The organism is Kosakonia sp. MH5 (genome assembly GCF_009935945.1).
GTDB lineage: Bacteria > Pseudomonadota > Gammaproteobacteria > Enterobacterales > Enterobacteriaceae > Kosakonia > Kosakonia radicincitans.
Map to the genome: position 1 here is coordinate 1 of NZ_QODH01000007.1, position 114,781 is coordinate 114,781.

Here is a 114,781-nt window from a genome sequence, read left to right on the forward strand (position 1 = left end):
AATCGTGGTGTGCCCATACGCTCCTCCTATGCTCAAACTATAGGGCAGGATCGTCTACCGGGGCGGGGTCAGTCCAACTATAGGGCAGGATCGTCTACCGGGGCGGGGTCAGTCCAAGTTTTATAGATAGTCAAATGAGACAGCGTATCTATGTCTTTATCAGGTATACCCAAACGAGACAGATACAAGCGCAGGCAAGAGCAGCACCCAGCATCAACGCAAAGTGCTTTAACAGTGGGGATTCAGGAGTGATTTAGCGTTTAAAGAGAAGAGTAACCCTAACCCACAGCCTCACGGTCAAAACGCGAAACAGGGTCATAAACGCCACAGAGGAAGGCAAATCGATATACAGCCCGCCCAGCCTTCGGCTGGGAGAGGCGCACGGGGGAAGTTGAAGCCTTAATCGTTGAGGGAGGGGCAACCATAAGCGTGCAATTTTTCAAGTCGGGGAGGCTCAGTTATTCAGAACCTTTGTCAGCTCGACTTCACCCGTTGCGGCATTAAAGTACAGATAGAAAAGATCCTTATTCAACTGATCAGGTTTTGACCATATTTCCTTTTCCCCTAAGCTACGCTTTTCCTTGGTGTAGCCCAGCTTTTCAAGGTAAGAGCGCAACGGTGCAGTCCCGGTTGCTCCCTTGAAGATAATGCTATTTGAAGGCGCATAACCATCGCCGGGGTGTGACTCGAAATAGAAGTCGTCCGTTATACGCGGGGCGTTTTCAATGTCCTTGTCTGTCAGAGTGTGGTAGTTGAAGAAATCATTTTCTTTGTAGACAGTTGTTTCATCAGAGCCAGATGCAACGAGCCAGACAAACAGCCATACGAGAATAAGCACGGTGACAGCCAACAGTACGCACCACTTCATTACTTTTAACAGAGTTGTCATTGCTTCGCCCCCACGAACGAGAGCGATGTACCATCATTTGTAATGACCTTAACCACCCCGGATGTGAAATCGTCCCACGGCCTAAGCCATGTCATAAAATGCGGAAGATTCACCGTATAGGCTTGATGCCGCACACACGGATCTTCTGGATCAGGAAACAGAATCGGACGGAACCCACGATTTTTATGAGAACCTATAGCGCCGTAGTAATCCCAGCGGCGGACGGCTGATTCATAACCCACAGGCTTGACACGATAACCATACCGACCCGGAATTATAGCCCGATAGAATCCGAACAGATCAGAAACCAAATCTTCGCCACTAAAGCCACTGTCCGTATACCAAGAGAATGACCGTAAGCTTTGCAGCCCCTCGAATCTGGATGCAGTGTTCATCATCATTGCCAACATGATTCTGTTAATGTCTTCGGTGCTCCGGCCACACTTAATTTCCCAGCGAGAGAACTTCCCGACACCAAGCCGCGATGCGAACTTAATGATGCCCATATCCTGCCGATACATGACTACATAAGACGGCTTACCGCTACGCTCCCCCTCAACGAATTGACGTCTAAGCTCAGCCACATCATTACCACGGGCATGCCCCATATCAATCCAGCCGAGTACCTCGGTGTAAACTATTCCCCTGTCGAGTACGTCAAATAATGCCCCGTCCTTTATCTCTCTTCTGGTGCTCACGCGTTCATCTCCATATCAACTCTGACCATCAATGGTATAGTCTATTTTTCAGGCAGTCCAGACGGCAAGCAATAGCATCATATAAGCCCCGTTGGTGGTACAGATAAGCGGAGCCTCTGGCGACTTCATCAGGGTTATGTCAGTTAGTGAGTGTGAGTTCAACGGGTCGATGCAACGCTATCCTTAATCGAAGGGGGACGTTGCCATGAAACGAAGAACGCGCATTTACTACACGCCAGAACAGAAAGCGATTATCCAGGACAGATATAAGCAAGGTGATTCCCTGCATGATATCGCCAGAATGTTCGACAGATATCATTCTTCTATCATGCCCACTATCCACCAGACTGGTGGATACCGTCCCCCTGTCCGAAAGCGGCACCCGTTAGCGCTTTCGCTTGATGAAAGAGAGGAGATATCCAGAGGGCTGGTAGCAAAACGCAGCATCAGGGACATCGCTGCCAAATTATCAAGAGCTCCCTCAACGATTAGTCGCGAGATCAATAGGCACGGAGGTGCAAAACAATATCGTGCAGCAAAAGCGGATGCCACTGCATGGGAAAGTGCCCTGAGACCAAAACCCTGCAAGCTAATCGAAAGCCCCACTTTGTGTAAAATCATCGCAGAGAAGATGCATCAGGACTGGTCGCCGGAACAAATCGCCGGTTGGCTAAAACGCTGTTATCCCGATAATCAGGAAATGCATGTGTCACACGAAACAATTTATAAAACGCTTTTTATACAAACCCGGGGTGCATTAAAAAAAGAACTGCAGCAATGCCTCAGAAGCGGAAGAGTCGTGCGTCGATCCAGAACATCATCGCTTAAAGGGAAAGGTTTAGGGTCAATCCCGGATACAATCTCTATCAGCGAAAGGCCACCTGAAGCCGCTGACAGAGCCATACCAGGGCACTGGGAAGGTGACCTGATCCAGGGCTCGAAAAACTCCTGTATCGTCACCCTTGTAGAACGTCATTCCCGTTTTGTTATGCTGGCCAAGATCAGGGACAACAAGACCATAACGGTTATATCTGCACTCATCAAACAAGCCCGGGAATTACCTGCTGAGCTTTATAAAACATTAACATGGGACCGGGGCGCTGAAATGACCAGCCACACCCGGTTTACTGTAGCCACAGATATTCAGGTTTACTTCTGCGATCCTCAATCACCCTGGCAACGCGGCTCCAATGAAAATACGAACAGATTGCTCAGGCAGTATTTTCCAAAAGGAACTGACTTATCGGTTCACAGCCAGCAAAGACTTAACAGTGTTGCCAGACAGCTCAACGAAAGGCCGAGAAAAACGCTGGACTTTGAATCACCCGCAGAGCGTTTTAACCAATGTGTTGCATCCATCGGTTGAACTCACAAGGCTTATCAGGATGACCATGTACCCAAGGGGAGCGAGGCCGAACCGCTGGCAGAGCTTGCATATGGTCTGCAAGTACCGTGACCACCATAAACCTGTTTATCCCCTGCGGCGTCTCGCGACGGCGACAGAACGGGGGCATCGGGCTAAAATGCGCTTCACTAAAAGTTTTGGGGATTGTTTAGAGACGGTGGCTACGTCATAGCTTTCAAGTTGAGTCAGTACGTGTTTGACGCTTGGAACTACACGCCGCTATGAGTTAACATCCCAATTACCACTATCAACCACAGCGGCTTTTTCAAGGGACATAACAGAGCATTCCTTACAGGTAAAAGAGACAGATTTTATTGTCTAACTGTCTGTATTGTAAGGAATTTAGTGACTTGGTGCGAAGGCCGGACTCAAATAGTTAAGTAAATAATTGAAATATATTAAATATAAAAGAACAACAATAACAAGTGCCCCCTTTTATGCCCCCAAGCATTTTTTTGCCCATTACCGTATCGTAAGCCATCAAGTCTCCTTTGGTTAGGTTCCGTGTACCGGACCCTAACCGGAACAATCCATCATTAGGTTGTACCTTTGAATGCGCTCTCCCCATTAGATGCGAAAGCTGACTCCTTCAGATATGGAGTAAAAAGTTTTTTTATGGAAAACTGTCCATACTGTTCACTCGTTACTTTTATTACTAATATTCAATAAGTTACCAAGTGAATGGTTGGTGAACAGTGAACACATAAGTGTTCATCTTCATACATACGTTCGGTGTTTTGAGCGAAAAGCTGAGGTTTGCAAAGCAAAACTTACATCGAAGCGTCTTGATCAATAGAAGTGAAGTACTTGGTGTAAACGGTTACGGCATAAGGGATCTTGACATAAGCTGGTATACTCAATTATACAGATTTTAATAGATAATTCCTTTTTGAGGTTTCAGCTAGCAACGAATTGAGAGACAATGAAAATTGGATAATTTATCAGAAGATGGAAAAAGAATTTTTCGGGAACTAGTCTCCGAACTGGCACGTGCCTATAGCCTTTGGGTGAATGATCATGAATCCTATTATCAAGAAATTAGAAAGTCTAATTTATTATTTACTACTATTGATCCACCGGTAGACCTTAAAGACGCAATATTGGAAAAAGTTAACGATAGAAAGCCTTGCATTTATCAATTATTTCATACAGAAAAATCATTATGCCTGATCAGGGAGTTATCCATAGTTATACGCAAATGTGGCAATTTAAACTGTTTACCAATTGAGTTACATTCAGTTATAAACGAAATAACATTTGAATATGTTAATGCCACTTTAGAATCTTTTTTCGAATTAATAGGAGAAGATTTAAAAAAACACATCATCGTTGATGAAAAATTCAAAACCATAGCATCAACAAGACTTTCAAAATTCAAAAAAGAATTTACATCAGCATTATATCAATTCCCTATAGTTGTTTTTAATCTACATAACGAGTTGATGTTAAGTGAAAATATTCGTTTAATACCAATAGATCCGGCATCTTCAAAAGAAAAAGAATTAAAAAAACTAAACAAGACAAATTTTTATAAAAGCAATTTCTTTCTTGAGATTTTTATTAAAACAAAATGCAGTAAAAAACTATCCCTACAACTTGCTGAAAGAACGAGAGATACTACATATAATATTCTAAAACTCTTATCTACGCATCTATCTCCTCAGGCAATACCTCTCCTTACTTCTAACGATAGGGTTTTGGGGCCATTTCATTTTTACAGATACGGGCCAAATAGAGATAAACTTTTCAATGCTACAACTCATAACCTCCCCTACTTTCAATTTCACTCTAAGGAGTTTTGGGAAAAATTTCACATAAATCAAAACATCCCTGACAATTTAATCACCACCTCATTCCAAATTGCAGAGTTAATTTCAACCCCCCATTTTTCTAATGAACGAGTTGCTGATAGATTTGAACGTGCACTTTTATGGTACGGCGATGCTGTTACAGAGTGCATTCCGTTCCAGCGAATTCAGAAGCTTGTAAGCTCAATGGAAGCTATAGTCAATTTTCAGGATCGCGACATCACAGAAACGTTCAAGCGAAGAGTTACACATTTACATATTAGCTATAAAGGTCTTAATGAGGATGTTAGGGAGAAAGCAAGACAAATTTATGATGCTCGTTCGAAGATCGTACACGGTTATTCACATAATGAAACATTGAATTTCTGCATAATTGAGTTTTGTTCTGAAACGCTGCTACGAGCAGTTCACTTCTTATCAATTTTCGGTTTTGGTAAAACTGGATTTAGAAAATCTCTGCCAAAATTTTTGGATGATATACCCATAAACATCGAACCTAAAATAGATCTCCAAGATTAGGGTATAAATAAATGCGTCTCCGAGTAGACCGGCAATGCCGGTCTGTGTTGGTTATTTCGTTGCAGGTTCGTCGCACTTCGGCAGCCAGTCGCCGTTACTTTCCTCTTTCAGCGTCAGGTTAGTCTGCATCCCCTGATTTGTTCGCCGCTTGTCATAGTTCAGGCCGTACTCTTTCAGCATGGTCGGCAGTCCCTTGCCGAACATCGTCAGGCTCAGGGTGTTCTTGTAGCCGTGTGCCTCCATGTACACCAGATAGGCATGATACAGGTAGAGTCGCGGCTGGTGTGGAATAATGTTGGCATTACCCATATACATCCCGTCGGCGTCAGGCAGAGCTTCCAGATAGCCACAAAAATCAAAGGCCGGGTCAGCATCACGCTTGATGCTCAGTGCCTCGCCGGAGTTCTGCTGTGACTGGAGCAGTGCACGGGCGGTCATCGGGTCGCTGAAACGCTGCATAAGCTGGCGCACAATGACGGCCAGCTCGCGGGCGATTTTGTCCTTCAGGTGCGGGTCGCGCTCCTCCGGGGCAATTTGCTCCGGGAAGTGCAGGATAACCCGGCGGCGCGATACGCCGCCGCTGCGGTCGGTGAAGCGCATCGGGTTATTGTTCACGGCCAGAATCACCGCCGGAATATGCGTTGAGTAGGCGTCGCGGTATTTCGGGTCAACCGATACCGCATCGCCGCCGGTGATGGCCTTGAGTCCCGCGCCGTCACCGCTCCATTTCTCCTGGTCAGGCAGGCGAATCAGCGAGAAGCCAATCAGGGCGGCGCGCTCGCGGGGTGATTCCAGCGTTTCAATGGTCGCGGAGGTGGCGTTGTCCTCGCCTGCGAGCATGGTCGCAATTTCAGCCAGAATACTTTTCCCGCTGCCGCCCGGCCCGGTGACTTCGAGAAAGAGCTGCCAGTCGTAGCGGTTCGCCAGCACCATAAACAGCGCGGCGAGTATCACGTCGCGTTTGTCAGCACGGCCACCGGCAGCACGGTCGAGCCAGCGCCAGAAATGCGGGGCACGGGTTTCCAGCGTTTCGCCCGCCACCGGTGGGGTGAAATCCACCTCACACAGGGTGCGCAGCCAGTGCGCCTTGCTGTGCGGGCTGAACGTGCCGCTCGCAGTATCGAGCACGCCGTTACGAAAGCCAATCAGCCGCCGTGCCGGAGCGCCCTGTTGCGGCACAATCAGTTTCAGGGTCTCCACCACAGAAGCAATTTTGCCTGACGAGAACGGCGCGCGCAGGCGCTGGAAGAGTGCTGCCACATCGCGGGAGAAGTCAGCCGGGGCAATCACTTTCCACGCTCCGGCTTCATAACGGGAGAGAAGCTGCCCGTTTGCATCCACGGCCAGCGCCTCGCCGTAGTGCTCATGCACGCGCATCGCTTTCTCACTGGTGCTCATGGCGGTAAATTCCGCCTCGCTCATGGTGTCGAACGGGCTCGCGACCGGTGGCTTAATGGCATCGTAAATCGCGCGTCGCGTCGCCTCTTCACCCTGCTGCATAAACGCATCATTCCAGTCACCGAACACCGGCGGCAGGGCAACCACCCCGGCGCAGGCGTCTGCGGCCACAGTGGCTTTTGTCTGGCCGTCGCCATTCAGGTCAAGGTCGGCAGCGAGCACAATCTGACAGCCCGGATGCTGGCGTCGGGCAAGGCTCGCCAGAGAAAGAAGGTTCACGGACGACAGCGCGACCATCACGGTTTCGCCGGTCAGGTGATGCACGGTCAGCGCCGTGGCGTAACCTTCTGCTATCCACAGACGTTTTCCCGCCTGTTTCTGCCCTTCGATGGTGTGGCATGCCCCTTTCACCTGGCCGCCTTTCAGGGTGCGCTTGTCGCCGTCAGCGTTAATGAGCTGGACGTTAACCAGTACGCCGGTGTCGTCATACAGCGGGACAACCACATCCCCGGCGCGGTAGGTCACGCCACCGGTTTTGTGCGTGGTTGTCAGCGTCAGGCATTTGCGGCCAGCCAGCCCCTTGCGGGTCAGATAGGCGTTACCGGTGGCCGGGCGGCTTTTCGCCAGCAGACTGGCCGCCAGCGCGGCGGCCTCCCTGCGCCCGGCTTCGGTTTCTGCCGTATCAGCAGCAATCACCTCCGGGGCAACCGGCGGCAGGCTGCCGGTCACGGCGTTCACGCGGTCGGCGGCTTCGCTGACCGTCACGCCCAGCGCCCTTTCAACCAGGCTCAGGCCGTCACCCGCGCCGCACTGGTTGCAAAACCATGTGCCGCGCCCCTCTTTATCGTCAAAGCGGAAGCGGTCAGCGCCGCCGCACACCGGGCAGGGCTGATGCCGGTTTTTAATGACCTTCACCCCCAGCGCCGGGAGAATGCGCGGCCAGTGGCCGCACGCCTGCTTTACGGTTTCCGTTACGTTCATTTTCATTGGTTTTTTCTCCCTCAGTGCAGCACAGGCTTTTTGATATGGCGGGCGCAAAGCTCATCCATCACAGCGAGCCCCAGAAAGGACAGTGACGGGGCGGCCTTAAGCGGCCCGGCTTCCATCAAATCTTCAAGAAGCGCACAGGCAATCTGACGGCCTTTTTCCTCGCCGTGCTGGCGCAGATAAAACCCTTCCAGCTCGGCAGCGATGGCGGATTCCAGCGCATCGAGGGTGAGATGCGGATAACGGTGCTGATGTGTGCACAGGGTCAGCCAGGCACAGGCGACCGCGCGGCGATACAGCGCGGCGCGTAATACGGGCGGTAATGGCTGTTTCATGCGCGTACTTCCTCAGTGAGCCAGCGCCGGTTGCAGCGTTCGACCACATCATCAAGCCGGGCGGTCATCAGGTGAATGACGGAGGCGAGCTGTAAATGCTGTTCCGGTAACTGGCAGGCACCGGACACATCCTGCGATATCAGCATATTCCCGACGAACTGGCCGACATTACGCAGGTGTTCAAGGTGCCGGAGGTCAGCGTGGGTGATGGTCAGGGTCAGTTCTTTCACGCGAGTACCTCCGCAACCGGCAGACGGGCGGCAAAGGAGAGAACGTAATCGCGAACGAGGGAACGGCGTGCGGCGTGTTCGTCACCGGCCACGGTGCGGAGCATACGGATACGGGGTGTCCGGTCTGCACGACGGATGGCGGCAAAAACAAAGACGAACTGCGGGTGTGACGGGGTGAGGATAGTAGCCATGATGGCAGCCTCCAATAAGTAGCGGTTATTGCTACCACCGGAAACGCCAATTTCACTGGTGGCAGCCCGAACGGGGTTGGCGTAACCGGCCTTATTGGAAACCGGCCAGCCCGAAGGCTGCCCCGCCCGGACTGCCATTACCTGAACGAAACTATGGTGTACGCATAAACACCACAGCCCGGGAAATGGGTGTGTCTGAGCCACGACATAAAAAAACACGCCTGGCGCGTGTTGTGTCGCCAATAAGTTACGCGGAACGCCAATTCCGGCTGCCGATTTTGCGACAGCGGGAAAACTATACCTGGAAACTGACAAAAGAAGCAAGCCAGGGAAAGGCTGTTTTTGCAGACCGGGCATCATCATGCGTCACAGCCCCGGTTACGGTCGGAGATTCGCGCAGTCATCCAGGCGGTGATTTCGCTGTGCAGCCAGGCGACATTTTTCCCGCCGAGGGAAACCTGTTGCGGAAACGCGTTGCGGCTGATGAGGTCGTAAATGGTCGAGCGGGACAGACCGCATAAATGCATCACTTCCGGCAGGCGTAAAAAGCGCTCCTGAATAACATCAGAAACCGGCATTAATGGCGCGGCAGGGGCAGAAGACGGGGAAGAAAAAGCGGTGTGCATCGGGCTACCTCATAATGTCCATACAGTGCCGGTTGTGTCTTTCCGGCTTCGGGTAGCGCTCTATTTTGTGAATATTTTTACGTATTACAACAAGGGCGCTTCAGGCTGTTTCCTGCACGGTTGTCTGTTTAATAAGCAGCTTGTTTTTCGGGTTTGCCTCTGTTTGCCAATAAATGTCAATGTTGGCCAATATAACCAGCAACTAAAATTGCAAACCTTTTTATCCGATTAATTAAGCGGGTATTAACAGGAAAAAACATCAGAAAAAAATACTGCTGTACCGGAAGAAACAAAAAGCCGGTGAACAGTAGTGAACAGTCGGTGAACACTTAATTCCTCAACTGTTCACTCTTTAACTTACTGTATTACTTATTATTTTATTTATCAGTGAACAGTGTGAAGAGTTAAATAGAGAAAAACAAACAGAAAGAGGGCTTTTCCTGGGACCTCTTTCTGGCGAGCCGGTTTTTTCAGCGGCTTTCTGTGCCATTACGGCCACAACTGCAACCGGTCGTCTCGTTGTGCAGGGCGCGGCAGAATGCTCTTACATTGACAACACAGAGAGCCCCGCCATGAAAACTGAACTTATGACCTCCATCATGAAAACCATCGGCAGCACGCAGACCGGTGCCTCCCGCGCCGTTATCGATGGTGCTGTTAATACTGTGCATAAAAAAGCCGCAGAGGATAACGCCGCCGCCGTCAACCGTGCCCTGAAGGCCTTTACAGAGGCAAAAGCCGCCCATACCGGCAGCATGATAAAACTGAACGACATCGGCGCAGCCATCAACCGCAGCGAAAAGGAACGGAAGAACGCGCTTGAGGAAAGCGCCGCAGCAGAGAAGAGCTGGCGCGAGCGTTTCCGCAGTCTCGGCGGTGCCATGACGCCGGAGCTCAAAGCCGGACACAGCAGACACATCGCCGGTCGTGAGCTGGCGGAGGAGTTCACCGGCCTGATTGCTGAACTGGAGACGGACAAATCCCGCGCCATGCTGGAAGCCTGCACGACAGGTAAAACGTATGTCACTGAGCATGCACGGGCGTTTAGCGTCTGCGCACAGGCGGAGTGGGCAGAGGCCATGCGGGACATCAGCCCGGCACTGGTGCGGGCGTTCTGCCTGCGCCTGCGTGCGCTGGAGCTGAACGGTGCGAACCGCCCGGCGGATATTCTGGCTGAGGAGCTGCATATGCATGTTGCGGTGCAGGCACAATTTTATAACTTTGACATGGACAATGAGCCGGTGTTCTCACAGCTCGGCATGCACCGCCCGCCGCTGACCGGCGTGGATATGGCGCTGTATAAAAGCCCGCTGAAGCGTTCGCAGCTTGCCACGCAACTGGCCGACAAGAGAAAACAGGCGGAGGGCTGAGCCATGTTTCACTGCCCGTTCTGCAAACAGCCTGCGCACACGCGTACCAGCCGCTACCTGACGGAAAATCTCAAACAGCGCTATCACCAGTGCACCAGTATTGAATGCTCGGCCACGTTCCGCACCACCGAGACACTCGACGGCGTGATACGTAAACCGGCGATGCCGGAAAATGAGGTCTTGCAGGCAGATATTCAACAGCAATAACCTCCCCGAAAATCTCCCGATTTATGTGCGCCGGTACTCGCTACCGGCTGCTCTCTCCGCCCCCGAAAAAACGCCAAAAAATCCCGATATTTTTCCGAAAATTACCCTGCATGCATCAGGTGCATTTAACTGCATTTATTTCCCGGCCAGCCTGAACCACGCCCGCACCATCACTGGCGCGGCCTGAGCCGGATCGTGCACCTGCATTTAAACCGCCCTGCAAAGCGGGCAGGCGAGGCGGGGAAAGCACTGCGCGCCAGCGGTAATGTGCGTATTTAATTTCTCGGGCGGAGCGCGTCGCTGCGCCATACGGATTCAAGGGAATACGGATATAACAGGTACGGTGCTGTGCGAGGATATGGCGGCCTTCTAGGCGGTCAGGCGGGGTAAGAAAAAACTCGGATATAGCGAAAATTTATCATTTTCAGCGTGGAAGGAGTTGCTTTTGAAGCGGTTCCCTCCCGTCCTGCGTGCTCATTTGATCCTGTAGCAGCATGCGCTTCCCATGTACCTACATGAAAACCGCCCTACAAGGCGGGTAGGTGTGGTGGACAGATCATTACGCGCATTGAATACTGCGAATTAAAAAATAAGTATGGTAGACCAAATATTTACATTATCTTCCTTAACCATTGATCGAATCAGACTATTCTGATAAAGATATATAACTCACATACTACCAATCGCTTATAAAAAACTTAAGAGGGATTAAATGCGTAAAATATCTTATTATCAACACAATTCAACTGAGATAATTGATTTACTATCAAATTGCTTTTCAAATAATAATTTAATTCCGATAATTGGCTCTGGATTCACTGTTGGCTGTCAAACTAAAGCAAGAAAAAGAGTTCCCTCAGGCACGCAATTTTCAGATAAAATGATCGAAATGATTGCTGAAGAAAAGAAACTTACAGCAGCACAAAAAGAAAAATTAAAACTAAAAAAATTTAGCGAAATTAGCGATCTTTTTTTCAATGATGAATGGGTTAGCAAAGAAAGAAGAAAGAAATATCTCATTGATAGCTTTGATGGAGTAGAGCTGGATAATCAAAAAAAAGGATTTATACGAGATATTAAATGGCCTTATATTTATACACTGAACGCGGATGACGCAATAGAGAATAGCTCAGAATATAAAGTGGCACTCCCCTACGACGTTCATTTATCTTTTGAATCTAAAAACCACCCCACTTTATACAAAATTCATGGTGATATTCAATATGAAATGAGACACGAGATTAGTAGGCTTGTTTTTAAAAGGTCAGACTATCTAACATCATTAGAATCGAATCGAAGGATGCTAGAGTTACTGCAATTAGATTTTAAAGAAAAAAACATAATCTACATTGGATGTAGTCTGACGGATGAGATTGATTTAGCATTTGTTATAGCTCAACACTCACAATCAGAAAGAAAGCAAACTCAAAACATAATGTTTCTAAATGAAAAACCAGATGAAATTGATGAACAAGATTTCATCAACATGGGAATCAATAATATTATTTTGTTTGACGAAGGGAAATATGAACAAATATACGCTCTAATTAATGAAGCCTATCAAAAATCGGCTAAAAACTCTCCTGAACTTGAAGAGTTTAGTCATTCCATTAAAACCTTGTCAGATTCACCAGAAGAAAACAAAAATTATTTCCTGACAGGGATATCTCATATCAATAATGGAGAGCGTTATAGCAGTCAAATTATCCCATATTTTTATGGAAAAAGAGTCAAAGAGGATGAAATTACAAATTCACTACGAGAAAAGGATGTTGTAATAATCAAAGGCACTAGGGTGTCTGGGCGCACTTTACTTTGCTATAAAGTTCTAAGCAATATTAAAGATAGAAGAGTTTTCGTCGTAAACTCGAACAATAAATTAAACAGCCATTCATTGAATAAACTTATTGGCCAAGACAATTCTATAATTTTTTTCGATTCCAATGTCCTTGACGTTGAATTATTAAAAAAAATAAAGACGCAAAAAAAATCATTCAAAAATAAGAAAACATCAATTTTATTATGTTCCGATCTCAATAATAGCGATGAGGAATATTTTTTAGAAGCTGATGATTCGACCATTGTCTATACTTTATCAAATAAGTTATTAGACTTAGAGATTTCAAAAATAAATGAAGGTGCAATAAAAGTTCGCCTACCAACATTCACAAATGGAAAATACCTTCTTGATAAAATATTTAACGCATATCAAGTCCTTGGTGAAAATAATTACCTAAGAAAAATAAATGTAAGCGAAGAGTTATATATAACCTTATGTGTAATCGCTACAAAATACAGCATAACTGGACAAGAAATAATAACGGGAGGTCTTAACCTCAATAAAACAAAAGAAATTTCAGAAAATCACCACCCCTATCTTGAAATAGAAAGAATAAAGAATGAAGAAAAATACGACCATACAAGCTTTAAGATAACATCTTACGCCTCAAGCTGGGTTGTAGCACTATTAAGAGAGTTTTATCGAAGTAAAGGTAAAGACTGGTGTGTAGATGTACTTATCAAGTTCTTAAAAAACACATATCCACGCGATAAGATCTTAGCCACTTCAATAAGAAAGTTTGATAATTTAAACCATATATTTACAGAGGGACACAAGGGTGCAGCTGATTTAATTATCGATATATACAACCGCCTTCAAGATATTGAAGGTCAAGAGCCTGACTTTTACGTTCAAAAAGCCAAGGCATACTACAACATATATCACGGGAGTAATCTAATAGTCGAAATCAACAATAGAATCAGAGAGCTTAATACAGCGTTAACGTGGGCTCAATCCTCCAAAAACATTACAGCCGAACGAAACATTATTCATATCACAGCATTACTATGGATTCAAAAAATGAATTTACTCGACACAGAATCTATAACTGAATATGAATTTTCAAAATCATTAAATTGCATTCTAAAAGCTGTGGATAATGTCGGCAATAATAGCTATAGCGATACATTGCTGAGTAGCAAAAGTAAATCAGCAATAAACCTTCGGCAGTATATTGACAAAATTGAAAATTCAAATGGAAAATTATCCTTCATTCTTAAATATCGACTTGAATGGGATGGGTTAAAATCAAAAACATTTTTCTATTGAACACATGAACCTTGCCATTTTAAATGGCAAGGTTATCTTTACTATTTACATTTTTTTTGCAAAATCAAAAGGTGATAAAATATTTTTTTTATTCTCATCCAAATAATCCGCCCACCACTGAACCATCAGTCGACGCTCATCCAAATGCTCAGATGTGTGAATATATGCCGCACGCACATTGTTGCGCTCTGAGTGGCTCAACTGCCGTTCTATAGCATCTTCGCTCCATAACCCCGACTCTCCCAACGCACCACGCGCCATCGTCCTAAATCCGTGGCCGCAAACTTCGGTTTTCGTGTCATAGCCCATAGAACGCAATGCGCTGTTTACTGTGTTTTCACTCATGACTTTAGTTGCGTCGTGATCCCCCGGAAATAGAAGCTCTTTGTCACCGCTGATTTGCTTGAGCTGCTCTAGCAACCCTATCGCTTGCCGACTGAGAGGAACGATATGCTCCTCTTTCATCTTCATACCACGGTATGAGTAACGCACGCCTTTAATTTCTTCTCTTTTTGCAGGTATACGCCAAAGAGATTTATCAAAGTCGAATTCATCCCAGCGCGCAAAACGTAATTCACTAGAACGCACAAAAGTCAGTAAGGAAAGTTCGACCGCGATCCGTGTCATCACACGGCCACGATATGCAGCAAGACGTGCAAGAAACTCAGGGAAGCGGCTGGAAGGTAATGCCGGGTAATGTCGCGCTTTGGTTGTTGATAACGCCCCAGCCATATCACTGGCCGGGTTTGAGTCGATGTAATCGTTCTGAACGGCATAGCGCATGATGGCCGTGACGCGCTGTTGCAGGCGCTGCGCAACGTCATGCTTACCGCTGGCATCAACTTTCTTGATCGGAGCTAGCAGATGGCTGGTTTTAAGCTGCCGGATATCAGACGAGCCGATATAAGGAAAGATATACAGCTCAAGGTAACGAAGAACGCGCGATCGATGGTCTTCACTCCAGCGCTTATTGCTGTCATGCCATTCGCGGGCGATAGTTGCAAAAGTATATGCCCCCGCGTTTTCGGCCTGAGCTTCCTTCTGCTCAGCTTTTGGGTCGATGCCCTGCACTAACAGCTTTTTAGCTTCATCACGCTTTGTTCTAGCCTGAGCAAGCGTAACAGTAGGCCAGACACCAAAAGCAAGACGGTCCTCTTTTTTGTCAGAGGGGCGCCTGTATTTCATGCGCCAGTATTTAGAACCCTTCGCCGAAACCTCAAGATACAAACCACCGCCATCGGCCATTTTGTAGGTTTTGTCTTTAGGCTTTGCGGTCTCGACCTGTCTGGCGTTGAGCTTCATTTTGGGGGCACATTTCTAATCGAAGTTAAGATGCCCCTAATTATGCCCCCAGTGCCCCCGGATTTCAACGGACGAACTCGGACAATGCCGGATGTAAAAATCGCTGCAATCCTTGATTTTAAAGGGTTTGATGGACTTTCTCGGATGGTCTTGGAAGAGGTCTTGGTGCCGAAGGCCGGACTCGAACCGGCACGTATTTCTACGGTTGATTTTGAATCAACTGCGTCTACCGATTTCGCCACTTCGGCACTGAAGGGGATGCGGAAACGTGTGGGATTATACCTGCCGTTCGCGGCTATGCAAGCCACGATCTCGCGTTCAGTTGCTAAGTGATGAAAAAACCAGCGCTGCGTCAAGCTGCTGGTACTCCCTTTTCCTGTCGCAGTGCTTTATCCGCTACATTAACCCATCTTTCGAAATTCCCTGTCCCCTCTACCACGTTATTTATCATCCTCACCCTGCTAATTATTTATAAAATAGCGAAACGGTCATTTTTAATATATGATATTTTAATAAACAGATTATCTATTTCATTTTCGCTAATTTGCCATATCGGTTAAAAGACCTATGACAATTAGCCTGTTTCATTTTTTTCATTTCATTTAATACTCTGATGATTACCAGGCTCATTGACGAACGCTATTACGTGGAGATGACGCATGCATGTACTCATGATTGACAAGCAGTCGATATTTATTGAAGGAATGGCATCAGTACTTTCGCACTTTATCCCAAATGTGAAGATTCGAGGTCTGAATAATCAGAATGAAATTAATGAAACACTAAATGAATTTCCCGCATCGTTAATTCTGCTGGATGGTGACGGAAATAAAACAGAGAGTCTTGAATTACTCGATACGCTGGCATTGCACCACCCCACTATTCCGGTGGTGATGCTGATGAATAAATGCCAGCCGACATTACTCAGGCAGTTTCTGCATCACCATGCGATTGCGTTTGTCAGGCGTGATTCTCCGCCGGAAACCATCGCGCAGACGCTGCGTACCGCGTCGCTGGGAATGCTCTGCTTCCCGCAGGAAAGCATCACGCTGCTGGATGGCGGACACGGCGCGATTGCGCGGCTCAGCGAGCGTCAGCGTGAAATCCTCAAGCTGCTGGCTGCCGGGGAATCCAACAAGCAAATCAGCCGCCAGTTAAATATCAGCGCCGGTACAGTGAAAGCGCATCTGGAATCTATTTTCCGCCGTCTGAATGTGAATAACCGCACTCAAGCCGCGATGATGTATTCGGACGAATAGCCCAGCCTGAATTTTTATTAACAGTTAATTGTTGCTACATTTTCCCCTGAGCAAATACAGGAGCACTATGCCCGTGCATAATGCTCCTGCCAGAGATATTTAACATCAGCATTTACAGCAGCGCAGATGCACTGTGACTCTTATTTGGCAGACGTTGTCTTGCGGGGTGCTCTGGAAGATGTCGCTTTTTTAACCGCCGACGTTTTTTTACGTACTGGTGTTTTTTTCGGCTTCTCATCTTTACGCATCGTGTGGCAGAAATAATAAATAGCAATCACGCCGACACCGACATCTTTTAATATCCAGAACGGCAGTTCTTGCGCCATTAACATGACATTGAACAGCAAATAGGGAAGATTGAGAAACCCCTGAACGGTAAATCCTAACGCAGTAATTAATAATCCAATGCGATACCACACAGGGATATTGGGCATACGGGAGCTGAGGGCGCTGACAAAAATAATCACCGCAATCGCCCCATCCACCAGCGTGGCCGCCCAGAAAATGAGTTTCAACGTCATGATGGATCTCCCGATTTAGGGCGTCGTGGCGCGCGGCGGCGCGATGGGGTGGCTTTTACGCCACGGGCGACGCGTTTTAGCTCGCCGGCAACCTGTAAAATATCGTGCCCTTCCCGACGGTTAAAAAAATTCGCCAGCCAGGCAATCATCCCGACGCTGATCGCGCCGACAAAATAGCCAATGCCCATCGCAATATCGCTATCTTTGAAGTTCATCCCCAGCCAGCGCGCAATAAAGCCGCCCAGCGTGAAGGTCGTGCTGACGCTTATAGCCCCGATGATCACCCCTGCCGCCAGCCGACCGTGCTGATGCAATTTTTTTGGTTGCCAGAAAAACGAGACGCTTAGCCCGCCAAATAACCCGGCGAGCGCGGCCAGTCCCTGACTTAACATCTGAATGCCGTCAACCATGGCAATCTCCTCCTCAACAGGCGGCCTCAACGAATAGGATGAGGCCGCAATACTGACTACTGGCAAGGAGGAAGCGTGACGGTTGTCGCGTCATTATCTGTAGTGAGATAACGCGTCGCGCTTTCCGGGCTGTAGATCAGATGTTTGTTACTGCGCAGACCGCGTACGCTATCGACATCGGCGCTGTACCATTTTCCTTTCCCCGGTAAAGGCTTGCCGGTCCAGGGATCGCCGCCCAACACTTTCTTGTTCAGCGTCCAGATGTTCCACAGCGAATCTTCCGCCTTCCCACTCCAGCCCAATTTGAGCGCCTGTTCGCGGGTCACGTACTCAGCGGGCAGCACATCGTCACGATTTAGCGTTTTGAGCAGAGCCGTCAGTTTCTTCTCATCCTGCACGGTCTTGTTGTTCTGTTTCGCCAGTTGCTGGTTGGCCGCCTGTACCACCGCGCTGCATTGCGGTAAGTCGGCATACGCCGGTACAGCGGTTAACACAGCCAGAAACAGTATCGACAGTGTGTATTTCATGGGAATCCCTCCAGTCAGTTCAGTTTACGGGTGCCATAAACAGCGCACGTTCCGCGTCGCGGCGACGGGTCAAGCCGGCGAGAATTTTGCCGCCAGCTTTATTCCAGCGCGGAAGCTGGTCCGCCGCCTCCTGGTATTGCCCCTGGTTGAGCAGGCGCAGCAGCGTCGAGTTCTGCAAATTGCCCAGCCCGACGTTAAAGGCGAACGCCACCAGCGCATCGAACTGGTTCTGGTTGAGATCGACCGTCACGAGACGATGAACCCCGCGCTCGGTCATCCCCAGATCCGCCCGCAACAAATCTTCCGCTTCCACCTTGCTTAACGCCTGCGGGAAATTCTCATTGGGCAGAATCAAATGGCCGTAGCCGATGGTCCATTTACCGACCGCATCGCGGTACTTCTCCAGGCTTAGCCCTTCAAAAGACTTAATTAATGTCAACCCGGCCGCGCCGGTGTTTGCTGGTTGATTAGCCATTGTCATCACTCCTCACGTTAGATTGGGGAAGAACTTGTCGGGTGTACTCTTCAATCAGCCGCATCACGCTTTCCGGTGGTTCCAGCACGGTGAACTGCATCTCAATGTCCACATGCCCGCTGTCGCGACCGCTGCCTTCGCGGCTCGGCGGCGACATGCTGACAAGGAAACGGCCAACCGTGTCATCGGGCGTACCGGAAACCGCGCTCTGCTGCTCAACGGCATCGGTTCGCACCGTCAAAAAGACCTTCATTTTTTCCAGCATCAGCCCGCGCGGCGTGGAGAGCGCCACCAGCGGCAAGGCAAAGTGATGTTGATCATCCAGCGCCATTTCGACGACTTTTGGCACCAGCCTGCCGTCATCGCTGTGCTCAAAAAAGGGGTCCAGCGCCTGCATGTATTGATGCGCGATAAGCTGGTTTGCCGCCGAAGCGGCGTGCTGCATCCCGCGCGTGATATCCGCCAGCGAGAGAGATGCCCCAACCGGACCGCCGGGTGGCGGGCTTTCCGGCGGCGGCGGATCGGGCGGTAGATCCGAAGAGGGCGGATCCGCAGGCGGCAACCCGCCGGTCTCTTCTGTCGGTGGATCGTCGGGCGACATTCCGGCGCGCTCGTCCGGCGGAGCCGTAGGCTGCTCGCTCGCCTTCTCTTGCGTATTCCGGTTGCCGCGAAGCCAGTCTTTCATTGACATAGTGCGCTCCGTGAAAAATGAGGCTGCAACGCAGCCTCAGCGTGAACATCAGAATTAACGCGTTGCGTCAGCCGGAGCTTTTTCAGCGCCAGCAGGCGTTTCGGGGTAGGCATCAAGCTGTTTCGATTCCAGCTTTTGCGCCTCAGACGGCAGAACAGCCGGGCGTGTTGCGGCATCCGTCAGGAAATCAATCACGCGCATCAGCGCTTCCGGCGGCGGCTGACGTTTGACCTGGGTGTGGATGCTGTATTTCGCGCGGGTATCGGTGGAGCGGGTTTGCTGATCTTTGTGCGAAACACGTCCGCTGATTTTGACGCTGAACGGTCCCCAGCCGACGGATGCTTCCAGCGAGGCTTCCGCTTCTGTCTGGCTGCTGCTGGCTTCGCTCTGCGAGACTTCCAGTTCGAAGTCAATGGTCCCTTCTTCGATGCTGATGTTCGGGTGAGAGATGGCCGCCAGCAGCGGGATGCGCATGGTTTTTTTCACCACGCCCTGAATCACGCCTTTGTCGTCAACCACGGTTTCGTCGTAATCGAACTGCACCGACTCCGCTTTACCATCCTTAATACAGACAGAGAGCAGGAAGTCGGCATAGGCCTTACTCGCCTGTACCTGTGCTTTGATCATTGCCTGCAACGGGCCGCCGATCATATGTTCCAGCGGTAGTGCATTAATGACCGATCCAATGAATTGTGAATCCATAATGCGTACTCCTGTGAGTTGTACAGAAACATCGTGTTGCGAATTCGCAGGACCCACACTACAGGCCGGGAAAGTCTGAAAATATTGGCTGGATGACGGGTTAAAACAGGGGAAATGGCCCAGGGCAGAAGGCATGGCTTTGGCGAAACGGGCGGTCTGACGCGCGACATTCTGCCGGAGAAGCGCCAGATGCCCTACACTTCATGCGTCCCCCTCAAAACCTAAGGAATCCGTAATGAGCATCATCAAAAGTTACGCTGCACCGCAGGCCGGCGCCGCGCTTGAATTGCAGGAATACGATGCCGGCCCGCTGGCGGCAGAAGATGTGGAAGTGCAGGTGGATTATTGCGGTATCTGCCATTCAGACTTGTCGATGATCGACAACGAATGGGGCTTCTCCCAGTACCCGCTGGTTGCCGGGCATGAAGTGATTGGCCGCGTGGTGGAACTGGGTAGCGCTGCACAAAACAAAGGGTTAAAAGTGGGCCAGCGAGTGGGAATCGGCTGGACGGCGCGCAGCTGCGGGCACTGCGATGCCTGTATCGACGGCAACCATATCAACTGCCTGGAAGGCGCGGTGCCGACCATTCTGAATCGCGGTGGTTTTGCCGATAAGCTCCGCGCCGACTGGCAGTGGGTGATCCCGCTGCCGGATAGCATCGATATCGAAACCGCCGGGCCGCTGCTGTGCGGGGGCATTACCGTGTTTAAACCGCTGCTGATGCACAACATCACCGCCACCAGCCGCGTTGGCGTGATTGGGATTGGCGGCCTCGGGCATATCGCCATCAAGCTGCTGCATGCAATGGGTTGTGAAGTGACGGCGTTCAGTTCAAATCCGGCGAAAGAAGCGGAAGTGCGGATTATGGGTGCCGACTATGTCGTGAACAGCCGCGATCCGGAAGCATTAAAAGCGCTGGCCGGTCAGTACGATCTGATCATCAACACCGTTAACGTCGATCTTAACTGGCAGCCTTATTTTGAAGCGCTGACCCACGGCGGCCATTTCCACACGGTGGGTGCCGTGCTGAAGCCGCTGGAAGTCCCGGCATTTACCCTGATCGCCGGTGACCGCAGCGTTTCGGGTTCGGCAACCGGCACGCCATTTGAGCTGCGCAAGCTGATGAAGTTTGCCGGACGCGCTAAAGTCGCGCCAACCACCGAGATGTTCCCGATGTCGCGAATCAATGAAGCCTTGCAGCACGTGCGCGACGGGAAAGCCCGCTACCGCGTGGTGTTGAAAGCAGATTTCCAGAACGGAGTGGAAGCGTAGCTTTGCCCGATCCGCAAAGGGATCGCGCAGGGGAGTGATAAGGGGGACGCTGTGGTCCCCCTTTTTACGTTCACGCTGGCGAGATTTCAGAAACCACAGAATGCCGATCAACGAAACCACTCCACAACGGTGAAATAAATGCCGGATGGCGGGTCGCTCTGACATGTGGTGTGTAAGCCCGGTAAGCCACCGGGCAAGTGTGCTTTATTTCGCGATAGCAGCAAACACTTCGGCAATCGCCACCGCGCCGGGATCGCTCACGCCATCAAGGTTTTCACGGTTAACGTACGACGAGCGCCCGGCCCCTGCTTTTTGCATCGTTGCCGTACTGGCTGCCCCGCTTTTCGCCGCAGAGACTGCGGCATTTAGCCCGTTATCGCGCAACGCTTCCAGCGCCGGTTGCAGCGCATCGATCAGCGTACGATCGCCCAGATCCGCCCCGCCGTAGTGCTTCATCTGTTTTAGCCCCAGCAGTAACGCCTCTGGCAACGCTGTACCGTTATGTATCGCCTGGCCTGCCGCAGTGAAGAAGATCGACATCAGCACGCCGCTGGAGCCGCCCATTACCGTCGCCAGCCGTTCGCCGATCAGTTGCAGCAACTGCGCGGTGTTATTCAGCGGCAGCGCCTCTTCTTCCAGCAGCCGGGCAATCTCACGCGCGCCTTCGGCGAAGGTCGAACCGGTATCGCCATCGCCCACTTTCGCATCCAGCGCGTTCAGGCGATTTTCCAGGCCAATCAACGTCTGCACCGCCGTACCGACCAGCGCTTTTACCTGTGGATTGTCTGAAGGTTCAATCTCCAGCCCGTCATACACCGCACTGTGCTGCTGGGTTTTCATCGGCGCGAACGCCACCGGTTTTTGCCAGCCAACGGTTTGCACATTCGCGCAAATCGCCTGCTCGAACGCGTCATTCAGGCGCAGCAACGACAGGGAAAAACCTTTCATATCCAGCGAACTGACCAGCGGCGCAGGGCCAATCAAATACGCAATTTGATCTTTCAACGCCGAATGCGCCAGCTCTTTGGTCAGCAGCGCCATTTCAAGCGCCGACACGCCGCCAAGGTTGTTGATCAGCACGGCGACACGATCGTCGCCCACCGCTGCTTTCAGCGGTTTCACCAGCGTGTCGATAAGCGACTTGCTGTTCTGTGTGTCGACAATTGAAGCGCCCGGCTCGCCGTGAATCCCCAGCCCCAGCTCGACCTTGCCGCGCTGAATACGCCCTTCCTCTTCGCTGCCCGGCAGGTTGCAGGTCTCCATCGCCAGCCCAAGGCTGTAGACGTTATCGCAGGCCTTTTGCGCGATGTCGCGCACTTCACTCAGCGATTTCCCCTGATCGGCGGCATGGCCGGCAATCTTATGCACCAGCGCCGTTCCGGCGATGCCGCGCGGCTGTTTGTTATCCGGCAGCGCGATGTCGTCGGCGACGATCACCATCTCGACTTTCAGGCCGTAGCGCTTGGCTTTTTCCGCCGCAAGGCCGAAGTTAAGCCGGTCGCCGGTGTAGTTTTTAACAATCAACAGGCAACCGCGATCGCCGGTCACCGCCACGATGGCGTTCAGCACCGCATCGACGCTGGGCGAAGCAAACACATCACCGCAGACGGCGGCGGTCAGCATGCCTTTGCCGACAAAGCCAGCATGTGCCGGTTCATGGCCGGAACCCCCACCGGAAATCACCGCTACGCGGCTTTTATCCCAGTCAGCACGGGCCACAATGCGAATGGCGGGATCAATATCGAGTCGGACAAGGTTGCCGTGCGGGGCGGATATCACTAAGCCTTCAATGGCGTCATTGACCAGTTGTTTGCGGTCATTGAAAAAGAACCTGGACATAATTTCCCTAAATGTTGTGAATCGTTACTCAATCATAGCCCGAAGCACAATGGACGTGGCAAAGAACAGAATTTACTGAAAGCCATTATGGCGTGGTACGCCCCGGATGCGGGTAAGCCACTGCAACATATCTGCTCCTTTGGCGAAAAAAAGAGAGGCCGCAGCCTCTCTTATGTAATACAGAACATCATTGATGTATTAGCTTTTGCGCATCATCAGCCACAAGCTAATCAGGAAGAACAAGCCGCTCGGCAGCAGCGCGCCGACCACTGGTGGAATGCCATACACCAGCGTCAGCGGGCCGAAAATCTGATCCAGCACGTAGAAAACAAAGCCGAAGCTGATGCCGGTCACCACGCGCACACCCATCGCCACGCTACGCAGCGGGCCAAAGATAAACGACAGTGCCATCAGCATCATGACCGCCACCGACAGCGGCTGGAAGATTTTGCTCCACATATTGAGCTGATAACGGCCGGAATCCTGGCCGCTCGACTTCAGGTACTTCACATAGTTGTGCAGACCGCTGATGGAGAGCGCATCCGGATCCAGCGCCACTACGCCGAGTTTGTCCGGCGTGAGGTTGGTTTTCCAGGTCCCGCTGACGGTCTGCGAGCCGGTCACTTGTTTCGGATCGGTCAGGTTCGATTCATCCACCTGCGACAGCCGCCAGATTTTGTTCTCCGCATCGAATTTGGCCGACGCGGCGTAGCGCACCGATTGCAAACGACGCTGATCGTTGAAGGCATAAATACTGACCCCTCCAAGCTCATCATCACCTTTCACACGTTCGATGTAGATAAAGTTGTTGCCGTCTTTCGCCCACAGCCCGGCCTGCGTGGAGAGCAGCGAGCCGCCATACATCGACTGCGCACGCTGGTTACGCGCCATCTGCTCGCCCTGCGGCGCAACCCATTCGCCAATCGCCATGGTCAGCAGGACCAGCGGAATAGCGGTTTTCATCACCGACAGCGCCACCTGCATGCGGGTGTAGCCGGAAGCTTGCATTACCACCAGCTCGCTGCGCTGCGCCAGCATGCCCAGACCGAGCAGCGCGCCAAGCAGCGCGGCCATCGGGAAGAAGATCTGGATATCTTTCGGCACGCTGAGAATGGTGTACATCCCGGCACCCAGCGCGTCGTAACTCCCCTGCCCGGCTTTTTTCAACTGATCGACAAATTTGATAATGCCGGAGAGCGACACCAGCATGAACAGCGTCATCATGATGGTGGAAAAGATGGTTTTCCCGATATAGCGGTCAAGTACGCCAAAAGCCTGCATTATACCGCTCCTCTACGCGTAAAACGGGCGCGAACCCGGCGCATCGGCACCGTATCCCACAGGTTCAGCACCACAGCCAGCGCCAGGTAGACCAGGTTAACCGTCCACATCCAGATCATCGGATCCAGCTTACCCTTCGCGCCGTTTGAGCGAAGCGTGGTCTGCAACAGAAAGAACACGAGATACAGCAGCATCGCGGGCAGCATCGATAACACGCGTCCCTGACGTGGGTTAACCACGCTCAGCGGCACGACCATCAACGCCATCATCACCACGGTAAAGATCAGCGTTAAGCGCCAGTGCAGCTCCGCGCTGGCGCGCGGGTTGTCCGTATTGAACAACGTACGCATGTCCATCTGTTCGGTATCGCTTGGATCGAGCGCAACGGTCTGGTGGCCAATAATTGCCTGGTAGTTCTGGAAATCAGTGATGCGGAAGTCGCGCAACATGGCGGTACCCTCAAAGCGTGTGCCGGTGTTGAGCGTCACCACCTGGGAACCATCTTTATGCTGGGAAAGCTGGCCGGAATCCGCCACCACCACTGACGGGCGTGCGTTGCCTTTGGGGCGGATCTGCGCAAGAAATACGTTGTGAAAGCGGTTGCCTTCGACACCTTCAATAAACAGCACCGAGTTGCCGTCTGTCGCCTGCTGGAACTGCCCCTGCGCCAGCGCCGCCATACCAGGGTTCGCTTTGGCATCCGCCAGTACCTGATCCTGATGACGGGATGACCATGGACCAGCCCACATTACGTTAACCGCAGCGATAATGCCGGTAAACAGCGCCAGCACCATGGCGGCTTTGATCAGCACCGCACGGCTGAGACCGCAGGCGTGCATCACCGTGATTTCACTTTCGGTATAGAGTTTGCCCAGCGTCATTAGCAGGCCAAGGAACAGACTCAACGGCAGGATAAGCTGCGCCATCTCCGGCACGCCCAGCCCCAGCAGCGAGAGCACGAGGTTTGTTGGGATTTCGCCATCAGCGGCTGCGCCTAAAATCCTCACCAGTTTCTGACAAAAGAAAATCAGAAGCAGGATGAATAGGATCGCAAGCTGGCTTTTTAGCGTCTCCCGCACCAGATATCTTATGATTATCACTTTAAATACGCCCGTAAAAACCAGTCTTTTTCCTGGAAAATCGCTTGTTTCATGGCTTAAACGTCATTTATTCTCTTGAGTCGTCGAAATCATCGCTAAGATTAATATACTCAGCGGATGGGTGCGTAAGAGCCAATTCTGACGTGCCGAAACCGAAGTACCATTAAGATTAACACGAAGTCATCGCAACAGCGGACATGCGTTACGTAAGCTTGCAATTCTATCCGTAGCCGCCGCCGTTGTCTTTAAGATTCAGGAGCGTAGTGCATGGAGTTCAGTGTAAAAAGCGGTAGCCCGGAGAAACAGCGTAGTGCCTGCATCGTTGTGGGTGTCTTTGAACCGCGCCGACTCTCCCCGATCGCCGAGCAACTCGATAAGATCAGCGATGGCTACATCAGCGCGCTGCTCCGTCGCGGAGAACTGGAAGGTAAGCCAGGACAAACCCTGCTGCTTCACCACGTACCGAATGTCCTCTCCGAGCGTATTTTGCTGATTGGCTGCGGTAAAGAGCGTGAACTGGATGAGCGCCAGTACAAGCAGGTCATTCAGAAAACCATAAACACCCTGAATGATACGGGCTCGATGGAAGCCGTCTGCTTCCTGACCGAACTGCATGTCAAAGGGCGCAACACCTACTGGAAAGTGCGCCAGGCCGTTGAGACAGCGAAAGAGACCCTGTACAGCTTCGATCAACTGAAAACCAACAAAATCGAACCGCGTCGTCCGCTGCGTAAAATGGTCTTCAACGTGCCGACTCGTCGCGAGTTAACTAGCGGCGAACGCGCTATCCAGCACGGTCTGGCTATCTCTGCGGGGATTAAAGCAGCCAAAGATCTCGGCAATATGCCGCCGAATATCTGTAATGCCGCGTACCTCGCTTCGCAGGCGCGCCAGTTGGCGGACACCTACAGCAAAAACGTCCTGACCCGCGTGATTGGCGAACAGCAGATGCGCGAACTGGGCATGCACTCGTACCTGGCTGTCGGCCAGGGCTCGCAGAACGAGTCGCTGATGTCGGTGATTGAGTACAAAGGTAACCCGTCGGAAGACGCTCGCCCGATTGTGCTGGTCGGTAAAGGCCTGACCTTCGACTCCGGCGGTATCTCCATCAAACCTGCCGAAGGCATGGACGAGATGAAGTACGACATGTGCGGCGCGGCGGCGGTGTACGGCGTGATGCGCATGGTGGCCGAACTGCAACTGCCGCTGAACGTGATTGGCGTGCTGGCAGGCTGTGAAAACATGCCAGGCGGGCGCGCGTATCGTCCGGGCGACGTGCTGACCACCATGTCCGGCCAGACGGTCGAAGTGCTGAATACCGACGCCGAAGGCCGTCTGGTGCTGTGCGATGTGCTGACCTACGTTGAGCGCTTCGAGCCGGAAGCGGTGATCGATGTCGCGACGCTGACCGGCGCATGCGTGATTGCCCTTGGCCATCACATCACCGGTCTGCTGTCGAACCACAACCCGCTGGCGCACGAACTGATTGGCGCGTCCGAGCAGGCTGGCGACCGCGCATGGCGTTTACCGCTGGGCGATGAGTACCAGGATCAGCTGGAATCCAATTTTGCGGATATGGCGAACATCGGCGGCCGTCCTGGCGGTGCTATCACCGCGGGTTGCTTCCTGTCGCGCTTTGCCCGTAAATACAACTGGGCCCACCTGGATATCGCCGGTACCGCATGGCGCTCCGGCAAAGCCAAAGGCGCAACCGGTCGTCCGGTGGCGATGCTGTCGCAGTTCCTGCTGAACCGCGCCGGGTTTAACGGCGAAGAGTAAGTCGTCAATGCCGGATGGCTATGATTGCCGGATGGCGGCTATGCCCTGTCCGGCCTGGAACCTCGCGCAATGTGAACTCTATACCCTATGGATTTCGCGTTGCATCGCGGCGGCAACTGAGCAAATCCCCAGGAGCATAGAAAACTATGTGACTGGGGTGCGCAACAAATCTGCCGGGAGCAGATTTGAACGCTGCCTGCAGCGGCCCCTTGAGGGCGAGGCCCAGGGATGGGCCGAGTATTCGCAGCCAACAAAGAGGCAGCGTGAAAGACGACGGGTATAGATATGAAAAATGCGACCTTTTACCTTCTGGACAACGATAACGCCGTTGACGGCTTAAGCGCCGTCGAGCAACTGGTGTGTGAAATTGCCGCAGAACGTTGGCGTAACGGCAAGCGCGTGCTGATTGCCTGTGCCGATGAGCAGCAGGCGATTCGGCTGGATGAAGCATTATGGGCGCGCCCGGCAGAGAGTTTTGTGCCGCACAATCTGGCTGGCGAAGGTCCGCGAGGCGGCGCGCCGGTCGAACTGGCCTGGCCGCAAAAGCGCAACAGCAGCCCGCGCGATATTCTTATCAGCCTGCGCGCGGAATTTGCAGATTTTGCCACCGCTTTCACAGAAGTGGTAGACTTCGTCCCTTACGAAGACTCTCTGAAACAACTGGCTCGCGAACGCTATAAAGCCTACCGCGTGGCCGGTTTCAACCTGAACACGGCAACCTGGAAATAATGGAAAAGACATACAACCCCAAAGATATCGAACAGCCGCTGTACGAGCAGTGGGAAAAGCAGGGCTATTTCAAACCGAACGGTGATGAAAGCCAGGAAAGCTTCTGCATCATGATCCCGCCGCCGAACGTCACCGGCAGTTTGCATATGGGCCACGCCTTCCAGCAGACCATCATGGACACCATGATCCGCTACCAGCGCATGCAGGGGAAAAACACCCTGTGGCAGGTGGGTACTGACCATGCTGGTATCGCAACCCAGATGGTGGTTGAACGTAAAATTGCCGCTGAAGAAGGGAAAACCCGCCACGATTACGGTCGCGACGCGTTTATCGACAAAATCTGGCAGTGGAAAGCCGAATCCGGCGGCACCATCACCAACCAGATGCGTCGTCTTGGCAACTCCGTGGACTGGGAGCGCGAGCGCTTCACCATGGATGAAGGCCTCTCCAACGCGGTCAAAGAGGTGTTTGTCCGCCTGTATAAAGAAGATCTGATTTACCGTGGCAAACGCCTGGTGAACTGGGATCCGAAACTGCGCACGGCGATTTCCGACCTTGAAGTGGAAAACCGCGAGTCGAAAGGCTCAATGTGGCATATCCGCTATCCGCTGGCCGATGGCGCAAAAACCGCTGATGGTAAAGATTATCTGGTGGTTGCCACCACCCGTCCGGAAACCCTGCTGGGCGATACCGGTGTGGCCGTCAACCCGGAAGATCCGCGTTACAAAGATCTGATTGGCATGTTCGTGGTGCTGCCGCTGGTTAACCGCCGTATTCCGATTGTTGGCGATGAACACGCCGACATGGAAAAAGGCACCGGCTGCGTGAAAATCACCCCGGCGCACGACTTTAACGACTACGAAGTGGGCCGTCGCCACAAGCTGCCGATGATCAACATCCTGACCTTTGACGGCGATATCCGTGAAAGCGCACAGGTTTATGATACCAACGGCAACGAATCCGACGTTTACCCGGCGGATATCCCGGCAGAATTCCAGAAGCTGGAGCGTTTTGCCGCGCGTAAAGCAATGGTCGCTGCCGTGGACGCGCTTGGCCTGCTGGAAGAGATTAAACCGCACGACCTGACCGTTCCGTACGGCGATCGCGGCGGCGTGGTTATCGAACCGATGCTGACCGACCAGTGGTACGTGCGTGCCGATGTGCTGGCGAAACCGGCGGTTGAAGCGGTGGAAAACGGTGACATCCAGTTCGTGCCGAAGCAGTACGAAAACATGTATTTCTCCTGGATGCGCGATATTCAGGACTGGTGTATCTCCCGTCAGCTGTGGTGGGGTCACCGCATTCCGGCGTGGTATGACAACGACGGCAACGTCTACGTTGGCCGCAGCGAAGAAGAAGTGCGTCAGGAAAATAACCTGGCTGCTGATATCGCGCTGCGTCAGGACGATGACGTGCTGGACACCTGGTTCTCCTCCGCGCTGTGGACCTTCTCCACGCTCGGCTGGCCGGAAAACACCGATGCGCTGCGTCAGTTCCATCCGACCAGCGTGATGGTCTCCGGTTTCGACATCATCTTCTTCTGGATCGCCCGCATGATCATGATGACCATGCACTTCATCAAAGATGAAAATGGCAAGCCTCAGGTGCCGTTCAAGACCGTCTACATGACCGGTCTGATCCGCGATGATGAAGGGCAGAAGATGTCCAAATCCAAAGGCAACGTGATTGACCCGCTGGATATGGTTGACGGTATTTCGCTCGCGGATTTGCTGGAAAAACGTACCGGCAACATGATGCAGCCGCAGCTGGCGGAGAAAATCCGCAAGCGCACCGAGAAACAGTTCCCGGATGGCATTGAGCCGCACGGCACTGACGCCCTGCGCTTCACGCTGGCGGCGCTGGCTTCAACCGGTCGCGATATCAACTGGGATATGAAGCGACTGGAAGGTTACCGTAACTTCTGTAACAAGCTGTGGAACGCCAGCCGCTTTGTGCTGATGAACACCGAAGATCAGGATTGCGGTTTCAATGGCGGTGAAAGGGTGCTGTCGCTGGCTGACCGCTGGATCCTCGCTGAATTCAACCAGACCATCAAAGCGTACCGCGAAGCGCTGGACAACTTCCGCTTCGATATCGCCGCTGGGATTCTGTACGAGTTCACCTGGAACCAGTTCTGCGACTGGTATCTGGAGCTGGCCAAACCGGTCATGAACGGTGGTTCGGAAACCGAACTGCGCGGCACCCGCAATACGCTGGTGACAGTGCTGGAAGGTTTGCTGCGCCTCGCGCATCCGATCATTCCATTTATCACTGAAACCATCTGGCAGCGCGTGAAAGTGCTGAAAGGCATTACCGCTGACACCATCATGCTGCAGCCGTTCCCGCAGTACGATGCGTCGCAGGTTGACGAAAAAGCGCTGGCGGATACCGAGTGGCTGAAACAGGCGATTATCGCCGTGCGTAATATTCGCGCCGAGATGAACATCGCGCCGGGTAAACCGCTGGATCTGCTGCTGCGCGGTTGCAGCGAAGAGGCGATGCGTCGCGTGAACGATAACCGCAACTTCCTGCAAACGCTGGCGCGTCTGGAAAGCATCACCGTGCTGCCAGCCGATGATAAAGGGCCGGTATCGGTCACTAAAATTATCGATGGCGCAGAGCTGCTGATCCCGATGGCAGGTCTGATCGACAAAGAAGCCGAGCTGGCGCGTCTGGCAAAAGAAGTGGCGAAGGTCGAACAGGAAATTGGCCGTATCGAAAGCAAGCTGGGCAACGAAGGTTTTGTCGCGCGCGCACCGGAAGCGGTAATTGCGAAAGAGCGTGAAAAACTGGACGGTTACGCTCAGGCGAAAGCGAAGCTGATTGAACAGCAGGCAGTCATCGCCGCGCTGTAATCCTCTTCAGGCATGAAAAAGCCGGGCTGCGATGCCCGGCTTTTTTTATCCCTCCGGTGGGTTGCCCGGCGGCTTACCGGACAACCAACGTTTCAGCCAACACAACGCAGCCCGGATAAAACCGGCACAATAAACTCAGAACAGCGCCGGGTAGAACGACAGACCGCGCGCCAGCAGGTTGGCCGGATCCTTCGCCGGTTGTTGATCGTGATTCTCCAGCGGCAATGACGACAGATCACCGTGCAGATGCGTGTTTTCCAGCAGATAGCGGGTAAAACGCACCTTCGCCCATGGCCACGCCAGGAATAGCGTTACCGAACACACCAGCAAATTAGTGACGGAGATCCAGAACACGCGTCCCAGCGTGACCGTAGAAGAGAAATGAATATCCCCTTCCAGCGCCAACTGGCTGTAAAGGTAATTACGCAGCTTCACGAAAGCGAAAATATAACAAATGATCGCACCGCCGATATAAACCAGGTAGCTGAAGATCAATTTGCCATAAAACGGCCCCATCAGCATCGCCAGTTGCTCCGGATTGTCGCCAACCGCGTAAGCATATTGCGAGAGCATAAAGAAGGCCGGAATGGTGATATAAAGCGCGATGGCAATAAACGGCACAAACAGCAGCATCGACAGCACAATAATGGTGATGCACTTTTTCACCGAGAATTCGCCGGAAAATTTCAGCTTACCGTATTGCAGATTATTCACCAGCATACTAAACCACTGAGCAGTATATACGCCCTGCATTATCGCCACACCCAGCAATAATACCAGGGTACCAACGCCAATCATGGTGAAAATAGCGGTATACGAACCGCTGCTCAGCGCCGAGGTGGTAAAGAAAGAAAACACAATAATGGCAGCAGCCACGATCAGCAACGGGCAGCCCATCATCACCCACCACGCCCGCAGCGGGCTGGCGTAAAAACTAAAGCGGACGCCGTTAATCTCCGTCATCAGAAATTGATAACGCAAACCCTGAGTAATCAGCCATGGGAAAAAGATCAGGAATAACGCCATCATGCACAATTGCAGGACAATATTGCCATGCACCATGTTAATGATGAAAACTGCATACAGCACCAGCATGCACAGCCAGCCGACAAATACCGAACGCCCGGTCGCGTGGTAAGAAAAACGTGCGCCATCCAGTTCAGTATTGACGTAGAAATAACGGCGGGAACGGACTAACGCCCATGGCAAATATAACCCCAGCGTTATCATGGTTAGCAGAATATTAATCAGCCAGATCAGGAAATAGCCTTTACCACTTCCCTGAAAAAGGAAATGGCGTACCGGCGCTGTCGCGGAACCCTGAGTATCGAAAGTCATAACAATCCTTATCGCAAAAAAGAAAAGCACAGCCTAATAAGACGTAAAAATGTTACGGAATAGTTATTTCCAGCCTCAAGTTTAAATAGCTTACGGATAAAAAAATAGCGACCAATATTCCTGGTCTTGCCAGATTGCTGTGAGAGTGGTATTAAGCGTGATCACGTGAAAAAGTAACCTAACAGAGAGCAGAGATGAATGTGACCGCTCCGGTAGAGGTAAAAATGCGCCGAATTGCTGCAACAGACAATGCCGCAATCGCATCTGTGATCCGCCAGGTATCGGCGGAATATGGCCTCACCGCCGATAAAGGCTACACCGTTGCCGACCCTGAACTGGATGAGCTTTACCAGCTTTACAGTAAGCCGGGTTACGCCTATTGGGTCGTCGAACTGAATGGCGAGGTCGTGGGCGGAGGCGGCGTTGCGCCGCTAAAATGTAGCGAGCCGGATATTTGCGAACTGCAAAAGATGTATTTCCTTCCCGCCGCACGTGGTCAGGGGCTGGCGAAAAAGCTGGCGCTGATGGCGATGGATCACGCCCGTACGCAGGGCTTTACTCGCTGTTACCTGGAAACGACCGCGTTTTTAACCGACGCCATAGGCCTGTATGAACATCTGGGGTTCGAGCATATCGACGGGCCGCTGGGCTGCACCGGTCATGTTGACTGCGAAGTGCGCATGCTGAAAACGCTGTAACGGTAAACGAGCGGGTAGCGCACCCGCTCCGAATGCTGATTACGAGCGGCTCGCCTCAAGCATTAATGAACGATACAGACCAGCTGCCCGCTCCTGCGGCAGCGCCTGCACCCCGTTCAAAATCTCCAGCATCATGTCGCAAACCACTTTCTCCTTGCCAGACGCCTTATCCGGATGGTTGAGCAATTGCACATCCTCCCCGTATTTGCTGTAGAGCTGACGCACAATCGGTTCGAGATCCGCCTGCGCCTGCTTCTCTTCTTGTGGCGTAATGGTGTGCTTATCCGGCCCGTAGGTCGCCTGTAGCATGGCGTAATCGGTGTCCAGACGGCGTTTCAGCGTCTCGCGCGAGTTAAGCGCCACAGGGTTAACGCCGCCTTTTACCTCCGGATAATGGAAACGAAAGCAGGCATCATCGCTGATTTTTTGCATTTCTACCGTTTGATCGATCAACACACGCGTTTCCGCGACCACCAGTTGATCTGACGCCAGCGGCATACGCTGCATTTGCAAAGCGCTAAACCGGGGCTGGATGGTGTCGATAATTTTTTGCTCATTGGCACCGGCTTTCATCAGCACCACCACCTGGTTACGCAGCTCGCTAAACAGCTTCGGTTCGTGTTCGGCCATTAATTGCCAGGTGGGAACTTGCTGCACCATCGCATCAAACCGCGCCTCGGCGGTTTGCGCATTTTTTTGCGCCTGCAAATAGCGGATGTCGATAAAATTCCACAGGGCGATAAATACCGCCACCAGTACTGCGGCGCTGCCCTTACTTAGCCACCCTTTTTTTCGCATCAGCCCGGTGACAATGGTTATCGCCGCACCGGCATACGCCGCCATCAATACGTGCGTCCAGTTCATCCTTTGTTCCCTTAACGTTGGATTACACCGGCACGCCGCTGTGAAAACGGAACTCCGTATCCGGTGTTGAGATCAGCGCCGCTTCCACTTCGCCAAAATGGCGCACGCGCGGGCTGATATCGACAGTAGAAATCTGTTGTGCCAGCGCCAGATAATCCTGATAGTGACGCGCCTCTGAACGCAGCAGCGACAGATAAAAGTTCTGCAAATCCGCCTCCAGCCACGGCGCCAGCGCGGCAAAACGTTCGCAGGATCGGGCTTCAATGTAAGCGCCGCAAATGAGCTTATCGACCAAAGTGAGCGGCTCATGAGTGCGAACCTCTTTCAGCATGCCTTTGGCATAACGGCTGGCGGTGATTTTGACGTAGGGAATATTACGGGCGTTCATCGCTTCCCGCACCTGCCAGAAATGGTGCAGCTCCTCTTTAATCAGCAGCACCATGCTGTCGATAAGCTGGCGTCCCCAGGCATCGTCGGTCTGCGGCATGACGCTTTTGCCGATCTGTTTATGCAGGGCGACAAAATCCGGTTCCGGCCCTTCGCGGAAAGCGAAGGCTTCGTAGGGTTTCAGCCACTCCAGTAGCGCATCCGAACCGGCTTTATCCGCCACATATTTGCGTACCAGCAGCATGGCGGTTTGCGCCGCTTTCAGTTCGCAGATCATGTGGTCGGTCAGCAGCAGCGGCAGCATGGCCGGGTCGCGGGCTTTTTCTATCCAGGCGTTGGGTGTCGGGCAGTGGAGAAAATCTAAAACCGGGGCGAGTATTTGCGGGTAATCCATGGCGGTTCCTTGCTTTGCGGCAGCAGGCGCTGCCGCAACGGTCACTCAATGGCGCACGCCGTTGTCTTCTTCATCGACGTAATCGTCGTCGTCACCTTCTTCGCCGTCTTCGCCTTCTTCACCGTCAGGATCTTCGTAGTAAGTCCCCCAACCGTCGTACTCAACGCCGATTTTCTCCGCGAGGTTGATCAGCTGTTCAACTTGCGTGTCGATAAGCTCGGCGTTCAGCGCGCATTCGCTCAGAACGTCGCAGCAAATCACCACTTCACCTTCGTCCAGCTCCAGCTCTTCCGGCTCAGTCACTTCATAACCCAGCTTGAACGCTTCAACGGCAGCTTTTTCCAGCGTCTCAAAATCATCTGCCGACAGATGATGCTCAATGGTGTACAGCGCTTCAGGATCGCTGCCGTCTTCCAGCAATTCTTCAATAATCAAACGCGTCTCTTCGCGCTGCTCTTCCAGGTGTTCCGGGTTCGCCATGGCTCGTTCCTCATAATGTGGCAGATACACTTATTGTCACACACCGCCGCCGTTGCCTCCACTCCTCGCCGAAAAGATTTATCCGCCGGGGTTGCAAATGCATATTCATACATATAAATTGAATTTTAATTCAACAAGTGGCCTTAGCCATGTGAGGAAAACATGTCTGCGTTTTACCAGAAACATTTTTTGAAACTGCTCGATTTTACACCTGCGGAAATCAATGCCCTGCTGCAACTCGCCTCGCAATTAAAAGCTGATAAGAAAAAAGGCCAGGAAGTGCAGAAACTTACCGGCAAAAACATCGCGCTCATCTTCGAAAAAGACTCTACCCGCACCCGATGCTCTTTCGAAGTTGCCGCATACGATCAGGGTGCCCGCGTTACTTATCTTGGGCCAAGCGGCAGCCAGATCGGCCATAAAGAATCGATTAAAGATACCGCGCGCGTACTGGGTCGTATGTACGACGGCATTCAATATCGCGGCTACGGCCAGGAGATTGTCGAAACGCTGGCGCAATATGCAGGCGTGCCGGTGTGGAACGGTTTAACCAATGAGTTCCACCCGACGCAACTGCTGGCGGATCTGCTGACCATGCGCGAGCACCTGCCGGGCAAACCGTTCAACCAGATGACGCTGGTCTACGCCGGCGATGCGCGCAACAACATGGGCAACTCCATGCTGGAAGCGGCGGCGCTGGTCGGCCTGGATCTGCGTCTTGTTGCGCCGAAGGCCTGCTGGCCGGATGCCAGCCTGGTGGCGGAGTGCACCGCGCTGGCAGTGAAAAACGGTGGCAATATTCTGCTGACAGAAGATGTCGCCGCTGGCGTGAAGGGCGCAGATTTCATCTATACCGATGTCTGGGTATCGATGGGTGAAGCCAAAGAGAAATGGGCTGAACGCATCGCGCTACTGCGTCCTTACCAGGTGAACAGCATGATGCTGTCGCTGACCGGCAACCCGCAGGTGAAATTCCTGCACTGTCTGCCGGCCTTCCATGACGATCAAACCACGCTCGGCAAGAAAATGGCGGAAGAATTTGGCCTGCACGGCGGTATGGAAGTCACCGATGAAGTGTTTGAATCACCAGCAAGCGTGGTATTCGACCAGGCGGAAAACCGGATGCACACCATCAAAGCCGTGATGGTGGCAACGCTCAGCCAGTAAGTTTTGCCCCTCACCCGCAGGGGTGAGGGAGCATTATCAGGCAACCAGCAGCTTCACCACCGCTTTGCGCACTTTCGCAGGTGCATTGATCGCACACAGCGGTTTATGTACTTCGCCTGGCCAGAAGACGACAAAATCCCCTTCGCTTAGCACCACGGTTTTTTCCTCGCCGCCTTCCGGCAAAAACGCAATGTCTTTATCAGCCAGCCAGTCAGTATCCGGTGCGCCCGCAGGCAAGGTGCTGAAGGTCATCCCTTCCTGGCCTTTCAGGACGATCTGAATATCCAGATAGCGCGCGTGATACTCCGCGCGGCGCTCGGCGAATGGCTGAGTCGAATCCTCAGAGATGAGATAAAACAGGCGGTTACCGTCGATGTCGTGTTTGCCGATCGCCGTCGCATCGGTGACATGCTGTTTAACGTGTTCAATAGCCTGGCGCAATTCCTGCGGCAGCCAGGATTGCAGATGGTGAATATTACCAACGATCATGATTTAACCCTCGATATAAAACATCGTTTCATTTTTAAATGTTTATACGAAAATTCACACTGCCATACCACCACTTTTTACGGGAGATTTGTGACAACGCATGTTTATCGGAAAATATGTTATATGCCTGTTAATCCTCAGGCGGAGTTTATGCAGTGATAATGCATAAACCTGGTCAGCGGGAACAGCGAACCATCTGTTAACTACTGATATTTAATATATTATTTAAAAAACCTTCCCTGAATCACACTTTGACGCTTCGCTTATTTGCGTGCTAATTCACTGGTTATTTCCCTTTTCACCCGCTTGTGAAACTGGTTTATTCACTATTTTGCATATTTATTCTAATCATTACTATTAGCGCATAAAAATCAAGGCGTTACACATCAATGAAATCCATACATGTCTACAAAATTATAACAACCGTGAATAATATCAGCCATTAATGCGTAGCCATTCATCTTTATAATAAGGCTAATTATCTATTCTCTGACGCGAATCATGCATTCGAACAACAGCCCTTTAATATCCCATCCGACGTGAGCACAATCACATTATTAATTCATACGACTTCTACTATGAGCCGTGAAATTAACAACCATTAACCCGCGAAGAAATTAAAAAGATTTCATCGCGCGCCCCCTTTTTATTCTTAAAAAACAGTTAAAGGAATAATTATGGAAAAGCACTACGTCGGTTCTGAAATAGGTCAATTGCGAAGCGTTATGCTGCATCGCCCCAATTTAAGTCTGAAACGTTTAACCCCATCGAATTGCCAGGAATTATTATTTGATGATGTGTTATCGGTCGAGCGCGCCGGCGAAGAGCACGACGCCTTCGCAAACACGCTGCGCGAGCAGGGTGTGGAAGTCCTGCTGTTAACCGACCTTCTGACACAAACGCTTGATATTGCTGAGGCGAAAGCCTGGTTGCTGGACATGCAGATCTCCGACTATCGCCTTGGCCCCGCCTTCGCCGCAGACGTACGCAGCTGGCTGGCAGATATGCCGCATCGCGAGCTGGCGCGGCGGCTCAGCGGCGGATTAACCTACGGAGAAATCCCGGCATTTATTAAAAATATGGTGGTGGATATCCACACGGCGAATGATTTTATTATGAAGCCGTTGCCCAACCATTTATTTACCCGCGATACATCCTGCTGGATTTATAACGGCGTATCGATTAACCCAATGGCCAAACCAGCTCGTCAGCGCGAAACAAATAATCTGCGCGCAATTTATCGCTGGCATCCGGCCTTCGCTGACGGTGAATTTATTAAATACTTTGGCGACGAAAATATTAATTATGACCATGCCACTTTAGAAGGCGGCGACGTATTAGTGATCGGTCGCGGCGCGGTATTAATTGGCTTGTCAGAACGTACCACGCCCCAGGGCGTTGAGTTTCTTGCCAATAGCCTGTTCAAACACCGCCAGGCTGAACGCGTTATCGTCGTCGAACTCCCCAAACACCGCTCCTGTATGCATCTCGACACCGTGATGACGCATATCGATATCGACACCTTCTCCGTTTACCCGGAAGTGGTGCGCAAAGATGCGCATTGCTGGACACTCACCCCGGACGGACGCGGCGGCCTGCAACGTACGCAGGAGAACGATCTGCTGCACGCCATTGAGAAAGCGCTCGGCATTGACCAGATACGGCTCATCACCACCGGCGGCGATGCCTTCGAAGCCGAACGCGAACAGTGGAATGACGCCAACAACGTCCTCACGCTGCGCCCCGGCGTGGTGGTGGGTTACGAACGCAATATCTGGACTAACGAAAAGTATGACAAAGCCGGGATCACCGTGCTGCCCATTCCTGGCGATGAGCTGGGGCGCGGGCGCGGCGGTGCACGCTGCATGAGCTGCCCACTGGAACGCGACGGGATTTAAAGGAGCCATCATGGAAAGAAAACCTACGCTGGTTGTCGCGCTCGGCGGCAACGCACTGCTGAAACGCGGTGAACCGCTGGAAGCGAACCTCCAGCGTCAGAACATTGATCTTGCCGCGCGCACCATCGCCGGGCTGACCGCGCAGTGGCGCGTGGTGCTGGTACACGGCAACGGGCCGCAGGTTGGTCTGTTGGCGCTGCAAAACAGCGCTTACGACAAAGTCACGCCCTACCCGCTCGACATTCTTGGCGCCGAAAGCCAGGGGATGATCGGCTACATGCTGCAACAGTCGCTGAAAAACATCCTGCCGCAGCGCGAGGTAAGCGTACTGCTCACCCAGGTGGAAGTGGACCCGGCCGACCCGGCATTCAGCAACCCCACCAAATACATCGGCCCGGTTTACAGCGAAGCGCAAGCCCACGCGCTGCAGCAGGAAAAAGGCTGGGTCTTTAAGGCAGATGGCCACTACTTCCGCCGCGTGGTTCCCTCCCCGCAGCCCAAACGCATTGTCGAGAGCGACGCCATCAGTGCGCTGATAAACCGCGATCATCTGGTCATTTGCAATGGCGGAGGTGGCGTACCAGTGGTGGAAAACGCCAACGGCTACCACGGCATTGAAGCGGTGATCGACAAAGACCTGTCGGCGGCGCTGCTGGCACGGCAAATCGAAGCGGACGCTCTGCTGATCCTCACCGATGCCGACGCAGTGTATCTCGACTGGGGCAAACCCACGCAGCGCCCACTGGCGCAGGTAACCCCGGAAATGTTGCAAGAGATGCAGTTCGACGCAGGCTCGATGGGGCCGAAAGTCGCCGCCTGCCGCCAGTTTGTCGAGGCCTGCAACGGCATCGCGGGCATTGGCGCGCTGGTGGATGGCCCGGCCATTCTCGCCGGGGATAAAGGCACATTAATTCGTCACTGATTTAAAAAAGGAAGATCTCATGAGTATCAATTTGAAAAATCGCAACTTTCTCAAACTGCTCGATTACACACCGGCGGAAATCCAGTACCTGATCGATCTTGCTATCCGGTTGAAAGCTGACAAAAAAGCGGGCTGTGAGAAAAAAACGCTGGTTGGCAAAAACATCGCGCTGATTTTTGAAAAAACCTCCACCCGCACCCGCTGCGCGTTCGAAGTGGGCGCTTTCGATCAGGGCGCGCAGGTGACCTATCTCGGGCCGAGTGGTTCGCAGATCGGTCATAAAGAGTCAATGAAAGACACTGCCCGCGTGCTGGGACGCATGTATGACGGCATCGAATATCGCGGTTATGGCCAGCAAATTGTGGAAGAGCTGGGCCAGTATGCCGGTGTCCCCGTATGGAACGGGCTGACCAACGAGTTTCACCCGACGCAGATCCTTGCCGATCTGATGACCATGCTCGAACACGCGCCGGGCAAACGCCTGTCGGAACTGCGTTTTGCCTACCTCGGCGATGCGCGCAACAACATGGGTAACTCGCTGATGGTCGGCGCGGCAAAGATGGGCATGGATGTCCGGCTGGTCGCGCCGAGGTCGTTCTGGCCGGAAACCGCGCTGGTTGAGCAATGCCAGGCCATCGCCCGTGAAACCGGTGCGCGCATCATGCTCACCGAAGAGGTTGAAGAAGGCGTGCAGGACGTGGATTTTCTCTATACCGATGTGTGGGTGTCGATGGGCGAACCGAAAGAGGCCTGGTCCGAGCGCGTCAGCCTGATGAAACCCTATCAGGTCAATAGCGCGGTGGTGAAAGCCACCGGCAATCCGCAGGTGAAATTTATGCACTGTCTGCCCGCATTCCATAACGAGCACACCAAAGTGGGCGGCGAGATCGAAATGGCCTATGGCCTGAAAGGGCTGGAAGTCACGGAAGAGGTTTTCGAATCGCCGAACTCCATCGTCTTTGACGAAGCTGAAAACCGGATGCATACCATCAAAGCGGTTATGGTGGCGACACTCGGCGACTAACCACTCCCCCGGCACATCACGGGGTGTGCCGGGGTTAAGGAGCACATCATGGGCAAGTTCAAATTCCCTTCCGCTTACACCATTCTCTTTGTGTTGATTGCCATTGTCGCCGCGCTCAGTTGGATCATTCCTGCGGGTCAGTATCATATGGCGATGAACCCCGCGCTCGGCAAAGAGGTGCCCGTTGCCGGAACCTATGCGCACGTTACCGCGCAACCGCAGGGGCTTATCGCGGTGATCATGGCACCGATTAGCGGTCTGTACGATCCGGATACCGGACAGGCGGGCGCTATCGACGTGGCGTTGTTTATTCTGATCATCGGTGGCTTTCTGGGCATCGTCACCAAAACAGGCGCCATCGACGCCGGGATCGAGCGCGTCACCACGCGCTTACGTGGCCACGAAGAGTGGATGATCCCGATCCTGATGGCGCTGTTTGCCGCTGGCGGCACCATCTATGGCATGGCCGAAGAGTCATTGCCGTTTTATACGCTGTTGGTTCCCGTTATGCTTGCCGCCCGTTTTGATCCGGTCGTCGCCGCATCCACCGTTCTGCTCGGCGCGGGGATCGGCACGCTCGGATCAACCATCAACCCGTTTGCCACAGTGATCGCCGCCAACGCCGCCGGGATCCCGTTCACCCACGGCATCGTCCTGCGTTTAGCGCTGCTGGTCATCGGCTGGGTGATTTGCGTCGGCTGGGTAATGCGCTATGCCCGCAAAGTCCGCGCGAACCCGGCACTGTCGATCGTCGCGGATAAGCAGGATGAGGATCGGGCCTTCTTCCTTGGGCATAAGTCAGAAGAGATCCTCGAATTTACGCCGCTTCGGAAGCTGATCCTGGTGATTTTCGCACTGGCCTTTGTAGTGATGATTTATGGTGTCGCTGTGCTGGGTTGGTGGATGGCGCAGATCTCGGCGGTGTTCCTGGCGAGCGCAATTATCGTTGGTCTGATAGACCGTATGAGCGAAGAGGAGCTGACGTCGACATTTATCAACGGCGCACGGGATCTGCTGGGCGTAGCGCTGATTATTGGAATTGCCCGCGGTATCGTAGTAATTATGGATAAGGGTATGATTACTCATACTATTTTGCACAGTGCCGAAGACATGGTCAGCGGGTTATCCACCGTCGCGTTTATTAACGTTATGTACTGGCTGGAAGTGGTGTTGTCGTTTCTCGTGCCCTCTTCTTCCGGCCTTGCGGTTCTGACGATGCCGATAATGGCGCCTCTGGCCGATTTCGCTAACGTCAACCGTGACCTGGTCGTCACCGCTTATCAATCCGCGTCCGGCATCGTCAACCTGGTAACCCCGACTTCCGCTGTGGTAATGGGGGGGCTGGCTATCGCCCATGTTCCTTACGTCCGTTATCTGAAGTGGGTTGCTCCGCTGTTGGCGATATTGACCGTGGTGATCATGGCGGCGCTGAGCCTTGGGGCCCTGCTGTAACACGTCGGGTGGCTCAACGCCTAACCGGCCGTGCATAGAGTAACCAGGCCCGGCAGGCGTTGAGCTGCCGGGCATTTTGTTTCGGCAACTGATACGGGAAAAAAGATGATGGAATATGGAGATTATTCACCGAAAGAGCAGCTTCAATTAGCCGTTTGCCAGCGACTGATTAGCGAAAAAAGCTACCTTTCGCAGGAAGCGATCCGTCGCGATTTGCAGTACCACGGTTTTGACGCTATTAGCCAGTCCACCGTGTCCCGCCTGTTGAAACTGCTCGGCGTGATAAAAATCCGCAACGCCAAAGGACAAAAAATTTATGCGCTGAATCCGCAGCTGCGCCCGGTGCCGGACGCCGCCCGCACGGTCTCCGAAATGGTGGTCAGCGTCGAGCATAATAGCGAATTTATCCTTATTCACACCGTGGCCGGATATGGCCGCGCCGTGGCACGCATTGTGGATTATCACCAGTTGCCGGAAATCCTCGGCGTCGTGGCGGGGAGCAGCATTGTCTGGGTTGCGCCCAGAGAGGTAAAGCATACGGCGTTAGTGCATAAACAAATTAATTATCTACTTAGAACGCATTAATATTCAAAGAGAACCGTTTGCACAGCGTAAAATGTGCATCAATCGCTTGATCCAAAAAAGCAGCTGCGTATAATCCGGGACAATTTGCCGGGAGGAAGCATGGTCCAGTGTGTACGACAAACTGTCTTACCGCGTCTGAAAAAGGGCGCTGGCCTGCCGTTTTTCTTTCCCGTTGCGAACCCTATTCCACAGCCCCTCTATTGAGGGGCTTTTTTTTGCGCAGTCGTCAGGAGATAACCATGGCTAATCCGCTATATCAGAAACATATCATTTCCATAAACGATCTCAGCCGCGAAGAACTGGAACTGGTGCTTAACACCGCCGCACGACTGAAGGCCAACCCCCAGCCAGAGCTGCTCAAGCATAAAGTGATCGCCAGTTGCTTCTTTGAAGCCTCCACCCGTACGCGTCTGTCATTTGAAACCTCCATGCACCGTCTCGGCGCGAGCGTGGTCGGCTTTTCCGACAGCAGCAACACCTCGCTGGGTAAGAAGGGCGAAACGCTGGCAGACACTATTTCGGTTATCAGCACCTATGTGGATGCCATCGTGATGCGCCACCCGCAGGAGGGCGCGGCGCGTCTGGCGACCGAATTTTCCGGCGGTATTCCGGTGCTGAACGCTGGCGACGGTGCCAACCAACATCCGACGCAAACGCTGCTCGATCTCTTCACCATCCAGGAGACGCAAGGGCGCCTTGAAAACCTGCATATCGCCATGGTCGGTGATCTGAAATATGGCCGCACCGTGCATTCACTGGCGCAGGCGCTGGCAAAATTCAGCGGCAACCGCTTCTACTTCATCGCCCCGGATGCGCTGGCAATGCCGCAGTACATTCTGGATATGCTCGACGAGAAAGGCATGGCCTGGAGCGTGCACGCCAGCATCGAAGAGGTGATGCCGGAAGTAGATATTCTTTATATGACCCGCGTACAGAAAGAGCGTCTGGACCCGTCGGAATACGCCAACGTCAAAGCGCAGTTTGTTTTGCGCGCCAGCGATCTGGCCGGCGCACGCAGCAATATGAAGGTGCTGCATCCGCTGCCGCGCGTTGACGAGATCACCACCGACGTTGATAAAACACCGCACGCCTGGTATTTCCAGCAGGCTGGCAACGGTATTTTCGCCCGCCAGGCTTTGCTGGCGCTGGTTCTCAATCGCGATTTGGCTCTGTAAGGGGGAAACGACAATGACACACGATAATAAACTTCAGGTCGAAGCCATTAAACGCGGCACCGTGATTGACCACATCCCTGCCCGCGTCGGGTTCAAACTGCTGACGCTGTTCAAACTGACGGAAACTGACCAGCGCATTACCATCGGCCTTAACCTGCCGTCCGGCGAAATGGGCCGCAAGGATTTGATCAAAATCGAGAACACGTTTCTTACCGATGAGCAGGTCAACCAGCTGGCGCTGTATGCGCCGCAGGCCACCGTTAACCGGATTGATGAGTATGAAGTGGTGGGCAAATCGCGCCCGAGCCTGCCGGAACGCATCACTGGCGTACTGGTTTGTCCGAACAGCAACTGCATTAGCCATGCCGAGCCGGTCGCTTCCAGCTTTGCGGTGAAACAACGCGAGCAGGATATCGCGCTGAAGTGCAAATATTGCGAGAAAGAGTTCTCGCATCACGTCGTGCTGGCCAATTAACGCCCGGCCAGTAAAGAGGCGGTCTGTGCGATAACGTGTATAATGACCGCCACCTTATTACCGCTGATATTCAGGAAACATCATGACTAAAGTTATCGCGACGGAAAATGCGCCAGCTGCCATCGGCCCTTATGTGCAGGCTGTTGATCTCGGCAATATGATCCTCACCTCCGGCCAGATCCCGGTCGATCCGACAACCGGTAGCGTGCCGGAAGATGTCGCTGCGCAGGCGCGCCAGTCTCTCGACAACGTGAAAGCGATCGTCGAGGCCGCCGGCCTGAAAGTGGGCGACATTGTGAAAACCACCGTGTTCGTGAAAGATCTGAACGATTTCGCCACCGTTAATGCCACTTACGAAGCCTTTTTCGCCGAGCATAACGCTACCTTCCCGGCGCGTTCCTGCGTGGAAGTGGCACGCCTGCCGAAAGATGTGAAAATCGAGATTGAAGCGATCGCCGTACGTCGCTAATCCGCATACCGGGTGGCTGCGTAAACGTATCCGGCACGCCAGTTTGCAGGCCGGATAAGCGAGTCGCCATCCGGCCTGTAACACTCCGCACCTCAGCTAAGCCCGCCGTCATCCGGCACGCAACGCGGCAAAACGACTTTTTCCCCACCGAACGCAACACGATAAGCGAAGCGCCACCGGGCAATTAACGGGTTACTGCCAGCCATAGCGACGGCTGTAAAAACCTTTCACCCACTGGGTCAGCGTCATGTAACCAGCCAGAATCGCTACCAGCCACGGGAAGTAGCTCAGCGGCAGCGCCTGCAATTGCAGGTAGCTCGCCAGCGGCGAGAACGGCAGCGCAATGCCGACGCAAATCACCATCAGCGTCATGGCAATCAGCGGCCATGCGGCGCGGCTCTGGATAAACGGCACGCGACGGGTACGGATCATATGCACAATCAGCGTTTGCGACAGTAAACCAACCACAAACCAGCCAGACTGGAACAGGGTTTGCGCTTCCGGCACATTGGCTTTGAATACCCACCACATCACGCAGAAGGTCACGATGTCGAAGATCGAACTGATCGGCCCGAAGAAGATCATAAAACGCCCGAGATCTGCCGGGTTCCAGCGCTGCGGTTTGGCAATTTGTTCGTCGTCAACGTTATCAAACGGGATCGCCACCTGCGACACATCGTACAGCAGGTTCTGAATCAGTAAGTGCAATGGCAGCATCGGCAGGAACGGCAGGAAGGCGCTCGCCACCAGCACGCTGAAGACGTTACCAAAGTTAGAACTTGCCGTCATTTTGATGTATTTCAGCATGTTGGCGAAGGTCCGCCGCCCTTCAATAACGCCTTCTTCCAGCACCATCAGGCTCTTTTCCAGCAGGATGATATCGGCGGCTTCGCGGGCAATATCGACCGCGCTATCCACGGAAATACCGATATCTGCCGCACGCAGCGCCGGGGCATCGTTAATGCCGTCGCCCATAAAACCGACCACATGTCCTTCGCGTTTCAGCAAGCGAACAATGCGCTCTTTGTGCAGCGGCGTCAGGCGGGCAAACAGCGTGATATGTTTCGCCATCTGCGCCAGTTCATCATCGCTCATATGTTCGATTTCGCTGCCGGTCAGCGCATCACCCACTTCCAGCCCGACTTCATGACACACTTTAGCCGCCACCAGTTCGCTGTCGCCGGTGAGGATCTTAACGGTGATGCCGCTGGCTTTCAGCGCTTTCAGCGCCGGAGCGGTAGTTTCTTTCGGCGGATCGAGGAACGCAATGTAGCCTTCGAGGATCAGATCCGACTCATCTGCACGCTGATAATCTCCCGTGCGCGCGGGCAGGTATTTGGTCGCCACCGCCACCACGCGCAGCCCCTGACGGTTCAGAGTGCTGGTGACGCGTTCAATGCGCCGCAGCATGGTGTCATCCAGCGGGACAATCTCGCCATTAAAGCGGACCTGCGAGCACACACTGATAATTTCCGTTAGCGCGCCTTTGCAGATCAGTTGATGCACATCCGCCTGCTGGGCGACCACCACCGACATCCGGCGGCGTTCAAAATCAAACGGGATCTCATCCACTTTGCGCCAGTCCGAAGAGAGCGTCTGCGCCGCTTCCGCATCGACGCCTTCCAGCACAGCGGTATCCAGCAGGTTTTTCAACCCGGTCTGGTAGTGGCTGTTCAGCCATGCGCTGTGCAGCACCCATTCGCTGACTTTGCCGCTGATATCGGTGTGCGTTTCCAGCACGATCTTATCCTGCGTCAGAGTGCCGGTTTTGTCGGTACACAGAATATCCATCGCGCCAAAGTTCTGGATCGCATCCAGATGTTTAACGATCACTTTCTGTTTTGACAGTTTCACCGCCCCGCGCGCCAGCGTCGAGGTCACGATCATCGGCAACATTTCCGGCGTCAGGCCAACGGCAACCGAGAGGGCAAACAGCGCTGCTTCCCACCAGTCACCTTTGGTAAAGCCGTTGATCAACAAGACGATCGGTGTCATCACCAGCATAAAGCGGATCAACAGCATGCTGACGCGGCTGATCCCTTTCTGAAAGGCGTTCGGTTCGCTTTCCTGTTCGCTGACGCGCCCGGCCAGTTGCCCGAACCAGGTGTTGCCGCCGGTGCCAATCACCATGGCCTGCGCGGTTCCGCTCACCACATTGGTGCCCATAAAGCACAGCGTGTCGCACTCAAGCGGGTTTTTCTGCGCCGTCTGGCGGCTGGTCGCCGCTTTTTCTACCGGCAGGGATTCACCGGTCAGCGAAGCCTGAGCAACGAACAGATCCCGCGCCTGCAAGACGCGCAGATCCGCCGGGATCATGTCGCCCGCCGCCAGCTTGACGATATCGCCCGGTACCAGTTGATCGATCGGGATCTCGCACCAGCTATTCTCGCCCTTTTCATTCACCACCCGCAGCACCGTCGCGGTGTTGCTGACCATCGCTTTCAGCGCATCCGCCGCTTTGGTGGAACGCGCTTCTTGCAGGAAGTTGAGCAGGGTGGAAATCGCTACCATCAGCGCAATCACACCAGCGGCGAACAGATCTTCCGAAGCATAGGAGATCACCCCAAGGCAGGTGAGCAGCAGGTTGAACGGGTTGCGGTAGCAGATCCACAGATGAACCCACCACGGTGACGGTTTCTGCGCCGGGATCAGGTTTTCACCGTGCGTTTCACGCGCCTGCGCCACTTCCTGCTCAGTGAGCCCTTCCGGGTGGCTGGCAAAAGTTTGCCACAGCAGTGTCGGCTCCATTGCAGCAATCGACAGGCAGCGTTCGCCCATCGACGCGGGAATATCGCCGTGGTTAACGGTCTGTACGCCGGGCAGCGGATCGCGCTGTACCAGGCGACGCGGTAAATGGCGGTTCAGGCGAGCGAAGAGCTGCCGGGTGAAGTTTTTCAGCATAGTCATATCCTTGCCCCCGCATCGCGCGGGTGCCTTCTGCACATCATCTTTCAGACCCAATCGCGGCGGCGAACCCAGGCGCTAAGCGAGGAATTCAATACCTGGCCGCCTCGATGCAGCATGAATGATGGGTGTAAATTTTACGCAAGTGACGTGGCAACGCCGCGCCAGCAGGCGTTTCTGTTTGGGCAGGGACAATAACGTCGCTGCCTTACGCATCCGGTAAGGCAGCAAAAGCAGGCTTACCGGGAAACAGTTCTCCATCGCGGGAGAGGTGTGGGATCGGGATCCATTTGGCCTCCGGTAAGTAAGGGTAAGAATTGCATTCGTATGATTACGTGGCGGTATCATAGCCCCGCTGAATTAAACCAAACGTATACGCAACGATATTTAGCCGCACAAAGCGCATAAACCAGACTTTGCTCATTGCTGAGCGGTTGGAACCTGAACGAAACTCCTCTATTCTGCAATCCGCCTTAATAAGGAACAGGACAGGACGCATGCAAAACCGGCTGACAATCAAAGACATTGCGCGCTTAAGCGGGGTGGGGAAATCCACCGTCTCCCGCGTGCTGAATAATGAAAGCGGCGTGAGCCAGCGGACACGCGAAAAAGTGGAGGCCATCGTCAATCAACACGGTTTCTCCCCTTCCCGTTCCGCACGCGCCATGCGCGGGCAAAGCGACAAAGTAGTGGCGATTATCGTCTCGCGTCTCGATTCCCTGTCGGAAAACCTTGCGGTACAGACCATGCTCCCCGCCTTCTACGAACAGGGTTACGACCCGATCATGATGGAGAGCCAGTTTTCGCCGGAACTGGTCGGCGAGCATTTACAGATGCTGAGCCACCGCAATATCGACGGCGTCGTGCTGTTTGGTTTTACCGGTATTACCGAAGAGCTGCTGGCCTCCTGGCAGTCATCGTTGGTACTGCTGGCGCGCGACGCGAACGGTTTTTCTTCGGTTTGTTACGACGACAAAGGCGCCATTGAGCTATTAATGGAAAAACTCTACGCTCAGGGCCATCGCCATATCAGCTTTATCGGCGTGCCGCACAGCGATGTCACGACCGGCAAACGCCGCCACGATGCTTATCTGGCATGCTGCCAGCGATACCAGCTTGAACCACTCTCCGTACTGCCTGGCCTTGCCATGAAGCAGGGTTACGACCATGTTGCTGAAGTGCTGACGCCGCAAACCACCGCGCTACTGTGCGCTACCGATACGCTGGCGCTTGGTGCCAGCAAATACTTGCAGCAACAGCGCATCGAAAACCTGCAACTTGCCAGCGTCGGTAATACGCCGTTGATGAAATTTTTGCATCCGGAAATTGTTACCGTCGATCCCGGCTATGCCCAGGCTGGCCGCCAGGCCGCTGCCCAGTTAATAGAACAAGTTAATGGTCGCGCTGATTTACGGCAAATTGTGATCCCCGCCAGACTCGCCTGATTGTGCCGTACGGTTTATTGTGATCCTCGCCCGGTTTCGGGAACGTTCCCATTTTCTATTTTTTTGCTCCTGGTTACGCTTTGCTCCGGTCATTACGCATCATTTCTCCTTCGAGAGGCACCTTGATGGGCAAAGTAAATCAATCAGATATTGAGAAGTTGATCGCACTGGTGGGCGGACGCGAAAACATCGCTACTGTCAGCCACTGTATTACGCGGTTACGCTTCGTGTTGAACAATCCGGCAGCGGCCAACCCGCAAGAGATTGAGCAGTTGCCGATGGTTAAAGGCTGTTTCACCAATGCCGGACAGTTTCAGGTGGTGATCGGCACCAACGTTGGCGACTACTATCAGGCGCTGCGCGAAGCCACCGGCCTGGCGCATGCTGATAAAGAGCAGGCCAAGCTGGCGGCGCGGCAAAATATGAAATGGCACGAGCGCCTGATCTCTCATTTTGCTGAGATCTTTTTCCCGCTTCTCCCGGCGCTGATCAGCGGAGGCCTGGTTCTCGGTTTTCGTAATGTGATCGGCGATGTGCCGATGAGCAATGGCCAGACGCTGGCGCAGATGTTCCCGTCGCTGAAAACGGTCTACGACTTCCTGTGGCTGATTGGCGAAGCGATTTTCTTCTATTTGCCGGTTGGCATCTGCTGGTCAGCGGTGCGCAAAATGGGCGGAACGCCGATCCTCGGGATCGTACTGGGCATAACGCTGGTGTCACCGCAGCTGATGAATGCCTATCTGCTGGGTTCGCAAACGCCGGAAGCATGGAATTTCGGCCTGTTTACCATCGCCAAAGTCGGTTATCAGGCGCAGGTTATCCCGGCGCTGCTGGCGGGTCTGATGCTGGGCGTGATTGAAACGCGCTTAAAACGCCTGGTGCCGGATTACCTCTATCTGGTGGTCGTACCGGTCTGCTCGTTAATCCTGGCGGTGTTCCTCGCCCACGCCTTTATCGGCCCGTTCGGCCGCATGATTGGCGATGGCGTGGCTTATACGGTTCGTCATCTGATGACCGGAAGCTTTGCCCCGATTGGCGCCGCGCTGTTTGGTTTTCTCTATGCGCCGCTGGTTATCACTGGCGTACATCAAACCACGCTGGCGATCGATATGCAGATGATCCAGAGCATGGGCGGAACGCCGGTATGGCCGCTGATTGCGCTTTCCAATATCGCTCAGGGGTCAGCAGTGGTCGGTATCATCATCGCCAGCCGTAAACAAAATGAACGCGAGGTTTCCGTGCCTGCCGCCATCTCCGCCTTTTTAGGCGTCACCGAACCCGCGATGTACGGCATTAACCTGAAATACCGCTTCCCGATGCTGTGCGCCATGGTTGGCTCCGGCTTCGCCGGGTTGCTGTGCGGTCTGAACGGCGTAATGGCGAACGGTATCGGCGTCGGCGGTTTGCCGGGCATTCTCTCCATTCAACCCACCTACTGGCAGGTCTTTACGCTTGCGATGGCCATCGCCGTGGTGATCCCTATTGCCCTCACTTCCTTTGTTTATCAGCGCAAGTTCCGTCAAGGCACTTTGCAGATTGTGTAATGTTTGGGGCGCGTTTGCGCCCCCTTTGTTTTCGCAGGAATTGCTATGAATACCCTTCCCCACTGGTGGCAAAACGGCGTCATTTATCAGATTTACCCAAAAAGTTTTCAGGACTCGACCGGCAGCGGTACCGGTGATTTACGCGGCGTTATCGCCCGCCTCGACTATTTGCAAACCCTGGGTGTGGATGCCATCTGGCTGACACCGTTCTACATTTCCCCACAAATCGACAATGGTTACGACGTAGCGAATTACACCGCGATTGACCCCGCTTACGGTACGCTGGAAGACTTTGACGAACTGGTAGCACAGGCGCACCAACGCGGAATACGCCTGATTCTGGATATGGTGTTCAATCACACCTCAACGCAGCACGCCTGGTTTCAGGAGGCGCAGGATCCCACCAGCCCTTACCGCAATTTCTATATCTGGCGCGACGGCGAACCGGACGTACCACCAAACAACTGGCGTTCCAAATTCGGCGGCAGCGCGTGGCGCTGGCACAGCCAGAGCGGCCAGTACTATTTGCACCTTTTTGCGCCGGAGCAGGCCGATCTCAACTGGGAAAACCCGGCAGTCCGCGACGCGCTAAAAGAGGTCTGCGCTTTCTGGGCGGATCGCGGCGTTGACGGTTTACGTCTCGATGTCATCAATTTAATCTCCAAAGAGCAGGATTTCCCGGACGATCACGACGGGGACGGGCGACGCTTTTATACTGATGGCCCGCGGGCGCACGAATTTCTGCAGGAGATGAGCCGCGAGGTTTTCCAGCCGCGCGAACTGATGACGGTGGGTGAAATGTCCTCTACCTCGCTGGCGAACTGTAAGCGCTATGGCGCGCTGGACGGCAGTGAACTGTCGATGACCTTTAATTTTCACCACCTGAAGGTGGACTACCCCAACGGCGAAAAATGGGTTCTTGCCCGGCCGGATTATGCAGCGCTGAAAGCGCTGTTCCGCCACTGGCAGCAGGGGATGCATAACGTCGCATGGAATGCGCTGTTCTGGTGTAACCACGATCAGCCGCGCGTTGCGTCACGCTTTGGCGATGAAGGCATGCTGCGCGTTCCGTCTGCCAAAATGCTGGCGATGATTTTGCACGGCATGCAGGGCACGCCCTATATCTATCAGGGCGAAGAGATTGGCATGACCAACCCGCACTTTTCCCGCATAACCGATTACCGCGACATCGAAAGCCACAATATGTTTGCTGAGCAGCGCGCCGCCGGACGTGAGGCGGAAGAACTGCTGGCGATTCTGGCCAGTAAATCCCGCGACAACAGCCGTACGCCGATGCAGTGGAGCGCCCGCAAAAATGCCGGCTTCACCACTGGCGACCCGTGGATTGGCCTGTGCGACAACTACCGTGAAATCAACGTTGAGAAGGCCATCAGCGATCCGGGCTCAGTGTTTTATACCTACCAGAAACTCATCCGTCTGCGTAAAACACTGCCGCTGCTCACCTGGGGCGATTATCAGGATCTGCTGCCCACGCATCAGTATCTGTGGTGTTACCGCCGCCAGTGGCAGAGCGAAACGCTGCTGGTTATTGCTAATCTGAGCAACACATTTCAACCGTGGCATCCGGAAGAGATGCCCGGCGACTGGCAGGTTGTGATCAGCAACTATGCTGAAGTCTCCGCAAAACCTGGCGACATGGTACTTCGGCCGTTCGAGGCCGTGTGGTGGCGACAGTCTTAGACTTATTCTACTAAACGCAAACACAACAGCAGGCATAAGCCTGCTGTTTTTGTTGCATTTTTAGTCAAAAGGAGAACGCTAAAATTTACATTCCGCCAGGGTGCCCGTCCTCTGTGCTATCCAATTTTTACTTTGTCCTGAGTCAATAAAAACGCAAACATGTTTGATGCAAATCACTATATATAGAAATTAGAATGCTCTCCGGCCCAACATCTTGTATTTTCCGTCTACTATTCAAACAAGCCGCCCCCACGGGAAGCTATACATATTGTGGATAACGCGGGCCAAAACGAGACAAACTCATTGGTTTTAGTAATGAATAGCTAAGCCATCAGTGCGTCTTCCATTGTGGATAACCTGTTTTTTAAAATGGAGTAATCATGACACCGCATGTGATGAAACGAGATGGCTGTAAAGTGCCTTTCAAATCAGAGCGCATTCAAGAAGCGATTTTGCGTGCAGCTAAAGCAGCGGGAGTCGATGACGCAGATTATTGCGCCACCGTCGCAGACGTAATCAGTCGTCAAATGCAGGATCGGTCGCAGGTTGATATCAGCGAGATCCAGACGGCCGTTGAAAACCAGTTGATGTCCGGGCCGTACAAACAGCTGGCGCGTGCCTATATCGAATATCGCCACGATCGCGATATCGCGCGTGAAAAACGTGGCCGCCTGAACCAGGATATTCGCGGGCTTGTCGAGCAGACCAACTCGGCGCTGCTGAACGAGAACGCCAACAAAGACAGTAAAGTGATCCCGACGCAGCGCGATTTGCTGGCGGGGATTGTTGCCAAACACTATGCCCGTCAGCACTTGCTGCCGCGCGATGTCGTGCTGGCCCACGAACGCGGTGAAATCCACTATCACGATCTGGATTACTCGCCGTTCTTCCCGATGTTCAACTGCATGCTGATCGATCTGAAAGGCATGCTGACGCACGGCTTTAAAATGGGTAACGCGGAGATCGAGCCACCGAAATCGATCTCGACCGCGACCGCCGTCACCGCGCAGATCATCGCCCAGGTCGCCAGCCATATTTACGGCGGTACCACCATTAACCGTATCGATGAAGTGCTGGCGCCGTTTGTCACCGCCAGCTTCAAAAAACATCGCAAGGTAGCGGAAGAGTGGCAGATTCCGGACGCTGACGGCTACGCCCACAGCCGCACCGAGAAAGAGTGTTACGACGCGTTCCAGTCGCTGGAATATGAAGTCAACACGCTGCACACCGCTAACGGTCAGACGCCGTTCGTCACCTTTGGTTTCGGCCTGGGTACCAGTTGGGAATCCCGTCTGATTCAGCAATCCATTCTGCGTAACCGTATTGCAGGTCTGGGTAAAAACCGCAAAACCGCCGTGTTCCCGAAACTGGTGTTCGCCATCCGTGACGGTCTGAATCATAAGTTTGACGATCCGAATTATGACATCAAGCAGCTGGCGCTTGAGTGCGCAAGCAAGCGTATGTATCCGGATATTCTGAACTACGATCAAGTGGTTAAGGTCACCGGTTCGTTCAAAACGCCAATGGGCTGTCGCAGCTTCCTCGGCGTCTATGAAGAGAACGGCGAGCAGATCCACGACGGGCGTAATAACCTGGGCGTTATCAGCCTGAACCTGCCACGCATTGCGCTGGAAGCGAAAGGCAACGAAGCGGCGTTCTGGAAACTGCTCGACAGCCGCCTGGAACTGGCGCGTAAAGCGCTGATGACTCGTATCGCCCGTCTGGAAGGTGTGAAAGCGCGCGTGGCGCCAATCCTTTACATGGAAGGCGCGTGTGGCGTACGTCTGAAAGCGGATGACGATATTTCCTCTATTTTCAAAAATGGTCGCGCGTCGATTTCACTGGGCTACATCGGCATTCACGAAACCATCAATGCGCTCTCCGGCAACAAGCATATTTACGACAGCGAAGCGCTGCGGGCTAAAGGCGTGGCGATTGTCGAACGCCTGCGCCAGGCGGTCGATCAGTGGAAAGAAGAGACCGGCTACGGCTTCAGCCTCTACAGCACGCCGAGCGAGAACCTGTGTGACCGCTTCTGCCGCCTTGATACCGCTGAGTTTGGTGTCGTGGATGGAGTGACCGACAAAGGCTACTACACCAACAGCTTCCACCTCGACGTCGAGAAAAAGGTTAACCCGTACGACAAGATCGATTTCGAAGCGCCGTATCCGCCTTTGGCCAGTGGCGGTTTTATCTGCTACGGCGAGTATCCGAACATTCAGCACAACCTGCGGGCGCTGGAAGATGTCTGGGATTACAGCTATCAGCACGTACCGTATTACGGCACCAATACGCCCATTGATGAGTGTTACGAGTGCGGTTTTACCGGCGAGTTTGAGTGCACCAGTAAAGGCTTCACCTGCCCGAAATGCGGCAACCACGACGCCGCGCGCGTTTCGGTCACGCGCCGCGTTTGCGGTTATCTCGGCAGCCCGGATGCGCGTCCGTTTAACGCCGGTAAACAGGAAGAAGTTAAACGCCGCGTGAAACACCTCGGTAACGGGCAACTCGGTTAACACCTCCGTTGCCCGGTGAATGACGTTTACCCGCGCCGGGCACACGGTCAATGAGGCCACCGTAGCTGATTGCCCGATGGCGCTACGCTTATCGGGCCTACGTTTTCTGCCGCTACAATTTTCCGTCTGATGCGTTTCCTCTAAGCAGTTGACGTTGTAGCAAGGCGGCAAACGAGTAAATCCCGGGGAGCTTACTCCAGTAAGTGACCCGGGTGCGCTCGAGCGGCCAACGCAGCTACAGCGCCAAATGCGACGAGGAAAAATGAATTACCACCAATACTACCCTGTAGATATTGTTAATGGCCCCGGCACCCGCTGCACCCTGTTCGTCTCCGGCTGCGTACACGAATGCCCCGGCTGTTACAACAAAAGCACGTGGCGGCTCAATTCCGGTGTTCCATTTACGCCGGAGATGGAAGATCGCATCATCGCCGATCTCAACGATACGCGCGTTAAACGCCAGGGCATTTCGCTCTCCGGCGGCGATCCGCTGCATCCGCAGAACGTGCCGGACATTTTAAAGCTGGTAACCCGCATTCGCGCCGAATGCCCCGGCAAAGATATCTGGGTGTGGACCGGTTACAAAATGGATGAACTGAATACCGCCCAGCTTGAGGTGGTGGCCCTGATCAACGTGCTGATTGACGGCAAATTCGTTCAGGATCTGAAAGACCCGATGCTGATCTGGCGCGGCAGCAGCAACCAGGTTGTGCATCACTTGCGGTGAATACCGCTACAACCGCTTACAGGCGTGCCGGTAAGCGGCTCAAAAACTCAGTGCGAAGAGATAAAGTCAGAAGCCGGATGCGGCGGCGGGACGGCGAAACTCTGCTGCATTCTCTGCACTTCTTGCGCAGGCGGCAGACCAAACAACCGTTTGAACTCGCGATTAAATTGTGACGGGCTTTCATACCCCACCGCATAGCTGGCTGCGGCAGCCGTCATCTCCTGGCGAACCATCAACATTCGCGCCTGGTGCAGCCGCACTGATTTGACATACTGCATTGGTGGCATGTGCGTCATCGTTTTGAAATGGCTATGAAATGTGGGCACGCTCATCCCCGCCTCGTCTGCCAGTTGTCTCAGGCTCAGCGGTTGATGATACGCAGCATGAATATGCCGTAGCACCTTACAAATCCTGCCGAATTGCCCCTGCAGCGCCAGCGCGGAACGCATGGCATGCCCCTGCGCCCCGGTTAATACGCGAAAATAGAGCTCGCGCACCAGCGCTGGCCCAAGGACCGACGCCTCCAGCGGGGAGCTTAGCGCCTCCAGCAACCGCAATACCGATTTCCGCATCCCGCCGTCCATCGGGCTGGACATCATACTTTGCGGCGCAGCCGCTGCATGCGTGGCTCCCTGCTGCTCAATATGGAGTAACAACTCTGCCGCGACCTGAAAATCGAGATGCATATAGATAGCCAGCAACGGGCGTTCGGCAGAAGCCTCGGTTTCCATCACAAAAGGCACCGGAACCGAAACGGCCAGATAATGCTGTTCATCATAAAGGTAGAGCTGCTCGCCGAAATAGCCGCGTTTACTGCCCTGGCAGACAATGACAATGCCGGGGTCGTAGAGGACGGGCGTTCTGGCGAGCGGGCGATCGGATCGCAGAATACGGATATCCGCGAGCGCCGTCAGATTGTAGCCCTCCTGCGGAGCCAGTTCTTTCAATAGCGCCACCATTTGCGGCTGGTCGGGGAAATGCATCGTCACACAGTCACTCAGAATTTTAGGCAATAAAAAGAGAATATATGGCCTAAAAAACATCCAGTACAGACAATATTATGCAGCTTCCATTTTTCATGGGAGTACGACAATGTCCGCAGAAAAAATTGTTTTTATTACCGGTGTCAGCAGCGGTTTTGGCCGTGCGCTGGCGCAGGAAGCGCTGGCCGCAGGCTATCGCGTGATCGGTACGGTGCGCAATACAGAGGCAAAACACGCGTTTGAGGCGCTGTCATCCGACCGCGCTTACGGGCGCATCCTGGATATCACGGATTTCTCCGCGATCGACAATGTCATTGCCGAAGCACAAACCAGCGTGGGGCCAATTGATGTGCTGGTGAATAACGCGGGTTACGGTCATGAAGGAGTGATGGAGGAGTCATCGCTGGACGCCCTGCGCCACCAGTTTGAGGTTAACGTGTTCGGCGCCGTCGCCATGATGAAAGCGGTACTTCCAGGCATGCGCCAACGGCGTCGCGGGCACATCATCAACATCACCTCAATGGGGGGATTTATTACTATGCCGGGCATTACTTACTACTGCGGCAGCAAATTTGCGCTGGAGGGGATTTCCGACGCGCTGGGCAAAGAGGTGCAGCCGTTTGGCATTTTTGTTACCGCCGTCGCGCCCGGTTCGTTTCGTACTGAATGGGCGGGCCGTTCGATGATCCGTTCGCCCCGCTCGATTGCCGATTACGATGCGATTTTCGATCCTATTCGCAAAGCGCGCGAGGAGAAAAGCGGCAAGCAACTGGGCGATACAGCAAAAGCCGCCCGCGCGATGCTGGCCATTATGCAAAGCGCTACGCCGCCTGCCCACCTGCTGTTAGGTAGCGATGCGCTCACGCTGGTGCGGGAGAAACTGGCGACGCTGACAATAGAAATCAATGCCTGGGAGAGCGTGACACGTTCCACCGACGGGTAACCTCCTAAACAACCGGGTAGCCACTACCCGGTTGTGTCAAAACCGGCTGACGCACTCCATCGCCACGCTTCGGAAGGCGGCGAAATTGGCGCAATCACAAAGCCTTGAAGCGGCGCGCTCGCGCAGGAAGGTGACAAAAATATCGTAGATCGCCATCGCCTCTTCATACTCGCTTTTACTGATCGCCAGCAGGAAGATGACATGCGCGATCTCCTCGCCCCACTGAATGCCTTTTGGTGCGAGCACGGTGTAGACAACGGTTTTTTTCGCCAGCAACCCCAGCGCATGCGGCAACGCGATGCCTTCGCCGAGCATGGTGCTGACAATCGCTTCACGCTCCACCACAGAATCCACAAACTCTGCGCCGACAAAACCTTCATCCTGAAGCTGATCGCAAAGGGTTTTAAACAGCGTCTGCTGATCCATCGCGCCGTCGATAATGCGGAAATGTGCGGCATCAAAATACTTTTCCAGCATCCACGGGCGCGTTCTGTCCACCAGCACCAGTTTGCCAATCTGCTCCAGTTGGTAATCGGTGGGGAAAGGCGCGATGGTGACGATCGGTTTGTCTTTCTCGCTGATCCGCGCGGTGGAAATAACAAAATCTTCCGCAATACCATCGCACTGCTCGTAGTCGCGCAGCGTCACGGTGCGCGAGACAACAATTTGCGGATATTTGCGCGCCAGCACCGCTTCAATCATCCGCACCATCGCATTTCCGGCATCGCACACCAGCAGCACGCGCGGCTGGCGCTGGTAGCCAATGTTGTAGTGGCGCTCAAGCCCTACACCAATATGCAGCACCAGGAAGCCAATTTCGTTTTCGCTGATGACATACGGCGTATATTTGCCCCAACTGGATACCGCCGCCAGCGTCATATCCCAGGCCATCGGATAATGCTGTTTGATGTTATCCAGCAACGGGTTAGGAATCATGATCTGGTAGCGCACGCGGGTGATCATGGTTTTAATGTGCGTCAGTAAATCGGCGTGCAACTGATCGTCGTTTTGCAGGTTGTAGTTATAGTGCGTGTTGATATAGCCGAGAATGTAGTTCACCAGCGTTTCGTCGTCGTCCGCGCTAATCGCGCTCGGCGCAATCTCCTGCACGCGCCGCCCGGCAATATGCACCCGCAGCCAGTGCTCTTCCGACGCTGCCAGCGTTTTTCCCGCCAGTTGCTGTAGCGCGGCAGAAATGGCGCGCGCCGCATCGCGCACGTTCTCATCACCATCTTCGGCGGTAAATTCCGAGAGCGGATACCCTTCGCTGATACGCCGCACCGCCACTGCACAATAGAGGCGGATAAACAGATCGCCCTCATCAGTCAGGCGGATGTGGTAACGGCTAAAGCAGTCATGCAGAATGGCGGCCAGTGCTTCCGGCACGCCAGGATTGAGCGCCTCTTCGGTAATCAGCGGGTTGTGGGCGTTCTGCTGCGCCAGTTCAAACAGCAGATCCGTCAGACAGGCGCGCAGCGCCATCTCGCTGCCAAACAGCTTCATGCCGTGGCGCGGACGGGTTTCCAGCGTCAGGCGATAACGGGAAAACCACTCACGCACTTCGGTCATGTCGTTTTGCAGCGTGGCGCGGCTGACAAACCACTCATCCGCCAGATCTTCCAGTTTCAGGGAAAAAGCCGAGGTCAGAAACCGCACCACCAGGTAGTGCACGCGCTCCGGCCCGCTGCGGGGAATGCGCAGCGCGCGCGGGCGGGTGGCCTGTAATGTCTGATAACGCGTTGCGTCATCGATCTTCAGTTGATAACCGCTGCCGCGCGTCAAAATAAACTGTGCGCCGTGGTGCTCCAGCAGCGCATTTAAGGCGGTGATATCGGCCCGAACGGTACGCGTGGAGACCGACAGCCTTTGTGCCAGTTCATCCTGCGGCAGTGTCTCGTTTTGCAACATCATAAACAGCTGCGCTAAACGTTGGTTCGGGAATCGCACGTCAGTCTCCTGGCTTAGTGAGAGGAAATGACCATCTGAGATGGGCTGCCCACCGGTGTGTAATCCGGCACAAAACTGAGCTTACCGTCCTTCGCAACGCGAAAACGGGTGATATTGTCGCTGCGTTGATTCATGACGTACAGCCAGCGCCCCTGTTTATCCAGCGTCAGCGAGCGCGGATAGTCGCCGCGCGTCCAGATATCATCCTGATGTGCCAGCGTGCCATCCGGCTGTACGCTAAAGTGCGCCACGCTGTTATGCAGACGGTTAGCCACATACAGTTGTTTTCCATCCCGGCTGAGTACCAGACCAGCGGCAAAGCTGGTGCCTTTGTACGTTGCTGGCAGTGCAGAGGTAGTTTTGCCCTCTTTCAGCGTTCCGGTTGCGCTGTCCAGCGTGTAATACGTCAACGTTGAAGCCTCTTCATTGATCAACCACAGCCCATCGCCTTTTGGCGTAAAGACAAAGTGACGCGGCCCGGCGCCTTTTGAAGACGCGTTGATAAAAGGTGGTTCGTTAGGCGTTAACTTGCCACTCTGCGCCTCCAGGCGGTACTGATAAATGCGATCCAGGCCCAGATCGGTTGAGAAGACAAATTTCCCTTGCGGATCGGCGGCAATCATATGCGCATGCGGGCCGTTATGATCGCTGATGGCAAAGCTGCCCTCCACGGCTGCTGCGGGTTTGGCGGCTCCCGGTTCGCCCTGATCCTGGTGGCTGTCCACCGCTTCGCCGAGGCTACCGTCAGCTTTTACCGGCAATACGGCAATCGAACCACTGACATAATTCGCCACCAGCAGATAGCGCCCATCCGGCGTCAGTGCCAGATAAACCGGCCCGGCACCGCCGGATGACACCTGGTTCAGTTCCTGCAATGCACCGTTATCGTCAATACGCAACGCCTGCACCACGCCCTTTTCCACTTCGCTGGCGACATACAACGTTTTGCCATCCTGCGAAACGGTAAGCTGCGCCGCATTCGGCAGCGTGCTGACCAGCGTTTTGTTTCCCAGCGCGCCGGATTGCGGGTCAACGGTAAAGCGGTAAACGCCTTCTCCGTTGGGGTTGTAGGTTCCCACCCAGGCGTACTGCGTCTGGGCTATGGCGCTGGTCGCCAGCAAGGAGAGTGAAGCAGCAAGCAGATGACGGGCAGTGTGCATGGTGGCTCCTTTATGGTGTGCGTTTCCCTCCCACAGGTTGCGGGAGGGCAGAATGTTTACTTCACTAACGCTTTGGTCATTGCCAGTAACTGGCGTACATCAGCCGGACGGGTATCACCGCTCGCTTTATCGATAATCGAGCTGTAGATATGCGGGATAATTTTGCTGACGCCCGCTTCCAGCGCGATGTGCAGGATTTCGCTGTAGTTCTCCAGATCGATACCGCCGGTCGGCTCCAGCCAGAAGTCATGGCGCGCACAGGCATCGGCAACCGCCTGAAATTCATCACGGCACTTCAGCCCGCCCATCGGGAAATATTTAATCGAGCTACCGCCCATATCCTTCAGCAGGGCAATGGCGGTTTCCACCGGCACAATACCGTCGGCCGTCTGGCTGCTGAGCGGCCCGGTAGAGATTTTCACCAATCCTGGCGTCCCGGTCGGCGAGACCAGACCGTTAACCACTGTTTCATTCTGCCCAAGCAGCGCGCGGCTGGTTGCCACGCCGGTAAACACCTGGTTGACGTGCTGCGGCTGTACGTCGCGGGAGATGGCGCTGACCATCGCCGACTGGTTCGGATCGCCCGCGCCAAGGCCGACAGAGAGCGCATTATCGATACGCGCTGCGTAGTCGCGCATATCCGCCACTGCCGACGCTACGTCCGGGTAATTTTTGGACAGCACGCCGACCAGCACATGGCCTTCAGCCGCTTCATAGATGGCGCTGGCATTCTCTTTGCTTCCCGCCAGCACATTCAGGCAAACGCGATCGCGGTAAAAGTTCGGGGTCAGTTTCATGCGTGTTGCTCCTTCAATTCTTCGGCGATGCGGCGATAAACAATCGCCAGTTGCTCAGCGCTCACGCTGCGCACATCGGCTTCGATAATGCCTTCATTGGCTTTGTAGCCACGGAAATAGATGGCGTATTCACCCTGTTTCAGCGCGCTGACCAGTTCGCCGGTGGCGATGCCGGTTACCGCCTCATCAAACTTGATTTCGCTGCGGGCAATGTCGCGCCCTGCGCTGTCCCATACCACACGTGCGCTCACGCCTTGCAGCGTATTGAGCTGGTCGATAAACGGCGTCATCTTGGCGACCATCTCCGCCCCGCTCTCTTTGCGGGCGCTCAGATAGTGTTCGATGGCGCAAGTCAGGCCAAGAATGCCCTCTTTGCCGACTTTCATGGCGCGGCCAATGCCCGCCGTCTGGCGTTTCACCCACTCAACGTACTGGGTTTTGCCGATCACCAGCCCGCTGGTTGGCCCTTCGATGGCCTTCGCGCCGCTGTAAATTATCAAATCGGCCCCGGCGCGGTAGTAGCATTGCAGATCCTCTTCTGCTGCAGCATCGACAATCAACGGCAGGTTATGCTTACGCGCCACCACCACCGCCTGCTCCACGCTGAGCATACTTTTTTGTACGCAGTGGTGTGATTTGATGTAGAGGATCGCGGCCGTGCGCGGCGAGATTGCCGCCGCCAGTTGATCGGCAGAGCATTCGTTGGCATAACCCGCTTCCACCACTTTCCCGCCGCCGAGCGCCACCATCGTGCCAACCGGTGCGCCGAAGTTCACGTTGTGACCGCGCGGCAGCACGATTTCGTTGTTCTCCATCACCGTGCTGTGCAGATTCTCCAGCAGCCAGTCGTTGTCGCGCACCAGCACCGCAGCAACGGATTGTGCAATCCCCGCTGAAGCGCAGGAGACAACGGTCGCCGCTTCAACGTCCAGCAGCTTCGCAATGTATTCGCCGGTTTTGTTCACCAGATCTTTCATTTCGAAGTAGTGATTCATGCCGCCAAGCACGGCTTCCACCACTTCCGGGCGCGGGGTGGAAACGCCCAGCGCGGTCATCCGACCGGAGGCGTTAATCACCTGTTTTAAATTGTACTTTTCATAAATCGAAGGCATGTTCTGCACTCCCTTGTTCGGTCAGATAGCCTTTGCCCGCGCGAATGGCGGCCAGCGGCGTGAGTAACTGTTCGGCCTGCAGGCTGTCGTTTTCCGCATCGGTGAACAGTACCGACTGGCGACGCAGGTCAAAAATAGTCAGATCGGCGTCGAAGCCGACGGCAAGGCGCCCTTTATGCTTCAGACGCAGGCCAGCGGCGGCGTGGTCAGTCACGCAGGCAATCACCTGCGGCAGCGACAGGCCAATGGCGAGGAATTTGGACATCACATTTGCCAGCGATCGTACCGGGCCGTCGATCCGGTTGCGGCAGTAGATATCGGAGCTGATGGTCTGCGGCAGAGTGCCGAGGCTGATGGCCTGTCTGGCCACTGCAAAGCTGAAGCTGGCGCTGCCGTGCCCGACGTCAAGACGCACGCCGCGCGCAATGGCGCGCGCCACGGAAGCGCGTAATTCGCCACCCGGTGCCAGAATGCGGTTCGGTTTGCCGTTATAGCAGTGGGTAATGATATCGCCGGAGGTCAGCAACTCCGCGATTTCATCGAGGTTCGGCGGGTTGTTGCCGATGTGTACCATCAACGGCAAATCGCTGTTGGCTTTCTGGATCGCCTTCGCGCGTTCCAGCGGCGTGATGCCGTTTTCGCCGACCACGCTGCTGCTCATGCGCGCTTTCAGGCCGACGATAAAATCCGGGTGGCGTTTCACCGCGTCATGTACCGCGTTCGCGTCGATATTAGCCATGTTGGCCAGCTCGTTCTGGGCAATCAGCCCGACGCGGGAGATGTTCAGCAGCGCATACACTTCGGTCGCCGCCTCGCGGGTAATGGCATAAAAATCATCGACATCATCAGCACCGGTACTGCCTGCATCAATCACCGTCGTCACGCCGGTGTTGATGCCGACGCTGTCCGGTTCATCATGGTAAATCGGCGAATTCGGGTAGCAGTGCACGTGGGAATCAATCCACCCGGCGCTGACATAGTGTTCGCCGTGCAGATCGAGCGTTTTAACCGCCGGGCCGTTTATCTCGCCCAGCGCGGCGATTTTCCCTGCCTTGATGGCGATATCCGTCAGCGTATCGTCAACCAGACGCGCCCGGCGCAGGAGTAAATCAAACATGCGAATCTCCAGTAATAACGGGCGCCGCAGCGCCCGTAGGGTTCAGAGGGCGACCGGGAAGATGGAGCCCAGCAGCATAGCGCCGAGGATCGCGCCGCCCGTAATCGGTTTCTGCCAGAGGTAGAACAGCAAAGCACCAACCAGCGAACCAATACCAATAGGAATGGAAGCGGTCATCGCGCTGAGGATAATCAGCGGCCCAAGGAAGCGGCCGGATGCGTTACCCGCGCCCATCATCACATCTGCGCCGTAGGTGGAATCGCTCTGGTTGATGGTGAACTTACGCGCCAGGATGATCAGGTAACCAATGGCCAGGCCAAGTACCAGGCCGGTTGCCAGCGAGGCGACAAAGTTTTCCACCGGGAAGAGGATCCCCGCGCCCAGTAACAGCGCCGGAACACCGAGGCCGACACCGGTCTGGATTGCGCCGCCGATATCAAGGATACCGACCAGCGAACCTTCGATAATGCGGGCGAACAGGAAGCTGGCACCAAACGCGGCGACTGCGCCGTATACGCCGGTGTCCATGCCGGAACGCAGCATCGAGACAAACGCCACTTCGTTAAACGCGCCGATGCCGTACAGGTAGTACATATGTGTCCCGGCGAATACGCCGGAAGAGAGCAGGCCAACAAAGATCGGGAACGACCAGTCGGCGTACCAAAACCCTTTATTCTGTTCCATTTCGCTTCCTTATTTGCCGCTGAGCGAGTTGTGGATGAGCTCCAGCCAGTTCGGCGCGCTCAGGTGGAAAGACTCGATCATTTTCAGATCGAAGCCGCGGAAGAACGCGCTCAGCACAAACAGCGCGACAATGGCCGTCATCATCACTTTGGTGACGCGATTCCAGCCGCTCTCTTCCACACCTTTACCAATCAGAATGCCCAGTACCAGGCCCGGTACGGCGTTGCCCATAATCAGCTGCGCCGCGCCGCCAAAGACGGTCGCCCAGAAACCCGATTTTTTGCCTGCGTCGATGGCTGCCAGCCAGAAGATCACCGGCATGACGGTGTTCACCAGCAGGTTGGCCGCCGGAACCAGCACTTTAACGGCGGTGACCTGCAAGGCCGCCGGAACGGAGGACGCCGTCAGGTTAAGGAAGGTGACGACCACCATGCCAATCAGGCCGCAGGCAATCGCCATCTTTTTCGGATCGTGCAGGGTTTCGCCGACGTTACGGTTTTTCACCATCAACGCCGCCGCGCCCCAGTTCGGAATGATGCGGTGGTCAACGTCCTGGGTAAAAGAACCCGCCGCAACGGACGAGGCCCAGGCGTTAAAGAAGAAGCCTAAGCCGAATGAGAAATGCGATGCGGGATCGCCTTCGCAGGAGTTCAGTTCGCCCAGTGTACGAAATGCGCCCATCCCTTGAGTGGTCGGCGCATGGAACATGCGTGCAGCCCCCGCGCCAACACCGACGCCAACCAGGCCGCCGATGATGAGCGATTTTATTAGTATGATTAAGAACATCAGTCTGCCCTCTTCTACCCAGCGGAGGTGATTCACCGGGTATGCGTTGAGTTATTTCGTGACGAAATCCACTTTATCGAGATTGATGGCGGTCACGTTGACGGTGACGTCCAGCTCCACGCTGTACGTCCGTCTTTCCCGACGCAGAAAGAGAAATAAAAACGCCTCTTTCCGTATCGTTTCCTGCGCATGAACAACCTGCACATCCTGTGGCTCGATACGCAGTAAAATCTGCGGCGACGCTTTCATCACCGCGGCCTGAACCTGGTTCAGCGCATCCGCGAAGGCGCGCGCTTTCGCCTCGCCTTTTCCCTTAACCCTGACCGTGGTGGTGAACTGTTCTTTCATGGTTATGCGCCGTATTTTTTCTGCCACGCCTGCACCAGGCGCTCGCCTAATTCTTCTTTGTCCATAAAACCAAAGCCGAGAACATTGCAGCCCTCATTAATGGCGGTAACGCCCTCTTCCACGGAGCGCATGCCATATTTGGCTTTATAGCCGTGTTTGTTCTGCGCGGTGATGGCACCCGCGCCGCCACTGCCGCAAAACGAAATACCGAAGGTGGCGTTTTCTGCTTTCATCACGTCACCCAGTTTCATATCCGCCGCGACACCCGGCACCACCACGGCGCGGCCGCCCGCTTTTTCAACGCCAGCTGCGACTTTCTGGCCTTTGCCAAGACGATCGCCAATCACTACGGTAATTTGTTCCATTTTTTGCTCCTCAGAGGTTTTCTTTTGCCACTTCGAAGTGCACCGACAGCAGCCAGGCTTCTTCTTCCGGAAGATTGCCAAACGCTGCCACCACTTCACGGGCCAGGTTCATTGATTCAGGCGAGATTTCATCAAACAGACTGGCATCCACTTCCGGCAGCGGTTCGCCGGTCACCGACCGGTGCGCCATCGCGCGAACATGGGAGGTCAGCATCTGCTGCTGTACCGCATTCGGCGTAATGCCGTGATTGCTCAGCAGCGCATAGACCTGCGTCAACATGCGCCCGGCAAGGGAGGCTGTTTGCTCCGCCCGATCTTGGGCATCGTTCATTACCGCTCCGTTATTCACTCGTCGTACCCCATTCATCTCGTTGAGATAAAACTAACGTTGCGGGTTACGAGTTTGTAGCGAGGAGTTTTCCACTTCAAAGTGGAAAGGGAAAAGGCGTTAGTGATCTGCGCCACATAAATCGTCAGGGAAGAGATATATCACTGCGCAGGCGTCACAGATTGACGCAAAAGAAGCGGAAAAACGTCCCTCATGGAGCAGAAAAAAACGCGGAAGCCGAAGGGAAAAGCGTGAGCACAATAAGGTTTTCTTATTGCTGATCCGCCTTCAGTTCACGCAGAAGATGATCGGTGAAAGAGGCGACCAGTGGTTGCAGCGGACGGCCAGGCAAACGCAGCAGATGCATCGGTCTTGGCGGCGGCAGCCACTCTGGCAGCACTCTGCACAGCCGACCGGCGTCAATGTCCCGTTGCAGCGTGATAAAAGCATGCTGCACAATCCCCAGCCCGCTGAGCGCCGCCTGGCGCAACGCCTCACCGGAGTCGACCATCAGCCGGGGCGCGATCGCAATCTCCTGCGTGCCGGATGGCCCTTCCAGTTGCCAGCGATGATCCGAGCGCCACTGGCTGAAGCTGACGCAGTGATGGTGCTTTAGCTCGTCCGGCGAACCGGGCACACCGTGGCGAGCCAGATAGTCCGGCGAGGCAGCAAGTAACATGCGATACGGCGGAAGGGGAATGGCAACGCTACCGTCATCGTTAATGGCACCGATCCGAATCGCCAACTGAAAGCGCTCTTCAATTAGCGAGACTTTACGGTCGCTGAGCACCATCTCCGCATTCACGCCCGGATAATGCTGCAAAAAACGCGACAGGATCGGCGTCAGCACCCGATTCCCCCAGGCAACCGGCGCGCTGATGCGCAGCAACCCGGCGACATTTTCATACAACTCGCTTGCCAGCCCATCCGCGTCACGCACCGTGGCAAGAATTTGCAGCCCATACTGGTAGAAACGCTGGCCCGCATCCGTTAACCCCTGGCGCCGCGTGGTGCGATGCAGCAACTGACAGCCCGTTCGTAGCTCCAGCTCGCGCACGTGTTTGCCCACCATCGCGGGCGTGATCCCCAGCGTTTCTGCCGCCGCCGTAAAGCTGCCGCGGGTCACCGTCGTGACAAACGATTCAACGCATTTCAAATAATCCATTTTTCGCCATTCCAAATTTTTAGTATCAAATGAAGATAATAAACCCGCATTTATCCTCGTATAGCGGCGAGAAATAATAATGTGGTTATCATCTGCGGGATTTTTTCATGATGCAATCGCTGGTTTTTGATCAATTTGGTTCCCCCGAAGTGCTGTGGTTGCGCACCAGCCCTGCGCCGGAACCGGGCGAAGGCGAACTGTTGGTGGAGGTTTCCGCCGCCGGGCTGAACTTTGCCGATATCTATCGTCGCCAGGGGCGTTATCCGCTGGCGGGAACGGCGCCGTGGGTTGCCGGTTACGAAGGCGCGGGGCGCGTGCTCAATGTCGGCGGCGGCGTGGAAGGCTGGCAGGTGGGCGATCGCGTCGGCTTTGCCGATGTTCCGCTGGCGCATGCCAGCCATATTCTGGTGCCGCAGGATCATGCTATTCGCCTGAGTGACTGGATTTCGGAAGCGGAAGCCGCATCGATATTGTTACAGGGCTTAACGGCGGATTATCTGTTGCATGACATCTTACTTGTTGAACCGGGCATGCATGTTGCGGTGCTGGCGGCAGCGGGCGGTGTTGGCAATCTGCTGACGCAAATGCTGGTGGCGCGCGGTGTGCATGTTTTCGCTGTCGCCTCCAGTAAAAGCAAACAGGCCGCCTGCCTGAACAATGGTGCCGAGGTCGCGACCGATTATTACGGCTGGTCAGAACAGGTACGCGCCTGGCATTCATCAGGCTGCGATATCGTTTTTGATTCGGTGGGCAGCACGCTGCTGGAAAGTCTGCAGAGCCTGAAAGATGGCGGCCGGGTGGTGCTCTTTGGTATGTCTGGTGGCAAGATCCCGGCCTTTGATCCAACCGGATTGCTACTGAAATCCGCCGGCGTTATCGGCGCCGATCTCTGGACGTACCTTACCTCGCAACAAGAAAGACAGCGCCGCGCAGATAGGCTGTTTGCGCTATTGAAAGCCGGGGATATCACGTTGCCCACGGTGACATCATTTCCGCTGTCCCGCGGTAAAGAGGCGCATAGCCTGCTGGAGAACCGGTTGTTTAGCGGCAAGGTAATGTTGATTCCGTAATCGGCGGGATCAACATACCGGATGGCGGCTTCGCTCCAGGGAATGGGCGCTCTGCGATAAACATTATGCTGTCGCAGGCGCCAGCCTGCGCGATAACGCAATCCCGGCATAAAACAGCGCAAAACAGAATACGCTCACCAGTATCAACACGACGGGTACGTCCGTTGGAGGCATAAACGCAAGCAGCACGCCTGTCACTGCCGGATTTACCGCTCCGCCAAGGCTGCCCATGTTCTGAAATGAGAAATAAAAGGCTCTCTCTGCAGGTGGCGCAATCTGGTCAATGACCCGATATTGCAACGGGGCAAAAATAATCTCGCCGAACGAGAAAAAAAACATTCCCGCGATCCAGACGACCCGGCTTTCACCGGCGACGCTGAAGATAAATAACCCCACTACCAGGCATATTGTCCCTGCCAGGAATCCCATGGCGAATGAGTACTTACTCATGAGATTGCCAGTAATGTACTGGAACAACACAACCGTAATCGCGTTGGTGGTAATCAGAACAGAGACAATATTCCCCACGGTTACCGCATCATGATTCACCATCAGAATTTGTGAAATACAACTGGCAAACCGCTCAAACACGAAAGAGGCAAGGAAAATAGCCAGCGTGAAAACCAAAAGAATAATAAGCCGCTGTTTATCACGCGCGGATGTATGCAATGAAGGAGACGCCGCGGCTAACGGCTGTGTTCTCATCGTCAAACCCGCCGTCGCGACAATGGCCAGCATGCCCAGGATGGCAGATAAAAGAAAAGGGAAATAGACATGATTTCCCACCAGCCAGGCGCCGATTAATGGCCCAACCATCCAGCCGATGTTGATAAACGTATAGTTCAGGGAAAAAACGCGGGTTTTCTCCTCATCACTGAAATGGTCAGAAATAAAGCACTTAATGATCGTGGAATATAATGCGTAGCAGCAGGTTATCAACGTAAAGCAGATAACAAAAACAGCCGCAGAGTAGAAATACCCGAGAATTAAAAATGAGAAGGAAAAAATAAGCAGCGATAATGTCAATAATAATTTATGGCTGAAAAGGTTAGCCAACTTTCCACTGACGATACTCAATAAAATCCCGACAACAATGGCCAGTGTGAGTATGTTGCCGGTATTAAGGATAGACATTCCCAACTGGTTATGTAAAAACAGCGGCAAAAACGGGAGAGTCACGCCTCTCCCGACTGTCGCAATAAAAGACCCAGTCACCAGCATTGCAATATTACGTCTGCCGGTGAGCGGATAATCTATGGCATTTTCGTTAATCAATGGAGTAACTCCAGTTCCATCTCCTGTTGAACCTGCGCAAAAAAACCGCACAGATCGTTTTCCAGCATCTGATGGTTCGGATAAATAACCTGTTCGTTCAATGGCACGCCGGAATGAATATCAGCAAGCCAGCGGAATATATTGTTTCCAGAGACATTGTTATAAAGGACAGGCATATAGCCACCCATAATTCTCGGGTTAACTTCGACAAGCACCGGTCCTGATTTCATCAGGATCAATTCAATATCGATCCTCCGGGGTTGAATGATTCCAGCTTGACATAAAGATGAGAATTGAACTGCCGGTCTTTAAGAATCTCCATCAATGGCGTATTGCCAATTGAATCCGTGATATCACCTGTCATAGGTATTTAATCCATCAAATTGTCACAAAAATAATACAGCCAGCCACCATAAGCCAGCCTTATAAGGCTATGCCCCAAATTAATAACAGTCAATCAACAGGCACTACTGCTCAAATAATCGCCTCATTGTTTTTATACATATTTTTCATGTGGTTACAATAAAATCACTTATAGACAACAAATGATAACAGTGACAATCAGATAAAAATTAGAATGTATTTTTATAACCGTGCAAAAAGACAGGATATTCAACCAGACAGAGTCTGGCGAATAAGTTTTATTGTTCATATTGCGATTACAGCGAAATATTGTTTGCAACGCAGAGATCCCTTCATGGAATTATTCTAATCTTTGTATTCGGCATTTGTGATAATTTCATCGCGTTAAAATAAGGCAAATAATCTTCACCTATGATACTGCATAAGTAATATTCCGGTGTGTTTTCTGGAATATTTCGGATAACGATTTAATATGACAAGAAATAGAGCCATCAAATGTGGTCATTATCGGCTAAATACGGAAAGGCATACGGGGGATAAAAAAGTGTCTCTGTGACGGGGATAAGGGGGAAACCGCTATCTCCCCCCTGAGTAATGCTTTATACGTATTGCTCAAAGCCGATTAACGGTACTTCTTGTGATAGGTGTTGCGCGTGTCAGCAAACCCTTTCGCTGCCGCCTGCGCTTCTTTCACTTTGCCTTCGTTGGCCAGCTTCAGCGCACCGTCAATTTGACCCACCAGGATATCAAAACCGTGCCGGAAATCTTTCATCTCGGCGCTGTCCGGCGCTTTGCCTTCCAGCTTCGGCGGTGTGGCTTTTTGTGCATCCAGCGCAGCGGTACGCATTTTGGTTAACGCATCTTTCATTTCGGTGGCGTCACTGGTTTTCTGCACCACTTTGAGATTTTCGTTGAGGGTATCCATATCATCACCGAGATCGGCGGCAAACACCGTCGAACCAACAAACAATGACGACACAGCAAGGATCGCTAACAGATTTTTACGCATTGCTCACTTCCTTTTTATTATTCACGCTTAAGGCGCACTGCTTTGCGCCACGGAGTAATGTTATTGTCCGGCGATTTTCATCTCCGGTAACAACACTGAACCACACTGAATGTTACTGCGCTGTTCAATATCGTCACCGATGGTAACAATATTGCGCCACATCTCTTTTAAGTTGCCAGCGATGGTAATTTCGCTCACCGGATACTGAATTTCACCATTTTCTACCCAGAAACCGGAAGCACCACGGGAATAATCGCCGGTAATACCGCTCACGCCCTGGCCCATCAGTTCGGTCACCACCAGACCGGTGCCCATCTCTTTCAGCATCTGTTCAAAGCTCAGGCCCCGCCCGGCAATGCGCCAGTTGTGAATACCGCCAGCGTGGCCGGTGCTTTTCAACCCCAGTTTACGCGCGGAATAGTTGGTCAGCAGCCACTGCATCAATACGCCATCTTTGATGATATCGCGGCGTTCGGTACGCACGCCTTCACTGTCGAACGGCGTCGAAGCCAGCCCTTTACGCAGATGCGGATGCTCTTCAATGGTCAGCCATTCCGGCAGGATCTGTTTGCCGAGATAGTCGAGCAGGAAAGTCGATTTACGGTACACCGCGCCACCAGCAATCGCGCCGACCAGATGACCAAACAGCCCGGTTGCCACTTCATGACCGAAAATTACCGGCGCTTTCATGGTCGGCAGCTTACGCGGCGAAAGGCGCGACAGCGTGCGCTTAGCGCACTCATCGCCGACCCACTCCGGCGTTTTCAGATCGTTGATATCACGACCAATGGTGTACGCGTAATCGCGCTCCATTTCGCCGTTCTCTTCGGCAATCACGCAGCTCGACAGCGAATGGCGGGTGGAGCAGTAGCTTTGCAGCATACCGTGACTGTTACCGAAAACTTTGATGCCGTAGTGGCTGTTGAAGCTGCCGCCTTCGGTATTGGTGATGCGTTTGTCCGCTTTCAGCGCGGTTTGTTCAGCACGAGCCGCCCATTCAATCGCCTCATCCGGCGTCACTTCCGCCGGGTGGAAAAGATCGAGATCCGGCGCGTCGAAGGCCAGCAGCTCTTTGTCTGCCACGCCCGCGTAAGGATCCGGCGAGGTGTAGCGGGCAATATCCAGCGCGGCCTGCACCGTACGGGCGATGGCATCCGGGCTGAGATCGGTGGATGATGCGCTGCCTTTGCGGTTCTGGTGATAAACGGTGATCCCCAGCGCGCCGTCGCTGTTAAATTCTACATTCTCCACTTCACCGTAGCGTGTGCTGACGCCGATCCCGGTGGTTTTGCTGACCGCCACTTCCGCACCGTCCGCTTTCCCGGAGGCCAGCTCCAGTGCTGTGGAAACCGCTTCTTCCAGCGTTTTGCGTTGTTGTGCAACTTGTGTGATTACTTTCATCGCCAATGCCATAATTAAGGGAGAGAATCTTTGAAGTCTAACAGAGAACCGTTTTTCAGTGCGCGCCTTAACTGGTAACATTAGCCTCTTTTTTTAAGGAGCCTGAGATGACAAAGCAGCCCGACGACTGGCTCGACGACGTGCCCGGTGATGATATTGAAGACGAAGATGATGAGATCATCTGGGTCAGTAAAAGTGAAATTAAGCGCGATGCTGAAGAGTTAAAGCAGCTTGGCGCGGAAATGGTAGATCTGGGGAAAAACGCGCTGGATAAGCTCCCGCTCGACCAGGATCTGCGTGACGCCATTGAACTGGCGCAGCGCATCAAAAAAGAGGGCCGCCGCCGCCAGCTACAGCTGATCGGTAAACTGCTGCGTCAACGCGACGTGGAACCTATCCGCCAGGCGCTGGATAAGCTGAAAAACCGTCACAACCAGCAGGTGGCGTTTTTCCATAAGCTGGAGCAGCTTCGCGATCGTCTGATCGAAGAGGGCGACGATGCGGTGCCGGATGTGCTGAACCTGTGGCCGGACGCCGACCGTCAGCAACTGCGTTCGCTTATCCGCAATGCGCAGAAAGAGAAAGAAGGCAACAAACCGCCAAAATCCGCGCGGTTGATTTTCCAGTATCTGCGCGAACTGGCCGAAACCAGCGAGCAGTAATCGCCCGATAATCCCCCTCTCCGCCAGGAGAGGGATTTTTCCCCGCTTTTTTATCGCCTTTATGCATTACGCCTGCCTGGCTGAATCGTTAAAGCTAAAATCATCACCGATCACAAATTTACTATCGTTATACGTTTCATTGCTCTCATAAATGGGATCAATATTCGCTTTTCATACATCATTCTGCGCTGTTTTTCATCAGATGAATCGGATCACATTTTCTCCACTGCGCAAAACGTAGATTTTCGCCGTGGTGACGATAATCGATTCAGCTAAAAAGGATGAAATGATGAAAAAGAGAGTAATACTTTCCGCTCTGGCACTGCTTATCTCTGGCCCTGCGATGGCGAAAACCTGGGTGCTGACAAGTGCTGAAGGCGGTACAGAACAAGGAAACTGGCGGATTACCAGCGATCAGCTGAACATCAAAGATCAGCAGTTCAGCATTGAGCAGGTGGTACTGCACGGTGGCAAGCAGGAAGGCAGTAAAGTCATTAAACTGAGCAGCAAAAACGGCCTCACCATTGCCCTTAGCCCGACGCGCGGCATGAATTTGCTTTACGCCGACGGTTTTGGCGTACATCTGGGCTGGAATTCGCCGGTTAAAGAGGTAGTCAACCCGGCATTTATTAACCTCGAAAGCCGTAACGGACTGGGCTGGCTGGAAGGTTTCAACGAGATGGTGGTGCGCTGCGGTTATGAATGGACCGGCCATCCGGTCACCGCTGACGGGCAGATTTATACCCTGCATGGCAAAGCGGGCAACACGCCAGCATCCCAGGTTTCGGTGGATGTCAGCGAAACGGCGCCTTATGAAATCCGTATTCGCGGGCTGGTAAAAGAGAGCGCATTTAAAAAAGTGGATCTGCAAACGCAGACGGAACTGCGCTATATTCCTGGCAGCAACAGTTTCAGCCTGCATGATGTGCTGACCAACCATGCGGATTACCCGCACGACTATCAAATTATCTATCACAGCAACTTCAGCAAACCGATTCTCGAACAGGGCACGCGTTTTATAACGCCATATGAAAATGTCAGCCCCTTCAATGACTATGCCAAAGGCGGCCTGAAAGAGTGGCAAACCTACGCCGGGCCGACCAAAGGCTTCGATGAGATGGTGTTTAATATCAAACCGTTAGCCGATGCCAGCAAACAGACGGTGGCTGCGCTGGTGAACAAAGCGGGCGATATAGGGGTGGCAATTAGCTATAACACCGAACAACTGCCAGTGCTGACGATGTGGAAAAACACCGATACGGAAAAACAGGGCTATGTCACCGGGATTGAGCCGGGCACCAGCTATGCCTATCCGGTGACCATTGAACGCGCGCAAAAACGCGTAAAACAGCTGCAACCGGGCCAGAGTACACGCTTCGATCTGACTTACACCCTGCTGCATAACAGCGCCCAGGTGGCTGACGTAGAGAAACGCGTGAAAGAGATTCAGGGCAGCAAAACGCCACAAACTATCGACACGCCGATGGCAAAAGAGTAATCCACAGCCATAAAAAAAACCGCGCTGGTTTCCCGGCGCGGTTTTTTTATTTCAGCCAGCCGTCAGAGCTTTTCCGCTTCGGCCTCAGCTTTTTTCGCTAAGCCATCAAGCAGCTTCTGATGAATGCCGCCGAAACCGCCGTTGCTCATCACCAGAATGTGATCGCCAGGCTGTGCGGTTTTGATGATCATCTCCGCCAGCGTATCGACATCCGCGCTCCAGTGAGCAGGCTGCACACAGGCATCTGCCACTTCCGCAACCTGCCACGGAATATGCTGCGGTTGCAGCAGGAACACTTCATCGGCGCGTCCCAGCGATGGCGCCAGATCGTCTTTGCAGATGCCCATTTTCATCGTGTTGGAGCGCGGTTCCAGCACGGCGATGATTTTCGCCGTGCCGCCGACTTTACCGCGCAGCGCGGCCAGCGTGGCGAGGATCGCCGTCGGGTGATGCGCGAAATCGTCATACACCGTTACGCCGTTCGCTTCCCCGCGCAGCTCCAGACGACGGCGGGCATTGATAAACGAGCCCAGTGCACTGGCGGCATCCGCCGGTGCAACGCCAACATGGCGCGCAGCGGCAATGGCCATCAAACCGTTGTGCATGTTGTGCTCGCCCACCAGCCCCCAGTTCACCTGCCCGACACATGCGCCGTCCAGCCATACTTCCCAGCTTGAGGCATCGGTGGTCAGTTTCTTCGCCTGCCAGTGGCCCTGTTCGCCCACCAGTTCCTGCTCGCTCCAGCAGCCCATCGCCATGGTCTGCTTCAGGTTGATGTCGTTTTCTGGCCAGATGATTTTCCCCTGCCCCGGCACGATGCGTACCAGGTGGTGGAACTGCTTCTGAATCGCCTTCAGGTCATCAAAAATATCCGCATGATCGAATTCAAGGTTATTCAGAATCAGCGTGCGCGGGCAATAATGAACGAATTTGGAACGCTTGTCGAAGAACGCGCAGTCATACTCATCGGCTTCAATGACGAAGAAAGGGCTGTCGCCCAGACGCGCAGAAACCTCAAAGTTCCCCGGAACGCCACCAATGACAAAGCCCGGCTTGTAGCCACAGGCTTCGAGGATCCAGGTTGCCATCCCGGCGGTGGTAGTTTTGCCGTGCGTACCGGCAACGGCAACGACCCAGCGATCGCGCAGAACAAAGTCATGCAGCCACTGCGGGCCGGACATAAACGGAATGTTTTTCTCCAGCACCGCTTCCACGCATGGATTACCGCGCTTCATGACGTTGCCGATAATCACCAAATCCGGTGCAGGATCGAGCTGGCTTGAGTCATAACCTTCAATTAGCTCAATACCTTGCTTTTCAAGCAGCGTGCTCATCGGCGGGTAAATATTGGCGTCGGAGCCCGTCACCTGATGTCCCAGCGAACGCGCCAGCAAGGCCAGGCCGCCCATGAAAGTGCCACAAATCCCCAAAATATGAATGCGCATACGTTTTTATCCTTTCCAAAACTGGCGCACATTTTACGCATATGTTTAACGTCTGAGAAATGCATTTCAGGATAATCCCCATACTGCTGGCGCGATTCACCTGAGCACGGACTTTTGAATCTTTGTTAGTATTGTTGTATGTCCGTCGCGTTTTCGACTTCGAAAGCGCTGGCTGTTAAGGTTCAGGCTGTTTACTATCCGGAACTTGCTGTCGCCAGCAACCTGAAACCTTCAGGACAAGATCGCTTTACTCCATATACATGCAGGGAAAGTGTTATGAAAACGTTAGGTGAATTTATTGTCGAAAAGCAGCACGAGTTCTCACACGCCACCGGTGAATTAACTGCTTTGCTGTCGGCGATAAAACTGGGCGCCAAGATCATTCATCGCGATATCAATAAGGCCGGTCTGGTCGATATCCTGGGTGCAAGCGGTGCTGAAAACGTCCAGGGCGAGGAGCAACAAAAACTCGACCTGTTCGCAAACGAAAAACTGAAAGCTGCACTTCGCGCACGCGATATCGTGGCCGGTATCGCTTCTGAAGAAGAGGACGAAATTGTCGTTTTCGAAGGTTGTGAACACGCCAAATACGTGGTGCTGATGGATCCTCTTGATGGCTCATCGAACATCGACGTTAACGTCTCTGTCGGGACCATTTTCTCTATTTACCGCCGCGTTACTCCTGTCGGCACGCCGGTTACGGAAGAAGACTTCCTGCAACCGGGCAACAAACAGGTTGCTGCGGGCTACGTGGTCTACGGCTCGTCCACCATGCTGGTTTACACCACCGGCTGCGGTGTTCACGCCTTTACATACGATCCATCACTCGGCGTTTTCTGCCTGTGCCAGGAGCGTATGAAGTTCCCGGAGCGTGGCAATACCTACTCCATCAACGAAGGTAACTACATCAAATTCCCGCAGGGCGTGAAAAAGTACCTGAAGTTCTGCCAGGAAGAGGATAAAGCGACCAACCGTCCGTATACCACGCGCTATATCGGCTCGCTGGTCGCGGATTTCCACCGCAACCTGCTGAAAGGCGGCATCTACCTCTACCCAAGCACCGCAAGCCACCCGCAAGGGAAGCTGCGCCTGCTGTATGAGTGCAATCCGATGGCGTTCCTCGCTGAACAAGCGGGCGGCAAAGCGAGCGATGGGAAAGAGCGCATTCTGGATATTCAACCGGAAAGCCTGCACCAGCGCCGTCCGTTCTTCGTCGGCAATGAGCACATGGTTGATGATGTAGAACGTTTTATGCGTGAATTCCCGGACGCGTAAGCGCAGGGAAAGAGGAATAAAGCGCCACATTTGTGGCGCTTTTTTTTAGCGCACGAAAGTCCGTTTAACGCGCCCGGAGATGAGGAAATACGGCACCCAAATCGCTGCGCTTATCGCATTGCGAATCAACGCTTTCACCGTTTCGAAGACGAACGGCAGCCCGATAAGGTAGTGCGCCAGCAATAAATCAACACCGTAAAAAACCAGCCAAATCAGCAGGAAACCAATGTAAAAGCGCGGAAGCTGACGCTTTTTACGAAAGAACAGGCCGCAAACAAACAGCGTATAAGCGAACATGGCGATATAGAAAACCAGTTCGTAAATCAGCAGCGCTTTCGGCCCTGTGCCGATGACACTGTAGTGCTCCATCAACACTTTGGTGGTGGTGTTAATCGAGACAATGATCGCAATCAGCGACACCAGCAGGCCAATCGCCGGTACAAACAACCAGCCGCGGATCTTTTTAAACTCGCGCTCTTCGCACACCGCGCAGTAATCGCTGTCTTTCAGCGCTTCGTTATCACATTGAATACAAACACCCATTTCCCTTCCTTGATTATCCCTGGGTTTGCAGGCGGAATGATGCCATCGCTTGCAACAGCTCGCGCGCCTGCTCTTCCAGCGAACGGGTCGCGGCAGACGATTGTTGTACCAGCGCCGCATTCTGCTGCGCGGTTTCATCCATCTGACTGACCGCTATATTGACCTGCTCAATGCCCCGGCTCTGCTCCTGCGATGCGTTGGCGATTTCGCGCATCAGTTTGGTCATACGCAGCACTTCTTCGGCGATTTCATCCATCGTTTCACCCGCCTGCATCGCCAGATCGCTGCCTTCAGAGACCTGCGCCTGCGAGCTGCTGATAAGCTGGCGGATCTCTTTCGCCGATTCGGCGCTGCGGCTGGCAAGATTACGCACCTCCCCGGCCACCACCGCGAAACCACGCCCCTGCTCTCCCGCACGCGCCGCTTCGACCGCGGCGTTCAACGCAAGGATATTGGTCTGGAAGGCAATGGCGTCAATCACGCTGAGAATATCGGCGATGCGATCGGAACTGCTGGAGATATCGCGCATTTTTTCAATCACATAGCACACCATTTCGCTGCCGCGATCGGCGGTATCGGAAACGGTTTTAGCCAGTTTATGCGCCTGTTCGGCGTTGTCGGCGTTCAGTTTCACCGTGGCGGTGATCTGCTCCATGCTGGCAGCCGTTTGTTCAAGCGATGTCGCCGTTGATTCCGTGCGTTGCGACAGATCGACGTTGCCAGCGGCCAGTTCACGGCTGCCGGTATCGATTTGCGCGCTGGCATCGCGAACGCGGGTAACGGAGCTTATCAGCGAGTGACGCATCTCTTCGATGGCCGCGTTCAGACGGTTAAACTCTTTACTGCTCGCCTCGGCTTTAACTGCGATCAAATCGCCAGCCGCAACCTGTTCAAGCTGTTCGATCGAACGATCCAGCGGTTTCAGCAGCATATGGCGCAGCGCCAGCCAGGCCAGCACGATAATCCCGGCCACCAGCAGCGCCACCACCAGAATCAGCAACATCACAGCACGTTTGCTGCTCTGTACGGCGTCCACTTCCGCTCTGCCGCGAGCTTCGCCCCACTTCTGGAAGGCTTGCATATCGTTATCGAACTGGCGGGAGATGGGGATCAGTTTGTTTTCCAGTAAATCGTAGTAGGCATCCGCACTTTGCTGATTCAGCGCATCCTGCATCGGTTTAATGCCCTGGTTCACGTAATCGCCGTAGCTTTTCGCCACCTGGGCAAGCAGTGCGGAACCCTGCTCATCATCCACACCGGAGGCGATCACGTCACTGAGAGACTGTTCGCCCTGCGCGATTTCGCCGTTGATCTGCTTCACGGATTTCGCCGCGTCATCCAGCAGCCCCACTTCCATCATCCGCACCGCCTGGCCAGCTTCGTTACGCGCCCGCAAAATCAGCGTGTACCCCTCGCTCAGGCGCGCCATTTTTTGGCCCTGAAGTTGATTAATTCGCTCCAGCGACGAGGAGCTTTTATTGAGTGCATACACCCCGATGCCGCTGACCAGCAGCAGCAGAAGCGTCATAACAGCCAGCAAAGAAAGTAAACCAGTACGGATCGAAAGCGTTTTAAGCATGATGTGAATTCCGGTAGCAGCGATACTTTTTGGCGTAAATTAAGCCCATTTCGTCAGTTATCGACCGCTACCGGATTTACTTTAGGAGAAAGTAATTATTTCAATATGTTATTACTTTATTGCCGTTGTGTTAACGCGTGTGACAGGAGAGCTTTGACGGTTCTCCCACAGCACGGTCAGGCCACGTTGCAACGCGATAAAAATAAACAACAGGATGCCGATGGCGATTTTCGTCCACCACGAGCTGAGCGTCCCATCGAAGTTAATATAGGTCTGGATCAACCCCTGAATCGCCACGCCAAACAGCGTTCCCAGCACCGTACCCACGCCGCCGCTGAGCAGTGTCCCGCCGATGACCACCGAGGCAATGGCGTCCAGTTCCACACCTACGCCCGCCAGCGCGTAACCAGCCTGGGTATAAATCGAGAAGACAATGCCCGCCAGCGTCGCAAGGCCGGTAGAAAGCATATAGATGCGAATGGTGGTGCCGCGGGTGGAGATCCCCATCAGGTTCGCCGACGTCGCATTGCCGCCAACGGCATACACTTCATTGCCAAAACGGGTGCGGTGAGCGAGGAAAATCCCCATGACCACCACCAGCAACATTAATAATCCCATAGCGCTCAACCGCCCGCCGCCAGGGATCATCCACGCAAGGCTGGAGAGTGAATCATAGATCGGGTGATTAATCGGAATCGACTCTTCCGAAAGCAGGTAGCTGACGCCACGCAGGAAGAACATCCCCGCGAGAGTAATGATAAATGCCGGGATTTTTAACGCGTCGATCAGTAGCCCCATAAACGCGCCGAAAGCGCAGCCCATCAGTAAAATAATCGGGAAAGCGAGCAGCGGCGAAATTCCCCAGTCACCGATCGCTTTTGCCAGAAAGACACCGCTGAAGGCGATCACCGAGCCGACGGATAAATCGATACCTCCGGAGAGGATCACGAAGGTCATACCAACGGCAATGATTCCCAGAAAAGCGTTATCCGTCAGGATATTGCAAATCACACGCGTCGAGGCGAAACCGGGAAACTGCGTCAGGCAGTAGAGATAACCGAGCACAAACACGCCTAACGTTATCATCAGCGGCAAATTACGTTTTATCATGACCGCGTACTCCTTTAATCAGCGCGATAAAGCGCGGCGACTGGACAATCAGTACGCACATCACCACCACCGCTTTTACGACCTGGTTGAGTTCCGGCTGGAAACCGGAGAGCAAAATCCCGGTATTCATACCCTGAATAATCAGCGCGCCAATCACCGAGAGTACAAGGTTAAAGCGCCCGCCCATTAACGAACCACCGCCAATGACCACCGCCAGAATGGCATCCAGTTCCAGCCACAGCCCGGCGTTATTGGCATCTGCGCCGCGAATATCCGCCGCGACGATCACCCCGGCGATAGCTGCGCACACGCCACTCAATACGTAGGTCAGCATCACCACGACGCGCGTATTCACCCCGGCGTTTTTTGCCGCGCGAATATTAATCCCTGCCGCTTCAATAAACATGCCGAGCGCCGTTTTACGGGTAAACAACCAGAACAGCACCAGCGTGAGCAGCGCGATAATCACCGGCGTCGGGAACAGCAACAGCGATCCACTGCCGATCCACGCCAGTGACGGCGCGTTAAAAGTGACGATCTGCCCGGAGGTGATTAGCTGCGCCACGCCGCGCCCTGCCACCATCAGGATCAGCGTGGCAACAAAAGGCTGGATCTTGAGGATCGCCACCAGAATGCCGTTCCACAATCCGGCCAACACGCCGGTGCCCAGCGCGGCCAGCAGCACCACCGTCAGGCTGTGCCCGGAGACGGTGAGCGATGCCGCCGTTGCACCCGCAATCGCCATTACTGCGCCAACAGAAAGATCGATGCCGCCGGTAGCGATCACCAGCGTCATACCAATCGCCAGCAACGCGACGGGCGCCGCGCGGTTAAGAATGTCGATCGGGCTGCCGAACAGGCGACCATCCTGCAGCACCACCTGATAAAAATGGGGCGCGACCAGGCTGTCCACCACCAGAACCAGCACCAGCGCGATAAGCTGGGGCGTTCCGGTGGGCCAGTTAAAGCGGCGCTTCGGCTGCCCGGTTTGACCCACAGTTTGAGGCATCACACTCTACTCCTTACGCCGCAATGGCATTCATGATCGCCGGAACCGACAGCTCTGCGAGCGGGATCTCCGCCACCTGTTTGCGATCGCGCATGATAATCACGCGATCCGCATAGCCCACCAGCTCCTCCAGTTCAGAGGAGATAACCAGCAGCGCCAGACCATCGGCGCAGAGGGTTTCAATCAGACGAATGATCTCAGCGTGCGCGCCGACGTCGATACCGCGCGTCGGTTCATCGAGGATCAGAAATTGAGGCCGGGTCAGCAACCAGCGCGAGAGCAACACTTTTTGCTGGTTGCCGCCGGAGAGAAACTCAATCGGCTGCTCAGCGCTCGGCGTGCGGATCCCCAGCTGGCGGATGAAACGTTCGGCAATCGCGTTTTGCTCTTTGCGCGGAATCGGCCGCAGCCAGCCGCGCTGCGCCTGCAACGCCAGCACAATGTTTTCACGGACGGAGGCCGCCGCGATAATGCCGTCGGTTTTGCGATCTTCCGGGCAAAAACCGATCCCCAGGCACGAAGCCTGGTGCGGTGAACGGAGTGTCTGGCTTTTACCTTTGATGATCGCGCTACCGCTGTCGGCGGGTTTGATGCCAAAAATCACTTCGGCGGTTTCAGTGCGCCCGGAACCCAGCAGCCCGGCCAGGCCGACGATTTCGCCGGGGCGAACTTCCAGATCAAACGGCGCGATTACGCCTTTTTTGCCAAAGCCGCTGAACGCCGCAACCGGTTTATCGCTCAGTAGCGTACGACCGGCACGCTGAAGCGCGTTGCTGTCCAGTTCGCGGCCCAGCATCATTTTCACCAGCTCGATTTGCGGCAGCTCACGGGTTTCGCGACAGCCAACAAAACCGCCGTTACGCAGCACGGTAATACGATCGCTAACTTCATAAACCTGATCGAGAAAGTGAGTGACGAAAATCAGGCTGACACCCTGGTCGCGAAGCTGACGCATCAGCGTAAACAGCATCTCCACTTCCTGGGTATCCAGGCTGGCAGTCGGTTCATCGAGGATCAGCACTTTGGCTGACAGATCGATGGCGCGGCAGATCGCGACGATCTGTTGCATCGCCACCGAGAAACGGTTGAGCGGCTCGCGCACATCCAGCGAGAAACCGTAAGATGCCATCAGCTCGGTCGCGCGTTTTTCCATCTCTTTGCGCCGCAGCAAACCAAAACGCCGCGGTTCGCGGCCAATAAATAAGTTATCCGCCACCGACATATTCGGCAGCAGGTTCACTTCCTGGTACACGGTACCGATGCCGAGCTGCTGTGCATGGGCGGTATTTTTGGGGTTGATCTGCTGACCTTCCAGCCAGATAGCCCCTTTATCCGCATGATAAACGCCGGTCAACGCTTTAATCAGCGTTGATTTCCCGGCACCGTTTTCCCCAAGCAGCGCCATGATCTCGCCACGCCGCAGGCTGAAATCCACGTTATCGAGCGCTTTTACGCCGGGAAAGAATTTACTTAAGCCTTCGGTACGCAGGATTTCCTGGTGTGCTTCCGCGTTCATTGTCGACCCCTTAAACCGTTACCCTCTCCCCGCTGGGGAGAGGGTTTTCGCGACTCAGTAACCCATATTTTTCTTTTTCTCCAGCTCCTCTTTTGCCGTATCCGGCAGATAGAGCGTGGATTTGGTGATGGTCAGCTTCGGCGGCAGGGTGCCGTCTTTTTTGAATTTCTCTAACGCGTCGAACGCCGGGCCAGCCATGTTCGGCGTCAGTTCGACGCTGGCGTTGGCTTCGCCGTCAATCATTGCTTTATAGATATCCGGCACGCCGTCGATGGAGCCGGTCAGGATATCTTTGCCCGGTTTCAGGCCCGCTTCTTTGATCGCCTGAATCGCACCAATCACCATGTCATCGTTATGGGCGTAAACCATGCAAATGTTTTTGCCGTTGTTTTCCGCCTTGATGAAGCTCTCCATCACCTCTTTACCCTTACTGCGAGTAAAGTCGCCGGATTGCGAACGGATGATCTTAATGTTGGGGGCTGTAGAAATCGCTTCGGCAAACCCTTTCTTACGATCGATCGCCACGCTGGCACCGACGGTGCCTTGCAGTTCGACGACGTTACACGGTTTGCCAGCCACGGTTTTCACCAGCCATTCGCCAATCAGCTTGCCTTCAAGAATGTTGTTGGCGGTGACGGTGGTCATATAGAGCGATTTATCTTTAACATCGATGGAGCGATCGAGCAGGAACACCGGAATTTTGGCGTCTTTCGCTTCTTTCAGTACCGGCTCCCAGCCCGTTGCCACCACTGGTGCAATAAAGATCGCGTCCACGCCCTGAGCGATAAACGAACGTACGGCTTTGATCTGGTTTTCCTGTTTTTGCTGACCGTCGGCGATTTTCAACGTAATGCCGCGTTTGCTGGCTTCGCTTTTCGCGACGTTGGTTTCAGCGGCTCGCCAGCCGGATTCTGATCCGACCTGCGAAAATCCTACGGTTAAAGGGGCGGCCATCGCCATAGACGACATGGCTGCCGAAACTGCTGTGACAAGAAGTAAGCGCTTCCACATAAGAGCATCCTCGTAGGGTTATTGTTGGCTACAACTTCACCTGCGAGGAAAACTATAGACAAACCGCGATGTAACAGAATGCGTTACATCACAAATCGGAAAAGTGAATGAATTGTTGATTGCCAGTTGAGATCTGGCGCGCGAAATGACGCACTCTTATGTACCCTAAATCCGCTCTTGATCTTACGGAAATTTAACTGTTGCAATGAGGTGAAAAATTACGCTGTAATCGCTTCCACAAAATTATTCAGTATGCTGCTATTGTTATGGATAAAACGGTCATAAAAAGGGAATGCGAAACGCTCTGAAAATGTGTGCGTAAGTTAAAACAGGCCAAGACATTCACCGCCAGTTGGCTATAATACCCGGCACTTGTTTGCCACACATTTTAAAGGAAACAAACATGAGCTTATTGAACGTCCCGGCGGGTAAAGATCTGCCAGAAGATATCTACGTGGTTATCGAAATCCCGGCCAACGCTGACCCGATCAAATACGAAGTTGACAAAGAAAGCGGCGCGCTGTTCGTTGACCGTTTCATGTCCACCGCGATGTTCTATCCGTGCAACTACGGTTACATCAACCACACCCTCTCCCTGGATGGTGACCCGGTTGACGTGCTGGTGCCGACGCCGTACCCGCTGGAGCCAGGCTCTGTGATCCGCTGCCGTCCGGTTGGCGTACTGAAAATGACCGACGAATCCGGCGAAGATGCGAAACTGGTTGCTGTTCCGCACACCAAACTGAGCAAAGAGTACGATCACATTAAAGATGTGAACGACCTGCCGGAACTGCTGAAAGCGCAGATCACCCACTTCTTCGAGCACTACAAAGATCTCGAAAAAGGCAAATGGGTGAAAGTGGACGGCTGGGACAACGCTGAAGCCGCGAAAGCGGAAATCGTTGCTTCCTTCGAACGCGCTGCCAAAAAATAATACGGTTTAATAAAAAAAGCCCCGGTACGCATTATGCGCCCGGGGCTTTTTTTATGGCTGCGCATCGATGAAATGCCTTATCCGACCTGCACAGTGCAACGATCTGTATTAAGCGTTGGTCGGGTGCCAGCAGACGAAAAATTCCTGTGGCCCACAAAAAGAAAAACCGCGCCCTGTGGCGCGGCTCTCTATGACTGATTACTTCTGGTACAGTTCCCTGTCAAGCCAGTTACCGCTTTCAATCAAGGTTCTTCCCTCAACCGAACGCTGGTACACATACATCCAGGCGCTGCCATAAGGCGTCTGGATCAGTTGACGTTTGTATTCGCCCCCTGCGGTACGTAAAGCATCCAGCTCGCCGAGCGTTGCCGCATCGATGCGATAAACTTCGCCCTTCACGTTTCCTTCGCCCGGAACAGCCCCCGGGTAATGCCCCAGACTATACAGCTGATGATTTTCGACGCAAAAGTCCCCCAGCCACTGAGCGTTGGTCATCCAGTGGCTGTTGCCCTGCTTGCGTCGTAAACTGCCGTAGACAAATATTCGCATTGCTAAAACTCAAACTGATAGAGCAAATCTAGTGCCTGATCTACGCCAGACACCGCTTCAAGATACAGCTTAGGCATCAGGCGATAACGTAACGTGAGAGTCGCCAGTGAGTCAAAAATTCCTACACCATATTTGACCTGTAGACCCGGCAGAACATAGCCGCTGACCACCACCTGGGAGGAGTCGCCTACCCCCTGAGTATCCAGCGCCAGATTGCTGACGCCAAATGTCTCGCCGATTTTACCCACAACCTGACCACTTTGTGCAACCCCTAAGCCAATCAGCATAGAAGTCATTGCCGCGCTGTCGCTCTGCTCGCTATCCAGACCCTGCCCGCGCAGCAGATAAGAGAGCGCCTCCTGCTGCGACATCGCCGGATCGGAGAAGATCTCGGCTTTTGGTTCATCGGCCGTACCGGTGACGCGAACCCCGGCGATAACATCGTTTTCGGTTGAGTCCGGATTACGGATCGCCTCAATGTTCAGCAACGGTTGATCCGGCGGACCGGAAAACAGCAGTTCGCCTTTGCGCACAATCAGATCCTGGCCATACGCATGGAAACGCCCTTCAGGGATATTAATTTGCCCGTTCAGCCCCAGACCTTGCTTATCCTGCGCCACTTTCAGGTCGCCGGTCAGCCGCGCTTTCAGACCGAAAGCATCCAGCCGCACGTTATTGCCGACGTGGACAGTCAGATTGCTGTTGATCGGAATCGACGCGCTCTTTGGCTGCTCCGGTTGCAGATCGTTGTTGAGCATCACCTCATCGCTGGAGACGCCCACAGCGCTTTCCGGCAGATCGTGCACCACAATGCGCGCCCACGGCACATCGACATTTCCGTCGAGCGTAAACAGGCTTGGCGTGGCTTCAAATACCACATCCGGCGAGACATCCAGCCGCACCATCGGCGGCACAGTAATGCGTACTTTACTGCCTTTCGCCGCCACGCGCGCGCGCCAGTTATCCAGTTGCCGCCAGTCAGCATCCCCACTGAGGTTGATCTGCCCCTGCCCGGTACGCACCACGCCCTGCAACGTCGAACTCATGCCGTTGAAATTGATCGCCAACTGGCTGGGCTGCATGTCAAATGGCATAAAATTGCCCTCCACATCCAGCCCATTCAGCCCCAGTTGCCCGAACAATTGCGGGCTTTGTGCATTCCCCGCCAGCCGCAGGTTGGCATTCAGCGTCCCTGCCGCTTTCTCGCCGCGGCTAAAGATGGCGTTGGCCATCGCCAGCGAGAAGTTACGGATATTCACATTGCCGCCCAGATTACGTCGGCCCTGCGGATCGGTAATCTGTAGCTGACCATCAAACTGACCGTTGTTCGTCAGGCGAATCAACCAGCCGAGATCGGCACGATTGTTACGGAGCTGCGCATTCAGGTTCAGGGTATCGAACGCCACCGGCAGCGGTGCGCCATTCACCTCCTGGGTGACCTTCACGCCGCGCCCGGAAAGCGTCACCTCGCCCTGCGGCAGGCCCGCTTTGGTGGTGTCCCAACTCACATCCGCCTTACCGCTGAATACGCCGCTCGCTTGTGTGGTATCCGGCATAAACGGTTTCAGCATCGCCAGATCGAAGCGGTTCAGATTCACTACCGCCCGCCCTTCCGCACCTGCATCAATGGTCTGCGGCACGCACAGTTCGGCGTTGGGGTTCAGCCAACAGTGCGGGCCGATAGCGATTTTCTGTTCCAGATTACGGTAATCAAGGGTGATTGGCCGGTTGATCGACCATGGACCAACTGGCGTGGTAAAGCGGGTATCGCTCAGCGTCCCTTTCCAGCGCTGCTGCTGGCGATCGAAGCTTCCGGCCAGATTCAACTGCCCGGAGACCGGCTCGCCCTGCACGCGCAACTGCAACTTGTGCTGCTTTTCGTTGCCGTCGGCATTCAGCGTCACCAGGCTGAGGTTCACGCCCGGTTGGGCGATACGCTCAATGCGCGCGTTGAGTTTCCCGGCGATCTGATCGCTGGACGTAACATCTCCTTCAACGCGAACGCGGGCGACAGACAGCTCCTGCCAGCGCAGCGCATTGGCAGTAATGTCCACCAGCGCTTGCGGCGCATCGACCGTACCGCGCACTTTCACCACGCCTTTCGCCGTTCCACCGAGGCCCGGCAACGCATTATTCAGACCCGGCGCATCAATGTTAGCGTCGAGGTTCAAATCCTTAACCCCCAGCTCGCCTTTGATATCGGCGCTGTTTTTCCCCAGCGCCAGATGCAGGCCTGGGATCGTCCACTGCAAATAGCTGTTGCCCTTCAGTTGCCCGTCAACGCTCACTTTGTTTTGCTTCACGTTGCCGCTGAGCTTCAGCTCCGGCACATCCATCTGCCAGCTCCCGCCGTACAGGCTGCCACGGGTTTTGATCAGGCCGTTCAGTTTTGACGGCCACTCGGGGAAGGCTTTTGCCGTATCAATACCGTTAAGCGTCAGTTCGCCGCGCCAGCTGATCGCCTGCTGCCAGTCGAGCAGCGCTTTCAGCTCGGTTTTCCCCTCCAGCGCGGCGACGGTCAACTTATCAAGGCTGATCTGCTGCGCGTTACCTTTACCGTCCAGCGTGATGGTTGCCGGGGGAATATCCTGTCCTTTCACCGCCGTACGGAACGACAGTGCGTAATCGGTCATTTTGCCGGAAAAGGTCAGTCTGGTATCGTCCGCCTGGAACTGTTTTGTCCCGGTAAACGGCCAGTAAAGTTGCTGGCTCGTCAACTCAAGGTTGAGCGGCAATCCCGCTTCGGCAAGCTGCGTTTGCGCCCGTAAAACCATATCAACCGGGCCGGAGAGATTCACGCCAACCTCAAGCTGCTTACGCATTTCGCCGCCGACTTTCAGCTTCACCTTCTCACCCTTCAGCGGATCGATATTCAGCGTGCTGTTGAGGGTGATATCCACCGGCCAGTTATCATGCAGTTGCGCGCTGCCGGTGGCGTTGACCGTACCCTGGCTGGAGTCGATATCCAGCGCATCAAGCTTCATCTGTCCGTCGATGCTGCTGACTTTCAACAGCAGGCTACTGACCAGAAGATCGGTGTCGCCGGTCAGACGCAACTGTTCGCCGCGGAACTCCTCAATATTGAGGTTCAACGGCAGGTGCACATCGGTCATTTCCGGCAGCAGCGGTTTGTCAAACAGCGCTTTCAGCGTTTCGCCCAGCGGTTTTTCCTGCGGCTGCGGGTTCTGGATCTTCGGCTCCACCACCTCTTTTTGCGCGACATCGGCCACTTTCGGCAGCGCAATTAGCAACCCTTTCAGCGAGGTCGGCGTTAGCGTCAGGTTCTTTTCTTGCCAGTTCAGCCCGGTGCTGAAATCCATCACCGATACCGTGGTGTCATCGATTTTGATGTTTACATTGTTCAGCGCCACCCGGCTTAAGGTAATCGGATAGGGCGTGGAGAGATTCAGCGGCCCGCTCTCCTCTTCCTTTACGGGCGCGCTCTGCGGCATCTGTTTGCTGTCGATGGCGACGTTAATCTCTTTCAGCGACAGATCGTTGACGCACAGGCTGCTGTTACGCAGGCAACCCAGTTTGACCGCAAGGTGGATCTCCCCGGCCTTAACTGCCACGCCAGGCTGCGTGTAGCGCAGGTTTTTCAGCGTCAGATCGCGCCAGCCGCCGGTAACCTGGCCGATTTCCAGCCCCGGCACCCAGCGGTTCGCTGCGTTAAACAGCAGATGCAGCCCGCTGGTAGTACCCACCAGAAAGGCTACGGTTGCCAGCAGCAGCAGGATAAACACCAGTACGCCGAGGCTGATTTTCTTCCATAAACTCATAATTCTGGCCCCAGACCGATGTAAAACTGTAATCCGTGTTCATCTTTGTCGCCGACCGGCACGGCGAAATCGAGCTTGATAGGCCCGACTGGCGATTCCCAGCGCACGCCAACACCGGTCCCGGTTTTAAAATCGCTGCGCCGGATGTCGCTGACCGCTTCGCCGCTGTCAACGAATACGGCGCCCCACCATTTCCCGGTCACGTTGTACTGGTACTCCAGCGAACCGGTCGCCAGCTTGGATGCCCCGATCAGCTTGCCGTCATCATCTCTCGGCGCGATGGATTTGTATTTGTAACCGCGAATACTGCGATCGCCCCCGGCGAAGAAGCGCAGATCCGGCGGTACGCGGTTGAAATCACCGGTTTCGATCCAGCCGAGATTGCCGCGCGCCACAAAGCGGTGGCGATCGTAAAGCGTGCGGATCCAGACGTTTTGCGCCTGCAACACGAGGAAATCGACATCCGATCCCCAGGCGGTGTTGGAGTAATCGACCGAGTAGCGTTGCGAGTCGCCCCAGGTCGGCATCAGGCCGCCGCGCGAGCGGGTCCGGCTGATCATCACGCCGGGATAGAGCAGCATGGTGGTGTTGGTGACGCTGGCCTGCGTAAAGTGGTCGAGGCTCCAGCGCAGGTTAATCGCCCGCTGCCAGCCGCTGGAGAGATCCCAATAGCGCGACAGCGCAAGCGTGGTGGAATCCGCTTCAGTATCATTCAGATCGGTACGTTTAAAGCCGCCCTGCACCAGATAATATTGTTCCAGCGGGTTTTTCAGCAGCGGCATTTTATAGCTGAAATCAAGTTGCTGTTCAGGCGCTGAGACGCTCATGCTGGTGGTCAGGCTGTGACCGTAAGAGTTCATCCACGGCTTTTTCCACGTCGCTTTAACCCGCGGCCCTACATCGGTAGAGTAACCAACCCCCGTTTCGATGGTGTTTTCCGTACGTGGTGACACCACGCCTTTCAGCGGCAGCACTTTGGTCTTACGCGCTTTATCAAATTCCGGAGCAACCACAACAGAGTTAAACCAGCCGGTGGCGGACAAACGACGGTTCAGCTCCGCCAGATCCTGGGTCTGGTAGTAATCCCCTTCATGAAACGGGACGAGGTTTTGCAGATATTCATCGCGAATTTGCGAACCTTCAAAGGTCACCGCGCCAAAGCGGTAACGCTGGCCGCTGTCGTAGTCGATATCCCAGAAGGCCTGGTGGCGATCGAGCGCGACGCCAAGCTGGCTTTTAATGAACTGGCTGTCAAAGTAGCCTTTGCGCAGCGCCACACTGGTGAGGGATTTTTTGAAATTGTCGTAATCGTTATGGTGCAGCACAGTGCCAATAGCGGGACGCTTTTTGAGCAGCGCCAGGTAATCGCGGTCGTCACGTGCGCCGCCGCGCAGGATCACATTGGTGCCGCCAATCAACACCGGTTCGCCCGCAGAGACGCGGGCAATCAATACCTGGCGCCCTTTTGCCGGCGGCGGCCGCAGTTCGAAATCGATGGTAGGTTCGTAGTAGCCTAAGGCTTTCAACCCTTCGCGGATAGCATCATCAACACGTGCCTGAAAACGCCGATCCGGCGTCACTTCATCACTCTGGATAGTGGACAACTGAGCGCGCACGTTTTTTTGCAGTTCGCCCGTTAATCCCTCCAGTTGTAATCGTACATTCGCGGCAAAAGCCGTTTCACTCGCCAGCAACAAACCGGTAAAACATAAAAGACGGATCTTTGGCACGTTCTCTCCTGAATATCCTTGTTCCCACCTCTGGAAGGAAACGTAAGCGCAACTCCGCGCTGAGCCTGGTAGGCTTTTATGCAGAACACAGGCTGATAAAAACCCGCTAATGCAGGTTGAAAAACGGACGGCTAGCCCAAAATTTCTTATGTTTAAATCTAGCCTGATTTGTGATGTTTATTGTGTTAAAACACACGCCGCAACACAACCCTAACCGCAATTACTCTCGCCGGGAGGTATCACCGTGAGCTTTTTCAATAAAAAAGACCTTGTTTCTCAGTCAGATGCATTGCCCGGACGCAATACACCCATGCCAGTCGCCAGTTTACACGCTGTTAACGAGCATTCAATGAGCCATGTTCCGGAAGGTATGGAGATTGCGCTGTTTGCTATGGGCTGTTTCTGGGGCGTAGAGCGCCTGTTCTGGCAGTTACCGGGCGTCTACAGCACCGCTGCGGGTTACACCGGCGGCTATACGCCAAACCCGACCTACCGTGAAGTGTGCACCGGACAGACCGGCCATGCCGAAGCTGTGCGCGTGGTATACGACCCGAAAGTGGTGAGCTACGAGCAGCTGTTGCAGATGTTCTGGGAAAACCACGATCCGGCACAGGGAATGCGTCAGGGTAACGATCTTGGCACCCAGTACCGCTCCGCGATCTACCCGCTGACGCCAGAGCAAAACGCCGCAGCGCGCGCCAGCCTTGAACGCTTCCAGGCGGCCATGCGCAGCGCCGGAGATGCGCGAACCGTCACCACGGAGATCAAATCCGCAACGCCGTTCTACTACGCGGAAGATGAGCACCAACAGTATCTGTATAAAAACCCGCATGGATACTGCGGTATCGGTGGGATTGGGGTTTGTTTACCGCCGCAGCTTAACCCGTAAAACCATAAGGAAATTCTCAGGCAATTCGGCGAAAATTAAGCCTCTGGCAGCTTGCGACAGGCTTACGCTATACTACCCCTCGAAATTGCCGGCTCACCGCTTCGGGCCGGCTTTCATTGTGTTTACCACATGGATATTCAAAACCCCTTCCGAGGATCCGGTTAACAGCTGGATAAATTATGTTAAACAGCATCTTAGTCATACTCTGTCTGATCGCGGTAAGTGCGTTTTTCTCGTTGTCAGAGATTTCACTCGCCGCATCGCGAAAAATTAAGCTCAAACTGCTTGCCGATGAAGGCAACATCAACGCGCAACGCATTCTGAAAATGCAGGAAACGCCCGGCACCTTCTTTACGGTGGTGCAAATTGGCCTTAACGCCGTCGCCATTCTTGGCGGTATCGTCGGCGATGCGGCCTTCTCGCCCGTTTTTCACAGCATGTTGATCAACGTGGTTTCCCCGGAGCTGGCCGAACAGCTCAGCTTTATTATCTCCTTCTCGCTGGTGACCGGGCTGTTTATCCTGTTCGCCGACCTGACACCGAAACGCATCGGTATGATTGCGCCCGAAGCCGTGGCTTTGCGTATCATCAACCCGATGCGCTTCTGCTTGTTCGTTTTCCGCCCGCTGGTCTGGTTCTTCAACGGCCTGGCCAACGTCATCTTCCGCATTTTCAAACTGCCGATGGCGCGCAAAGACGACATCACCTCCGACGATATTTATGCCGTTGTGGAAGCCGGTGCTTTAGCCGGGGTGCTGCGTAAACAGGAACATGAACTGATTGAGAACGTGTTTGAGCTGGAGTCACGCACCGTGCCGTCGTCAATGACTTCACGCGAGAACGTGATTTGGTTCGATCTGCATGAAGATGAGCAGAGCCTGAAAAACAAAGTCTCCGAACATCCGCATTCTAAATTTCTGGTCTGTAATGGTGATATCGACCATATTGTCGGCTATGTCGATTCCAAAGATTTGCTCAACCGCGTGCTGGCGAATCAAAGCATGGCGCTCAACAGCGGCGTGCAGATCCGCAACACGCTGATCGTGCCGGACACCTTAACCCTGTCGGAAGCGCTGGAAAGTTTCAAAACCGCCGGTGAGGACTTCGCGGTGATCATGAACGAATACGCGCTGGTGGTCGGGGTTATCACCCTTAATGACGTGATGACCACGCTGATGGGCGATCTGATCGGCCAGGGGCTGGAAGAGATGATTGTCGCCCGTGATGAAAACTCATGGCTGATAGATGGCGGCACGCCGATTGATGACGTGATGCGCGTGCTGGATATCGATGAATTCCCGCAGTCCGGCAACTATGAAACCATCGGCGGTTTTATGATGTTTATGCTGCGTAAGATCCCGAAGCGCACCGATGCGGTGAAATTCTCCGGCTACAAGTTTGAGGTGGTGGATATCGATAACTATCGCATCGATCAGCTGCTGGTTACCCGTATCGACACTCGCGCGGCGGTGCTGACACCGAAGCTACCCGACGCGGAAGATAAAGGCGCGGCGTAATCGCCTGCAGAAATATCAACGGCCCCTGTGGGGCCGTTTTTTTTAGTACTTAAACTACTGCATAGCACAACGGGTTGGTTAAGCCATCTCAGTTTGCAGACGCATAACCTGACGGTTGACTTCGGACATCACAGACAGATGCTGTTTGTCCTTCACTTTCGGGATAAGGATCTTACCCTTATCGAACTCGAAAGCGCCAACGTCCTTGATATACAACCGTCCACGGAACAGGATTTTTACGTACTTAGCCACCTGAAGTGGGTTGTAACGCTGGAAAATTTTCATTCTTGTTTCTCCTGTAAAGCATTACGCCCTTGCGGTACCACAATCGGACCAGCGTTGATGAGCGCAAATTTTAATGCTCAATGACTATAGTTCAGAACCTCACTCATACATAGTGTGAATAACTTTATTTACCTTTTGATGACAATTATTCAGAATATTCTTTTCAGTCCCTTAATCTGCGCAGTATAAAGCCACTTTTTTTCACAGATATGTGCGTCCGCCCGCAAACTGGCATCCTGCTTGCGGGAAAAACATATAGATCGCACTTATGATTAAAACCGTAATTCAAGTGGTCGGATCACCTGCATAACGATAAGGAAACACCATGACCCTACGTTCTATCCTGGCAGCGACATGCCTGTTACTGCCGCTGATGGCTTCAGCCCATAACTTCGAAACCAATCAGCGCGTGCCGCCTGTGGGCATTGCCGACAGAGGGGAGTTGATTCTTGATAATGACAAGTTTAGCTATAAAAACTGGAACAGCGCCCAGCTTCCAGGCAAAGTGCGGGTTGTACAGCATATTGCTGGTCGCACCTCCGCTAAAGAGAAGAATGCCGGGCTGATTGAAGCGATCAAAGCCGCAAATCTGCCCCATGACCGCTATCAAACCACCACCATCGTCAACACCGATGATGCCATTCCGGGCAGCGCTATGTTTGTGCGCAGCAGCATTGAGAGCAACAAGAAGCTCTATCCTTGGTCGCAATTTATTGTCGATAGCGAAGGCGTGACGCGCAAAGCGTGGCAACTGGACGAAGAGAGTTCTGCAATTATCGTGCTGGATAAAGAAGGCCGCGTGCAGTTTGCTAAAGACGGTGGGTTGAGCCAGCAAGAAGTGCAGCAGGTGATCGACCTGCTGCACAAGTTACTCAGTAAATAGAGACCCGAAAGCCGGGGTTGAGGAAGGATTCACGCGGGGTGTAATCCAGTGCACGCCCCTGCCAGTCGTGAACATGCGCCCCGGCAGCTACCGCAACAGCATGCCCTGCCGCCGTATCCCAGACGCTGGTTGGCCCGAAACGCGGATAGAGCTGCGCTTTCCCCTCCGCAACCAGGCAGAACTTCAGCGATGAACCAATCGCCGTAGTTTGATGTTCGCCTAACTGCTGCAAATACTCTTTCAGTTCATCGTCGGCATGGGAGCGGCTCACTACGACCAGCGGCGGACGCGCATCGCGCACCTGAATCTGCTGGTGATGCCCCGCTTCTTCCTTCCACGCTTTGCCTTCAGCGGCAGAGTACATCACTTTCAGCACCGGCGCGTAGACCACGCCCAGCACAGGTTTCCCCTTTTCAATCAAAGCGATATTGACAGTGAACTCGCCGTTACGTTTGATAAACTCTTTGGTGCCGTCCAGCGGATCCACCAGCCAGTAGCGTCCCCATGTCTGGCGGATTTCCCACGCGGGCGGATCCTCTTCCGAGAGCACCGGAATATCCGGTGTCAGCGCCTGCAAACCGCGCACAATCACGCCATGGGCCGCAATATCTGCGGCGGTTACCGGGGAATCATCGACCTTGCTGGTGACCTCCATCGGTTTGTGACCATCATATACCTGCATAATGGCGTCACCCGCTTCCCGCGCGAGTTGGCAAATTGCATCTAACATATCCACCTCTTATCTGTTCAGTGGTTTGTAACTCGTTGTTTTACTTATATCGCATTGCACCGGAATCCGCCATCTGTGATAGCGCTTGCGTTTTCTTGGCTCACTTTTATGGCAGTATTCACAGTTCTGTAAGCAACAAAATGTACATAACAATTTCTTTTGTGGCTTAGATCGAAAAAGGATGCCTCTGATGATTAAGTTTAGTGCAACGCTTCTGGCGACGCTGATTGCGGCCAGCGTGCAGGCAGCAACGGTGGATTTACGTATTCTGGAAACCACTGATTTGCATAGCAACATGATGGATTTTGATTACTACAAAGATACCGCGACGGAAAAATTCGGACTGGTGCGCACTGCCAGCCTGATCAACGCCGCGCGGGGCGAAGTCAAAAACAGCGTGCTGGTGGATAACGGCGACTTAATCCAGGGTAGCCCGTTGGGCGACTATATGGCGGCAAAGGGGATTAAAGCGGGAGAAATTCATCCGGTCTATAAGGCGATGAATACCCTTGATTACGCCGTGGGTAACCTCGGCAACCATGAATTCAACTACGGCCTTGATTACCTGCACAAAGCGCTGGCGGGGGCGAAATTCCCTTATGTGAATGCCAATATTATTGATGCAAAAAGCAAAAAACCGCTGTTCACGCCTTACCTGATTAAAGAGACCGCCGTGCAGGATAAAGAGGGCCAAACCCACACGTTGCGCATCGGTTATATCGGCTTTGTGCCACCACAAATCATGGTGTGGGATAAAGCCAACCTTAACGGCAAAGTGACGGTCAATGACATCACCGAAACCGCGCGTCACTACGTGCCGGAAATGCGTGCCAAAGGTGCCGATCTGGTGGTCGTGGTGGCGCACTCCGGGCTGTCGGCGGAGCCGTACCAGGCGATGGCGGAAAACTCCGTTTATTACCTGAGTGAAGTGCCGGGCGTCGATGCCATTCTGTTTGGTCACGCTCACGCCGTCTTCCCGGGTAAAGATTTTGCCGCCATCAAAGGCGCGGATATCAGCAAAGGCACGTTGAACGGTATTCCGTCGGTGATGCCAGGCATGTGGGGCGACCATCTCGGCGTGGTCGATCTGGTGCTGAACAACGATTCCGGCAAATGGCAGGTGACGCAATCCAGAGCCGAAGCGCGCCCCATTTACGACGCGGCGGCGAAAAAAGCCCTCGTCGGTGAAGACAGCAAGCTGGTCGCGATCCTCAAACACGATCACGATGCCACGCGTCATTTTGTGGGGAAGGCCATTGGTCAATCGGCCGACAACATGTACAGCTACCTGTCGCTGGTGCAGGACGATCCGACCGTACAGGTGGTGAATAACGCGCAAAAAGCCTACGTGGAGCACTTTATTCAGGGCGATCCGGATCTGGCAAAACTGCCGGTGCTCTCTGCCGCCGCGCCGTTTAAAGCAGGCGGGCGTAAAAACGATCCGGCCAGTTTTGTTGAGGTGGAAAAAGGTCAGCTCACGTTCCGTAACGCCGCCGATCTCTACCTCTACCCCAACACGCTGGTGGTGGTAAAAGCGACCGGTAAAGAGGTGAAAGAGTGGCTGGAGTGCTCTGCCGGGCAGTTCAATCAAATCGATCCCAACAGCGATAAGCCGCAAAGCCTGATTAACTGGGACGGTTTCCGCACCTATAACTTCGATGTTATCGACGGCGTGAACTATCAGATCGATGTGACACAGCCTGCGCGTTACGACGGCGAATGCCAGAGCATAAACCCGCAGGCGGAACGCATTAAGGATCTGACGTTTAACGGCAAACCCATCGATCCGAACGCGATTTTCCTCGTCGCCACCAATAATTACCGCGCCTATGGCGGTAAGTTTGCCGGAACGGGCGACAGCCATATCGCGTTTGCTTCGCCGGATGAAAACCGCGCCGTGCTGGCAAAGTGGATCAGCGATGAAACGAAGCGCGTCGGGGAAATCCATCCCGCCGCCGATAACAACTGGCAACTGGCACCGGTTCACGCAAGCCACAAGCTGGATATTCGTTTTGAAACCGCGCCAACGGAGAAAGCCGCCGCGTTTATTAAACAGAACGCGCGTTATCCGATGCAAAAAGTGGGGAACGACGACATCGGCTTTGCGATTTATAGCATCGATTTAAACAAGTCGTGATTAACCCAATCCGGGAGACCAGGCTTTTGTCGGCCTGATAAGCACAGCGCCATCCGGCATCTTCCCGGTGGCGCTAACGCTTACCGGACTTACGCCACCTGTTTCGCATGATGCGCCAGCACCTGCGGAATATTCAGTTCTATCCAGTCCGCCAACGCGGCAACCTTCTCGCTGACCTCTTCGCCAAGCGGGGTCAGACTATACTCCACATGCGGCGGTACAACCGGGTATGCGACGCGGTTAATAAAACCATCCTGCTCCAGCCATTGCAGGCTTTGCGCCAGCATCTTTTCACTGACGCCGCCCATCTTGCGGCGCAGATCGCTAAAACGGTGCGTGCCATCGCGCAGCGCCACGAGGATCAACACGCCCCAGCGGCTGGTTACATGTTTGAGGACATCCCGCGACGGACACTGCTCGGCGAACAAATTGCCGTCGCGTACCAGTTCACTCAGGGTCCGGGGGGCAGAAGCTGTTTTCATACTTACCTTTTTGTACGTACTTACTAAAAGTTAGTGTGGATGATAGCTTACCACAACACTCACTAAACACGTAAGGAGAACACCATGATCGCACTTACCGGCGCGACCGGCCAACTGGGCCAGTTTGTGGTAGAAGAGCTGCTGAAAACCGTCGCGGCAAAACAGATTGTCGCCATTGTCCGTAACCCGGCGAAAGCCGAAGCGTTGAGCAAACAGGGTGTACTGGTGCGTCAGGCCGACTACGGCGACCAGGCCGCGCTAACGCAGGCGCTGGCAGGCGTCGATAAACTGCTGCTGATCTCCAGTAGCGAAGTGGGCCAGCGTGCCGCGCAGCACCGCAATGTGATCAACGCCGCTAAAGCCGCCGGGGTGAAATTTATCGCCTACACCAGCCTGCTTCATGCGGATAAATCCCCGCTCGGCCTGCACGTCGAACATGTTGAAACCGAGAAAATGCTTGCTGAATCCGGCATTCCGTATGCATTGCTACGCAACGGCTGGTATAGCGAAAACTACCTTGCCAGCGCACCGGCTGCACTGGCGCACGGCGTCTTTATCGGTGCCGCAGGCGACGGCAAAATCGCTTCGGCGACCCGCGCGGATTATGCTGCCGCTGCGGCTCGTGTGATCAGCGAAGAGGGTCATGCCGGGAAAGTTTATGAACTGGCGGGCGACAATGGCTGGACGCTGAGTGAACTGGCTGCCCTGTTAAGCAAAGCCAGCGGCAAAAACATCGTCTACCAGAATCTGAGCGAGGCAGATTTCGCCGCCGCTCTGAAAGGTGCAGGCCTGCCGGACGTGTTTGCTAATCTGCTGGCGGATTCCGATGCCGGAGCCGCAAAAGGCGGTCTGTTTGACGACAGCAAAACGCTCAGCAAGCTGATTGGCCGCCCGACCACACCGATCGCTGACAGCGTTAACGCCCTGGCGTAACGGTTAAATATTGGTTAATTTTTGTAGCTTGCCGCCGGGTCATCCTGAATAATGCAGCAATGACCCGCGTGGAGATGCATTGTGGAAGGCGTACCAGAGCAGTTTAACGATGAGCGAGATCGCGCCCGCTTTCGCCACCTGGCGAAAGTGCCGGGCGTTGAGCTGTACCACGCGCATATCTCCCGGTACGCATTCGAACCCCACACCCATGAAGCGTTTGGTATTGGCGCCATTGAAGCCGGTGCCGAACGCTTCCGCTATCGCGGCACGCAGTATGTCGCTCCGGTCAATTCCGTGGTCACCATGAACCCCGACAAGCTGCACACCGGCGAAGCCGCAGCCGACGATGGCTGGCGTTATCGCATGGTCTATCTCGATCCGCAGTTGCTCGAAGAGGTGACCGGCGTCCGCCACTGGTGGTTCAGCGAGGTAATGCGTAACGATCCGCTGCGCACCAGGCAGATCTGCACACAGATCCATGGTCTGTGGCACACCGACGATCCACTGGCGCAGCAAAGCATTTTGCTGGATCTGATCGATACTTTTCGCCCGCTGGCGCATCACGCGCCGCAGCGCCCGGAAGGCGCACACCGTTTTGAACGCGTGCGCGACTATCTGCACGACAACTATATGCACAGCCTGACGCTGGACGAGCTGGCAAGCGTTGCCGCGCTTAGCCCGTACCATTTTCAGCGCCAGTTCAAGGCCCACTTCCACGTTACGCCGCATCAGATGCTGATGGCGATCCGCCTGTGGCGGGCAAAAGCATTTCTCACACAGGGCATGCCCGCTGCGGATGTCGCCGCCATGACCGGGCTGACGGATCAATCGCATCTGACACGCGCCTTTACCCACCGCTACGGCATCACTCCGGTGCGTTACCAGAAGCAAGTCGCCCGCCGTTAATGCGCAATCTCATACAATATTCCGCACCCTCGCTTCCCTACACTGACGACAGCCAATGTAAACGTGGATGGAATGATGATTAGTGGTGTGTTGTATGCCCTGCTGGCCGGGCTGCTGTGGGGATTAATTTTCGTTGGGCCGCTGATTGTGCCGGATTATCCGGCGGTACTGCAATCCACCGGCCGTTATCTGGCACTGGGTCTGATCGCCCTGCCGCTGGCGTGGCTTGGGCGCGTACGTCTGCGCCAGTTAACGCGCAGCGACTGGATGACTGCGCTGGCGCTGACGATGATGGGCAACCTGATTTATTACGTCTGCCTGGCGAGCGCCATCCAGCGCACTGGTGCTCCGGTATCGACCATGATCATCGCCACCCTGCCGGTGGTGATTCCGGTGTGCGCCAACCTGCTTTACAGCCAGCGGGACGGCAAACTCTCCTGGCGTCGGCTGGCACCCGCGCTCGCCTGCATCGCGATCGGCCTGTTGTGCGTCAATATCGCCGAGCTGCGCCATGGCCTGCCGGATTTCACCTGGCGTCGTTACGGTACGGGGATCGCGCTGGCATTTACCTCGGTAGGCTGCTGGGCATGGTATGCCCTGCGTAACGCCCGCTGGTTGCGGGAGAACCCGGATAAAAATCCGATGATGTGGGCGACGGCGCAGGCGCTGGTCACGTTGCCCGTCTCGCTGGTCGGTTATCTCGCCGCCTGTCTGTGGCTCGGCGTGCAGCAGCCCGATTTTTCCCTGCCGTTCGGCCCGCATCCACTGGTGTTTATCGTACTGATGTTTGCCATTGCCGTGCTCTGCTCGTGGGTGGGCGCGCTATGCTGGAATATTGCCTGCCAGCGTCTGCCAACGGTAATTGTCGGCCCGCTGATTGTTTTCGAAACGCTGGCCGGGCTGCTGTATACCTTCCTGCTGCGCCAGAGCATCCCGCCGCTGCTCACCTTTTGCGGCATTGTGCTGCTGGTGTGTGGCGTGGTGATGGCCGTGCTGTCAAAACCACAAAAAGCGAGCGTCATTCCGGTACAACAGGAATAAAAAAACCCGGCATTATGCGCCGGGTTTGGTCAGTCTGAAGCGAGGATTTAGAAGGTTTCCCAGTTCGCTTCGCTAAAGCTCTCTGCGGCTTTCGCCTGCGGTTTGCTGCCCGGTTTTACCAGCGCAGGCGTGCGTACGCTGCGGCTGCGGTTGACTTTAAATACCGCTACTGTTTCCGTCAGGCGTGCAGCCTGCTCTTCCAGCGCGGCGGCAGCGGCGGCAGACTCTTCCACCAGCGAGGCGTTCTGCTGAGTAACGCGATCCATCTCAGCAACGGCCTGACCCACCTGGTCAATACCGCGGCTCTGCTCATCCGAAGCCGATGAGATTTCGCCCATGATATCCGTCACGCGGGTAACCGCGCTGACGATCTCTTTCATCGTTTCTCCGGCTTCATGTACCAGCGCAGCGCCTGCATCGACGCGGCTGCCGGAATCTTCGATCAGCCCTTTGATCTCTTTCGCCGCCTGCGCGCTGCGCTGTGCCAGCGTACGAACTTCACCAGCAACGACGGCGAAACCGCGGCCTTGCTCACCGGCACGGGCGGCTTCAACCGCCGCGTTCAGCGCCAGGATATTGGTCTGGAAGGCGATGCCGTCGATCACGTTGGTGATTTGCGCGATTTTGCTGGAGCTGGTAGCAATTTCATCCATCGTACGCACCACACCATCCACAACCTGGCCACCTTTTTTCGCCGTACTTGAGGCGTTCAACGCCAGTTGTGTCGCCTGACGGGCGTTGTCGGCGTTCTGTTTCACCGTTGCCGTCAGTTGCTCCATACTGGCCGCAGTCTCTTCCAGCGAAGCGGCTTGCTGCTCGGTACGGGAAGAGAGATCGTTGCTACCGGCAGAGATTTCGCCCGCGCCGGTATAAATGGTATCGGCGCCATCGCGAACCACGCTGACGGTTTTCACCAGCGACTGCTGCATCTCGTGCACGTTTTGCGCCAGCAACGCCATCTCGTTTTTGCCTTCGGCATCGATCGCGTGCGTCAAATCACCTGCCGCAATGTGGCGGATATGTCCCATCACTTCATGCAGTGGTTTCAGCAGTACACGCTGCATCGCCATCCAGCTGATGATGATCACCGCCAGAACAACGACCATGACGACGCCCAGAATCCACAGGATGCGCTGGTAATCGCTCTCGTTTTCGATCACGCCCTGGTTCGCCAGTACAGCCTGAGCATCACGCCATGCGCGGTAGCTTTTCTGCATAGCAACCTGTTTCGCTTCAGCGTTCTGGCGGAACATATCTTCCAGCTTACCCGCCAACAGAAGGCGATTCATTTCCGTCAGCGTCGCATGGTAAATGCCGTACTGTTTTTCCAGGTCGCTGGAGAGATTTTCATCCAGCCCCGGCGTGTCCGGCATCGCTTTGTATTTTTCAAAATGCTTTTGTGCCTGATTCAGCAAGTCGGTCGCGGTGTTGGCCAGTTCGCTCAGTTGCCCGCCATTGATCTGGCTGGCGGTACTGCTCTGTAAACGCAGCATGCCGCGGTTTAACGTGACGCGCGCCTGGTTGAGGCTGATCCAGGCATCAGTGAATTCAGAAACGTTCTGGCTGGAAACCTGAGAAACGTTAAAGTTGTTTTTGTCATTATTCAGCGCGCTGACAAACACGCCGGCAGAGATAATCTGCATCGCACCCAGTACGAGCAACACCATAATTAATAAGGTAATAACTTTAATACGCTTGAACATCGTAGGCCTTTATTTGATACAGGGAATGGTCTGAGTCTCTGTATCGGCAGCGTTACGTAGTTGTTTAATCTCGGTACAAAACTCTATCTAAAATTTTTCAATAAAATTACCTGCATTCAACATGTTAAACACGAAAGATTTTTTGTGACGGATATCACTGTTTTTCGCGCAATAAAGGCATAAGCCGATTTGTCCCCACCCCGAAAGGGGTATATCATCAGCTTAAAGATGCATTTAAAATACACCTTATAATTTCACGATGAGGTAACTGCTATGGCTTTCCGCGACCAACCCCTGGGTGAGCTGGCGCTCTCAATCCCCCGCGCCTCCGCACTGTTCCGTCAATATGATATGGACTACTGCTGCGGCGGTAAGCAGACGCTCGGCCGCTCTGCGGCGCGCAAAGAGCTGGATATTGATGTGATTGAAGCCGAACTGGCAAAACTGGCCGAACAGCCCATCGAGAAAGACTGGCGCGTTGCCACACTTTCGGAAATCATCGACCACATTATCGTGCGTTACCATAATCGCCACCGTGAACAACTGCCGGAGCTGATTTTGCAGGCCACCAAAGTAGAGCGCGTGCATGCCGATAAACCGAATGTGCCGCGCGGGTTAACCAAATATTTGACGATGCTGCACCAGGAGCTTTCCAGCCATATGATGAAAGAGGAGCAGATCCTGTTCCCGATGATCAAGCAGGGCATGGGTTCGCAGGCCATGGGGCCGATCACGGTGATGGAGAGTGAACACGATGAAGCCGGTGAATTGCTGGAAGTGATTAAGCACATCACCAACAACGTCACACCGCCGCCGGAAGCCTGCACCACCTGGAAAGCCATGTATAACGGCATCAATATGTTAATTGACGATCTGATGGAACACATCAGTCTGGAAAACAATAACCTGTTTCCGCGTGCCCTCGCAGGCGAATAATAAAAGGCGCCCAAAAGAGCGCCCTTGATTCATGGAAGTTTAGAGCCGCTTTGCGGCTCTTTTTTTATGGCTGACGGTCAGCCAGACGTTTTTTACCAGCATAGAGCCAGCCTGCGCCCAGCACAATAAACCACAGCGGCGTGACGATCAGCGCTTCACGGGTATCCGCTTCCAGCGTCAGTAGCACCAGTACGAAAGCAAAGAAGGCCATGCACACCCAGCACATCAATTTGCCCAGCGGCATTTTGTAGCTCGATTTTTCGTGCAGATGCGGACGCTGTTTACGGTAAATCAGGTACGAGCAGAGAATGATCGTCCAGACAAACATAAACAGAATGGCCGATACGGTAGTGATCATGGTGAACGCGGCAATCGCGCTCGGGTTCACGTAGAGCATCACCACGCCGCCCAGCAGGCAGATACAGGAGAAGGTCAGCCCTTTTGCCGGCACCGCGCGTTTAGAGAGTGTCGCGAACGCCTTTGGCGCCATCTTCTCTTGCGCAAGACCAAACAGCATACGGCTGGTTGAGAAGACACCACTGTTCGCCGACGACGCGGCAGAAGTCAGCACTACAAAGTTGATGATGCTCGCAGCCGCCGGAATACCGACCAGCATAAACAGTTCCACAAACGGGCTTTTATCCGGGACAACCGAACTCCACGGCGTTACCGACATAATGACGATCAGCGCAAAGACATAGAACATGATAATGCGCAGCGGAATGGAGTTAATCGCCCGCGGCAGGGATTTCTCCGGATCTTTTGTTTCTGCCGCCGTTGTGCCAACCAGTTCGATCCCTACAAAGGCGAAGACTGCAATCTGGAAACCGGCGAAGAAACCGCTGATGCCTTTCGGGAACCAGCCGCCGTCATTCCACAGGTGCGCGAACGAGGCTTCAACGCCCGTCGGCGATTTGAAGTGCATCAGCACCATCACCACGCCCACAATAATCAGCGCGACAATGGCAACGATTTTGATCATCGCAAACCAGAATTCCATCTCGCCGAACATTTTTACCGTCGCGAGATTGAGGCTCAGTAGCAGCAATACTACCGCCAGCGCGGCGACCCAGTCGGCAATGCCCGGAAACCAGAATTGCGCGTAGGCAGTGATCGCGACTACGTCCGCCATCCCGGTCACCACCCAGCAGAACCAGTAGGTCCAGCCGGTAAAGTACCCCGCCCACGGTCCCAGCAGATCGGCGGCGAAGTCGCTAAATGATTTATATTCGAGGTTCGACAGCAGCAACTCACCCATTGCGCGCATCACGAAAAACAGCATAAAGCCGATGATCATATAAACAAAAATGATCGACGGACCTGCGAGGCTGATGGTTTTGCCGGAGCCCATAAACAGCCCGGTGCCGATAGCGCCGCCGATCGCAATAAGCTGTATATGCCGGTTTGTGAGATTTCGCCGTAGCGACTGTTCAGCCGGAGCCTGTTCGTCGGCTGCGACTTTAACCTGATCTACCATGTTTTAATCCTGTCTGTGTTGTTGGGCTCTTCTGGCCTTTTATTGCGTGTTCCGTCCTTTATGGACGCATCGATATTAGGTAAGAATCGGCGGGATGGATACTCTGAATTAAATCGAATGTTAAATATTTGTTGAAAGTGAGTGTCATATCACTTAGTTAATGCGAAACGCCTCACAAAAATACACCTGAATGCATAGTTTGCAAGATAATATATCGACATTGATCTTATTAACGAACGATCGACGCACTCTTCTCACCCCTCCCCCCAAAAAGAGAGAGGGATTTATGCGGGGAATTACAGAATTTCCAGCAGTTCCACCTCAAATACCAGTGTGCTGAATGGCGGGATAGATGCGCCAGCGCCACGCTCGCCATAAGCGAGGTTGTGCGGGATAGTCAGTTCCCATTTGGAGCCGACCGGCATCAGCGTCAGGGCTTCGATCCAGCCAGCGATAACGCCATTAACCGGGAATTCAGCCGGTTCGCCGCGCGCGACGGAGCTATCGAATACGCTACCGTCAATCAGTTTACCGGTGTAGTGCACGCGAACACGGTCGGTGCGCGCCGGGATTGCGCCTTCGCCCTGAGTGATGACGCGGAACTGCAAACCGGATTCGGTGCTGTTCACGCCTTCACGCTCGCGGTTCTCTTCCAGATATTTCACGCCTTCCGCCGCCATCTCTTCAAAACGGGAGCGACGCACTGCGTCGGCACGTTCGTGGATTTCACGCAGGGCGCGATGTACAACGTCAACCGGTACAGCAGGTTGTTTGCCTGCCAGCGCGTCCGCGATGCCCGCGACCAGCGCTTCCGGTAACAGCCCCTCTAACCCGGATTCGCTAAGCTGCTGTCCGACCTGTAAACCGATGCCATAGCTGGCTTGCGCTTCGATCGTGTCAAAAGTTGGGGTTATCATGGGTTTTCCTTCCATCGCTTTTTAAGGTAGCGCGCAGCATAACAGCCGGGCTGCGCCGGGTACAACTTTGTCGCAGGAAAGATGACAAATCGCAGGGAAAGGGAAAGAATAGAGTCCGTAAGATAAATCTAATATTGCTGTAGCAAAATCCGACTTTGTGCTGACGATCAGAGAGTTAAAACCGATGGACGCCGCCCCGGAAGGATAAAGTGTATATACTCAACGAGACAGGACTTTAAATGACGCGGAGCAGGAGGAAAGCCATGCCCGGGCGATTTGAACTGAAACCTACCCTGGTGAAAATCTGGCAAGCCCCGGACCATTTTCGCCTTATGGACCCGCTCCCGCCATTTCACCGTCGCGGTTTGATCCTGGCCGCGTTGCTGGTGGTTATCGGCTTCCTGCTACCGTCAACGGACGATACGAGGCCGGTTCCCACCTCACGCGAAGCGCAAATTCAGTTACCTTCCTCCACTGCCGCTCAGCCTGCCTCCCCTGCGCAAACGCCACCAGCGGTGGTGAACGATACGCAACAGGTCGCTCCAGGCGCTGAAGAGTCGCTCGAACAGCAGCAACCAGAGCAACAGCCGGTGCAGCAGCAAGAGGCCCCGGTGGCGCAAAGCCGTCCGACAGTTCCCTCTTCCGGCGGTATTGAACAACAGTGGCGATCTTATCGTGTGGAAGAAGGGAAAACGCTGGCGCAACTGTTCCGCGATCATAATCTGCCGCCCACCGATGTTTACGCGATGGCGAAAGTGGAAGGTGACGGGAAACCGCTGAGCAGCCTGAAAAACGGCCAGATGGTGAAGATTCGCCAGAATGCTAACGGCGTAGTAACCGGATTAACCATTGAGACCAGCGGCCAGCAGGTGCTGTTTACCCGACAGCCGGACGGCAGCTTTATTCGCGCACGTTAACCGATAAAGCCGGATAAGCGTTTATCCGGCATATTTCGTTCTGGTAGCGCTAAAAAGCAAAACGCCGGCACAAGGCCGGCGTCTCATTCCCCGTCGTATTTCGCGTTACAGATGCGTTGGCTACATTCGCTTACCCCCGAGGGGATTCACTCACTTGCCGCCTTTCTGCAAGCCCGAACGACTTAAGGGCATCGTTATGAGTAAAAATTACTCAGCAACAACGTTTACAATCAGCTTAGCGAATACTTCGCTGTGAACCTGGAAGTCCACTTCGTGCTCACCAGTGGTACGCAGAACGCCGTTCGGCAGACGAACTTCGCTCTTAGCCACTTTAACGCCAGCCGCAGTCACTGCGTCAGCGATATCGCGAGTACCGATGGAACCGAACAGTTTACCTTCGTCGCCTGCTTTAGACGCGATGGTAACGGTGCCCAGTGCGTTGATTTCTTCAGCGCGAGCGTTAGCAGCTGCCAGAACGTCAGCCAGTTTGGCTTCCAGTTCAGCGCGACGTGCTTCGAAATATTCAACGTTTTTCTTGGTAGCCGGAACAGCTTTGCCCTGCGGTACCAGGAAGTTACGAGCGTAACCCGCTTTAACGTTAACCTGATCACCCAGGCTACCCAGGTTTGCTACTTTATCAAGCAGAATAACTTGCATTACCTTATCCTCTCAAAGTCGTATTAATGGACCGTGACCGATTACTGATGACGATCAGTGTACGGCAGCAGGGACAGGTAGCGAGCGCGTTTGATAGCGCGTGCCAGCTGACGCTGATATTTTGCACGGGTACCGGTGATACGGCTCGGGACAATCTTACCGCTTTCGGTGATGTAGTTTTTCAGCGTAGCGATGTCTTTATAGTCGATCTCTTGAACGCCTTCCGCGGTGAAACGGCAGAACTTGCGACGACGGAAATAACGTGCCATATGGCTAGTCTCCAGAATCTATCAATTCAATCTGCTCGGCATGCAGAACCATTTTTGTCAGGCCATTCTTTGCCTTGTGGCAACTGATGAATCCCTGAACAGTTACTGCGCTACCGACCGTTATACTTTGAGTAATGGCCTGGTTCTCCTGCCCGCTGATTATTACAGGCATTTGGCACCACGCCTGCCGGTGAAAACCGGCTTCCTCCTGCACAGAACGGTGCTCAAGCACGAACTGGCAGTGAGGAATTCCTGACGGGCTGACCTTACGAAGCGGGGTCCTGCACACGGTGCCGGACAACACCAGTCGATTGGCCATCAGAAATTACTCTTCAGAATCCCCAGCATCTGCATCATCTGCGGTTTCGTTTGCGAAATCATCGCGACGCTCACGGCGCTCGTCTTTCGCTTTAACCATCGGAGATGCTTCGGTAACCGCGTGTTTAGTACGCATTACCATGCTACGGATAACGGCGTCGTTGAAGCGGAAGCTTGTTTCCAGCTCATCGATCACTTCCTGCGGCGCTTCAACGTTCAGCAGAACGTAGTGAGCTTTGTGCAGTTTGTTGATCGGGTAAGCCAGCTGACGGCGGCCCCAGTCTTCCAGACGGTGGATCGTGCCTTGCGCACCGGTGATAGCACCAGTGTAACGCTCGATCATGCCCGGAACCTGTTCGCTCTGGTCAGGATGGACCATAAAAACGATTTCGTAATGACGCATCGAATTGCTCCTTACGGATTATTCAGCCTCCTGTCTGGGTCAGCCGTGGCCCGGGGAGGCAAGGAACGTGTTAAAGGTCGGCTGAAAAATTGACGCGTCATAATACTGATCCCACCGGGCAAACTCAAGGTGAATTGCACAAATAATTCGCACTAAGCGCAAAGAGAACTCCCCTGCACGCATTAAAATTAAACAAAACGCATTCCGGCAATTTTTTGAACGACAGCATCAGAAATGGTCGCGATACGTTTTATAACAAACGCGTAAACTTTAATCAGGCCTCAAAACAAAGGAGGAGAGATGTTCAAAACATAATATTCGGCGTTATATCGGAGAGTAACATCATGAAATACATCGCAATTTTACTAACAACCTTATTGCTCAGCCTCAATGCAACGGCAGCAATAAAACTCGATAACCGGCAAGCCCGGAACATGGATGATGTGCACAGCTTAGGCGTTATCTACATCAATCATAACTTCGCCAGCGAACAAGAAGCCGACCAGGCTTTGAATGCCGCAACCGACGCACAAAACGCCACGTACTTTCACCCAATCCTGACACACGAGCCAGGCAGCAACGGCGCTCTGCACGCCAGCGCGGATATCTACCGCTAACCGAATCAGGCTAAGTTTCCCTTGCGCTGCGGCCCCGGATTGGGGCCGCGCTCAGAAGTGAGAATAATTTTCTTTCGGATCTTACCAAATACCCCACCGGCAGGTTTAATCAGGGTTTGCCAGCGTTATGGAAAGGGCGCGGGGAAGCCATATTCACACGCTTTTCGATACTTATCCGTATACCCAAAGGCGTTTGGGTTCTGGGCGGCGTCAGTATGCTGCTGTGGAACGATGATTTCCAGACCGTATTCTGGATCGCGCTGCTGCTGGCGAGCCCTGTGGCAAACCCACGGCGCGGCTTCCACATTCTGGGCCGGCGCCATTGTTTGCGTGGTGGCGCTGTGCGGTATGCGCCTTCAGAGATGACTGCGGAAAAAATCCGTTGTGGCTTCCAGCGCCAGCGGCGTGATGCGATGCGTCACGCCCGTTTCCCACTGATAAGTAAGATGTGCATCCAGCCCTGCATCCTGCAACGCCTGCTGTAAACGGAAAGATTCTGCTGCGGGCACCACATCATCCTGCTCTCCGTGCCACAGTAGCAGCGGACGATCGGCAATACGCGCCAGTTGATGGCTGACTTCCCACTGTGCCAACGGTGCCAGAATGGTTTCAAACTCACGCTGTTGCTCTGAGGTGGTCACTTCCAGCGGCGGGAAAAGCGTATGCGCCAGCGAAGAGAAATAGCCGGAACCCATCAGGCTGGCCACGCAGCGCACTTCCGGATGCGCGGTCATAATCCCCAGAGCCGTCATCCCGCCCATTGACGCGCCACCGACCGCCAGCCGCTGATTATCAATAAGCGACTGGCTCTCCAGCGCGTCACGTAACGCGGAGAACTCTTCAATATTGCCCTGTAAAATTTGCCAGAACAGGCGCAAGCGCCGCTGCACATCACCGCTAAAACGTGCGCCATGATCCGGCGCATCGGGCATGACCACGCGGAAACCCGCTTGCGCCAGCGCGACGGCAAAATAGCTGTAGACCAGTTTTGACGAGGTAAAACCATGATAAAACACCACGCTGGGCAGGGGTTCGGCACGTTTTCCCGCCGGAAAAGCATGCAGTGCTTCCACTCCGGCAAAGTGTTCTGTTTGCAGTTCGATCATCACACGCTCCTTGATTTCTTGTGCTGGTATGCCATCGGCAACCCCTCGACGCAAGTCAGAATTCGCAATAGCATCAGGCAAGGTTGAGATATAGGTTACGCTTTCAAACCACTTTCATTCGAAATTAGTGCTCACGATAACAATTTGGGAACATTCCCCCAAATTGGATCACGTCAGGAACTACACTATGGCTATCAGGAGAGATGAGAAACCCATGCGCATCTTGCTATCGGTTCTGTTTGCCGCCTTGCTTAGCGGCTGTTCTGTGTTAGAGGGTACACCGCAGCCTGCCCCGCCGGTGAGCGATCATCCGCAGGAGATCAGCCGCAACCAAACGCACGGTCTACAAAAAACAGGCGAGGTAAGCGTAACGGTACTGGGTTCTCCCATGGACGTGGAAGCCGCGATTAAGGCCAAAGCAGCCGCCGCAAAAGCCGATTATTACGTGATTATTATGATGGATGATTCCATTATTCCGGCCCGTTGGGTCGGACGCGCGTTGTTATATCGGCGATAGCGAGGCATTGATTTTCAGGATATTTACACTGCTTTGCGTCCATTGATGTTCTCCTGTGCACAATTGGATTAATGGAATCCGTTGCGCGAAAGGAAGCCCTGCACTATTTCGGGGTAACGTAAAATGGAGCTGACAATGAAACGATCTCTTGCCGTAAACTCACTGTTGCTTTCTACAGGAATGCTTAATACAACAGCGCAGCCCGCAGAGTTCGCCAGCGCTGACTGCGTGACGGGACTGAACGAAATCGGTCTGATTTCCGTCAATAATGTCTCAGGGAGCCTACAGGATGTGGAGCGTGTTATCGCGTTAAAAGCAGACGAACAGGGAGCTTCCTGGTATCGCATTGTACGAATGCAGGAAGATCAACGAGTTGATAACTGGCGGGTACAGGCCATCTTGTACGCCTGAGCCGCTAAACAAAGCCACCTGATTTGGTGGCTTTTTTATTTCCCTGCAATCATTAAGACTATGTTAATGTAAAGATATCTCAATGTAACACTTTGTTACATTGACACGCTAAATGTTATTCGATTTGTGCCGTTGAAGGTGCTTTATACACAGAACAACGGACAAATTATGCGCGCCTTTTTATCCCGCACTGGCCTCGGTGCCAAATTGTCACTTATGACTGGCGCAAGCGTTGCAACGCTATTCCTCCTGTTTACTTTTCTGATGAGCAATAAAGCCAGCCAACAACTGGAAACGCTGGCCATGGAAGACCTGCACAATCAATCCACCGGCGTGGTGGATATGGTTGAAATGTTCAACAGTAGTCTCAGCGAAGAGGTGGAAAGCTACACGCGCTTGTTCAGCAGTTTCCTGCCGCAACCGCTGGCGGTCGATCCGCAACAGCGCCGCGAAATTAATGGCATTGATGTTCCGCTATTCAAAGGCGGCGACACCGAGCTGCACAACAACAATGCCATTCCCGATGATTTTCTGAACCGCACCGGCGCGATCGCCACGCTGTTTGTACGCAGCGGCGATGACTTCGTCCGCGTGGCCACCTCGCTGCGCAAAGAAAATGGCGATCGCGCGATTGGTACCCGTCTGGACAATGCCAGCCCGGCTTTCGCCCCGGTAATGAAAGGCGAGGTTTATCGCGGCCTGGCGCTGCTGTTTGGCAAACGCTACATCACTCAGTATCAACCGGTGAAAGACGCCAGCGGCAATACCATCGCCATCCTGTTTGTCGGCATCGATATCTCCCGCTCGTGGCAGATCATGCGCAGCAAGATCCTCGGCCGTAAGCTGGGGGAAAGCGGCCATTTCTTTGTGATCGATCGTAATGCAGGCAAGAACTACGGCAGCTACCTGTTCCATGATTCCGAGGAAGGCAAACGCCCGCAGTGGGATGAAAATGATCTGCAAACGCTGCTCAAAACCAGCAGCGGCACGCTGGCCCGCACCAATGCCGATGGCCGCACAATGTTGATGTCTTACACCACATTACCCGGCTGGAACTGGAGCGTGGTCGGTGAAGTGGACAAAGAGGTGCTGTTGCAGGACGTCAACCGCATGCGCAACCTGTTCCTGCTGGCTGGCGTGGTGGTTTCCCTGCTGTTTGCCGCCATGTTCGTGGTGATTATTCGCCGCTGGCTCACCCGCCCGCTGCGCCAGGTGATCGATCTGGCTCAACGCTATGCCGCCGGGGATCTGCGCGCCACACTTACCGTTGATCGTCAGGATGAAGTCGGACAGTTGATCGCCGCCATTAACGGCATTGGTGATGGCCTGCACACCATTGTATTGCAGGTGCGCGAATCCGCAGCAGAGATCAACCTCGGCACCAATGCGCTGGCTTCCGACAGCAGCGAAATCAGCGAACAGATCAACAAGCAGGCCAGCAGCGTGGAAGAGACGTCCGCCAGCATGGAGCAGCTGGCCGCCACCGTGCAGCAAAATGCCGCCAATATGGAACAGACGCAAAGCCTGGTGAATGACACCACCGATGCCGTGCAAAAAGGCGGCGAAACCGTGGATCACTCCGTGGCAACCATGGAAGATATTCGTGAAGCCTCGCAGCGTATCGCTGATATCACCCATGTTATTGAATCCATTGCCTTCCAGACCAACATTCTGGCGCTGAACGCCGCAGTGGAAGCTGCCCGCGCAGGTGAACACGGTAAAGGTTTTGCGGTGGTAGCCCAGGAAGTCCGCGCGCTGGCCGCACGCAGCGCCAACGCGGTGAAGGAGATCGAGGCGTTGATTGGCGACACGCTGAAGAAAGTAGGCGAAGGCCACGCCCAGTCGGAAGCGACGCGAGTGGCGATGCAATCGATCATCAGCCATATGAGCGATATCAATAACTTAGTTCATGAGATTAACCATGCATCCCGTGAGCAGTCGGCAGGGATCAGCCAGGTCAATCTGGCAATGACGCACATTGGCGATGCCACGCATGTCAACGCCGGACGCGTATCGCAAAGCGAAGAAACCGCCCGCACATTGCGGGAAAAAGGGGCGCATCTGACGGAACTGGTCAGCCTGTTCCGCTTGAGAATGGATTAACATCCCTGCCCGCGGCACAGAGAGTCACAGGTCAGACTTCATCTGTTTATCTGCTCTTTCTGTGCTGCGGGCCATCAATTTATAAGGATTTACCTGGATTCCACTGTCTTTAGCGCCCGTCGGTAAAAAGTCACTGTTATTTTCACAGAGAATTTATAGTTAAAAAACAGCCAGAAAAGTCATTGCCTTAAAATAATCATGACCAGTGAAATGAGGAAAGAAGAAAACCGATAGAGATAAATATATTTAGCATGCAGAAAATACTCACCTCATTCTCATGAAATATTATTAAAATCACCGCATTTCAGAGCCATACATTTCTTTCCGGAATGCTAACCCGCTTTTCTGGGCATGAATACATACACAATAATTATATTTTATGGCGAACAGCCATTAATGAATTTTCGCTATTTTGACAATCAAATTTGCATCTCCTATTGTTCGGCGGTAATGGCATACCCGCAAAATATATGGACATCCTATGAGACCCCTTTTTATTCGCACTGGCCTCGGTGCCAAATTGTCGCTCCTGACTGGCATAAGCGTTGCTGCGCTTTTCCTTTTATTTACTTTTTTGATGAGCAATAAAGCCAGCCAGTTACAGGAAACGCTGGCCATGGAAGATCTGCGTAACCAGACCACCGGCGTGGTGAGTATGGTCGAAATGTTCAACAGCAGTATTAGCGAAGAAGTGGAAAGCTACACGCGTTTGTTCAGCAGCTTCCTGCCACAGCCGCTGGCAGTCGATCCGCAACAGCGCCGCGAAATTAGCGGCATTGATGTCCCACTGTTCAAAGGCGGCGACATCGAGCTGCACAACAACAACGCTATCGCAGATGATTTTCTGCAGCGTACCGGCGCGATCGCCACGATATTCGTGCGTAGCGACAGTGATTTCGTCCGCGTGGCCACCTCGCTGCGTAAAGAGGATGGCGAGCGCGCAATTGGTACCCGCCTGGAAAAAACCAGCCCGGCTTTCACCTCAATCATGAAAGGCGAGGTTTACCGCGGCCAGGCGTTGCTGTTCGGCAAACGCTATATCACTCAGTATCAACCGGTGAAGGATGCCAGCGGTAATGTCATCGCCATCCTGTTTGTCGGCGTCGATATCTCCCGTTCCTGGGACGTAATGCGCAGCAAAATCCTCGATCACAAGCTGGGCGATAACGGCCACATTTTCGTACTCGATCGTAATGAGGGTGATGATTACGGTAGCTATCTGTTCCATGACACTGAGGAAGGCAAGCGCCCGCAGTGGGATGAAAACGATCTGCAAACGCTGCTGAAAAACAGCGAAGGCACGCTGGAACGCGAAAGTGAAGATGGTCGCACGCTGCTGATGTCTTACACCACGCTCCCCGGCTGGAACTGGGCCGTGGTCGGTGAAGTGGACAAAGACCTCCTGTTGCAGGATGTCACCTTCATGCGCAACCTGTTCCTGCTGGCAGGCGTTGTAATCTCCCTGCTGTTTGCCGCCATGTTCGTGGTGATTATTCGCCGCTGGCTCACCCGCCCGCTGCGTAGCGTCATTGAGCTGGCCCAGCGTTATGCCGCCGGGGATCTGCGCGCCACGCTCGCCGTCGATCGCCAGGATGAAGTCGGCCAGTTGATCACCGCCATTAACGGCATTGGCGATGGCCTGCACACCATTGTGTTGCAGGTGCGCGAATCCGCAGCGGAGATTAACCTTGGCACCAATGCGCTGGCTTCCGATAGCAGTGAGATCAGCGAGCAGATCAACAAGCAGGCCAGCAGCGTGGAAGAGACGTCCGCCAGCATGGAGCAGCTGGCCGCCACCGTGCAGCAAAACGCAGCCAACATGGAACAGACGCAAAGCCTAGTGAATGACACCACCGACGTGGTGCAAAAAGGCGGCGAGACCGTCGCCCTTTCTGTCACGACGATGGAAGATATTCGCACGGCTTCACAGCGGATTGCCGATATCACCCATGTTATTGAATCCAT

Annotated in this window: 109 protein-coding genes, 1 tRNA gene and 1 pseudogene (1 of these 111 cut by a window edge); 47 read left to right on the top strand and 64 right to left on the bottom strand. The window is 53.9% G+C overall.

Annotation, left to right across the window (positions count from 1 at the left end; genetic code table 11):
• Positions 1 to 454 precede the first annotated feature (454 nt).
• Both DK872_RS17820 and DK872_RS17825 read right to left on the bottom strand, forming a co-directional pair.
• Positions 455 to 889 (bottom strand): hypothetical protein, encoded by a 435-nt coding sequence (locus DK872_RS17820; RefSeq protein ID WP_035890548.1) that lies wholly within the window; start codon positions 887 to 889, stop codon positions 455 to 457.
• On the bottom strand, positions 886 to 1,587 hold the full coding sequence (locus tag DK872_RS17825) for a hypothetical protein (protein ID WP_035890550.1): 702 nt from the start codon (positions 1,585 to 1,587) through the stop codon (positions 886 to 888). The genes DK872_RS17820 and DK872_RS17825 overlap by 4 nt, the downstream gene beginning before the upstream one ends.
• A gap of 205 nt (positions 1,588 to 1,792) precedes the next feature.
• Between DK872_RS17825 and DK872_RS17830 the strand changes: the two genes are divergently transcribed.
• Together DK872_RS17830 and DK872_RS17835 are read left to right on the top strand one after the other, a co-directional pair.
• Positions 1,793 to 2,953, top strand: coding sequence for an IS30 family transposase (locus DK872_RS17830; RefSeq protein WP_161518643.1), 1,161 nt, complete (start codon positions 1,793 to 1,795; stop codon positions 2,951 to 2,953).
• Positions 2,954 to 3,921: 968 nt separating this feature from the next.
• On the top strand, positions 3,922 to 5,319 hold the full coding sequence (locus DK872_RS17835) for a HEPN domain-containing protein (RefSeq protein ID WP_202626087.1): 1,398 nt from the start codon (positions 3,922 to 3,924) through the stop codon (positions 5,317 to 5,319).
• A 51-nt stretch (positions 5,320 to 5,370) separates the two neighbouring features.
• Here the strand turns inward: DK872_RS17835 and DK872_RS17840 are convergent, their stop codons facing one another.
• The 5 genes from DK872_RS17840 to DK872_RS17860 are packed head-to-tail and all read right to left on the bottom strand — an operon-like array spanning position 5,371 to position 9,086.
• Entirely contained in the window at positions 5,371 to 7,704 is a 2,334-nt protein-coding gene (locus DK872_RS17840) for a primase-helicase zinc-binding domain-containing protein (protein ID WP_161518646.1), read from the bottom strand.
• 14 nt (positions 7,705 to 7,718) lie between these two features.
• The gene (locus DK872_RS17845) at positions 7,719 to 8,039 is read right to left on the bottom strand and encodes a DUF5375 domain-containing protein (RefSeq protein ID WP_161518649.1); all 321 of its coding nucleotides are present in this window, start codon (positions 8,037 to 8,039) and stop codon (positions 7,719 to 7,721) included.
• Complete coding sequence (locus DK872_RS17850; RefSeq protein WP_161518652.1) at positions 8,036 to 8,269, bottom strand: hypothetical protein; 234 nt, start codon at positions 8,267 to 8,269, stop codon at positions 8,036 to 8,038. The genes DK872_RS17845 and DK872_RS17850 overlap by 4 nt, the downstream gene beginning before the upstream one ends.
• Positions 8,266 to 8,823 (bottom strand): host cell division inhibitor Icd-like protein, encoded by a 558-nt coding sequence (locus DK872_RS17855; protein WP_161518655.1) that lies wholly within the window; start codon positions 8,821 to 8,823, stop codon positions 8,266 to 8,268. The genes DK872_RS17850 and DK872_RS17855 overlap by 4 nt, the downstream gene beginning before the upstream one ends.
• On the bottom strand, positions 8,820 to 9,086 hold the full coding sequence (locus tag DK872_RS17860) for an AlpA family transcriptional regulator (protein ID WP_161518657.1): 267 nt from the start codon (positions 9,084 to 9,086) through the stop codon (positions 8,820 to 8,822). The genes DK872_RS17855 and DK872_RS17860 overlap by 4 nt, the downstream gene beginning before the upstream one ends.
• Before the next feature lie 572 nt (positions 9,087 to 9,658).
• Here DK872_RS17860 and DK872_RS17865 point away from each other — a divergent pair.
• The 3 genes from DK872_RS17865 (at position 9,659) to DK872_RS17875 (ending at position 13,772) form a co-directional block, all read left to right on the top strand.
• Positions 9,659 to 10,456 carry a capsid protein gene (locus DK872_RS17865; protein ID WP_161518659.1) on the top strand — a complete coding sequence of 266 codons (798 nt, stop codon included), beginning with the start codon at positions 9,659 to 9,661 and terminating at the stop codon, positions 10,454 to 10,456.
• Between the two features lie 3 nt (positions 10,457 to 10,459).
• Positions 10,460 to 10,663 (top strand): ogr/Delta-like zinc finger family protein, encoded by a 204-nt coding sequence (locus DK872_RS17870; protein WP_161518662.1) that lies wholly within the window; start codon positions 10,460 to 10,462, stop codon positions 10,661 to 10,663.
• Positions 10,664 to 11,375: 712 nt separating this feature from the next.
• Positions 11,376 to 13,772 carry an SIR2 family protein gene (locus tag DK872_RS17875; RefSeq protein ID WP_161518665.1) on the top strand — a complete coding sequence of 799 codons (2,397 nt, stop codon included), beginning with the start codon at positions 11,376 to 11,378 and terminating at the stop codon, positions 13,770 to 13,772.
• 45 nt (positions 13,773 to 13,817) lie between these two features.
• Here the strand turns inward: DK872_RS17875 and DK872_RS17880 are convergent, their stop codons facing one another.
• Positions 13,818 to 15,074: an integrase arm-type DNA-binding domain-containing protein gene (locus tag DK872_RS17880; RefSeq protein WP_161518668.1), complete on the bottom strand. Its 1,257-nt coding sequence runs from the start codon at positions 15,072 to 15,074 to the stop codon at positions 13,818 to 13,820.
• A 163-nt stretch (positions 15,075 to 15,237) separates the two neighbouring features.
• Positions 15,238 to 15,322: transfer RNA gene (locus DK872_RS17885), tRNA-Leu, on the bottom strand.
• A gap of 411 nt (positions 15,323 to 15,733) precedes the next feature.
• Here DK872_RS17885 and DK872_RS17890 point away from each other — a divergent pair.
• Positions 15,734 to 16,333, top strand: coding sequence for a response regulator transcription factor (locus DK872_RS17890; protein ID WP_007372859.1), 600 nt, complete (start codon positions 15,734 to 15,736; stop codon positions 16,331 to 16,333).
• A 140-nt stretch (positions 16,334 to 16,473) separates the two neighbouring features.
• Here DK872_RS17890 and DK872_RS17895 read toward each other — a convergent pair whose 3' ends face one another.
• From DK872_RS17895 to DK872_RS17920, 6 genes are read right to left on the bottom strand one after another with little or no spacing between them, the layout of a single operon-like run.
• A complete protein-coding gene (locus DK872_RS17895) occupies positions 16,474 to 16,854 on the bottom strand; it encodes a hypothetical protein (protein WP_007372858.1) in 381 nt (126 codons plus the stop codon).
• The gene (locus tag DK872_RS17900; protein ID WP_007372857.1) at positions 16,851 to 17,264 is read right to left on the bottom strand and encodes a hypothetical protein; all 414 of its coding nucleotides are present in this window, start codon (positions 17,262 to 17,264) and stop codon (positions 16,851 to 16,853) included. The genes DK872_RS17895 and DK872_RS17900 overlap by 4 nt, the downstream gene beginning before the upstream one ends.
• A 56-nt stretch (positions 17,265 to 17,320) precedes the next feature.
• Positions 17,321 to 17,791, bottom strand: a complete 471-nt coding sequence (locus DK872_RS17905) for a ribonuclease (protein WP_161518670.1) — start codon at positions 17,789 to 17,791, stop codon at positions 17,321 to 17,323.
• 19 nt (positions 17,792 to 17,810) lie between these two features.
• Entirely contained in the window at positions 17,811 to 18,266 is a 456-nt protein-coding gene (locus tag DK872_RS17910) for a lysozyme (protein WP_071920111.1), read from the bottom strand.
• The gene (locus DK872_RS17915; protein WP_007372854.1) at positions 18,259 to 18,957 is read right to left on the bottom strand and encodes a DUF2589 domain-containing protein; all 699 of its coding nucleotides are present in this window, start codon (positions 18,955 to 18,957) and stop codon (positions 18,259 to 18,261) included. Before DK872_RS17915 ends, DK872_RS17910 begins: the two co-directional genes overlap by 8 nt.
• A 54-nt stretch (positions 18,958 to 19,011) precedes the next feature.
• Positions 19,012 to 19,659 (bottom strand): DUF2589 domain-containing protein, encoded by a 648-nt coding sequence (locus DK872_RS17920; RefSeq protein WP_007372853.1) that lies wholly within the window; start codon positions 19,657 to 19,659, stop codon positions 19,012 to 19,014.
• Positions 19,660 to 19,894: 235 nt separating this feature from the next.
• Between DK872_RS17920 and DK872_RS17925 the strand changes: the two genes are divergently transcribed.
• On the top strand, positions 19,895 to 20,932 hold the full coding sequence (locus DK872_RS17925; RefSeq protein WP_007372852.1) for an NAD(P)-dependent alcohol dehydrogenase: 1,038 nt from the start codon (positions 19,895 to 19,897) through the stop codon (positions 20,930 to 20,932).
• Between the two features lie 204 nt (positions 20,933 to 21,136).
• Here DK872_RS17925 and DK872_RS17930 read toward each other — a convergent pair whose 3' ends face one another.
• From DK872_RS17930 to DK872_RS27595, 4 genes are all read right to left on the bottom strand, one after another.
• Positions 21,137 to 22,771, bottom strand: a complete 1,635-nt coding sequence (locus DK872_RS17930) for a dihydroxyacetone kinase subunit DhaK (RefSeq protein WP_007372851.1) — start codon at positions 22,769 to 22,771, stop codon at positions 21,137 to 21,139.
• Positions 22,772 to 22,969: 198 nt separating this feature from the next.
• Positions 22,970 to 24,052, bottom strand: coding sequence for an LPS export ABC transporter permease LptG (gene lptG / locus DK872_RS17935; RefSeq protein ID WP_007372850.1), 1,083 nt, complete (start codon positions 24,050 to 24,052; stop codon positions 22,970 to 22,972).
• Positions 24,052 to 25,152 carry an LPS export ABC transporter permease LptF gene (gene lptF, locus DK872_RS17940; RefSeq protein ID WP_035887062.1) on the bottom strand — a complete coding sequence of 367 codons (1,101 nt, stop codon included), beginning with the start codon at positions 25,150 to 25,152 and terminating at the stop codon, positions 24,052 to 24,054. Before lptF ends, lptG begins: the two co-directional genes overlap by 1 nt.
• A 63-nt stretch (positions 25,153 to 25,215) precedes the next feature.
• Entirely contained in the window at positions 25,216 to 25,266 is a 51-nt protein-coding gene (locus tag DK872_RS27595) for a hypothetical protein (protein WP_216637209.1), read from the bottom strand.
• Between the two features lie 153 nt (positions 25,267 to 25,419).
• Between DK872_RS27595 and pepA the strand changes: the two genes are divergently transcribed.
• From pepA to DK872_RS17955, 3 genes are all read left to right on the top strand, one after another.
• Positions 25,420 to 26,931, top strand: a complete 1,512-nt coding sequence (gene pepA, locus DK872_RS17945; RefSeq protein ID WP_007372848.1) for a leucyl aminopeptidase — start codon at positions 25,420 to 25,422, stop codon at positions 26,929 to 26,931.
• A gap of 285 nt (positions 26,932 to 27,216) precedes the next feature.
• Positions 27,217 to 27,660: a DNA polymerase III subunit chi gene (gene holC / locus DK872_RS17950; protein ID WP_035887060.1), complete on the top strand. Its 444-nt coding sequence runs from the start codon at positions 27,217 to 27,219 to the stop codon at positions 27,658 to 27,660.
• A complete protein-coding gene (locus DK872_RS17955; protein ID WP_161518677.1) occupies positions 27,660 to 30,515 on the top strand; it encodes a valine--tRNA ligase in 2,856 nt (951 codons plus the stop codon). Before holC ends, DK872_RS17955 begins: the two co-directional genes overlap by 1 nt.
• Before the next feature lie 135 nt (positions 30,516 to 30,650).
• On the opposite strand, the gene DK872_RS17960 is transcribed toward DK872_RS17955, so the two are convergent.
• A complete protein-coding gene (locus DK872_RS17960) occupies positions 30,651 to 31,853 on the bottom strand; it encodes a YjgN family protein (RefSeq protein WP_161518678.1) in 1,203 nt (400 codons plus the stop codon).
• A gap of 194 nt (positions 31,854 to 32,047) precedes the next feature.
• Here DK872_RS17960 and DK872_RS17965 point away from each other — a divergent pair, with 194 nt between their 5' ends.
• On the top strand, positions 32,048 to 32,551 hold the full coding sequence (locus DK872_RS17965) for a GNAT family N-acetyltransferase (protein ID WP_007372844.1): 504 nt from the start codon (positions 32,048 to 32,050) through the stop codon (positions 32,549 to 32,551).
• A gap of 39 nt (positions 32,552 to 32,590) precedes the next feature.
• Here the strand turns inward: DK872_RS17965 and DK872_RS17970 are convergent, their stop codons facing one another.
• From DK872_RS17970 to rraB, 3 genes are read right to left on the bottom strand one after another with little or no spacing between them, the layout of a single operon-like run.
• Positions 32,591 to 33,415, bottom strand: coding sequence for a hypothetical protein (locus tag DK872_RS17970; protein ID WP_072440907.1), 825 nt, complete (start codon positions 33,413 to 33,415; stop codon positions 32,591 to 32,593).
• Between the two features lie 22 nt (positions 33,416 to 33,437).
• Positions 33,438 to 34,196, bottom strand: a complete 759-nt coding sequence (gene miaE / locus DK872_RS17975; protein ID WP_079517036.1) for a tRNA isopentenyl-2-thiomethyl-A-37 hydroxylase MiaE — start codon at positions 34,194 to 34,196, stop codon at positions 33,438 to 33,440.
• 45 nt (positions 34,197 to 34,241) lie between these two features.
• Positions 34,242 to 34,676, bottom strand: a complete 435-nt coding sequence (rraB, locus tag DK872_RS17980; protein WP_007372841.1) for a ribonuclease E inhibitor RraB — start codon at positions 34,674 to 34,676, stop codon at positions 34,242 to 34,244.
• A 162-nt stretch (positions 34,677 to 34,838) separates the two neighbouring features.
• Here rraB and argF (DK872_RS17985) point away from each other — a divergent pair, with 162 nt between their 5' ends.
• Positions 34,839 to 35,843: an ornithine carbamoyltransferase gene (gene argF / locus DK872_RS17985; RefSeq protein ID WP_007372840.1), complete on the top strand. Its 1,005-nt coding sequence runs from the start codon at positions 34,839 to 34,841 to the stop codon at positions 35,841 to 35,843.
• A gap of 36 nt (positions 35,844 to 35,879) precedes the next feature.
• Here the strand turns inward: argF (DK872_RS17985) and DK872_RS17990 are convergent, their stop codons facing one another.
• Positions 35,880 to 36,332 carry a YhcH/YjgK/YiaL family protein gene (locus tag DK872_RS17990; RefSeq protein WP_007372839.1) on the bottom strand — a complete coding sequence of 151 codons (453 nt, stop codon included), beginning with the start codon at positions 36,330 to 36,332 and terminating at the stop codon, positions 35,880 to 35,882.
• A gap of 677 nt (positions 36,333 to 37,009) precedes the next feature.
• On the opposite strand from DK872_RS17990, the gene arcA reads away from it, so the two are divergent.
• From arcA to DK872_RS18015, 5 genes are all read left to right on the top strand, one after another.
• Positions 37,010 to 38,230, top strand: coding sequence for an arginine deiminase (gene arcA, locus DK872_RS17995; protein ID WP_007372837.1), 1,221 nt, complete (start codon positions 37,010 to 37,012; stop codon positions 38,228 to 38,230).
• Between the two features lie 10 nt (positions 38,231 to 38,240).
• The gene (arcC, locus tag DK872_RS18000; protein ID WP_161518679.1) at positions 38,241 to 39,152 is read left to right on the top strand and encodes a carbamate kinase; all 912 of its coding nucleotides are present in this window, start codon (positions 38,241 to 38,243) and stop codon (positions 39,150 to 39,152) included.
• A gap of 19 nt (positions 39,153 to 39,171) precedes the next feature.
• The gene (gene argF / locus DK872_RS18005; protein WP_161518680.1) at positions 39,172 to 40,176 is read left to right on the top strand and encodes an ornithine carbamoyltransferase; all 1,005 of its coding nucleotides are present in this window, start codon (positions 39,172 to 39,174) and stop codon (positions 40,174 to 40,176) included.
• Between the two features lie 48 nt (positions 40,177 to 40,224).
• Complete coding sequence (locus tag DK872_RS18010) at positions 40,225 to 41,628, top strand: YfcC family protein (protein ID WP_079517040.1); 1,404 nt, start codon at positions 40,225 to 40,227, stop codon at positions 41,626 to 41,628.
• Between the two features lie 105 nt (positions 41,629 to 41,733).
• Positions 41,734 to 42,213, top strand: coding sequence for an arginine repressor (locus tag DK872_RS18015; protein WP_161518681.1), 480 nt, complete (start codon positions 41,734 to 41,736; stop codon positions 42,211 to 42,213).
• A 3-nt stretch (positions 42,214 to 42,216) separates the two neighbouring features.
• On the opposite strand, the gene DK872_RS18020 is transcribed toward DK872_RS18015, so the two are convergent.
• Complete coding sequence (locus DK872_RS18020) at positions 42,217 to 42,333, bottom strand: hypothetical protein (protein ID WP_161518682.1); 117 nt, start codon at positions 42,331 to 42,333, stop codon at positions 42,217 to 42,219.
• Between DK872_RS18020 and DK872_RS18025 the strand changes: the two genes are divergently transcribed.
• The 4 genes from DK872_RS18025 to ridA all read left to right on the top strand — a co-directional run bounded on the left by DK872_RS18025 (position 42,313) and on the right by ridA (position 44,332).
• Positions 42,313 to 42,417 carry a pyrBI operon leader peptide gene (locus DK872_RS18025; protein ID WP_071532031.1) on the top strand — a complete coding sequence of 35 codons (105 nt, stop codon included), beginning with the start codon at positions 42,313 to 42,315 and terminating at the stop codon, positions 42,415 to 42,417. The two genes, DK872_RS18020 and DK872_RS18025, sit on opposite strands and share 21 nt — an antisense overlap.
• 35 nt (positions 42,418 to 42,452) lie before the next feature.
• Positions 42,453 to 43,388 (top strand): aspartate carbamoyltransferase, encoded by a 936-nt coding sequence (pyrB, locus tag DK872_RS18030; RefSeq protein WP_071920106.1) that lies wholly within the window; start codon positions 42,453 to 42,455, stop codon positions 43,386 to 43,388.
• 13 nt (positions 43,389 to 43,401) lie between these two features.
• Positions 43,402 to 43,863 carry an aspartate carbamoyltransferase regulatory subunit gene (gene pyrI, locus DK872_RS18035; protein WP_043955368.1) on the top strand — a complete coding sequence of 154 codons (462 nt, stop codon included), beginning with the start codon at positions 43,402 to 43,404 and terminating at the stop codon, positions 43,861 to 43,863.
• Positions 43,864 to 43,945: 82 nt separating this feature from the next.
• Positions 43,946 to 44,332: a 2-iminobutanoate/2-iminopropanoate deaminase gene (ridA, locus tag DK872_RS18040; protein ID WP_007372830.1), complete on the top strand. Its 387-nt coding sequence runs from the start codon at positions 43,946 to 43,948 to the stop codon at positions 44,330 to 44,332.
• Positions 44,333 to 44,524: 192 nt separating this feature from the next.
• On the opposite strand, the gene mgtA is transcribed toward ridA, so the two are convergent.
• On the bottom strand, positions 44,525 to 47,233 hold the full coding sequence (gene mgtA / locus DK872_RS18045) for a magnesium-translocating P-type ATPase (RefSeq protein ID WP_071920105.1): 2,709 nt from the start codon (positions 47,231 to 47,233) through the stop codon (positions 44,525 to 44,527).
• A 242-nt stretch (positions 47,234 to 47,475) separates the two neighbouring features.
• Entirely contained in the window at positions 47,476 to 47,559 is an 84-nt protein-coding gene (gene mgtL / locus DK872_RS28035) for a mgtA regulatory leader peptide MgtL (RefSeq protein ID WP_107147173.1), read from the bottom strand.
• 174 nt (positions 47,560 to 47,733) lie between these two features.
• Between mgtL and treR the strand changes: the two genes are divergently transcribed.
• From treR to nrdG, 5 genes are all read left to right on the top strand, one after another.
• On the top strand, positions 47,734 to 48,681 hold the full coding sequence (treR, locus tag DK872_RS18055) for a trehalose operon repressor TreR (protein ID WP_161518683.1): 948 nt from the start codon (positions 47,734 to 47,736) through the stop codon (positions 48,679 to 48,681).
• A gap of 125 nt (positions 48,682 to 48,806) precedes the next feature.
• Entirely contained in the window at positions 48,807 to 50,225 is a 1,419-nt protein-coding gene (gene treB, locus DK872_RS18060) for a PTS trehalose transporter subunit IIBC (RefSeq protein WP_007372824.1), read from the top strand.
• A gap of 45 nt (positions 50,226 to 50,270) precedes the next feature.
• Entirely contained in the window at positions 50,271 to 51,926 is a 1,656-nt protein-coding gene (treC, locus tag DK872_RS18065) for an alpha,alpha-phosphotrehalase (protein ID WP_007372823.1), read from the top strand.
• A gap of 380 nt (positions 51,927 to 52,306) precedes the next feature.
• Positions 52,307 to 54,442 carry an anaerobic ribonucleoside-triphosphate reductase gene (nrdD, locus tag DK872_RS18070; RefSeq protein WP_007372822.1) on the top strand — a complete coding sequence of 712 codons (2,136 nt, stop codon included), beginning with the start codon at positions 52,307 to 52,309 and terminating at the stop codon, positions 54,440 to 54,442.
• 262 nt (positions 54,443 to 54,704) lie between these two features.
• The gene (gene nrdG / locus DK872_RS18075; protein WP_007372821.1) at positions 54,705 to 55,169 is read left to right on the top strand and encodes an anaerobic ribonucleoside-triphosphate reductase-activating protein; all 465 of its coding nucleotides are present in this window, start codon (positions 54,705 to 54,707) and stop codon (positions 55,167 to 55,169) included.
• A gap of 47 nt (positions 55,170 to 55,216) precedes the next feature.
• Here the strand turns inward: nrdG and DK872_RS18080 are convergent, their stop codons facing one another.
• Entirely contained in the window at positions 55,217 to 56,152 is a 936-nt protein-coding gene (locus DK872_RS18080; protein WP_072440960.1) for an AraC family transcriptional regulator, read from the bottom strand.
• Positions 56,153 to 56,261: 109 nt separating this feature from the next.
• Between DK872_RS18080 and DK872_RS18085 the strand changes: the two genes are divergently transcribed.
• On the top strand, positions 56,262 to 57,095 hold the full coding sequence (locus tag DK872_RS18085; protein WP_035887034.1) for an oxidoreductase: 834 nt from the start codon (positions 56,262 to 56,264) through the stop codon (positions 57,093 to 57,095).
• Between the two features lie 36 nt (positions 57,096 to 57,131).
• Here the strand turns inward: DK872_RS18085 and DK872_RS18090 are convergent, their stop codons facing one another.
• The 11 genes from DK872_RS18090 to DK872_RS18140 form a co-directional block, all read right to left on the bottom strand.
• A complete protein-coding gene (locus tag DK872_RS18090) occupies positions 57,132 to 59,042 on the bottom strand; it encodes a transcription antiterminator (RefSeq protein ID WP_035887032.1) in 1,911 nt (636 codons plus the stop codon).
• Positions 59,043 to 59,056: 14 nt separating this feature from the next.
• Positions 59,057 to 60,202, bottom strand: coding sequence for a lactonase family protein (locus DK872_RS18095; RefSeq protein ID WP_035887030.1), 1,146 nt, complete (start codon positions 60,200 to 60,202; stop codon positions 59,057 to 59,059).
• Between the two features lie 56 nt (positions 60,203 to 60,258).
• Entirely contained in the window at positions 60,259 to 60,999 is a 741-nt protein-coding gene (locus DK872_RS18100; RefSeq protein ID WP_035887029.1) for a KDGP aldolase family protein, read from the bottom strand.
• Entirely contained in the window at positions 60,996 to 62,111 is a 1,116-nt protein-coding gene (locus DK872_RS18105) for a DgaE family pyridoxal phosphate-dependent ammonia lyase (protein ID WP_072440922.1), read from the bottom strand. The genes DK872_RS18100 and DK872_RS18105 overlap by 4 nt, the downstream gene beginning before the upstream one ends.
• A complete protein-coding gene (locus DK872_RS18110; RefSeq protein ID WP_149289241.1) occupies positions 62,095 to 63,228 on the bottom strand; it encodes an amidohydrolase/deacetylase family metallohydrolase in 1,134 nt (377 codons plus the stop codon). Before DK872_RS18110 ends, DK872_RS18105 begins: the two co-directional genes overlap by 17 nt.
• 42 nt (positions 63,229 to 63,270) lie before the next feature.
• Complete coding sequence (locus DK872_RS18115) at positions 63,271 to 63,912, bottom strand: DUF4310 family protein (RefSeq protein WP_007372812.1); 642 nt, start codon at positions 63,910 to 63,912, stop codon at positions 63,271 to 63,273.
• A 9-nt stretch (positions 63,913 to 63,921) separates the two neighbouring features.
• On the bottom strand, positions 63,922 to 64,698 hold the full coding sequence (locus DK872_RS18120; protein ID WP_035887027.1) for a DUF4311 domain-containing protein: 777 nt from the start codon (positions 64,696 to 64,698) through the stop codon (positions 63,922 to 63,924).
• 51 nt (positions 64,699 to 64,749) lie between these two features.
• A complete protein-coding gene (locus DK872_RS18125; protein ID WP_035887026.1) occupies positions 64,750 to 65,046 on the bottom strand; it encodes a DUF4312 family protein in 297 nt (98 codons plus the stop codon).
• A gap of 2 nt (positions 65,047 to 65,048) precedes the next feature.
• On the bottom strand, positions 65,049 to 65,411 hold the full coding sequence (locus DK872_RS18130) for an SFCGS family glycine-rich protein (RefSeq protein ID WP_020456288.1): 363 nt from the start codon (positions 65,409 to 65,411) through the stop codon (positions 65,049 to 65,051).
• Between the two features lie 10 nt (positions 65,412 to 65,421).
• Positions 65,422 to 65,760 carry a glycine dehydrogenase gene (locus DK872_RS18135; RefSeq protein WP_071532030.1) on the bottom strand — a complete coding sequence of 113 codons (339 nt, stop codon included), beginning with the start codon at positions 65,758 to 65,760 and terminating at the stop codon, positions 65,422 to 65,424.
• A gap of 250 nt (positions 65,761 to 66,010) precedes the next feature.
• Positions 66,011 to 66,904 (bottom strand): LysR family transcriptional regulator, encoded by an 894-nt coding sequence (locus DK872_RS18140; RefSeq protein WP_035887024.1) that lies wholly within the window; start codon positions 66,902 to 66,904, stop codon positions 66,011 to 66,013.
• Positions 66,905 to 67,011: 107 nt separating this feature from the next.
• Between DK872_RS18140 and DK872_RS18145 the strand changes: the two genes are divergently transcribed.
• Positions 67,012 to 67,974 (top strand): quinone oxidoreductase, encoded by a 963-nt coding sequence (locus tag DK872_RS18145; protein ID WP_007372806.1) that lies wholly within the window; start codon positions 67,012 to 67,014, stop codon positions 67,972 to 67,974.
• Between the two features lie 63 nt (positions 67,975 to 68,037).
• Here the strand turns inward: DK872_RS18145 and DK872_RS18150 are convergent, their stop codons facing one another.
• The 4 genes from DK872_RS18150 to pmbA form a co-directional block, all read right to left on the bottom strand.
• Positions 68,038 to 69,249, bottom strand: a complete 1,212-nt coding sequence (locus DK872_RS18150) for an MFS transporter (protein WP_035887022.1) — start codon at positions 69,247 to 69,249, stop codon at positions 68,038 to 68,040.
• Complete coding sequence (locus tag DK872_RS18155) at positions 69,246 to 69,488, bottom strand: hypothetical protein (protein WP_007372804.1); 243 nt, start codon at positions 69,486 to 69,488, stop codon at positions 69,246 to 69,248. Before DK872_RS18155 ends, DK872_RS18150 begins: the two co-directional genes overlap by 4 nt.
• Before the next feature lie 746 nt (positions 69,489 to 70,234).
• Complete coding sequence (cybC, locus tag DK872_RS18160) at positions 70,235 to 70,621, bottom strand: cytochrome b562 (protein WP_007372802.1); 387 nt, start codon at positions 70,619 to 70,621, stop codon at positions 70,235 to 70,237.
• A gap of 60 nt (positions 70,622 to 70,681) precedes the next feature.
• Positions 70,682 to 72,034, bottom strand: a complete 1,353-nt coding sequence (gene pmbA, locus DK872_RS18165) for a metalloprotease PmbA (RefSeq protein ID WP_035887018.1) — start codon at positions 72,032 to 72,034, stop codon at positions 70,682 to 70,684.
• Between the two features lie 95 nt (positions 72,035 to 72,129).
• Here pmbA and yjgA point away from each other — a divergent pair, with 95 nt between their 5' ends.
• Positions 72,130 to 72,684 (top strand): ribosome biogenesis factor YjgA, encoded by a 555-nt coding sequence (yjgA, locus tag DK872_RS18170; protein WP_007372800.1) that lies wholly within the window; start codon positions 72,130 to 72,132, stop codon positions 72,682 to 72,684.
• A gap of 289 nt (positions 72,685 to 72,973) precedes the next feature.
• Positions 72,974 to 74,182, top strand: coding sequence for an aldose 1-epimerase family protein (locus DK872_RS18175; RefSeq protein ID WP_161518717.1), 1,209 nt, complete (start codon positions 72,974 to 72,976; stop codon positions 74,180 to 74,182).
• Positions 74,183 to 74,244: 62 nt separating this feature from the next.
• Here DK872_RS18175 and mpl read toward each other — a convergent pair whose 3' ends face one another.
• A complete protein-coding gene (gene mpl, locus DK872_RS18180; protein ID WP_161518684.1) occupies positions 74,245 to 75,627 on the bottom strand; it encodes a UDP-N-acetylmuramate:L-alanyl-gamma-D-glutamyl-meso-diaminopimelate ligase in 1,383 nt (460 codons plus the stop codon).
• Between the two features lie 276 nt (positions 75,628 to 75,903).
• Between mpl and fbp the strand changes: the two genes are divergently transcribed.
• The gene (gene fbp, locus DK872_RS18185) at positions 75,904 to 76,902 is read left to right on the top strand and encodes a class 1 fructose-bisphosphatase (protein WP_007372797.1); all 999 of its coding nucleotides are present in this window, start codon (positions 75,904 to 75,906) and stop codon (positions 76,900 to 76,902) included.
• Positions 76,903 to 76,947: 45 nt separating this feature from the next.
• On the opposite strand, the gene DK872_RS18190 is transcribed toward fbp, so the two are convergent.
• The 6 genes from DK872_RS18190 to ytfQ form a co-directional block, all read right to left on the bottom strand.
• Positions 76,948 to 77,445: a DUF2569 domain-containing protein gene (locus DK872_RS18190; RefSeq protein ID WP_007372796.1), complete on the bottom strand. Its 498-nt coding sequence runs from the start codon at positions 77,443 to 77,445 to the stop codon at positions 76,948 to 76,950.
• Between the two features lie 13 nt (positions 77,446 to 77,458).
• Entirely contained in the window at positions 77,459 to 79,024 is a 1,566-nt protein-coding gene (locus DK872_RS18195; RefSeq protein ID WP_007372795.1) for a methyl-accepting chemotaxis protein, read from the bottom strand.
• A 111-nt stretch (positions 79,025 to 79,135) separates the two neighbouring features.
• Positions 79,136 to 80,134: a galactofuranose ABC transporter, permease protein YjfF gene (yjfF, locus tag DK872_RS18200; protein ID WP_007372794.1), complete on the bottom strand. Its 999-nt coding sequence runs from the start codon at positions 80,132 to 80,134 to the stop codon at positions 79,136 to 79,138.
• On the bottom strand, positions 80,121 to 81,143 hold the full coding sequence (gene ytfT / locus DK872_RS18205; protein WP_007372793.1) for a galactofuranose ABC transporter, ATP-binding protein YtfT: 1,023 nt from the start codon (positions 81,141 to 81,143) through the stop codon (positions 80,121 to 80,123). Before ytfT ends, yjfF begins: the two co-directional genes overlap by 14 nt.
• A 13-nt stretch (positions 81,144 to 81,156) precedes the next feature.
• A complete protein-coding gene (gene ytfR, locus DK872_RS18210; RefSeq protein WP_007372792.1) occupies positions 81,157 to 82,659 on the bottom strand; it encodes a galactofuranose ABC transporter, ATP-binding protein YtfR in 1,503 nt (500 codons plus the stop codon).
• Positions 82,660 to 82,713: 54 nt separating this feature from the next.
• On the bottom strand, positions 82,714 to 83,670 hold the full coding sequence (ytfQ, locus tag DK872_RS18215; RefSeq protein WP_035887016.1) for a galactofuranose ABC transporter substrate-binding protein YtfQ: 957 nt from the start codon (positions 83,668 to 83,670) through the stop codon (positions 82,714 to 82,716).
• Positions 83,671 to 84,073: 403 nt separating this feature from the next.
• Between ytfQ and ppa the strand changes: the two genes are divergently transcribed.
• The gene (gene ppa, locus DK872_RS18220; RefSeq protein WP_023478348.1) at positions 84,074 to 84,604 is read left to right on the top strand and encodes an inorganic diphosphatase; all 531 of its coding nucleotides are present in this window, start codon (positions 84,074 to 84,076) and stop codon (positions 84,602 to 84,604) included.
• A 198-nt stretch (positions 84,605 to 84,802) separates the two neighbouring features.
• Here ppa and DK872_RS18225 read toward each other — a convergent pair whose 3' ends face one another.
• Genes DK872_RS18225 through tamA form a run of 3 tightly spaced genes read right to left on the bottom strand, consistent with a single transcriptional unit; the run spans position 84,803 to position 90,662 of the window.
• Complete coding sequence (locus DK872_RS18225) at positions 84,803 to 85,153, bottom strand: gamma-glutamylcyclotransferase (RefSeq protein ID WP_035943051.1); 351 nt, start codon at positions 85,151 to 85,153, stop codon at positions 84,803 to 84,805.
• A 2-nt stretch (positions 85,154 to 85,155) separates the two neighbouring features.
• A complete protein-coding gene (gene tamB / locus DK872_RS18230; RefSeq protein WP_007372788.1) occupies positions 85,156 to 88,932 on the bottom strand; it encodes an autotransporter assembly complex protein TamB in 3,777 nt (1,258 codons plus the stop codon).
• Positions 88,929 to 90,662, bottom strand: a complete 1,734-nt coding sequence (tamA, locus tag DK872_RS18235) for an autotransporter assembly complex protein TamA (protein ID WP_007372787.1) — start codon at positions 90,660 to 90,662, stop codon at positions 88,929 to 88,931. Before tamA ends, tamB begins: the two co-directional genes overlap by 4 nt.
• Positions 90,663 to 90,906: 244 nt before the next feature.
• Here tamA and msrA point away from each other — a divergent pair, with 244 nt between their 5' ends.
• Together msrA and DK872_RS18245 are read left to right on the top strand one after the other, a co-directional pair.
• Positions 90,907 to 91,551 carry a peptide-methionine (S)-S-oxide reductase MsrA gene (msrA, locus tag DK872_RS18240; protein ID WP_007372786.1) on the top strand — a complete coding sequence of 215 codons (645 nt, stop codon included), beginning with the start codon at positions 90,907 to 90,909 and terminating at the stop codon, positions 91,549 to 91,551.
• Positions 91,552 to 91,730: 179 nt separating this feature from the next.
• Complete coding sequence (locus DK872_RS18245) at positions 91,731 to 93,068, top strand: hemolysin family protein (protein WP_007372785.1); 1,338 nt, start codon at positions 91,731 to 91,733, stop codon at positions 93,066 to 93,068.
• 78 nt (positions 93,069 to 93,146) lie between these two features.
• On the opposite strand, the gene DK872_RS18250 is transcribed toward DK872_RS18245, so the two are convergent.
• The gene (locus DK872_RS18250) at positions 93,147 to 93,353 is read right to left on the bottom strand and encodes a DUF1107 domain-containing protein (RefSeq protein ID WP_003856054.1); all 207 of its coding nucleotides are present in this window, start codon (positions 93,351 to 93,353) and stop codon (positions 93,147 to 93,149) included.
• Between the two features lie 325 nt (positions 93,354 to 93,678).
• On the opposite strand from DK872_RS18250, the gene DK872_RS18255 reads away from it, so the two are divergent.
• Positions 93,679 to 94,236 carry a YtfJ family protein gene (locus tag DK872_RS18255; protein WP_071920092.1) on the top strand — a complete coding sequence of 186 codons (558 nt, stop codon included), beginning with the start codon at positions 93,679 to 93,681 and terminating at the stop codon, positions 94,234 to 94,236.
• Here the strand turns inward: DK872_RS18255 and cysQ are convergent.
• Entirely contained in the window at positions 94,226 to 94,966 is a 741-nt protein-coding gene (gene cysQ / locus DK872_RS18260) for a 3'(2'),5'-bisphosphate nucleotidase CysQ (protein WP_007372783.1), read from the bottom strand. The genes DK872_RS18255 and cysQ overlap by 11 nt on opposite strands.
• A gap of 190 nt (positions 94,967 to 95,156) precedes the next feature.
• Between cysQ and DK872_RS18265 the strand changes: the two genes are divergently transcribed.
• Positions 95,157 to 97,103: a bifunctional 2',3'-cyclic-nucleotide 2'-phosphodiesterase/3'-nucleotidase gene (locus DK872_RS18265; protein WP_149289247.1), complete on the top strand. Its 1,947-nt coding sequence runs from the start codon at positions 95,157 to 95,159 to the stop codon at positions 97,101 to 97,103.
• 89 nt (positions 97,104 to 97,192) lie between these two features.
• Here DK872_RS18265 and DK872_RS18270 read toward each other — a convergent pair whose 3' ends face one another.
• Entirely contained in the window at positions 97,193 to 97,585 is a 393-nt protein-coding gene (locus DK872_RS18270) for a helix-turn-helix domain-containing protein (RefSeq protein ID WP_007372781.1), read from the bottom strand.
• Positions 97,586 to 97,669: 84 nt separating this feature from the next.
• Between DK872_RS18270 and DK872_RS18275 the strand changes: the two genes are divergently transcribed.
• From DK872_RS18275 to DK872_RS18285, 3 genes are all read left to right on the top strand, one after another.
• Positions 97,670 to 98,518, top strand: coding sequence for an SDR family oxidoreductase (locus DK872_RS18275; protein ID WP_007372780.1), 849 nt, complete (start codon positions 97,670 to 97,672; stop codon positions 98,516 to 98,518).
• Between the two features lie 81 nt (positions 98,519 to 98,599).
• Positions 98,600 to 99,424, top strand: coding sequence for an AraC family transcriptional regulator (locus tag DK872_RS18280; protein WP_161518685.1), 825 nt, complete (start codon positions 98,600 to 98,602; stop codon positions 99,422 to 99,424).
• 75 nt (positions 99,425 to 99,499) lie between these two features.
• Positions 99,500 to 100,465: a DMT family transporter gene (locus DK872_RS18285; RefSeq protein WP_071920090.1), complete on the top strand. Its 966-nt coding sequence runs from the start codon at positions 99,500 to 99,502 to the stop codon at positions 100,463 to 100,465.
• 47 nt (positions 100,466 to 100,512) lie between these two features.
• Here the strand turns inward: DK872_RS18285 and DK872_RS18290 are convergent, their stop codons facing one another.
• Positions 100,513 to 102,168 (bottom strand): methyl-accepting chemotaxis protein, encoded by a 1,656-nt coding sequence (locus DK872_RS18290; RefSeq protein WP_035886991.1) that lies wholly within the window; start codon positions 102,166 to 102,168, stop codon positions 100,513 to 100,515.
• A gap of 273 nt (positions 102,169 to 102,441) precedes the next feature.
• On the opposite strand from DK872_RS18290, the gene ytfE reads away from it, so the two are divergent.
• Complete coding sequence (gene ytfE / locus DK872_RS18295; protein ID WP_149289248.1) at positions 102,442 to 103,104, top strand: iron-sulfur cluster repair protein YtfE; 663 nt, start codon at positions 102,442 to 102,444, stop codon at positions 103,102 to 103,104.
• Between the two features lie 64 nt (positions 103,105 to 103,168).
• On the opposite strand, the gene cycA is transcribed toward ytfE, so the two are convergent.
• Both cycA and fklB read right to left on the bottom strand, forming a co-directional pair.
• On the bottom strand, positions 103,169 to 104,581 hold the full coding sequence (gene cycA / locus DK872_RS18300) for a D-serine/D-alanine/glycine transporter (RefSeq protein WP_149289249.1): 1,413 nt from the start codon (positions 104,579 to 104,581) through the stop codon (positions 103,169 to 103,171).
• Positions 104,582 to 104,877: 296 nt separating this feature from the next.
• A complete protein-coding gene (fklB, locus tag DK872_RS18305) occupies positions 104,878 to 105,498 on the bottom strand; it encodes an FKBP-type peptidyl-prolyl cis-trans isomerase (protein ID WP_090398365.1) in 621 nt (206 codons plus the stop codon).
• Positions 105,499 to 105,761: 263 nt separating this feature from the next.
• On the opposite strand from fklB, the gene DK872_RS18310 reads away from it, so the two are divergent.
• Positions 105,762 to 106,415, top strand: a complete 654-nt coding sequence (locus DK872_RS18310; protein ID WP_007372772.1) for a LysM-like peptidoglycan-binding domain-containing protein — start codon at positions 105,762 to 105,764, stop codon at positions 106,413 to 106,415.
• Positions 106,416 to 106,622: 207 nt separating this feature from the next.
• On the opposite strand, the gene rplI is transcribed toward DK872_RS18310, so the two are convergent.
• Genes rplI through rpsF form a run of 4 tightly spaced genes read right to left on the bottom strand, consistent with a single transcriptional unit; the run spans position 106,623 to position 108,062 of the window.
• Entirely contained in the window at positions 106,623 to 107,072 is a 450-nt protein-coding gene (gene rplI, locus DK872_RS18315) for a 50S ribosomal protein L9 (RefSeq protein ID WP_007372771.1), read from the bottom strand.
• Between the two features lie 41 nt (positions 107,073 to 107,113).
• Positions 107,114 to 107,341: a 30S ribosomal protein S18 gene (gene rpsR, locus DK872_RS18320; RefSeq protein WP_000135199.1), complete on the bottom strand. Its 228-nt coding sequence runs from the start codon at positions 107,339 to 107,341 to the stop codon at positions 107,114 to 107,116.
• A gap of 4 nt (positions 107,342 to 107,345) precedes the next feature.
• Positions 107,346 to 107,660 carry a primosomal replication protein N gene (gene priB, locus DK872_RS18325; protein WP_035886983.1) on the bottom strand — a complete coding sequence of 105 codons (315 nt, stop codon included), beginning with the start codon at positions 107,658 to 107,660 and terminating at the stop codon, positions 107,346 to 107,348.
• Positions 107,661 to 107,666: 6 nt separating this feature from the next.
• On the bottom strand, positions 107,667 to 108,062 hold the full coding sequence (rpsF, locus tag DK872_RS18330; protein WP_007372769.1) for a 30S ribosomal protein S6: 396 nt from the start codon (positions 108,060 to 108,062) through the stop codon (positions 107,667 to 107,669).
• 344 nt (positions 108,063 to 108,406) lie between these two features.
• On the opposite strand from rpsF, the gene yjfY reads away from it, so the two are divergent.
• A complete protein-coding gene (gene yjfY, locus DK872_RS18335; protein ID WP_007372767.1) occupies positions 108,407 to 108,679 on the top strand; it encodes a DUF1471 family protein YjfY in 273 nt (90 codons plus the stop codon).
• A gap of 276 nt (positions 108,680 to 108,955) precedes the next feature.
• A pseudogene (locus DK872_RS27600) lies at positions 108,956 to 109,045 on the top strand (hypothetical protein); the annotation flags it as partial.
• Here the strand turns inward: DK872_RS27600 and yjfP are convergent.
• Complete coding sequence (gene yjfP / locus DK872_RS18340) at positions 109,036 to 109,785, bottom strand: esterase (protein ID WP_007372765.1); 750 nt, start codon at positions 109,783 to 109,785, stop codon at positions 109,036 to 109,038. The pseudogene DK872_RS27600 and the gene yjfP sit on opposite strands and share 10 nt — an antisense overlap.
• A 187-nt stretch (positions 109,786 to 109,972) precedes the next feature.
• On the opposite strand from yjfP, the gene bsmA reads away from it, so the two are divergent.
• From bsmA to DK872_RS18360, 4 genes are all read left to right on the top strand, one after another.
• On the top strand, positions 109,973 to 110,302 hold the full coding sequence (bsmA, locus tag DK872_RS18345) for a biofilm peroxide resistance protein BsmA (protein WP_007372764.1): 330 nt from the start codon (positions 109,973 to 109,975) through the stop codon (positions 110,300 to 110,302).
• A gap of 123 nt (positions 110,303 to 110,425) precedes the next feature.
• A complete protein-coding gene (gene yjfN, locus DK872_RS18350) occupies positions 110,426 to 110,713 on the top strand; it encodes a DUF1471 family protease activator YjfN (RefSeq protein ID WP_007372763.1) in 288 nt (95 codons plus the stop codon).
• A gap of 168 nt (positions 110,714 to 110,881) precedes the next feature.
• Positions 110,882 to 112,816, top strand: a complete 1,935-nt coding sequence (locus DK872_RS18355; protein ID WP_035886978.1) for a methyl-accepting chemotaxis protein — start codon at positions 110,882 to 110,884, stop codon at positions 112,814 to 112,816.
• Positions 112,817 to 113,297: 481 nt separating this feature from the next.
• Positions 113,298 to 114,781 carry the 5' portion of a methyl-accepting chemotaxis protein gene (locus DK872_RS18360; protein WP_071920085.1) on the top strand. It continues 451 nt past the right edge of the window, so 1,484 of the gene's 1,935 nt are visible here — the first part of the coding sequence; it begins with the start codon at positions 113,298 to 113,300; its stop codon lies beyond the right edge, outside the window.

Excerpts from the sequence above, each read along its gene's own strand:
- DK872_RS17820 (WP_035890548.1), bottom strand. The coding sequence starts at position 889 with ATGACAACTCTGTTAAAAGTAATGAAGTGGTGCGTACTGTTGGCTGTC.
- DK872_RS17830 (WP_161518643.1), top strand. The coding sequence starts at position 1,793 with ATGAAACGAAGAACGCGCATTTACTACACGCCAGAACAGAAAGCGATT.
- DK872_RS17840 (WP_161518646.1), bottom strand. The coding sequence starts at position 7,704 with ATGAAAATGAACGTAACGGAAACCGTAAAGCAGGCGTGCGGCCACTGG.
- DK872_RS17845 (WP_161518649.1), bottom strand. The coding sequence starts at position 8,039 with ATGAAACAGCCATTACCGCCCGTATTACGCGCCGCGCTGTATCGCCGC.
- DK872_RS17855 (WP_161518655.1), bottom strand. The coding sequence starts at position 8,823 with ATGATGATGCCCGGTCTGCAAAAACAGCCTTTCCCTGGCTTGCTTCTT.
- DK872_RS17860 (WP_161518657.1), bottom strand. The coding sequence starts at position 9,086 with ATGCACACCGCTTTTTCTTCCCCGTCTTCTGCCCCTGCCGCGCCATTA.
- DK872_RS17865 (WP_161518659.1), top strand. The coding sequence starts at position 9,659 with ATGAAAACTGAACTTATGACCTCCATCATGAAAACCATCGGCAGCACG.
- DK872_RS17870 (WP_161518662.1), top strand. The coding sequence starts at position 10,460 with ATGTTTCACTGCCCGTTCTGCAAACAGCCTGCGCACACGCGTACCAGC.
- DK872_RS17875 (WP_161518665.1), top strand. The coding sequence starts at position 11,376 with ATGCGTAAAATATCTTATTATCAACACAATTCAACTGAGATAATTGAT.
- DK872_RS17880 (WP_161518668.1), bottom strand. The coding sequence starts at position 15,074 with ATGAAGCTCAACGCCAGACAGGTCGAGACCGCAAAGCCTAAAGACAAA.
- DK872_RS17890 (WP_007372859.1), top strand. The coding sequence starts at position 15,734 with ATGCATGTACTCATGATTGACAAGCAGTCGATATTTATTGAAGGAATG.
- DK872_RS17895 (WP_007372858.1), bottom strand. The coding sequence starts at position 16,854 with ATGACGTTGAAACTCATTTTCTGGGCGGCCACGCTGGTGGATGGGGCG.
- DK872_RS17900 (WP_007372857.1), bottom strand. The coding sequence starts at position 17,264 with ATGGTTGACGGCATTCAGATGTTAAGTCAGGGACTGGCCGCGCTCGCC.
- DK872_RS17905 (WP_161518670.1), bottom strand. The coding sequence starts at position 17,791 with ATGAAATACACACTGTCGATACTGTTTCTGGCTGTGTTAACCGCTGTA.
- DK872_RS17910 (WP_071920111.1), bottom strand. The coding sequence starts at position 18,266 with ATGGCTAATCAACCAGCAAACACCGGCGCGGCCGGGTTGACATTAATT.
- DK872_RS17915 (WP_007372854.1), bottom strand. The coding sequence starts at position 18,957 with ATGTCAATGAAAGACTGGCTTCGCGGCAACCGGAATACGCAAGAGAAG.
- DK872_RS17920 (WP_007372853.1), bottom strand. The coding sequence starts at position 19,659 with ATGGATTCACAATTCATTGGATCGGTCATTAATGCACTACCGCTGGAA.
- DK872_RS17925 (WP_007372852.1), top strand. The coding sequence starts at position 19,895 with ATGAGCATCATCAAAAGTTACGCTGCACCGCAGGCCGGCGCCGCGCTT.
- DK872_RS17930 (WP_007372851.1), bottom strand. The coding sequence starts at position 22,771 with ATGTCCAGGTTCTTTTTCAATGACCGCAAACAACTGGTCAATGACGCC.
- lptG (WP_007372850.1), bottom strand. The coding sequence starts at position 24,052 with ATGCAGGCTTTTGGCGTACTTGACCGCTATATCGGGAAAACCATCTTT.
- pepA (WP_007372848.1), top strand. The coding sequence starts at position 25,420 with ATGGAGTTCAGTGTAAAAAGCGGTAGCCCGGAGAAACAGCGTAGTGCC.
- holC (WP_035887060.1), top strand. The coding sequence starts at position 27,217 with ATGAAAAATGCGACCTTTTACCTTCTGGACAACGATAACGCCGTTGAC.
- DK872_RS17955 (WP_161518677.1), top strand. The coding sequence starts at position 27,660 with ATGGAAAAGACATACAACCCCAAAGATATCGAACAGCCGCTGTACGAG.
- DK872_RS17960 (WP_161518678.1), bottom strand. The coding sequence starts at position 31,853 with ATGACTTTCGATACTCAGGGTTCCGCGACAGCGCCGGTACGCCATTTC.
- DK872_RS17965 (WP_007372844.1), top strand. The coding sequence starts at position 32,048 with ATGAATGTGACCGCTCCGGTAGAGGTAAAAATGCGCCGAATTGCTGCA.
- DK872_RS17970 (WP_072440907.1), bottom strand. The coding sequence starts at position 33,415 with ATGAACTGGACGCACGTATTGATGGCGGCGTATGCCGGTGCGGCGATA.
- miaE (WP_079517036.1), bottom strand. The coding sequence starts at position 34,196 with ATGGATTACCCGCAAATACTCGCCCCGGTTTTAGATTTTCTCCACTGC.
- rraB (WP_007372841.1), bottom strand. The coding sequence starts at position 34,676 with ATGGCGAACCCGGAACACCTGGAAGAGCAGCGCGAAGAGACGCGTTTG.
- argF (WP_007372840.1), top strand. The coding sequence starts at position 34,839 with ATGTCTGCGTTTTACCAGAAACATTTTTTGAAACTGCTCGATTTTACA.
- DK872_RS17990 (WP_007372839.1), bottom strand. The coding sequence starts at position 36,332 with ATGATCGTTGGTAATATTCACCATCTGCAATCCTGGCTGCCGCAGGAA.
- arcA (WP_007372837.1), top strand. The coding sequence starts at position 37,010 with ATGGAAAAGCACTACGTCGGTTCTGAAATAGGTCAATTGCGAAGCGTT.
- arcC (WP_161518679.1), top strand. The coding sequence starts at position 38,241 with ATGGAAAGAAAACCTACGCTGGTTGTCGCGCTCGGCGGCAACGCACTG.
- argF (WP_161518680.1), top strand. The coding sequence starts at position 39,172 with ATGAGTATCAATTTGAAAAATCGCAACTTTCTCAAACTGCTCGATTAC.
- DK872_RS18010 (WP_079517040.1), top strand. The coding sequence starts at position 40,225 with ATGGGCAAGTTCAAATTCCCTTCCGCTTACACCATTCTCTTTGTGTTG.
- DK872_RS18015 (WP_161518681.1), top strand. The coding sequence starts at position 41,734 with ATGATGGAATATGGAGATTATTCACCGAAAGAGCAGCTTCAATTAGCC.
- DK872_RS18025 (WP_071532031.1), top strand. The coding sequence starts at position 42,313 with ATGGTCCAGTGTGTACGACAAACTGTCTTACCGCGTCTGAAAAAGGGC.
- pyrB (WP_071920106.1), top strand. The coding sequence starts at position 42,453 with ATGGCTAATCCGCTATATCAGAAACATATCATTTCCATAAACGATCTC.
- pyrI (WP_043955368.1), top strand. The coding sequence starts at position 43,402 with ATGACACACGATAATAAACTTCAGGTCGAAGCCATTAAACGCGGCACC.
- ridA (WP_007372830.1), top strand. The coding sequence starts at position 43,946 with ATGACTAAAGTTATCGCGACGGAAAATGCGCCAGCTGCCATCGGCCCT.
- mgtA (WP_071920105.1), bottom strand. The coding sequence starts at position 47,233 with ATGCTGAAAAACTTCACCCGGCAGCTCTTCGCTCGCCTGAACCGCCAT.
- mgtL (WP_107147173.1), bottom strand. The coding sequence starts at position 47,559 with ATGCAATTCTTACCCTTACTTACCGGAGGCCAAATGGATCCCGATCCC.
- treR (WP_161518683.1), top strand. The coding sequence starts at position 47,734 with ATGCAAAACCGGCTGACAATCAAAGACATTGCGCGCTTAAGCGGGGTG.
- treB (WP_007372824.1), top strand. The coding sequence starts at position 48,807 with ATGGGCAAAGTAAATCAATCAGATATTGAGAAGTTGATCGCACTGGTG.
- treC (WP_007372823.1), top strand. The coding sequence starts at position 50,271 with ATGAATACCCTTCCCCACTGGTGGCAAAACGGCGTCATTTATCAGATT.
- nrdD (WP_007372822.1), top strand. The coding sequence starts at position 52,307 with ATGACACCGCATGTGATGAAACGAGATGGCTGTAAAGTGCCTTTCAAA.
- nrdG (WP_007372821.1), top strand. The coding sequence starts at position 54,705 with ATGAATTACCACCAATACTACCCTGTAGATATTGTTAATGGCCCCGGC.
- DK872_RS18080 (WP_072440960.1), bottom strand. The coding sequence starts at position 56,152 with ATGCATTTCCCCGACCAGCCGCAAATGGTGGCGCTATTGAAAGAACTG.
- DK872_RS18085 (WP_035887034.1), top strand. The coding sequence starts at position 56,262 with ATGTCCGCAGAAAAAATTGTTTTTATTACCGGTGTCAGCAGCGGTTTT.
- DK872_RS18095 (WP_035887030.1), bottom strand. The coding sequence starts at position 60,202 with ATGCACACTGCCCGTCATCTGCTTGCTGCTTCACTCTCCTTGCTGGCG.
- DK872_RS18100 (WP_035887029.1), bottom strand. The coding sequence starts at position 60,999 with ATGAAACTGACCCCGAACTTTTACCGCGATCGCGTTTGCCTGAATGTG.
- DK872_RS18105 (WP_072440922.1), bottom strand. The coding sequence starts at position 62,111 with ATGCCTTCGATTTATGAAAAGTACAATTTAAAACAGGTGATTAACGCC.
- DK872_RS18110 (WP_149289241.1), bottom strand. The coding sequence starts at position 63,228 with ATGTTTGATTTACTCCTGCGCCGGGCGCGTCTGGTTGACGATACGCTG.
- DK872_RS18115 (WP_007372812.1), bottom strand. The coding sequence starts at position 63,912 with ATGGAACAGAATAAAGGGTTTTGGTACGCCGACTGGTCGTTCCCGATC.
- DK872_RS18120 (WP_035887027.1), bottom strand. The coding sequence starts at position 64,698 with ATGTTCTTAATCATACTAATAAAATCGCTCATCATCGGCGGCCTGGTT.
- DK872_RS18125 (WP_035887026.1), bottom strand. The coding sequence starts at position 65,046 with ATGAAAGAACAGTTCACCACCACGGTCAGGGTTAAGGGAAAAGGCGAG.
- DK872_RS18130 (WP_020456288.1), bottom strand. The coding sequence starts at position 65,411 with ATGGAACAAATTACCGTAGTGATTGGCGATCGTCTTGGCAAAGGCCAG.
- DK872_RS18140 (WP_035887024.1), bottom strand. The coding sequence starts at position 66,904 with ATGGATTATTTGAAATGCGTTGAATCGTTTGTCACGACGGTGACCCGC.
- DK872_RS18145 (WP_007372806.1), top strand. The coding sequence starts at position 67,012 with ATGATGCAATCGCTGGTTTTTGATCAATTTGGTTCCCCCGAAGTGCTG.
- cybC (WP_007372802.1), bottom strand. The coding sequence starts at position 70,621 with ATGCGTAAAAATCTGTTAGCGATCCTTGCTGTGTCGTCATTGTTTGTT.
- pmbA (WP_035887018.1), bottom strand. The coding sequence starts at position 72,034 with ATGGCATTGGCGATGAAAGTAATCACACAAGTTGCACAACAACGCAAA.
- yjgA (WP_007372800.1), top strand. The coding sequence starts at position 72,130 with ATGACAAAGCAGCCCGACGACTGGCTCGACGACGTGCCCGGTGATGAT.
- DK872_RS18175 (WP_161518717.1), top strand. The coding sequence starts at position 72,974 with ATGAAAAAGAGAGTAATACTTTCCGCTCTGGCACTGCTTATCTCTGGC.
- mpl (WP_161518684.1), bottom strand. The coding sequence starts at position 75,627 with ATGCGCATTCATATTTTGGGGATTTGTGGCACTTTCATGGGCGGCCTG.
- fbp (WP_007372797.1), top strand. The coding sequence starts at position 75,904 with ATGAAAACGTTAGGTGAATTTATTGTCGAAAAGCAGCACGAGTTCTCA.
- DK872_RS18190 (WP_007372796.1), bottom strand. The coding sequence starts at position 77,445 with ATGGGTGTTTGTATTCAATGTGATAACGAAGCGCTGAAAGACAGCGAT.
- DK872_RS18195 (WP_007372795.1), bottom strand. The coding sequence starts at position 79,024 with ATGCTTAAAACGCTTTCGATCCGTACTGGTTTACTTTCTTTGCTGGCT.
- yjfF (WP_007372794.1), bottom strand. The coding sequence starts at position 80,134 with ATGATAAAACGTAATTTGCCGCTGATGATAACGTTAGGCGTGTTTGTG.
- ytfT (WP_007372793.1), bottom strand. The coding sequence starts at position 81,143 with ATGCCTCAAACTGTGGGTCAAACCGGGCAGCCGAAGCGCCGCTTTAAC.
- ytfR (WP_007372792.1), bottom strand. The coding sequence starts at position 82,659 with ATGAACGCGGAAGCACACCAGGAAATCCTGCGTACCGAAGGCTTAAGT.
- ytfQ (WP_035887016.1), bottom strand. The coding sequence starts at position 83,670 with ATGTGGAAGCGCTTACTTCTTGTCACAGCAGTTTCGGCAGCCATGTCG.
- ppa (WP_023478348.1), top strand. The coding sequence starts at position 84,074 with ATGAGCTTATTGAACGTCCCGGCGGGTAAAGATCTGCCAGAAGATATC.
- DK872_RS18225 (WP_035943051.1), bottom strand. The coding sequence starts at position 85,153 with ATGCGAATATTTGTCTACGGCAGTTTACGACGCAAGCAGGGCAACAGC.
- tamB (WP_007372788.1), bottom strand. The coding sequence starts at position 88,932 with ATGAGTTTATGGAAGAAAATCAGCCTCGGCGTACTGGTGTTTATCCTG.
- DK872_RS18245 (WP_007372785.1), top strand. The coding sequence starts at position 91,731 with ATGTTAAACAGCATCTTAGTCATACTCTGTCTGATCGCGGTAAGTGCG.
- DK872_RS18250 (WP_003856054.1), bottom strand. The coding sequence starts at position 93,353 with ATGAAAATTTTCCAGCGTTACAACCCACTTCAGGTGGCTAAGTACGTA.
- DK872_RS18255 (WP_071920092.1), top strand. The coding sequence starts at position 93,679 with ATGACCCTACGTTCTATCCTGGCAGCGACATGCCTGTTACTGCCGCTG.
- cysQ (WP_007372783.1), bottom strand. The coding sequence starts at position 94,966 with ATGTTAGATGCAATTTGCCAACTCGCGCGGGAAGCGGGTGACGCCATT.
- DK872_RS18265 (WP_149289247.1), top strand. The coding sequence starts at position 95,157 with ATGATTAAGTTTAGTGCAACGCTTCTGGCGACGCTGATTGCGGCCAGC.
- DK872_RS18270 (WP_007372781.1), bottom strand. The coding sequence starts at position 97,585 with ATGAAAACAGCTTCTGCCCCCCGGACCCTGAGTGAACTGGTACGCGAC.
- DK872_RS18275 (WP_007372780.1), top strand. The coding sequence starts at position 97,670 with ATGATCGCACTTACCGGCGCGACCGGCCAACTGGGCCAGTTTGTGGTA.
- DK872_RS18285 (WP_071920090.1), top strand. The coding sequence starts at position 99,500 with ATGATTAGTGGTGTGTTGTATGCCCTGCTGGCCGGGCTGCTGTGGGGA.
- DK872_RS18290 (WP_035886991.1), bottom strand. The coding sequence starts at position 102,168 with ATGTTCAAGCGTATTAAAGTTATTACCTTATTAATTATGGTGTTGCTC.
- ytfE (WP_149289248.1), top strand. The coding sequence starts at position 102,442 with ATGGCTTTCCGCGACCAACCCCTGGGTGAGCTGGCGCTCTCAATCCCC.
- cycA (WP_149289249.1), bottom strand. The coding sequence starts at position 104,581 with ATGGTAGATCAGGTTAAAGTCGCAGCCGACGAACAGGCTCCGGCTGAA.
- fklB (WP_090398365.1), bottom strand. The coding sequence starts at position 105,498 with ATGATAACCCCAACTTTTGACACGATCGAAGCGCAAGCCAGCTATGGC.
- DK872_RS18310 (WP_007372772.1), top strand. The coding sequence starts at position 105,762 with ATGCCCGGGCGATTTGAACTGAAACCTACCCTGGTGAAAATCTGGCAA.
- rplI (WP_007372771.1), bottom strand. The coding sequence starts at position 107,072 with ATGCAAGTTATTCTGCTTGATAAAGTAGCAAACCTGGGTAGCCTGGGT.
- rpsR (WP_000135199.1), bottom strand. The coding sequence starts at position 107,341 with ATGGCACGTTATTTCCGTCGTCGCAAGTTCTGCCGTTTCACCGCGGAA.
- priB (WP_035886983.1), bottom strand. The coding sequence starts at position 107,660 with ATGGCCAATCGACTGGTGTTGTCCGGCACCGTGTGCAGGACCCCGCTT.
- rpsF (WP_007372769.1), bottom strand. The coding sequence starts at position 108,062 with ATGCGTCATTACGAAATCGTTTTTATGGTCCATCCTGACCAGAGCGAA.
- yjfY (WP_007372767.1), top strand. The coding sequence starts at position 108,407 with ATGAAATACATCGCAATTTTACTAACAACCTTATTGCTCAGCCTCAAT.
- yjfP (WP_007372765.1), bottom strand. The coding sequence starts at position 109,785 with ATGATCGAACTGCAAACAGAACACTTTGCCGGAGTGGAAGCACTGCAT.
- bsmA (WP_007372764.1), top strand. The coding sequence starts at position 109,973 with ATGGCTATCAGGAGAGATGAGAAACCCATGCGCATCTTGCTATCGGTT.
- yjfN (WP_007372763.1), top strand. The coding sequence starts at position 110,426 with ATGGAGCTGACAATGAAACGATCTCTTGCCGTAAACTCACTGTTGCTT.
- DK872_RS18355 (WP_035886978.1), top strand. The coding sequence starts at position 110,882 with ATGCGCGCCTTTTTATCCCGCACTGGCCTCGGTGCCAAATTGTCACTT.